General features: G+C 60.0%; 112 protein-coding genes, 4 pseudogenes and 1 riboswitch (2 of these 117 cut by a window edge). Of the genes and pseudogenes, 69 read left to right on the top strand and 47 right to left on the bottom strand.

Annotated elements, in window-relative coordinates:
• The 4 genes and pseudogenes from mutS to murJ all read left to right on the top strand — a co-directional run.
• A pseudogene (gene mutS / locus HX898_RS09590) lies at window positions 1-57 on the top strand (DNA mismatch repair protein MutS); it begins 2,675 nt to the left of the window's first position.
• A gap of 12 nt (window positions 58-69) precedes the next feature.
• On the top strand, window positions 70-345 hold the full coding sequence (locus HX898_RS09585) for a hypothetical protein (protein WP_003544896.1): 276 nt from the start codon (window positions 70-72) through the stop codon (window positions 343-345).
• A 133-nt stretch (window positions 346-478) separates the two neighbouring features.
• Window positions 479-3,385, top strand: coding sequence for a [protein-PII] uridylyltransferase (locus HX898_RS09580; RefSeq protein ID WP_180194535.1), 2,907 nt, complete (start codon window positions 479-481; stop codon window positions 3,383-3,385).
• 52 nt (window positions 3,386-3,437) lie between these two features.
• On the top strand, window positions 3,438-5,018 hold the full coding sequence (gene murJ / locus HX898_RS09575) for a murein biosynthesis integral membrane protein MurJ (protein WP_180194534.1): 1,581 nt from the start codon (window positions 3,438-3,440) through the stop codon (window positions 5,016-5,018).
• Window positions 5,019-5,045: 27 nt separating this feature from the next.
• Here the strand turns inward: murJ and HX898_RS09570 are convergent, their stop codons facing one another.
• Both HX898_RS09570 and HX898_RS09565 read right to left on the bottom strand, forming a co-directional pair.
• Window positions 5,046-5,450, bottom strand: a complete 405-nt coding sequence (locus HX898_RS09570) for a nuclear transport factor 2 family protein (RefSeq protein WP_138332300.1) — start codon at window positions 5,448-5,450, stop codon at window positions 5,046-5,048.
• 48 nt (window positions 5,451-5,498) lie between these two features.
• Window positions 5,499-6,539 carry an aldehyde reductase gene (locus HX898_RS09565; protein WP_180194533.1) on the bottom strand — a complete coding sequence of 347 codons (1,041 nt, stop codon included), beginning with the start codon at window positions 6,537-6,539 and terminating at the stop codon, window positions 5,499-5,501.
• Between the two features lie 108 nt (window positions 6,540-6,647).
• On the opposite strand from HX898_RS09565, the gene HX898_RS09560 reads away from it, so the two are divergent.
• A complete protein-coding gene (locus HX898_RS09560; RefSeq protein ID WP_246697178.1) occupies window positions 6,648-7,241 on the top strand; it encodes a TetR/AcrR family transcriptional regulator in 594 nt (197 codons plus the stop codon).
• An 82-nt stretch (window positions 7,242-7,323) separates the two neighbouring features.
• Here the strand turns inward: HX898_RS09560 and HX898_RS09555 are convergent.
• A pseudogene (locus tag HX898_RS09555) lies at window positions 7,324-7,751 on the bottom strand (D-Ala-D-Ala carboxypeptidase family metallohydrolase).
• Between the two features lie 187 nt (window positions 7,752-7,938).
• On the opposite strand from HX898_RS09555, the gene HX898_RS09550 reads away from it, so the two are divergent.
• From HX898_RS09550 to HX898_RS09475, 16 genes are all read left to right on the top strand, one after another.
• Window positions 7,939-8,337: a VOC family protein gene (locus HX898_RS09550; RefSeq protein ID WP_180194531.1), complete on the top strand. Its 399-nt coding sequence runs from the start codon at window positions 7,939-7,941 to the stop codon at window positions 8,335-8,337.
• Between the two features lie 130 nt (window positions 8,338-8,467).
• Window positions 8,468-9,532, top strand: coding sequence for a tryptophan--tRNA ligase (gene trpS, locus HX898_RS09545; protein ID WP_017995867.1), 1,065 nt, complete (start codon window positions 8,468-8,470; stop codon window positions 9,530-9,532).
• Window positions 9,533-9,660: 128 nt separating this feature from the next.
• The gene (locus HX898_RS09540; RefSeq protein ID WP_003544884.1) at window positions 9,661-10,152 is read left to right on the top strand and encodes a universal stress protein; all 492 of its coding nucleotides are present in this window, start codon (window positions 9,661-9,663) and stop codon (window positions 10,150-10,152) included.
• A gap of 162 nt (window positions 10,153-10,314) precedes the next feature.
• On the top strand, window positions 10,315-10,881 hold the full coding sequence (locus HX898_RS09535; protein WP_012755783.1) for a NifU family protein: 567 nt from the start codon (window positions 10,315-10,317) through the stop codon (window positions 10,879-10,881).
• A gap of 88 nt (window positions 10,882-10,969) precedes the next feature.
• Window positions 10,970-11,632: a tRNA (adenosine(37)-N6)-threonylcarbamoyltransferase complex dimerization subunit type 1 TsaB gene (gene tsaB, locus HX898_RS09530; protein ID WP_138332296.1), complete on the top strand. Its 663-nt coding sequence runs from the start codon at window positions 10,970-10,972 to the stop codon at window positions 11,630-11,632.
• Complete coding sequence (locus HX898_RS09525; RefSeq protein ID WP_003556053.1) at window positions 11,629-12,129, top strand: N-acetyltransferase; 501 nt, start codon at window positions 11,629-11,631, stop codon at window positions 12,127-12,129. The genes tsaB and HX898_RS09525 overlap by 4 nt, the downstream gene beginning before the upstream one ends.
• A gap of 82 nt (window positions 12,130-12,211) precedes the next feature.
• Entirely contained in the window at window positions 12,212-12,640 is a 429-nt protein-coding gene (locus HX898_RS09520; protein ID WP_003544875.1) for a Fur family transcriptional regulator, read from the top strand.
• A gap of 27 nt (window positions 12,641-12,667) precedes the next feature.
• On the top strand, window positions 12,668-13,465 hold the full coding sequence (locus tag HX898_RS09515; RefSeq protein WP_138332295.1) for a 1-acyl-sn-glycerol-3-phosphate acyltransferase: 798 nt from the start codon (window positions 12,668-12,670) through the stop codon (window positions 13,463-13,465).
• Window positions 13,466-13,514: 49 nt separating this feature from the next.
• Window positions 13,515-14,936 (top strand): tRNA (N6-isopentenyl adenosine(37)-C2)-methylthiotransferase MiaB, encoded by a 1,422-nt coding sequence (gene miaB, locus HX898_RS09510; RefSeq protein WP_138388347.1) that lies wholly within the window; start codon window positions 13,515-13,517, stop codon window positions 14,934-14,936.
• A gap of 18 nt (window positions 14,937-14,954) precedes the next feature.
• Window positions 14,955-16,004 carry a PhoH family protein gene (locus HX898_RS09505; protein ID WP_003544862.1) on the top strand — a complete coding sequence of 350 codons (1,050 nt, stop codon included), beginning with the start codon at window positions 14,955-14,957 and terminating at the stop codon, window positions 16,002-16,004.
• Window positions 16,004-16,519: an rRNA maturation RNase YbeY gene (ybeY, locus tag HX898_RS09500; protein WP_180194530.1), complete on the top strand. Its 516-nt coding sequence runs from the start codon at window positions 16,004-16,006 to the stop codon at window positions 16,517-16,519. The genes HX898_RS09505 and ybeY overlap by 1 nt, the downstream gene beginning before the upstream one ends.
• Window positions 16,516-17,649, top strand: coding sequence for a hemolysin family protein (locus HX898_RS09495; protein WP_138332292.1), 1,134 nt, complete (start codon window positions 16,516-16,518; stop codon window positions 17,647-17,649). Before ybeY ends, HX898_RS09495 begins: the two co-directional genes overlap by 4 nt.
• An 80-nt stretch (window positions 17,650-17,729) precedes the next feature.
• Window positions 17,730-19,334 carry an apolipoprotein N-acyltransferase gene (lnt, locus tag HX898_RS09490; RefSeq protein WP_138332291.1) on the top strand — a complete coding sequence of 535 codons (1,605 nt, stop codon included), beginning with the start codon at window positions 17,730-17,732 and terminating at the stop codon, window positions 19,332-19,334.
• Window positions 19,335-19,486: 152 nt separating this feature from the next.
• Complete coding sequence (locus tag HX898_RS09485) at window positions 19,487-19,903, top strand: helix-turn-helix domain-containing protein (RefSeq protein ID WP_003544853.1); 417 nt, start codon at window positions 19,487-19,489, stop codon at window positions 19,901-19,903.
• A gap of 178 nt (window positions 19,904-20,081) precedes the next feature.
• Window positions 20,082-21,320 (top strand): methionine adenosyltransferase, encoded by a 1,239-nt coding sequence (gene metK, locus HX898_RS09480; RefSeq protein WP_018485328.1) that lies wholly within the window; start codon window positions 20,082-20,084, stop codon window positions 21,318-21,320.
• Window positions 21,321-21,328: 8 nt separating this feature from the next.
• Complete coding sequence (locus HX898_RS09475) at window positions 21,329-22,030, top strand: tRNA (guanosine(46)-N(7))-methyltransferase TrmB (RefSeq protein WP_138332290.1); 702 nt, start codon at window positions 21,329-21,331, stop codon at window positions 22,028-22,030.
• A 99-nt stretch (window positions 22,031-22,129) separates the two neighbouring features.
• Here HX898_RS09475 and HX898_RS09470 read toward each other — a convergent pair whose 3' ends face one another.
• Window positions 22,130-22,525, bottom strand: coding sequence for a hypothetical protein (locus tag HX898_RS09470; RefSeq protein WP_246697901.1), 396 nt, complete (start codon window positions 22,523-22,525; stop codon window positions 22,130-22,132).
• Between the two features lie 335 nt (window positions 22,526-22,860).
• Between HX898_RS09470 and HX898_RS09465 the strand changes: the two genes are divergently transcribed.
• Entirely contained in the window at window positions 22,861-23,139 is a 279-nt protein-coding gene (locus tag HX898_RS09465) for a contact-dependent growth inhibition system immunity protein (RefSeq protein WP_171599833.1), read from the top strand.
• Between the two features lie 34 nt (window positions 23,140-23,173).
• Here HX898_RS09465 and HX898_RS09460 read toward each other — a convergent pair whose 3' ends face one another.
• From HX898_RS09460 to HX898_RS09450, 3 genes are all read right to left on the bottom strand, one after another.
• Window positions 23,174-24,721, bottom strand: coding sequence for an IS66 family transposase (locus tag HX898_RS09460; protein ID WP_138332288.1), 1,548 nt, complete (start codon window positions 24,719-24,721; stop codon window positions 23,174-23,176).
• A 69-nt stretch (window positions 24,722-24,790) separates the two neighbouring features.
• Window positions 24,791-25,150 carry an IS66 family insertion sequence element accessory protein TnpB gene (tnpB, locus tag HX898_RS09455; protein WP_138332287.1) on the bottom strand — a complete coding sequence of 120 codons (360 nt, stop codon included), beginning with the start codon at window positions 25,148-25,150 and terminating at the stop codon, window positions 24,791-24,793.
• Window positions 25,141-25,542, bottom strand: a complete 402-nt coding sequence (locus HX898_RS09450; protein WP_171599834.1) for a transposase — start codon at window positions 25,540-25,542, stop codon at window positions 25,141-25,143. Before HX898_RS09450 ends, tnpB (HX898_RS09455) begins: the two co-directional genes overlap by 10 nt.
• Window positions 25,543-25,824: 282 nt before the next feature.
• Between HX898_RS09450 and HX898_RS09445 the strand changes: the two genes are divergently transcribed.
• Together HX898_RS09445 and HX898_RS09440 are read left to right on the top strand one after the other, a co-directional pair.
• Window positions 25,825-26,091, top strand: a complete 267-nt coding sequence (locus HX898_RS09445) for a DUF2277 domain-containing protein (protein ID WP_011650185.1) — start codon at window positions 25,825-25,827, stop codon at window positions 26,089-26,091.
• 95 nt (window positions 26,092-26,186) lie between these two features.
• Window positions 26,187-26,675: a GNAT family N-acetyltransferase gene (locus HX898_RS09440; RefSeq protein ID WP_138332285.1), complete on the top strand. Its 489-nt coding sequence runs from the start codon at window positions 26,187-26,189 to the stop codon at window positions 26,673-26,675.
• Between the two features lie 214 nt (window positions 26,676-26,889).
• On the opposite strand, the gene HX898_RS09435 is transcribed toward HX898_RS09440, so the two are convergent.
• Together HX898_RS09435 and HX898_RS09430 are read right to left on the bottom strand one after the other, a co-directional pair.
• Complete coding sequence (locus tag HX898_RS09435) at window positions 26,890-27,147, bottom strand: DUF1150 family protein (protein ID WP_003544838.1); 258 nt, start codon at window positions 27,145-27,147, stop codon at window positions 26,890-26,892.
• A gap of 47 nt (window positions 27,148-27,194) precedes the next feature.
• Window positions 27,195-27,620 carry an Hsp20 family protein gene (locus HX898_RS09430; RefSeq protein WP_138332284.1) on the bottom strand — a complete coding sequence of 142 codons (426 nt, stop codon included), beginning with the start codon at window positions 27,618-27,620 and terminating at the stop codon, window positions 27,195-27,197.
• 279 nt (window positions 27,621-27,899) lie between these two features.
• Between HX898_RS09430 and HX898_RS09425 the strand changes: the two genes are divergently transcribed.
• Window positions 27,900-28,844: a nucleoside hydrolase gene (locus HX898_RS09425; RefSeq protein ID WP_138332283.1), complete on the top strand. Its 945-nt coding sequence runs from the start codon at window positions 27,900-27,902 to the stop codon at window positions 28,842-28,844.
• A 42-nt stretch (window positions 28,845-28,886) separates the two neighbouring features.
• Here the strand turns inward: HX898_RS09425 and grpE are convergent, their stop codons facing one another.
• Together grpE and hrcA are read right to left on the bottom strand one after the other, a co-directional pair.
• Complete coding sequence (grpE, locus tag HX898_RS09420; RefSeq protein ID WP_065281958.1) at window positions 28,887-29,519, bottom strand: nucleotide exchange factor GrpE; 633 nt, start codon at window positions 29,517-29,519, stop codon at window positions 28,887-28,889.
• A gap of 110 nt (window positions 29,520-29,629) precedes the next feature.
• On the bottom strand, window positions 29,630-30,718 hold the full coding sequence (gene hrcA, locus HX898_RS09415) for a heat-inducible transcriptional repressor HrcA (RefSeq protein WP_003544833.1): 1,089 nt from the start codon (window positions 30,716-30,718) through the stop codon (window positions 29,630-29,632).
• 128 nt (window positions 30,719-30,846) lie between these two features.
• Between hrcA and rph the strand changes: the two genes are divergently transcribed.
• Genes rph through hemW form a run of 4 tightly spaced genes read left to right on the top strand, consistent with a single transcriptional unit; the run spans window position 30,847 to window position 33,845 of the window.
• Window positions 30,847-31,566: a ribonuclease PH gene (gene rph / locus HX898_RS09410; RefSeq protein WP_011650181.1), complete on the top strand. Its 720-nt coding sequence runs from the start codon at window positions 30,847-30,849 to the stop codon at window positions 31,564-31,566.
• Window positions 31,563-31,988 carry a VOC family protein gene (locus tag HX898_RS09405; protein ID WP_138332282.1) on the top strand — a complete coding sequence of 142 codons (426 nt, stop codon included), beginning with the start codon at window positions 31,563-31,565 and terminating at the stop codon, window positions 31,986-31,988. The genes rph and HX898_RS09405 overlap by 4 nt, the downstream gene beginning before the upstream one ends.
• A complete protein-coding gene (gene rdgB / locus HX898_RS09400) occupies window positions 31,989-32,633 on the top strand; it encodes an RdgB/HAM1 family non-canonical purine NTP pyrophosphatase (protein ID WP_129417677.1) in 645 nt (214 codons plus the stop codon).
• 9 nt (window positions 32,634-32,642) lie between these two features.
• The gene (gene hemW / locus HX898_RS09395) at window positions 32,643-33,845 is read left to right on the top strand and encodes a radical SAM family heme chaperone HemW (RefSeq protein ID WP_138332281.1); all 1,203 of its coding nucleotides are present in this window, start codon (window positions 32,643-32,645) and stop codon (window positions 33,843-33,845) included.
• Window positions 33,846-33,907: 62 nt separating this feature from the next.
• Here the strand turns inward: hemW and HX898_RS09390 are convergent, their stop codons facing one another.
• The 5 genes from HX898_RS09390 to mutM form a co-directional block, all read right to left on the bottom strand.
• On the bottom strand, window positions 33,908-34,990 hold the full coding sequence (locus HX898_RS09390; RefSeq protein WP_138332280.1) for a saccharopine dehydrogenase C-terminal domain-containing protein: 1,083 nt from the start codon (window positions 34,988-34,990) through the stop codon (window positions 33,908-33,910).
• A 137-nt stretch (window positions 34,991-35,127) separates the two neighbouring features.
• The gene (dnaA, locus tag HX898_RS09385) at window positions 35,128-36,678 is read right to left on the bottom strand and encodes a chromosomal replication initiator protein DnaA (RefSeq protein ID WP_138332279.1); all 1,551 of its coding nucleotides are present in this window, start codon (window positions 36,676-36,678) and stop codon (window positions 35,128-35,130) included.
• Between the two features lie 858 nt (window positions 36,679-37,536).
• Window positions 37,537-37,815, bottom strand: coding sequence for a 30S ribosomal protein S20 (gene rpsT / locus HX898_RS09380; RefSeq protein WP_003544819.1), 279 nt, complete (start codon window positions 37,813-37,815; stop codon window positions 37,537-37,539).
• Window positions 37,816-38,007: 192 nt separating this feature from the next.
• Complete coding sequence (locus tag HX898_RS09375) at window positions 38,008-38,781, bottom strand: enoyl-CoA hydratase (RefSeq protein ID WP_138332278.1); 774 nt, start codon at window positions 38,779-38,781, stop codon at window positions 38,008-38,010.
• 39 nt (window positions 38,782-38,820) lie between these two features.
• On the bottom strand, window positions 38,821-39,726 hold the full coding sequence (gene mutM / locus HX898_RS09370) for a bifunctional DNA-formamidopyrimidine glycosylase/DNA-(apurinic or apyrimidinic site) lyase (protein ID WP_138332277.1): 906 nt from the start codon (window positions 39,724-39,726) through the stop codon (window positions 38,821-38,823).
• Between the two features lie 149 nt (window positions 39,727-39,875).
• Between mutM and ubiE the strand changes: the two genes are divergently transcribed.
• The 9 genes from ubiE (at window position 39,876) to vapB (ending at window position 50,159) form a co-directional block, all read left to right on the top strand.
• Entirely contained in the window at window positions 39,876-40,652 is a 777-nt protein-coding gene (ubiE, locus tag HX898_RS09365) for a bifunctional demethylmenaquinone methyltransferase/2-methoxy-6-polyprenyl-1,4-benzoquinol methylase UbiE (protein WP_138332276.1), read from the top strand.
• Window positions 40,653-40,870: 218 nt separating this feature from the next.
• Complete coding sequence (gene ubiB / locus HX898_RS09360) at window positions 40,871-42,445, top strand: 2-polyprenylphenol 6-hydroxylase (protein ID WP_138332274.1); 1,575 nt, start codon at window positions 40,871-40,873, stop codon at window positions 42,443-42,445.
• A gap of 89 nt (window positions 42,446-42,534) precedes the next feature.
• On the top strand, window positions 42,535-44,121 hold the full coding sequence (locus HX898_RS09355; RefSeq protein WP_138332273.1) for an aromatic amino acid lyase: 1,587 nt from the start codon (window positions 42,535-42,537) through the stop codon (window positions 44,119-44,121).
• Window positions 44,122-44,144: 23 nt separating this feature from the next.
• On the top strand, window positions 44,145-45,524 hold the full coding sequence (locus tag HX898_RS09350) for an amidohydrolase family protein (RefSeq protein ID WP_138332272.1): 1,380 nt from the start codon (window positions 44,145-44,147) through the stop codon (window positions 45,522-45,524).
• On the top strand, window positions 45,521-46,801 hold the full coding sequence (locus tag HX898_RS09345) for a Zn-dependent hydrolase (protein WP_180194529.1): 1,281 nt from the start codon (window positions 45,521-45,523) through the stop codon (window positions 46,799-46,801). Before HX898_RS09350 ends, HX898_RS09345 begins: the two co-directional genes overlap by 4 nt.
• Complete coding sequence (locus HX898_RS09340; protein WP_180194528.1) at window positions 46,782-47,879, top strand: DUF917 domain-containing protein; 1,098 nt, start codon at window positions 46,782-46,784, stop codon at window positions 47,877-47,879. Before HX898_RS09345 ends, HX898_RS09340 begins: the two co-directional genes overlap by 20 nt.
• A gap of 4 nt (window positions 47,880-47,883) precedes the next feature.
• A complete protein-coding gene (locus tag HX898_RS09335; RefSeq protein WP_018070036.1) occupies window positions 47,884-48,213 on the top strand; it encodes a TfoX/Sxy family protein in 330 nt (109 codons plus the stop codon).
• 18 nt (window positions 48,214-48,231) lie between these two features.
• A complete protein-coding gene (locus tag HX898_RS09330; protein ID WP_180194527.1) occupies window positions 48,232-49,893 on the top strand; it encodes a urocanate hydratase in 1,662 nt (553 codons plus the stop codon).
• A 47-nt stretch (window positions 49,894-49,940) separates the two neighbouring features.
• Window positions 49,941-50,159, top strand: coding sequence for a type II toxin-antitoxin system VapB family antitoxin (vapB, locus tag HX898_RS09325; protein ID WP_138388358.1), 219 nt, complete (start codon window positions 49,941-49,943; stop codon window positions 50,157-50,159).
• Between the two features lie 141 nt (window positions 50,160-50,300).
• Here the strand turns inward: vapB and HX898_RS09320 are convergent, their stop codons facing one another.
• On the bottom strand, window positions 50,301-50,687 hold the full coding sequence (locus tag HX898_RS09320; RefSeq protein ID WP_138332266.1) for a VOC family protein: 387 nt from the start codon (window positions 50,685-50,687) through the stop codon (window positions 50,301-50,303).
• Window positions 50,684-51,934, bottom strand: a complete 1,251-nt coding sequence (locus tag HX898_RS09315) for an MFS transporter (RefSeq protein WP_138332265.1) — start codon at window positions 51,932-51,934, stop codon at window positions 50,684-50,686. Before HX898_RS09315 ends, HX898_RS09320 begins: the two co-directional genes overlap by 4 nt.
• A 90-nt stretch (window positions 51,935-52,024) precedes the next feature.
• On the opposite strand from HX898_RS09315, the gene HX898_RS09310 reads away from it, so the two are divergent.
• Window positions 52,025-52,903, top strand: a complete 879-nt coding sequence (locus HX898_RS09310) for a LysR family transcriptional regulator (RefSeq protein ID WP_180194526.1) — start codon at window positions 52,025-52,027, stop codon at window positions 52,901-52,903.
• A gap of 1 nt (window position 52,904) precedes the next feature.
• On the opposite strand, the gene HX898_RS09305 is transcribed toward HX898_RS09310, so the two are convergent.
• Window positions 52,905-53,810: a LysR family transcriptional regulator gene (locus tag HX898_RS09305; protein ID WP_180194525.1), complete on the bottom strand. Its 906-nt coding sequence runs from the start codon at window positions 53,808-53,810 to the stop codon at window positions 52,905-52,907.
• A gap of 126 nt (window positions 53,811-53,936) precedes the next feature.
• On the opposite strand from HX898_RS09305, the gene HX898_RS09300 reads away from it, so the two are divergent.
• The 3 genes from HX898_RS09300 (at window position 53,937) to coaBC (ending at window position 56,905) form a co-directional block, all read left to right on the top strand.
• Window positions 53,937-54,701 (top strand): SDR family oxidoreductase, encoded by a 765-nt coding sequence (locus HX898_RS09300; protein WP_180194524.1) that lies wholly within the window; start codon window positions 53,937-53,939, stop codon window positions 54,699-54,701.
• Between the two features lie 135 nt (window positions 54,702-54,836).
• Window positions 54,837-55,586, top strand: coding sequence for an SDR family oxidoreductase (locus HX898_RS09295; protein ID WP_180194523.1), 750 nt, complete (start codon window positions 54,837-54,839; stop codon window positions 55,584-55,586).
• A 113-nt stretch (window positions 55,587-55,699) separates the two neighbouring features.
• Window positions 55,700-56,905, top strand: coding sequence for a bifunctional phosphopantothenoylcysteine decarboxylase/phosphopantothenate--cysteine ligase CoaBC (gene coaBC / locus HX898_RS09290; RefSeq protein ID WP_180194522.1), 1,206 nt, complete (start codon window positions 55,700-55,702; stop codon window positions 56,903-56,905).
• A gap of 29 nt (window positions 56,906-56,934) precedes the next feature.
• Here the strand turns inward: coaBC and HX898_RS09285 are convergent, their stop codons facing one another.
• Window positions 56,935-57,747: a class II glutamine amidotransferase gene (locus tag HX898_RS09285; RefSeq protein WP_138332259.1), complete on the bottom strand. Its 813-nt coding sequence runs from the start codon at window positions 57,745-57,747 to the stop codon at window positions 56,935-56,937.
• 525 nt (window positions 57,748-58,272) lie between these two features.
• Between HX898_RS09285 and HX898_RS09280 the strand changes: the two genes are divergently transcribed.
• From HX898_RS09280 to HX898_RS09265, 4 genes are all read left to right on the top strand, one after another.
• Window positions 58,273-58,950 carry a FadR/GntR family transcriptional regulator gene (locus HX898_RS09280; protein ID WP_180194521.1) on the top strand — a complete coding sequence of 226 codons (678 nt, stop codon included), beginning with the start codon at window positions 58,273-58,275 and terminating at the stop codon, window positions 58,948-58,950.
• Entirely contained in the window at window positions 58,947-60,239 is a 1,293-nt protein-coding gene (locus tag HX898_RS09275; protein ID WP_180194520.1) for an MFS transporter, read from the top strand. The genes HX898_RS09280 and HX898_RS09275 overlap by 4 nt, the downstream gene beginning before the upstream one ends.
• A 101-nt stretch (window positions 60,240-60,340) precedes the next feature.
• Window positions 60,341-61,873: a carboxypeptidase gene (locus tag HX898_RS09270; protein ID WP_180194519.1), complete on the top strand. Its 1,533-nt coding sequence runs from the start codon at window positions 60,341-60,343 to the stop codon at window positions 61,871-61,873.
• A 67-nt stretch (window positions 61,874-61,940) separates the two neighbouring features.
• Window positions 61,941-62,342: a GFA family protein gene (locus tag HX898_RS09265; RefSeq protein ID WP_138332255.1), complete on the top strand. Its 402-nt coding sequence runs from the start codon at window positions 61,941-61,943 to the stop codon at window positions 62,340-62,342.
• 26 nt (window positions 62,343-62,368) lie between these two features.
• On the opposite strand, the gene HX898_RS09260 is transcribed toward HX898_RS09265, so the two are convergent.
• On the bottom strand, window positions 62,369-62,950 hold the full coding sequence (locus tag HX898_RS09260) for an Lrp/AsnC family transcriptional regulator (protein WP_180194769.1): 582 nt from the start codon (window positions 62,948-62,950) through the stop codon (window positions 62,369-62,371).
• 28 nt (window positions 62,951-62,978) lie between these two features.
• Here HX898_RS09260 and HX898_RS09255 point away from each other — a divergent pair, with 28 nt between their 5' ends.
• A complete protein-coding gene (locus HX898_RS09255) occupies window positions 62,979-63,365 on the top strand; it encodes a RidA family protein (protein ID WP_180194518.1) in 387 nt (128 codons plus the stop codon).
• 43 nt (window positions 63,366-63,408) lie between these two features.
• Here HX898_RS09255 and HX898_RS09250 read toward each other — a convergent pair whose 3' ends face one another.
• Window positions 63,409-64,116: a glutathione S-transferase family protein gene (locus tag HX898_RS09250; protein ID WP_180194517.1), complete on the bottom strand. Its 708-nt coding sequence runs from the start codon at window positions 64,114-64,116 to the stop codon at window positions 63,409-63,411.
• A 114-nt stretch (window positions 64,117-64,230) separates the two neighbouring features.
• Here HX898_RS09250 and HX898_RS09245 point away from each other — a divergent pair, with 114 nt between their 5' ends.
• The gene (locus HX898_RS09245; protein WP_180194516.1) at window positions 64,231-65,121 is read left to right on the top strand and encodes a LysR substrate-binding domain-containing protein; all 891 of its coding nucleotides are present in this window, start codon (window positions 64,231-64,233) and stop codon (window positions 65,119-65,121) included.
• 3 nt (window positions 65,122-65,124) lie between these two features.
• Here the strand turns inward: HX898_RS09245 and HX898_RS09240 are convergent, their stop codons facing one another.
• A complete protein-coding gene (locus HX898_RS09240; RefSeq protein WP_138388373.1) occupies window positions 65,125-66,708 on the bottom strand; it encodes a peptide chain release factor 3 in 1,584 nt (527 codons plus the stop codon).
• A gap of 91 nt (window positions 66,709-66,799) precedes the next feature.
• Here HX898_RS09240 and dut point away from each other — a divergent pair, with 91 nt between their 5' ends.
• On the top strand, window positions 66,800-67,270 hold the full coding sequence (gene dut / locus HX898_RS09235) for a dUTP diphosphatase (protein ID WP_138388374.1): 471 nt from the start codon (window positions 66,800-66,802) through the stop codon (window positions 67,268-67,270).
• Window positions 67,270-68,169, top strand: a complete 900-nt coding sequence (locus tag HX898_RS09230) for a GNAT family N-acetyltransferase (RefSeq protein WP_180194515.1) — start codon at window positions 67,270-67,272, stop codon at window positions 68,167-68,169. The genes dut and HX898_RS09230 overlap by 1 nt, the downstream gene beginning before the upstream one ends.
• Before the next feature lie 6 nt (window positions 68,170-68,175).
• On the opposite strand, the gene HX898_RS09225 is transcribed toward HX898_RS09230, so the two are convergent.
• Complete coding sequence (locus HX898_RS09225; protein WP_012759850.1) at window positions 68,176-68,640, bottom strand: Lrp/AsnC family transcriptional regulator; 465 nt, start codon at window positions 68,638-68,640, stop codon at window positions 68,176-68,178.
• A 99-nt stretch (window positions 68,641-68,739) separates the two neighbouring features.
• On the opposite strand from HX898_RS09225, the gene HX898_RS09220 reads away from it, so the two are divergent.
• The gene (locus HX898_RS09220) at window positions 68,740-69,654 is read left to right on the top strand and encodes a DMT family transporter (RefSeq protein ID WP_180194514.1); all 915 of its coding nucleotides are present in this window, start codon (window positions 68,740-68,742) and stop codon (window positions 69,652-69,654) included.
• Window positions 69,655-69,715: 61 nt separating this feature from the next.
• Here HX898_RS09220 and HX898_RS09215 read toward each other — a convergent pair whose 3' ends face one another.
• Window positions 69,716-70,234, bottom strand: a complete 519-nt coding sequence (locus HX898_RS09215) for a DNA starvation/stationary phase protection protein (protein WP_180194513.1) — start codon at window positions 70,232-70,234, stop codon at window positions 69,716-69,718.
• A gap of 274 nt (window positions 70,235-70,508) precedes the next feature.
• On the opposite strand from HX898_RS09215, the gene HX898_RS09210 reads away from it, so the two are divergent.
• Complete coding sequence (locus HX898_RS09210; protein WP_180194512.1) at window positions 70,509-71,126, top strand: LysE family translocator; 618 nt, start codon at window positions 70,509-70,511, stop codon at window positions 71,124-71,126.
• A gap of 145 nt (window positions 71,127-71,271) precedes the next feature.
• The gene (gene cysK, locus HX898_RS09205) at window positions 71,272-72,234 is read left to right on the top strand and encodes a cysteine synthase A (RefSeq protein WP_003544751.1); all 963 of its coding nucleotides are present in this window, start codon (window positions 71,272-71,274) and stop codon (window positions 72,232-72,234) included.
• A gap of 230 nt (window positions 72,235-72,464) precedes the next feature.
• Here cysK and HX898_RS09200 read toward each other — a convergent pair.
• Window positions 72,465-73,766: pseudogene (locus HX898_RS09200) on the bottom strand (YifB family Mg chelatase-like AAA ATPase); the annotation flags it as partial.
• Window positions 73,767-74,051: 285 nt separating this feature from the next.
• The gene (locus HX898_RS09195; RefSeq protein ID WP_180194511.1) at window positions 74,052-74,540 is read right to left on the bottom strand and encodes a helix-turn-helix transcriptional regulator; all 489 of its coding nucleotides are present in this window, start codon (window positions 74,538-74,540) and stop codon (window positions 74,052-74,054) included.
• 140 nt (window positions 74,541-74,680) lie between these two features.
• On the opposite strand from HX898_RS09195, the gene HX898_RS09190 reads away from it, so the two are divergent.
• The 5 genes from HX898_RS09190 (at window position 74,681) to HX898_RS09170 (ending at window position 80,022) form a co-directional block, all read left to right on the top strand.
• Window positions 74,681-75,019: a hypothetical protein gene (locus tag HX898_RS09190; RefSeq protein WP_210273095.1), complete on the top strand. Its 339-nt coding sequence runs from the start codon at window positions 74,681-74,683 to the stop codon at window positions 75,017-75,019.
• Window positions 75,020-75,041: 22 nt separating this feature from the next.
• Window positions 75,042-77,024, top strand: coding sequence for an AAA family ATPase (locus tag HX898_RS09185; RefSeq protein WP_180194510.1), 1,983 nt, complete (start codon window positions 75,042-75,044; stop codon window positions 77,022-77,024).
• 109 nt (window positions 77,025-77,133) lie between these two features.
• The gene (locus HX898_RS09180; RefSeq protein ID WP_348649448.1) at window positions 77,134-77,949 is read left to right on the top strand and encodes a metallophosphoesterase family protein; all 816 of its coding nucleotides are present in this window, start codon (window positions 77,134-77,136) and stop codon (window positions 77,947-77,949) included.
• 391 nt (window positions 77,950-78,340) lie between these two features.
• Window positions 78,341-79,456 (top strand): TIR domain-containing protein, encoded by a 1,116-nt coding sequence (locus HX898_RS09175; RefSeq protein WP_180194508.1) that lies wholly within the window; start codon window positions 78,341-78,343, stop codon window positions 79,454-79,456.
• The gene (locus HX898_RS09170) at window positions 79,456-80,022 is read left to right on the top strand and encodes a hypothetical protein (RefSeq protein WP_246697900.1); all 567 of its coding nucleotides are present in this window, start codon (window positions 79,456-79,458) and stop codon (window positions 80,020-80,022) included. The genes HX898_RS09175 and HX898_RS09170 overlap by 1 nt, the downstream gene beginning before the upstream one ends.
• Before the next feature lie 49 nt (window positions 80,023-80,071).
• On the opposite strand, the gene HX898_RS09165 is transcribed toward HX898_RS09170, so the two are convergent.
• Window positions 80,072-80,452 carry a hypothetical protein gene (locus tag HX898_RS09165; protein WP_180194506.1) on the bottom strand — a complete coding sequence of 127 codons (381 nt, stop codon included), beginning with the start codon at window positions 80,450-80,452 and terminating at the stop codon, window positions 80,072-80,074.
• Window positions 80,453-80,562: 110 nt separating this feature from the next.
• On the opposite strand from HX898_RS09165, the pseudogene ligD reads away from it, so the two are divergent.
• Window positions 80,563-81,619, top strand: a pseudogene (gene ligD, locus HX898_RS09160) (non-homologous end-joining DNA ligase).
• 39 nt (window positions 81,620-81,658) lie between these two features.
• Here ligD and HX898_RS09155 read toward each other — a convergent pair.
• The 7 genes from HX898_RS09155 to HX898_RS09125 all read right to left on the bottom strand — a co-directional run bounded on the left by HX898_RS09155 (window position 81,659) and on the right by HX898_RS09125 (window position 87,863).
• Window positions 81,659-82,177, bottom strand: coding sequence for a hypothetical protein (locus HX898_RS09155; protein ID WP_180194505.1), 519 nt, complete (start codon window positions 82,175-82,177; stop codon window positions 81,659-81,661).
• Between the two features lie 77 nt (window positions 82,178-82,254).
• On the bottom strand, window positions 82,255-83,430 hold the full coding sequence (locus tag HX898_RS09150) for a Shedu immune nuclease family protein (protein WP_180194504.1): 1,176 nt from the start codon (window positions 83,428-83,430) through the stop codon (window positions 82,255-82,257).
• 169 nt (window positions 83,431-83,599) lie between these two features.
• Window positions 83,600-83,678: riboswitch (SAM riboswitch) on the bottom strand.
• Window positions 83,679-84,162: 484 nt separating this feature from the next.
• The gene (locus tag HX898_RS09145) at window positions 84,163-85,323 is read right to left on the bottom strand and encodes a hypothetical protein (protein WP_180194503.1); all 1,161 of its coding nucleotides are present in this window, start codon (window positions 85,321-85,323) and stop codon (window positions 84,163-84,165) included.
• Between the two features lie 72 nt (window positions 85,324-85,395).
• Window positions 85,396-86,169, bottom strand: a complete 774-nt coding sequence (locus HX898_RS09140) for an SOS response-associated peptidase (RefSeq protein ID WP_180194502.1) — start codon at window positions 86,167-86,169, stop codon at window positions 85,396-85,398.
• 57 nt (window positions 86,170-86,226) lie between these two features.
• Complete coding sequence (locus HX898_RS09135; protein WP_180194501.1) at window positions 86,227-86,694, bottom strand: hypothetical protein; 468 nt, start codon at window positions 86,692-86,694, stop codon at window positions 86,227-86,229.
• 78 nt (window positions 86,695-86,772) lie between these two features.
• Window positions 86,773-87,006 carry a hypothetical protein gene (locus HX898_RS09130; protein WP_180194500.1) on the bottom strand — a complete coding sequence of 78 codons (234 nt, stop codon included), beginning with the start codon at window positions 87,004-87,006 and terminating at the stop codon, window positions 86,773-86,775.
• A gap of 74 nt (window positions 87,007-87,080) precedes the next feature.
• A complete protein-coding gene (locus HX898_RS09125; protein WP_180194499.1) occupies window positions 87,081-87,863 on the bottom strand; it encodes a thermonuclease family protein in 783 nt (260 codons plus the stop codon).
• A 435-nt stretch (window positions 87,864-88,298) separates the two neighbouring features.
• Between HX898_RS09125 and HX898_RS09120 the strand changes: the two genes are divergently transcribed.
• On the top strand, window positions 88,299-89,069 hold the full coding sequence (locus HX898_RS09120) for a hypothetical protein (protein ID WP_180194498.1): 771 nt from the start codon (window positions 88,299-88,301) through the stop codon (window positions 89,067-89,069).
• A 526-nt stretch (window positions 89,070-89,595) separates the two neighbouring features.
• Here HX898_RS09120 and HX898_RS09115 read toward each other — a convergent pair.
• Genes HX898_RS09115 through HX898_RS09105 form a run of 3 tightly spaced genes read right to left on the bottom strand, consistent with a single transcriptional unit; the run spans window position 89,596 to window position 95,046 of the window.
• The gene (locus HX898_RS09115; protein ID WP_180194497.1) at window positions 89,596-92,859 is read right to left on the bottom strand and encodes an error-prone DNA polymerase; all 3,264 of its coding nucleotides are present in this window, start codon (window positions 92,857-92,859) and stop codon (window positions 89,596-89,598) included.
• Entirely contained in the window at window positions 92,856-94,370 is a 1,515-nt protein-coding gene (locus HX898_RS09110; protein WP_180194496.1) for a DNA polymerase Y family protein, read from the bottom strand. The genes HX898_RS09115 and HX898_RS09110 overlap by 4 nt, the downstream gene beginning before the upstream one ends.
• Window positions 94,291-95,046 carry an ImuA family protein gene (locus tag HX898_RS09105; protein ID WP_180194495.1) on the bottom strand — a complete coding sequence of 252 codons (756 nt, stop codon included), beginning with the start codon at window positions 95,044-95,046 and terminating at the stop codon, window positions 94,291-94,293. The genes HX898_RS09110 and HX898_RS09105 overlap by 80 nt, the downstream gene beginning before the upstream one ends.
• A 303-nt stretch (window positions 95,047-95,349) precedes the next feature.
• On the opposite strand from HX898_RS09105, the gene HX898_RS09100 reads away from it, so the two are divergent.
• The 5 genes from HX898_RS09100 to HX898_RS09080 all read left to right on the top strand — a co-directional run bounded on the left by HX898_RS09100 (window position 95,350) and on the right by HX898_RS09080 (window position 100,082).
• Window positions 95,350-95,688, top strand: a complete 339-nt coding sequence (locus HX898_RS09100; RefSeq protein ID WP_180194494.1) for a hypothetical protein — start codon at window positions 95,350-95,352, stop codon at window positions 95,686-95,688.
• A gap of 5 nt (window positions 95,689-95,693) precedes the next feature.
• Window positions 95,694-96,815 carry a DNA polymerase IV gene (gene dinB, locus HX898_RS09095; RefSeq protein ID WP_180194493.1) on the top strand — a complete coding sequence of 374 codons (1,122 nt, stop codon included), beginning with the start codon at window positions 95,694-95,696 and terminating at the stop codon, window positions 96,813-96,815.
• 153 nt (window positions 96,816-96,968) lie between these two features.
• Complete coding sequence (locus HX898_RS09090; protein ID WP_180194492.1) at window positions 96,969-98,243, top strand: PD-(D/E)XK nuclease family protein; 1,275 nt, start codon at window positions 96,969-96,971, stop codon at window positions 98,241-98,243.
• 97 nt (window positions 98,244-98,340) lie between these two features.
• Complete coding sequence (locus HX898_RS09085) at window positions 98,341-99,246, top strand: Ku protein (protein WP_180194491.1); 906 nt, start codon at window positions 98,341-98,343, stop codon at window positions 99,244-99,246.
• A gap of 11 nt (window positions 99,247-99,257) precedes the next feature.
• On the top strand, window positions 99,258-100,082 hold the full coding sequence (locus HX898_RS09080) for a Ku protein (RefSeq protein WP_180194490.1): 825 nt from the start codon (window positions 99,258-99,260) through the stop codon (window positions 100,080-100,082).
• A 31-nt stretch (window positions 100,083-100,113) separates the two neighbouring features.
• On the opposite strand, the gene HX898_RS09075 is transcribed toward HX898_RS09080, so the two are convergent.
• Window positions 100,114-100,623 carry a hypothetical protein gene (locus HX898_RS09075; protein ID WP_180194489.1) on the bottom strand — a complete coding sequence of 170 codons (510 nt, stop codon included), beginning with the start codon at window positions 100,621-100,623 and terminating at the stop codon, window positions 100,114-100,116.
• Window positions 100,624-100,976: 353 nt separating this feature from the next.
• On the opposite strand from HX898_RS09075, the gene HX898_RS09070 reads away from it, so the two are divergent.
• Window positions 100,977-101,726: a DUF5131 family protein gene (locus HX898_RS09070; protein ID WP_180194488.1), complete on the top strand. Its 750-nt coding sequence runs from the start codon at window positions 100,977-100,979 to the stop codon at window positions 101,724-101,726.
• Here HX898_RS09070 and tcmP read toward each other — a convergent pair.
• Window positions 101,723-102,871, bottom strand: coding sequence for a three-Cys-motif partner protein TcmP (gene tcmP / locus HX898_RS09065; protein WP_180194487.1), 1,149 nt, complete (start codon window positions 102,869-102,871; stop codon window positions 101,723-101,725). The two genes, HX898_RS09070 and tcmP, sit on opposite strands and share 4 nt — an antisense overlap.
• A 256-nt stretch (window positions 102,872-103,127) precedes the next feature.
• Here tcmP and HX898_RS09060 point away from each other — a divergent pair, with 256 nt between their 5' ends.
• Window positions 103,128-103,403 carry a hypothetical protein gene (locus HX898_RS09060; protein ID WP_180194486.1) on the top strand — a complete coding sequence of 92 codons (276 nt, stop codon included), beginning with the start codon at window positions 103,128-103,130 and terminating at the stop codon, window positions 103,401-103,403.
• An 857-nt stretch (window positions 103,404-104,260) separates the two neighbouring features.
• Here HX898_RS09060 and HX898_RS09055 read toward each other — a convergent pair.
• From HX898_RS09055 to HX898_RS09040, 4 genes are all read right to left on the bottom strand, one after another.
• A complete protein-coding gene (locus HX898_RS09055; protein ID WP_017961383.1) occupies window positions 104,261-104,536 on the bottom strand; it encodes a hypothetical protein in 276 nt (91 codons plus the stop codon).
• Between the two features lie 263 nt (window positions 104,537-104,799).
• A complete protein-coding gene (locus tag HX898_RS09050) occupies window positions 104,800-106,386 on the bottom strand; it encodes an IS66 family transposase (RefSeq protein WP_180194485.1) in 1,587 nt (528 codons plus the stop codon).
• 69 nt (window positions 106,387-106,455) lie between these two features.
• Window positions 106,456-106,809: an IS66 family insertion sequence element accessory protein TnpB gene (tnpB, locus tag HX898_RS09045; RefSeq protein ID WP_017961385.1), complete on the bottom strand. Its 354-nt coding sequence runs from the start codon at window positions 106,807-106,809 to the stop codon at window positions 106,456-106,458.
• Entirely contained in the window at window positions 106,806-107,192 is a 387-nt protein-coding gene (locus HX898_RS09040) for a transposase (protein WP_026158777.1), read from the bottom strand. The genes tnpB (HX898_RS09045) and HX898_RS09040 overlap by 4 nt, the downstream gene beginning before the upstream one ends.
• On the opposite strand from HX898_RS09040, the gene HX898_RS09035 reads away from it, so the two are divergent.
• Window positions 107,191-107,577 carry a hypothetical protein gene (locus tag HX898_RS09035; protein WP_180194484.1) on the top strand — a complete coding sequence of 129 codons (387 nt, stop codon included), beginning with the start codon at window positions 107,191-107,193 and terminating at the stop codon, window positions 107,575-107,577. The genes HX898_RS09040 and HX898_RS09035 overlap by 2 nt on opposite strands.
• Window positions 107,578-107,709: 132 nt before the next feature.
• On the opposite strand, the gene HX898_RS09030 is transcribed toward HX898_RS09035, so the two are convergent.
• Together HX898_RS09030 and HX898_RS09025 are read right to left on the bottom strand one after the other, a co-directional pair.
• Window positions 107,710-108,504, bottom strand: a complete 795-nt coding sequence (locus HX898_RS09030) for a hypothetical protein (protein WP_180194483.1) — start codon at window positions 108,502-108,504, stop codon at window positions 107,710-107,712.
• Window positions 108,505-109,058: 554 nt separating this feature from the next.
• Window positions 109,059-110,279, bottom strand: a complete 1,221-nt coding sequence (locus tag HX898_RS09025; protein WP_180194482.1) for a hypothetical protein — start codon at window positions 110,277-110,279, stop codon at window positions 109,059-109,061.
• Between the two features lie 162 nt (window positions 110,280-110,441).
• On the opposite strand from HX898_RS09025, the gene HX898_RS09020 reads away from it, so the two are divergent.
• Window positions 110,442-110,912, top strand: coding sequence for a hypothetical protein (locus tag HX898_RS09020; RefSeq protein ID WP_180194481.1), 471 nt, complete (start codon window positions 110,442-110,444; stop codon window positions 110,910-110,912).
• 86 nt (window positions 110,913-110,998) lie between these two features.
• Here HX898_RS09020 and HX898_RS09015 read toward each other — a convergent pair whose 3' ends face one another.
• A protein-coding gene (locus HX898_RS09015; protein ID WP_180194480.1) for a site-specific integrase crosses the window boundary here: on the bottom strand, window positions 110,999-111,507 show its end. Its footprint extends 928 nt past the window's final position; the window shows 509 of its 1,437 coding nt (coding positions 929-1,437); its start codon lies off the right edge, out of view — the gene reads right to left on this strand; its stop codon occupies window positions 110,999-111,001.

The following is a 111,507-nucleotide window of genomic DNA, read 5'->3' as shown; positions in this document are numbered from 1 at the left end:
ATGACGCCGCGCGAGGCAATGGATGCGCTTTACGACCTCAAGAAAAAGCTGAAATAGGAGCGGCGTGCCATGTTCATGGAAAAACTGGTTCGCGAAACCGAGCGCCTCTCGCTCATCTGTTCCATGCTCGACACGATGCGGCGCGCCGATAAGGACCGCAATGCCCGCGGCTGGACTTCGCCGATCGGCATGCTGAAAATCACCCGCTGCTGCGCTGTGATCTCGGAACTCGGAACCTCGATCGCCAAGGCCGGCTATCGCGAATGCGACAGGCAGGCGCTCGAGGAGATCATGCGCGAGACACGGCAGGTGCTGCATTTGCTGAATGCGCGGGCCGCCGGCTGAGGATTCCGGGAAAGCCGGCGCCTTGCGTCAAGCGCTCTCGTCTCATGCGGCGAACCAACACCATTTCGCCAAATTTAAAGGTTCTTGCAGTATGAAAGCCCGTGTCAATCGCCGGGCAAAGGGGCTATAGCGCATGCAGACGAAACAAGCGGCAGGCCGTGAACCGGCAGTCCGGCATGAACAGGAAACCGCCCCGGCGACAGCGATGCGCGACCTCGATTTCTCCAATATCCTCGACGTCGAGCTCTTGCAGAAGCAGTGTGACGCCGTTGCCGAGGCCAACCGGAACCGGCCAGACGTCCTGCGCGCCGATCTTCTGGCGGTGCTGAAGAAGGCGAGCACCGAAGGCCGGCAGAAGGCGCGCGAGGCACTGATGGCCGACGGCGGCGGGCTCAATTGCGCCTACCGGATTTCCTGGCTGCAGGACCAGATCACCACCGTCCTCTACAATTTCGCCACCGCCCATATCTTTCCGCAGCAGAAGGACAAGTTCGCGGTCACCGCCGTCGGCGGCTACGGCCGCGACACGCTGGCGCCGGGCTCGGATATCGACCTGCTGTTCCTCTTCCTGCCGAGGCCGGCGGAAGAGACGCACAAGGCGGTCGAATTCATGCTCTACGTGCTCTGGGATATGGGCTTCAAGGTCGGTCACGCCACCCGCACGGTGGAGGAATGCATTGCGCTTTCCAAGTCCGACATGACGATCCGCACCGCCATCCTGGAGATGCGCTATATCTGCGGCCTGCAGCGGCTGGAGACCGAGCTCGAGACCCGCTTCGACAAGGAGATCGTCACCGGCACCGGTCCCGAATTCATCGCCGCCAAGCTTGCCGAGCGCGACGAGCGCCACCGCAAGGCGGGCGACACGCGTTATCTCGTCGAACCGAACGTCAAGGAAGGCAAGGGCGGGCTTCGCGACCTGCATACGCTGTTCTGGATCTCGAAATATTATTATCACGTGCGCGACCAGGCGGAGCTGGTCAAGCTCGGCGTGCTCTCCAAGCACGAATACCGCCTGCTCGAGAAAGCCGACGATTTTCTCTGGGCAGTGCGCTGCCATATGCACTTCCTGACCGGCAAGGCCGAGGAGCGCCTGTCCTTCGATATCCAGCGCGAGATCGCCGAAGCCTTCGGCTATCACACCCGCCCGGGCCTTTCGGCCGTCGAGCGCTTCATGAAGCACTATTTCCTTGTCGCGAAGGATGTCGGCGATCTCACGCGCATCCTCTGTGCCGCACTTGAAGACCAGCAGGCGAAGTCGATCCCCGGCCTCACCGGCGTCATCAGCCGCTTCACCCATCGCAACCGCAAGATCGCCGGCAGCGTCGAATTCGTTGAAGACCGCGGCCGCATTGCGCTGGCCGACCCTGACGTCTTCAAGCGTGATCCGGTCAACATCATCCGGCTCTTCCACGTCGCCGACATCAACGGGCTGGAATTCCATCCGGACGCGCTGAAACGCGTTACCCGTTCCCTTGCCTTGATCGATAACAGCCTGCGGGAAAACGACGAGGCCAACCGGCTGTTCATGTCGATCCTGACGTCGAAGCGGGATCCGGCGCTCATCCTGCGCCGGATGAACGAGGCCGGCGTGCTCGGCCGCTTCATCCCCGAATTCGGCAAGATCGTCGCGATGATGCAGTTCAACATGTACCACCACTATACGGTCGACGAACATCTGATCCGCACCGTCGACATTCTCTCCGAGATCGACAAGGGCCGCGCCGAGGATCTGCATCCGCTCGCCAACAAGCTGATGCCCGGCATCGAGGACCGCGAGGCGCTTTATGTCGCCGTTCTCCTCCACGACATCGCCAAAGGCCGCCAGGAGGATCATTCGATCGCCGGCGCCCGCGTCGCCCGCAAGCTCTGCGCCCGCTTCGGCCTGTCGCAGAAGCAGACGGAAATCGTCGTCTGGCTGATCGAAGAACATCTGACCATGTCGATGGTGGCGCAGACCCGCGACCTCACCGACCGCAAGACGATCACCGATTTCGCCGACCGCGTGCAGTCGCTGGACCGGCTGAAGATGCTGTTGATCCTGACGATCTGCGATATCCGCGCCGTCGGTCCGGGTGTGTGGAACGGCTGGAAGGGCCAGCTTCTGCGCACGCTCTATTACGAAACCGAGCTGCTGCTTGCCGGCGGCTTTTCGGAGGTCTCCCGCAAGGAGCGGGCCAATGCCGCCGCCGAGGCGCTGCATTCAGCACTCGCCGACTGGAGCCAGAAGGACCGCAATACCTATACCAAGCTGCACTACCAGCCCTACCTGCTCTCCGTGCCGCTGGAAGACCAGATCCGCCACGCTGATTTCATCCGCCAGGCGGATAAGGCGGGCCAGGCGCTCGCCACCACGGTGCGCACCGACAGTTTCCACGCAATCACCGAGATCACCGTGCTGTCGCCCGACCATCCGCGGCTGCTCGCCGTCATTGCCGGTGCCTGTGCTGCGGCCGGGGCCAACATCGTCGACGCGCAGATCTTCACGACATCGGACGGGCGGGCACTCGACACCATCCATGTCAGCCGCGAATTCACCGACGATGCCGACGAACTGCGCCGGGCCGCGACGATCGGCCGGATGATCGAGGACGTGCTGTCCGGCCGCAAGCGCCTGCCCGAGGTCATCGCCACGCGCGCGCGCAACCGCAAGAAGAGCAAGGCCTTCGTCATTCCGCCGTCGGTCAACATCACCAACAGCCTGTCGAACAAGTTCACGGTTATCGAAGTCGAATGCCTCGACCGGCCGGGGCTGCTGTCGGAGATCACCGCCGTCCTTTCCGATCTGTCGCTCGACATCCAGTCGGCCCGGATCACCACTTTCGGCGAGAAGGTGATCGACACCTTCTACGTTACCGATCTGGTCGGCCAGAAAATATCAGGCGACAGCAAGCGCGCCAACATCACCGCCCGGATGAAGGCCGTCATGGCCGAGGAAGAAGACGAGCTGCGCGAGCGTATGCCCTCCGGCATCATCGCACCGGCCGCCACCGCCCGAACCCCGCCCGCCAGCGAAAAGAAGGCCGGTTCCCCCACATGAGCTTGAACGCATGAGTCCCCACGCATGAGCCCAAACGCATGAGCCCAAACGCATGAGCCTCGTCAAGAAATTCGCGACCGTCGGCGGCGCCACCCTCGGCAGCCGCATCTTCGGCTTCGCCCGCGAAACGCTGATGGCTGCGGCCCTCGGCACCGGACCGATGGCCGACGTCTTCTACGCCGCCTTCCGCTTTCCGAATCTCTTCCGCCGGCTATTCGCCGAGGGCGCCTTCAACGCCGCCTTCGTGCCGCTCTTTGCCAAGGAGATCGAGGCGAACGGTACGGACGGCGCCAAGCGCTTTTCGGAAGAAGTCTTCGGCGTGCTGTTTTCGGTGCTGCTGCTCATCACCATCGTGATGGAGCTTGCCATGCCGCTCTTGGTGCGCTTCGTCATCGCGCCGGGCTTTGCCGACGATCCCGAAAAATTCTCAATCACCATCCGCATGGCGGCCGTGATGTTTCCCTATCTGATGTGCATGTCGCTGACGGCGATGATGAGCGGCATGCTGAATTCGCTGCATCATTTCTTCGCCGCCGCCATCGCGCCCGTCTTCCTCAACGTGGTGATGATCGGGGCGCTGTTTTATGCGCTTTACACCGGCGCCGATCCCCTGGCGACCGCCTGGTATCTCTCCTGGGGCGTTCTTGCCGCCGGCGTCCTGCAACTCGCCGTCGTCTATGTCGGCGTGCTTGCGGCCGGCATGAGCATCGGCTTCCGTTTCCCGAAGATGACGCCGAATGTCAAGCGGCTGCTGATCCTGGCGGTGCCGGCTGCGGTGACCGGCGGCATCACCCAGATCAACCAGCTGATCGGCCAGGCGATTGCGTCGTCGCGCGACGGGGCGATCGCAGCACTGCAATATGCCGACCGCATCTATCAGCTGCCGCTCGGCGTCGTCGGCGTCGCCGTCGGCGTGGTGCTTCTGCCGGAACTTGCCCGGGCGCTGAAGGGCGGCAACCTGCGCGAGGCCGGAAACCTGCAGAACCGCTCGATCGAATTCGTGCTGTTCCTGACGATCCCCGCCGCCTTCGCGCTCTGGATCCTCTCTGACGAGATCATCCGCGTGCTCTACGAGCGCGGCGCCTTCCATCACGAAAACACCGCCGTCGTCGGCTCGATCCTGGCGATTTACGGCATCGGCCTGCCGGCCTTTGTGCTGATCAAGGCGCTGCAGCCCGGTTTCTATGCCCGCGAGGACACCAAGACGCCGATGCGTTTTTCGGCCATTGCGGTTGCGACCAACTGCGCCACGGCGCTGACGCTCTTCCCCTATATGGGCGCGCCCGGCATCGCGGTTGCCGAAGCCACCGCCGGCTGGATCAGCACCGTGCTGCTGTTTGCCACGCTTTTGCGCCGTGGCCACCTGACATGGGAATGGGCGCTGGCAAAGCGCACCGCCCTGCTGATCGTCGCCGCGGCCGTCATGGGTGCGGCCATCGTCTTCCTCAAGCAATATTGGGCGCCGTGGCTTGCTTCCGGCGCGCCGCTTCTCACCAAGATCGGCACCCTCGGGCTGCTGATTGCAATCGCCATGCTGATCTATTTCGCCGCCGCCTTCCTGGTCGGCGGGGCAAATCTCGGCATGATCCGACGCAATCTGAACCGCAAGCCGGCGCCGGCAAAGGACGGGTGAGGCCGGTCGTAACCACCGTGACGCTGGCTACTTTATGGCTGTGGCTTGCGACCAGACAACCATCCATCGTTCGTCATGCCGCTCATAAGTGTCAGTGTGCCAGTAATCGTTGAGAGCGACTTTGTGGCCACCGAAGACAACCTCCAGCTGAGCACGATACCGAAGAACGGCGACCCCGTCATAAAGGCGCACGGCAATGTCAGCGGGCCGCCAGATCAGGTATTTGATCTGCCCGGAGGCGATCGCACCGAGATATTCTTCCTTTGAAAGCGTAGCACCGATTGGCGTTATCAGCTGGAAGTCCGGAGCGTGAAGCTGTTGTGCCCGAACAATATCGGCGTTGACCAGGGCACGCAGCCTCGCGCGCTCCGTTTCGCGAAGAAGGTTGGCCTTACTGGCCGGCGAGGATGCGTCGACGGTCGGGATTGTCATGTCCGTTCTCCAATTGAAAGCAAAAGCTATTTGAATCTACGCATCGTGCTAGGCCGGCACCAATCCCAAGTCGATGAGGCTTTGGGCGCTGGCACGGATGCATTCCTCTTCTGGGCGTGAGCTCCACCCGAGGACGCAGTGGGCTTTTGCCGCACTGACGCTGAGATCGCGATTGAGCTCATGAACAATGGTTCGCGCATTGGGGTCGGATTGCGCCATGACCCTAACGATCTCATCAGGGACTTCCCCGGACGGCAGGCGGGAGGCATGGTCGGGAAAGGAATGGGCAAGAATGGCCACAAGGTCCTTGAGCCAGAAAAACCGTCCACCGATGATGAACCGTTGGCCGCCGGCAGCAGGATTGGTCATCGCTCGAATGTGGGCATCGGCGGTATCGCGCACATCCACGACGGAGAAGCCAAAGCGCGGGATACCGTTGAATCGTCCCGTCCTCAAATGGTGGATCAATCCAACAGACGTCCCGAAATTCGGCCCGAGCAACGGCCCGAGGATCGTGCTTGGATTGATCACGGCCAGATCGAGCCCGACTTCATGAGCAAAGGCCCAGGCGGCCTGCTCAGTCAGCGTCTTGGATTTGTAATAGGGCGTCGCCCGCGGGCTTTCCGGGTCGGTCCAATTCTCTTCGGTAAAGGGCGCCTGCCCGTCGCCATGGTTGGTGGCAGCTATAGAGGATGTCAGAACCACACGTTTGACCCGTGCCCGATGCGCCTCGCGAAGCACGCGCAACGCACCATCGCGGGCTGTCTGGATCAGTGCATTCTCATTTTCAGGATATCCCGGAGGGAAAGGCGATGCGGTGTGAATGACATAGTCGCATCCTTCGACAGCCGCAGCCCAACCGCCATCGCTATCAAGATCGGCCTGCACCAGACTGAGGTTTTGCAGTTGCCCGTCAGTGTGCGCTCCAAGCAGACCGACCGTCGCAGCGCTTGTACCGATGCTGCGCAGGCTTCCTCTGACCCGATACCCCTGCTTGAGCAACTGCAAGGCAATGTGGCCTGCGAGAAATCCGCCAATGCCGGTCACCAATACGATGGCGCCATTAGAATTATCTGACGTGATACTCATGGGTATCTCCTGACTGCGCACCGATGCGCCTTCATCGACTTAGACAACTATACATTATTTGTCTACTCGTCTTTTGACAGAATGATCACAAAATGCCAGTCTGTCCAAATGATGCAGAATGATCGGAAAATCACCCAAATCCTGGATGCTGCCCTGCCGGTGTTCGTGCGTTTCGGCTTTCGAAAAACTTCCATGGCCGACATTGCGCGCGCCGCAGGAATTTCGCGAGCATCGCTCTATCTGAGCTTCAACAGCAAGGAAGAGCTTTTCCGAGCCGGTTCCATGCGAGCGCATATTCGCGCGCTGGATGAGGTGGGAGCGGCCCTGGCAGGACAGGGGAACACCTTTGACCGCATGGAAAAGGCCATAGCGGTGTTTCAGCGGGAGTTAATCGCCCCTTTTGGCGGCAGTTCCGATGCAGAAGAACTGTTTGCCGCCAATATGGCCTTGGCTGCGGATATCACGCTCGACGCGCGGACACGGCTATCGACGATGCTGACACAGACGCTGAATGCCGCCGCGGCAACCAGGGAAATTGATCTCGAACCGCTGCAGGCCTCGCCTGTTCAACTGGCCAGTATCATGATGGCTGCAATGGATGGGATCAAACACGCGCAATGGAATGGTTCCAGCCTCGATGACGATACAAAACTATTCATGCGTCTCCTGCGGGTGGCGGTGACGCCGCGGAGCGGCCAATAGAGGTGGTCGCGGTAGGTCTTTTCGCCGCCACTGAATCGGCGATCCTTAAACCGGAATGGGAAAAGGCGGACCGGATGATTCCTCAGCAATCCACCCATCGTCGCTGCGGTCCGACGTCGACATGGATGATGCCGTTGCAATAGCTGCCGATGCCGCCGATGCCCGGCGCGCTTCTTGCGGCAGCAATGATCGTGCGCTCCGACAGGCCGGGCATCCTGATATCGGCGCCAGACATTTCCCATGCAGGGACCCATGGCGGCGGGGATGCGGCCTGTGGCCCGAGGTTATCACAGGGCGTCGGCCGGTCTTCGCAGCAATATGCGACAGGATCGCTCGCAGGCGCCCCGGAAAGCAGCTGGCACGAACGCTGACGGTCTGGACCGTGTAGGCGAGACGTGCCTGATGTTTTGCAAGATGAACGGCATGCCTTTTCATGTCTTGACCGACGGCACCCGTTGCTGATTGAAAGGCGAAAAGGCCTGCCATGGCGAGCAAAATTGCGTTCTGCATGGTCGCTCCGATCGGCTATCCCAGCGACCCCAACGGCGCCGGCACCAGGCGCAGGATTTTCGGTTCAAAAAAAGCTTTTTTGTGAAATTTTATACTCAATTATGAGTAAGGCGGTTGATCAATTCGGCTTAAAATCCGGGAATTGCCGCCCAAAACTGGAATAAACATCTCAAACGCGAGGCAACCCATGACGATCCAGTCTCTTTTCCTCGTCACCCTCGTGGTCGACGACTACGACCGCGCCAAGGCTTTTTATTGCGATGGCCTCGGTTTCGATTGCCTTCAGGACGAGTTGCAGCCGGAGGGCAAGCGCTGGGTGGTGGTGAAGCCGAGGGGTGGGGATGGAGCCGCCTTTCTGCTGGCGCAGGCGGCAGACGAGACGCAGCGCGCGGCCATCGGCAATCAGACCGGCGGGCGTGTCGGCTTCTTTCTGAAGACCGACGATTTCGCCCGCGACCATGGCGCGATGCTGGCAGCCGGCGTGCGTTTTCTGGAAGAGCCGCGTCACGAGGTTTACGGCACGGTGGCGGTGTTTGCGGATCCCTACGGCAACACTTTCGATCTGATCCAGCACACGGCCGCCTGAACCCCTTGATTGCGACCGGTTGCCCGTGCATAAGCCGCGGCGTTAACAACATGGGCGAAAAGCCCTGCTGCATTCTGCAGCAATTTAAACTGTGACAGCGTGGGCCCTCCACCAGCCTATTGAGGACGACATGAGCGAATTCAAGAAACTCGTATTCTCCGGTGTGCAGCCGACCGGCAATCTGCATCTCGGCAATTATCTCGGCGCGATCCGCCGGTTTGTGGCGCTGCAGGAAGGCAATGACTGCATCTACTGCGTCGTCGACATGCACGCGCTCACCGCCCAACTCGTGCATGAGGACATGCCGAGCCAGACGCGCTCGATCGCCGCCGCCTTCATCGCCGCCGGCATCGATCCGGAAAAGCATATCGTCTTCAATCAGTCGGCCGTGCCGCAGCATGCCGAACTCGCCTGGATCTTCAACTGCGTCGCCCGCATCGGCTGGATGAACCGGATGACCCAGTTCAAGGACAAGGCCGGCAAGGACCGCGAGCAGGCCTCGCTCGGGCTCTATGCCTATCCGAGCCTGATGGCCGCCGACATTCTCGTCTATCGCGCGACCCATGTGCCTGTTGGTGAGGACCAGAAGCAGCATCTGGAGCTTGCCCGCGACATCGCGATGAAGTTCAACCTCGACTATGCCGAGCATATCAGCAGGACCGGTTACGGCGTCGACATCACCGTCGGCAACGAGCCGGTGCATGCCTATTTCCCGATGGTCGAGCCGCTGATCGGCGGGCCGGCGCCGCGCGTCATGTCGCTGCGCGACGGCACCAAGAAAATGTCGAAGTCGGACCCCTCCGATCTCTCGCGCATCAACCTGATGGACGATGAGGACGCGATCTCGAAGAAGATCCGCAAGGCCAAGACCGATCCGGACGGCTTGCCGAGCGAGATCGACGGGTTGCAGGGCCGTCCGGAAGCCGACAATCTGGTGGCGATCTATGCCGCACTCGCCGACAAATCGAAGGCGGACGTGCTTGCCGAATTCGGCGGCCAGCAATTCTCCGTCTTCAAGCCGGCGCTGGTCGACCTGGCAATCAACGTGCTGGCGCCGATCACCGGCGAAATGCGCCGGCTGATGGACGATACCAGCCATATCGACGCTATCCTGCGCAAGGGCGGCGAACGCGCAAGGGCCCGCGCCGAGGTGACGATGCAACAAGTGCGCGACGTCATCGGCTTCCTCTATTGAGATAGATCTCCCCTTTTTCCCGCCAGGGGAGAAGGGGACTTCCCCTGGGGAGAAGGGGATTTCTTCTCGGGCATCAGGGCAAAAACTGGGCTTGCAAATTTTCCGCTTCGGGTGTCAGAGTCCGCGCCATGGTATCGAAGCGACTCTCACGGCTCGAAGGTCACCGCCGCAAATTCATGGCGGTAATCGACGGTACACCCGAATGCCAACGCGCCGTTCATTATGCCGGCCGGCGCGCGAAGAATTCCAATGGCGGGCTGGTTCTGCTCTACGTGATCCCGGATGGGGATTTCCAGCAATGGCTCGGCGTCGAAGAAATCATGCGGGCCGAAGCGCGTGAGGAGGCCGAGGCGGTGGTTGCCAAGATCGCCCAGATCGTGCGCGAGACCATCGGCATCGAGCCTGAGGTCGTCATCCGCGAGGGCGGTGCTGCCGAACAGATCAACGCCGTGATCGAGGAAGACCGCGATGTGGCGATCCTGGTTCTGGCCGCCGGTTCGGCAAAGGAAGGTCCAGGGCCGCTGGTCTCCTCGGTCGCCGGTCGCGCGGCGGCGTTTCCGATACCGGTCACCGTGCTGCCGGATACGTTGACCAACGAGGAAATCGATGCTCTCTGCTAGAGCATGATGCCGAAAACTGTGAGCGGTTTTCGGACGACATCATGCTCTAACTGTAGCATTTCTTGAGTACAAGTCTCTTGATTAGAGCCGTCAATCGGCTTATCTTCTTTTGAAGAATTCTAAAGACGGCCGAGACCATGGGCCGGCCGCATGGAGAACCAGATGTTCATTCAGACCGAAGCCACGCCGAACCCCGCCACGCAGAAGTTCCTGCCGGGCAAGGTGGTGATGGAAAACGGCACGGCCGAGTTCCGCAGCACTGAGGAGGCTCAAGCCTCGCCGCTCGCTGCCCGCCTGTTCGAAATATCAGGCGTTACCGGCGTCTATTTCGGCTATGATTTCATTTCCGTCTCCAAGGATAATGCCGACTGGCAGCATCTTAAGCCGGCTATATTAGGCTCGATCATGGAGCATTTCATGTCCGGCAAGCCGGTCATGGGCGATGCCTCCATCCTTTCCGAAGACGCCGATGCCGGCGACGAATTCTTCGACGAAGGCGATGAATCGATCGTGCTGACCATCAAGGAGCTTCTGGAGACCCGCGTGCGCCCGGCTGTTGCCCAGGACGGCGGCGACATCACCTTCCGCGGCTTCAAGGATGGCAAGGTCTATCTGAACATGAAGGGTTCCTGCGCCGGCTGCCCGTCTTCGACGGCAACGCTGAAGCACGGCGTCCAGAACCTGCTGCGCCATTTCGTTCCGGAAGTGCAGGAAGTGATTGCCGCTTAAAAATCCTGAATTCGTCCCGCCGTTCATCTCAGGTTCGGCCGAACGGATTTATCGATAGGCGACACTGGTTTATTCGGAAATTGATGGCATGATCATTCTGGCGCTCGACACGGCGGGTGTGGACTGCGCTGCCGCTGTCTATGACAGCGGCAGGGATACGGTGCTGGGGGAGGCATCGGACATGATCGGCAAGGGGCATGCTGAACATCTGATTGGTATCGTCGATCGCGCGCTCGATCAGGCGGGAGTGGCCCTTTCGGATATCGACCGCCTTGCCGTCACCATCGGTCCCGGCTCCTTTACCGGTATCCGCGTCGGCGTTGCCGCAGCCCGCGGTTTCGCGCTTTCCCTCAATGTGCCGGCCGTCGGCGTCACCACGCTCGAAGTCATGGCATCAGCCCAGCGCGACAAGACGCCTCATCGCGCCGTGCTGGCGGCGATGGATGCCAAGCGGGACGAAATCTACCTCCAATCCTTCGCGGCCGACGGTTCGCCCCTCGACGCGCCACGGGCAGTCGGCGTTGCGGAAGCGCAGGCATATGCTGCCGGCTTCGACGGCGAGATTATCGGTTCGGCGACGCCCCTCCTCAAGGCCGACGCCGGCGACGATCACACCAACAGATTCCCGATCTCCGTCGTGGCGCGCCTGGGCGCTGCCGCCTCCCCCGATGCCGGAAAGCCGAAGCCCCTTTATCTGCGCGGACCCGATGCCAAGCCGCAGGCCGGGTACGCGATTGCGCGACGAGTATGACGATGCTGGAAGCCTATCTGACGCTGAAACCGGAATTCGAGATCATCGCCATGGAGCGCGAGGATTGCCGCGATGTCGCCGTCCTGCACGGCGAGCGGTTCGCCCGGCCCTGGGGCGACGGTGAATTTCACGGCCTGCTGATGCAGGATACCGTCTTCGGCTTCGTCGCGCGCCAGACCAATGCCATCCTGAAAAAGCCGCTTCCGGGGTTCATCCTCGCCCGCCATGTCGCCGGCGAGGCGGAGATCCTGACCATTGCCGTGCAGGCGAAGGTCGCCCGTGCCGGGCTTGGCTGGCGGCTGATGCAGGCGGCGATGCGGGAAGCGCGGTCGCGCGGCGGCGAGAGCATGTTTCTCGAGGTCGACAACGGCAATACGGCAGCGCTTGGCCTCTACCGCAAGCTCGGCTTCGAAAAGGTCGGCGAACGTCAGGGTTACTACAAACAAGAAAACGGCGCCCTCTCCACGGCGCTTGTCATGAAGCGCGTTCTTCGGTAGTTCCCTGGCAGCGAGATAACATGCAGGCCGGCGCAAATGCCGTGCGGCGTTGTCGAAACACGAATATCTCTATAGGCCGGCGATGACTGATGTAGCCAAGACCCTTGAGGAGCTTTGCACCGAACGCGGCATGCGCATGACCGAGCAGCGCCGCGTGATCGCGCGCATCCTGGAAGACTCGGAAGATCATCCCGACGTCGAAGAACTCTACCGCCGCTCGGTGAAAGTCGATGCGAAGATCTCGATCTCGACCGTCTATCGCACCGTGAAACTGTTCGAGGATGCCGGCATTATCGCCCGCCACGACTTCCGCGACGGGCGCTCGCGCTACGAAACGGTGCCGGAAGAACATCACGACCATCTCATCGACCTGAAGACCGGCACGGTCATCGAATTCCGCTCGCCGGAGATCGAGGCGCTGCAGGAGCGCATCGCCCGCGAGCACGGCTTCCGACTGGTCGACCACCGGCTGGAGCTCTATGGCGTTCCGCTGAAGAAAGAAGATCTCTGACGCAATGGCAGCCCGGGAGACCAGCATTTGATCGCCTGGTTGCGCATCGCCTTCGCCGCGGTCGTCATCCTTGCCGTCAGCATCGTATTCATGCCGCTGCAGGTGCTGGCGTTGCGTTTCGACTGGCGGCTGCGGCGCCGGCTTCCGCGCGTCTGGCACCGGATCGTCTGCTATTGTCTCGGCATCCGCGTCCGCGTCATGGGCAAGCTCGAAGACCGCCGGCCGCTGATGCTCTGCTCCAACCATTCCTCCTGGCTTGACATCATGGTGCTGTCGGCCGTTGCCGACGTCGCCTTCATCGCCAAGATCGAGGTCAGCGACTGGCCGATCTTCGGCACGCTTGCCAAGCTGCAGAAGAGCGTCTTCGTCGTGCGCGAGGAGCGGCGCAAGACCGGTCACCAGGCAAACGAGATCGCCGGGCGCATGGCAGACGGCGAGATCGTCGTGCTCTTCCCGGAAGGGACGACCTCGGACGGCAACCGGTTGCTCGAGGTCAAGTCCTCGCTGTTCGGCGCCGCGGCGATGGCGGTGCCTTATTCGCCGACGGGAACCGTCGTGGTGCAGCCGGTGGCGGTTGCCTATACCAGGGTGCACGGCATCGCCATGGGGCGCTATCACCGGCCGCTCGCCGCCTGGCCGGGTGATATCGAGCTGCTGCCGCACCTCCTCGACATCGTGCGCTGCGGCGCCATCGACGCCGAGGTTTCCTTCGGCGAGGCGGTCGATTATCGCGCCAAGACCAGCCGCAAGGAGGTGAGCGCGACAATCGCCTTGCGCATCCGCAACCTCCTGAACAGCCGCTTGCGCGGGCGAGAAATCTCCTGAAACAAGATTTCGATTTTCTCCGGCGGCAAAAACCACTAAATAGCGCGCCATGACACAGGACAGCGCCCTTCTCCAGGCCCCGGCGGCAATTCCCAGCGAGAGCCTCCGCGACGGCAGCAACAGCCGCAAGGTCTTCATCAAGACCTACGGCTGTCAGATGAACGTCTACGATTCCATGCGTATGAGCGATGCGCTCGCCCGCGACGGCTATGAGCCGACGGAAGATATGGAAGAGGCGGACCTCGTTCTCCTCAACACCTGCCATATCCGCGAGAAGGCGGCCGAGAAGGTCTATTCGGCGCTCGGGCGGCTGCGCGATATGAAAAAGAAGAAGGCGGCGGACGGACGGGAGATGATGATCGGCGTTGCCGGCTGCGTCGCCCAGGCCGAAGGCGAGGAGATCCTGCGCCGCGCGCCCGCCGTCGACGTCGTCATCGGCCCGCAGACCTATCATCGCCTGCCGGAGGCGCTACGCCTGGCCAAACAAGGCCAGCGCGTCGTCGACACCGAATATGCGATCGAGGACAAGTTCGAGCATCTGCCGATCGCCGAGAGCCGGAGGATCCGCGCCCGCGGCGTCACCGCCTTCCTGACGGTGCAGGAAGGCTGCGACAAATTCTGCACCTTCTGCGTCGTGCCCTATACACGCGGCTCGGAAGTGTCGCGGCCGGTTTCCCAGATCGTCGAGGAAGCCGAAAAGCTCGCCGACAGCGGGGTGCGCGAGATCACCCTGCTCGGGCAGAACGTCAACGCCTGGCACGGCGCCGGGAGCCATGGCGAGGCATGGAGCCTCGGCGACCTGCTCTACCGGCTGGCCGAGATCCCCGGCCTTGCGCGGCTGCGCTATACCACAAGCCATCCGCGCGACATGGACGACCGGCTGATCAATGCCCATCGCGACCTCAGCGCACTGATGCCCTATCTGCACCTGCCGGTACAATCGGGCTCGGACCGCATCCTGAAAGCGATGAACCGGCGCCACACGGCGGCCGAATATCTGGCGCTGATCGAGCGCATCCGCACGGTGCGGCCCGACATTGCGCTGTCGGGCGATTTCATCACCGGCTTTCCGGGGGAGACAGATGAGGATTTTAAGGATACATTGAGACTTGTGGAGGAGGTCCGTTATGCACAGGCCTTCTCGTTCAAATACTCGACACGGCCGGGCACGCCCGGCGCGGAGCTGAAGGACCAGGTGCCGGAAGAGATCAAGGCAGAACGGCTGGAACGCCTGCAAATGCTTCTTCTGAAGCAGCAGCAGGAATTTGCCGAATCCTGCATCGGCAAAGAGATCGACCTGTTGCTCGAAAAGCCCGGTCGCATGCCGGAACAACTAATCGGACGTTCTCCCTGGCTTCAATCAGTGAATGTTGATGCAAAAGCATCGCAAATCGGTGACATTATTAAAGTGCGAATCACAGGGACCGGAACAAACAGCCTGTTTGCCGAACGCGCAGAGGCTGCGGTCTAACCCAAGGAGCCCGACCGCTTGAACGGACAAGAATTGGTTTCTTCTTCACCGCGCCACCCCCGCACGCCGAGCGATACCAATCACTTCGTCCTGACGTTCGAGAACAACCGGTTCGCCAGCGAGCTCTTTGGTCAATTCGACCAAAACCTCAAGCTGCTCGAGCAACGGCTGAATATCGATGCGCGGGCACGCGGCAATTCGGTCGTCATCACCGGCGATATCGTGACCACCAATCAGGCGCGGCGCACGCTCGACTATCTCTATGAAAAACTTCAGAAAGGCGGCAGCGTGGAACGATCCGACGTCGAGGGTGCAATCCGCATGGCGGTCGCCGCCGACGATCAGCTCAGCCTGCCGACCATGGAGCGCAAGGCCAAGCTGACGATGGCGCAGGTTTCCACCCGCAAGAAGACGATCATCGCACGCACGCCAACCCAGGACGCCTATATCAGGGCGCTGGAACGCGCCGAGCTTGTCTTCGGCGTTGGCCCGGCCGGCACCGGCAAGACCTATCTCGCCGTCGCCCATGCCGCCCAGCTGTTGGAGCGCGGCGCGGTCGAAAAGATCATCCTGTCGCGCCCGGCCGTCGAGGCCGGCGAGCGCCTCGGCTTCCTGCCCGGGGACATGAAGGAAAAGGTCGATCCCTATCTTCGCCCGCTTTATGATGCGCTCTACGACATGATCCCTGCCGACAAGGTCGACCGGGCGATCACTGCCGGCGTCATCGAAATCGCGCCGCTCGCCTTCATGCGCGGCCGCACGCTCGCCAATGCCGCCATCATCCTCGACGAAGCGCAGAACACGACGTCGATGCAGATGAAGATGTTCCTGACGCGTCTCGGCGAAAATGCGCGGATGATCGTCACCGGCGACCCGAGCCAGATCGATCTGCCGCGCGGCGTCAAATCCGGCCTCGTCGAGGCCTTGCAGCTTCTGAACGGCGTCGAAGGCATCTCGATCGTGCGCTTCACGGATACCGACGTCGTCCGCCACCCGCTGGTCGGGCGCATCGTCAGGGCCTATGATTCCACCTATGCCGTCGCCGAAGACGTCAGCCGGCAGGGCTAATGGCCGAACTCGACATCCAGATCAGCGTCGAGGACATCGGCTGGCCCGGCGAGGAGACGCTGCTGTCGTTTTGCGAACGCGTGCTCGGCGCAGCAGTGGTCTATCTCCGCGACAGCGAGAAGCAGCCCTTCCCCGCGATGCCGCCCGAGGTTTCGCTTGTTTTCACCGACGATGCCTCGATCCAGGACATCAATGCGGAATGGCGCGGCAAGGACAAGGCGACCAACGTGCTCTCCTTTCCGGCCTTTCCGGTTCAGCCCGGCAAGATGCCCGGCCCGATGCTCGGCGACATCATCATCGCCCGGGAGACGCTGGAGCGGGAAGCGGGCGAGCTCGAAAAGAGTTTCGACGACCACCTGACCCATCTTCTGGTGCACGGTTTCTTGCATCTTCTCGGCTACGACCATATGAATAGTGCCGAAGCCGAAATTATGGAGGGGCTGGAGACTCGCATTTTGGCCCAGCTCGGCCTATCTGATCCCTACGAGGGTCAAGACCTTAAAATGGAACCATGAGCGACTTTACGACGAAGCCGGCGGCAGACGCCAAGGACTCCGAGCCATCCTCCTCTTCGGACGAGGCAGGCAGTAGTAGTCGGCCATCCGGCCGATCGCAATCCTTCTGGTCGCGCGCCGCGCGCATCCTTCGCCCGCAGCAGGGCTCGCGACTGCGCGAGGATCTCGCCGACGCGCTGATGACCGATGCGGCCGGCGACGACGCCTTTTCGCCCGACGAACGGGCGATGCTCAACAACATCCTGCGCTTTCGCGAAGTCCGCGTCGCCGACGTTATGGTGCCGCGCGCCGATATCGAGGCGGTCGATCAGAACATCACCATCGGCGAACTGATGATCCTCTTCGAGGAATCCGGCCGCTCGCGCATGCCTGTCTATGCCGATACGCTCGACGATCCGCGCGGCATGGTCCATATCCGCGACCTGCTCTCCTATGTCGCCAAGCAGGCGCGCAACAAGCGCCGCGGCCCGACGAAACCGGCCGCTGTCGTGCCGGCGATCGAGGTTGCGCCCGAAAACATCCAGAAGACCACGCGTTCGGCCAAGCAGAATTTCGATCTCGCCCGCGTCGACCTGCAAAAGACGCTGGCCGAGGCCGGTATCATCCGCAAGATCCTGTTCGTGCCGCCGTCAATGCTGGCGTCCGACCTGTTGCGCCGGATGCAGGTGAACCGCACGCAGATGGCGCTCGTCATCGACGAATATGGCGGCACCGACGGGCTTGCCTCGCATGAAGACATCGTCGAAATGGTGGTCGGCGACATCGACGACGAACATGACGACGAAGAGGTGATGTTCAAGCGTGTCGCCGAGGACATGTTCATCGCCGACGCCCGCGTCGAGTTGGAAGAGATCGCCCAAGCGATCGGGCCGGATTTCGACATCAGCGAGCAGGTCGACGAGGTCGATACGCTGGGCGGCCTGATCTTCTCCGCACTCGGCCGCATTCCGGTGCGCGGCGAGGTCGTCCAGGCGTTGCCGGGCTTCGAATTCCACATCCTCGACGCCGACCCGCGCCGCATCAAGCGGCTGCGCATCACCCGCAAGCGCCACGCGATCCGCCGCCGCGCCAAGGCGGATGGCGGCTCCGAGACCGGCGACGATCGGCCGGCGAAATCGACCGCCAACTGACAGGACCCAACTGACGGGACAAAGAGCCGCTTTTTTGAAAGACTGCGGATGGGTTGATTCGCGGTTTGATGGGAGTGCGCATGGAGCGGCTTGCGGACAGGGTTATCCTCGTCTGGGGTTTCAAACGGTCGCTGCTGGCCATCGCCGCCGGGGCATTCGCGGTTCTGGCGCTGCCGCCCATCGGCTTTTTCGCGGCGATGTTCGTTTCCTTCACCCTGCTCATCTGGCTGATCGACGGGGCGGCGGCTTCGCCTGAAAGCGGCCTGATCGGCAGGCTGTGGCCGGCGTTTGCCACCGGCTGGCTGTTCGGCTTCGGCTATTTCGTCGCCGGCCTCTGGTGGCTCGGCCATGCGCTGCTGGTCGATCAGGAAGAATTTGCCTGGGCGCTGCCGCTGGCAATCCTCGGGCTGCCGGCCTGTCTTGCGATCTTCTACGGCCTGGCGGCCGCTCTTGCCCGCATCGTCTGGTCTGATGGCATGGGGCGGATCGCCGCGCTTGCGGCAGGCTTCGGGCTGATGGAATGGCTTCGAAGCGTGATCCTCACCGGCTTTCCCTGGAACGCCATCGGCTACGGCATCATGCCGGTTCCGCTGATGATGCAGTCGGCGCATGTGATCGGGGCGATGGGCGTGACGGCCCTTGCCGTCTTCGTCTTTTCTGCGCCTGCCCTTGCCGGGACGCGGCAAGGGGCACGGACGGGTATCGCGCTCGCCGTCCTGCTCTTTGCTGCCCATCTCGGTTATGGCGCTTATGCTCTCCATCTCGCGCCGCGGCCGGACGCATTGCCTGAGGACAAGCGGCAGGTGGTGCGGCTGGTGCAGCCGGCGATCGACCAGACAGAGAAAATGGATAACGACGTCGACCGCGCCGCGATCTTCGAGACGCATCTGAAGCTGTCGGCCGAAGCGCCGAAGAATGGCGGGCGCAAGCCCGATATCATCGTCTGGCCGGAAACTGCAATCCCCTTCATCCTGACCGACAATCAGGATGCGCTGACGCGGATTGCCGATACGCTCGACGACAATCAGATCCTGATCGCCGGCGCCGTTCGCGCCGAGGAGATGGGACCAGGCACGCCGCCGCGCTACTATAATTCCATCTACGTGATCGATGGCCGCGGCCAGATCATCGCCGCCTCCGACAAGGTGCATCTGGTGCCCTTCGGCGAATATCTGCCCTTCGAGGACGTGCTCACCGAATTCGGCATCCAGAACGTCGTCGAGATTCCGGGCGGCTTTTCGGCCGCGGCAAGCCGGCACTTGCTGACGCTGCCCGGCGGGCTCAATCTCTATCCGCTGATCTGCTACGAGATCATTTTTCCCGGCGAAATGACCGGTGACATAAAAGACGCCAACGCGATCCTCAATATCACCAATGATGCCTGGTTCGGCACGACGCCCGGCCCCTACCAGCATTTCCAGCAGGCGCGGGTACGGGCTGTTGAAACCGGCCTGCCGCTGATTCGCGACGCCAATAGCGGCATTTCAGCGCTGGTGAATGCGCATGGGGAAATTATTGCGGGCCTCGATCTTGGAGAAACCGGCTTCGTCGATGCAACGCTCGATAGCATCAGCGATGGAGTCGGAACGACATTTCCCCGGCAAACATACTTCTGGTTGACCGAGGCGCTGCTGATTTTGATTGCGCTAATTTCTCGCAGAGGTTTTATTTCCGGGTTGAATTGACCAAAAACCCCTAAAATTGCATAGTGATGTCAATCGGCGTTCTTAACGTATGTTTGAAGGTGGGTTCCTCACCGCTTGCAACGTGGCGTTTTGGGATGGATCAGGGGCATGCCGGTTAGAAACAGGTTGAAATTCTTAGCTAGGGCACGACCATGATTGAAAACAAGAAGAAGCCAAATCCGATCGACATCCATGTTGGCAGCCGTATTCGCCTCCGCCGTACAATGCTGGGCATGAGCCAGGAAAAGCTTGGCGAAAGCCTTGGCATCACCTTCCAGCAGATCCAGAAATACGAAAAGGGCACCAACCGCGTTGGCGCAAGCCGCCTGCAGAATATCTCGAACATCCTCAATGTTCCGGTGTCGTTTTTCTTCGAGGACGCGCCCGGCGAACATTCCAGTGCCGGCGGCGGCATGGAAGCCTCCAGCTCGAATTACGTCGTCGATTTCCTGTCGTCCTCGGAAGGACTGCAGCTCAATCGCGCCTTCGTCAAGATTTCCGATCCCAAGGTACGCCGCAAGGTCGTGGAGCTGGTGAAAGCCTTGGCCGCTGAAGCCGACGCCGACTGAACCACGACCAATGCAGAATTCGAAAGGCGGTCGAAAGGCCGCCTTTTTTGCGTTTTTGGGGCAAAATTTGTCACTTTGCCGCAGATATAAAGATATATTTATGTCCTTCTGCGCTTGTCATCGGCCCTCGAACTGAGTACCTACTAGGTGGCTTTTATTCTTTGAGGGGAATCCCGAAATGCGCGCGAATTATCTCTTTACCAGCGAGTCCGTTGCCGAAGGTCATCCGGACAAGGTCTGTGACCGCATCTCCGACGAGATCGTCGATCTGGTCTACCGCGAAGCGGCCAAGACCGGCGTCAATCCATGGGGCGTGCGCATTGCCTGCGAAACGCTGGCAACGACCAACCGCGTCGTCATCGCCGGTGAGGTCCGCCTGCCGCCGAGCCTGATGAAGAAGGACAAGGATGGCAAGGACGTCATCAATCCTTCGAAGTTCAAGGCCGCCGCCCGCCGCGCCATCAAGGATATCGGCTATGAGCAGGACGGCTTCCATTGGAAGAAGGCAAAGATCGACGTGCTCTTGCACTCGCAGTCGGCCGACATCGCGCAGGGCGTCGACAGCGCCGCCGACCAGCAGGGCGACGAGGGCGCCGGCGACCAGGGCATCATGTTCGGTTATGCCTGCCGCGAAACGCCGGACCTGATGCCGGCCCCGATCTATTATTCCCATAAGATCCTGCAACTGCTCGCAGTTGCCCGCAAGAAGGGCGACGGCGAAGTCGCCAAGCTCGGCCCCGACGCCAAGAGCCAGGTGACCGTGCGTTACGTCGACGGCAAGCCGTCGGAAGCAACCTCGATCGTGCTTTCGACCCAGCATCTCGACGAGAGCTGGGATTCGAACAAGGTCCGCGCCGTCGTCGAGCCCTATATCCGCGAAGCGCTCGGCGAGCTGAAGATCGCCGACGATTGCAAGTGGTACATCAACCCGACCGGTAAGTTCGTCATCGGCGGACCGGACGGCGATGCGGGCCTGACCGGCCGCAAGATCATCGTCGATACCTACGGCGGTGCCGCTCCGCATGGCGGCGGCGCATTCTCCGGCAAGGACACGACGAAGGTCGACCGTTCGGCCGCCTATGCCGCCCGCTATCTTGCCAAGAACGTCGTCGCCGCCGGTCTTGCCGACCGCTGCACGATCCAGATCTCCTACGCGATCGGCGTCGCCCAGCCGCTGTCGATCTATGTCGATCTGCATGGCACCGGCAAGGTTACCGAGGATCAGATCGAAGCGGCTATCCGCAAGAACATGGACCTTTCGCCGACCGGTATCCGCCGCCATCTCGACCTCAACAAGCCGATCTATGCCAAGACCTCTGCTTATGGCCATTTCGGCCGCAAGGCCGGCCGCGACGGCTCGTTCTCCTGGGAGCGTACCGACCTCGTGAAGGCGCTCAAGGAAAGCGTGAAGGCCTGAGATAAAGCATGACGGATATGGAACGCCGCGGCCGGGCGACCGAAGCCTTCTTCGGTCGCCGCAAGGGCAAGGCCCTGCGCGAACAGCAGGCCGAGACGCTGAACAGTCTGTTGCCGGCATTCCTGATCGATCTCTCGGCGGCTCCCCCGGAGCCGCTGACTTCCCTCTTCCCGGTTCCGGTCGAAAGATTGCGGCTGGAAATTGGTTTCGGCGGCGGCGAGCACCTGATCCACCGCGCGCTGGAGACGTCTTCGACCGGCTTCATCGGTGTCGAACCCTTCGTCAATTCCATGCAGAAGCTGTTGTCGCGCATCGGCGAGACGGGTGCCTCCAATATCCGCGTCTATAATGACGACGCGACGCAGCTGCTCGACTGGCTGCCGGACGGCTCACTCGATCAGATCGATCTGCTCTATCCCGATCCCTGGCCGAAGCGGAAGCACTGGAAGCGGCGTTTCGTCTCGAAAACCAATCTCGACCGCTTTCATCGCGCGCTGAAGCCCGGCGGCCTGTTCTGCTTCGCCTCCGACATCGACACCTATGTAAACTGGACGCTGATCAAATGCCGCGACCATGGCGGTTTCGACTGGATCGCCGACAATGCTGCCGATTGGCTGACGCCCTATGAGGGCTGGCCGAGCACACGTTACGAGGCCAAGGCGCGGCGCGAGGGCCGGTCTTCGGCCTATCTGACCTTCAGGAAGGTCTGAGGCTGCCGGCAAGTCGGCGAACGCGCACGTGATGTTATTCGGCGCGAACAATCGCGTGGAACGCTGGCCTGACGGATTTCCGTGCTGAAGGATCTAAGTTTAGCGGTGGTTGGGGCCGTATACAGTCAGATAGCTGGTTGGAACGCGATCGCTGGCAACCCCTGGGCCTTCCATCTCTGCTGGGTCATAAAATAGACCGTTTTCCGCGTCGTAAAGCATGAAGTGATCCCCCTGAACGTGGACGATGGCAACCCCCTGGATATCGCTCCATCGACTGGTTTTGATCGGGGCTTCGTTAGACAATCCGATCTCCGCCAACACGCCGCAAAGATCGTTCCAGGTTGTATAATGCGCCGATTTATCGCCCCAATCGATCATGGCGGCCACATCGTCGTAGCACATGCCGGTGAGCATCTGCAGAACAAAGACCCCGCATCCATCGTCTCTCGGGCATTGCGTGTGAAATGGAAATCGATTTGGCTGCGATTGGTTCAATGCAAGCTCCTTTCGTCGCCGACCAAGAACAAGCCAACGCGGAATACATGCACTCGTCGTAGCATGAAAGGCACCCGTCTCGAACAGATGGCCGCTATTGGCGGCGCAAGAAGACGTCGCCCACGGCAGCTTTCTGATGAAGAGACGAATTCAGATTTGAGGTAAGCGCTGTTAGGTTCGCACCTTGACTACGATGCTTTATGCCGTTTCGAATAGGGTCGCCTTGTCGTGAGGACACCTTCGCGTCAACGGGCTTATTACACTCATTCTGCAGGAATTTAGTCGCTTCAACAAACTGGAAGGTGGGTGTTTCAGCTATGGGATTTCGCCTCGATATGAGCAAGCAATTACTCGGATCGTATTTCCACCAAGACTTTTTGGACGAATTTGGGAGTGAGCAGGCCGCATTTTCCGCAATCCGCGACCATGAATGCGTATCGTTGCCTATCGTGACCGAAGAACTGAAGGGTCTTCTTGAGAGCCGGATTGATGAACAGCAACTTGGCGAACTTCTTTTCAGCCAGATTGGAGTATATTTCGATCCCGCGTCACGGGGCTGTACTTCTAGGGAGTGGATTGAGCATGCCATTGCGGAGCTAAATCGTTCCGAATGACCGGTTTGGGCAGACAGAAGCTTTTGGGCACATATTACCCTGCCGGGTAATTCCACGGCAGGAGACCCTCAATCTGGCTCTGCTTGTGGCCGTTAACGATGGCCGTGAGCGTGGCAGTCAGATAGGCCAGCGGATCGACGGCGTTCAGCTTGCAGGTCTCGATGAGCGAGGCGATGATCGCCCAATTCTCTGCTCCAGCGTCATGCCCCGCAAATAGAGCATTCTTCCGATTAAGCGCTATCGGCCTAATGGTTCGCTCGACGCTGTTGTTGTCGATCTCGACACGGCCGTCAGTCAGGAATATGCAAAGGCCATCCCAATATTTGGCGATATAGGCGAGAGCTTCTCCGAGCGGCGACTTGCCAGCGACGCGGGCACGATGCTGAGTGAACCAAGTTCGCATGTCGACGACCAATGGCGCTGATCGTTCCTGCCTAACAACTAGGCGAGCTTCGGAGGATAGACCGCGCAACTCGGCTTCGATGCGATATAGCTCACCGATCCGCCTCACGCCTTCCTCAGCAATCGGCGCTGAGCCGGTGCTGGTGATCTCCACCAGCTTGCGCCGGGCATGTGCCCAACAATAGGCAAGCTGGATATCTGGACCGACGCGCTGTGGTGCGATCAAGCGATTATATCCGGCATAACCGTCGACCTGCAGAACGCCGGAGAAGCCCTGCAATATCCGTTCGGCATGAAGTCCCCCGCGACCAGGCGCATAGGTGAAGGCCACGCCCGGCGGAGCACTGCCATTCCATGGCCGATCATCACGCGCCAAGGCCCAGAAGTAGCCGGTCTTGGTTTTACGGGAGCCGGGATCAAGCACCGGAGCACGGGTCTCGTCCATGAAGAGCTTGGATGAGCGCTTCAGGTCGGCAATCAGCGCATCGAAGACGGGACGCAATTCATATGCTGCCCGGCCGACCCAGTCGGCGAGCGTTGAGCGGTCGAGATCGATGCCTTGACGACTCATGATCTGGGTCTGCCGATAAAGCGGAAGGTGATCGGCATATTTGGAGACCAGCACATGGGCGACGGTCGCTTCGGTCGGTAGTCCTGCCTGGATCAGGCGTGCCGGAGCCGGGGCCTGAACGACACCGTCGGTGCAGGAACGGCACGCATACTTGGGGCGACGAGTAACGATGACGCGGAACTGCGCCGGGATCACATCGAGCCGCTCGGCCACATCCTCGCCGATGCGATGCAGGCAACCACCGCAGGCGCAGACCAGGCTTTCCGGCTCGATCACCTCCTCCACGCGGGAAAGATGTTTTGGAAGAGAGCCGCGATTGGTCGCGCGGGGCTTGCTAATCCTGTTTCCAGCAGGACCGTCAGCCTCATCCTCGGCATGGATCACAGCCATGGCCGTTTCCAGGTCTTCCTGCGCCAGATCAAAACTGGTCGGGATCGCTCTTCTCGGACTTGCGCCCGAAGGCTGCCGCTTGAAGGCCGCGACCAGCTTCTCGATCCGCTCATCCTTGCGGGCAATCTGGGCGTCTTTGCCTGCCTCGCGTGCCTGCGCCGCGATCAGCATCGCCTTCAGGGCAGCAAGATCATCGGGAAGATCGGTGGCGTCAAACATGGCCGGAATATACCAAAACCCAACCCGTTTCGCCTTCGGAATCTGTCGTGCTGAGTCATCGTGCCGCAGCTATTCGATGGCCTCCGGCGTTCTCGTCTTGACGGCATGAACCCGCCGCCAATCGAGGCCCGCAAACAGCGCTTCGAATTGGGCGTGGGGCAGCGTCATCAGTCCATCCTTGATGCTGGGCCAGGTAAAGGTGTTTTCCTCCAGCCTCTTGTAGGCCAGCACAATCCCGCTGCCATCCCAGTAGATCAGTTTCAGCCGATCTGCCTTGCGCGACCGGAACACGAAGACTGCTCCGGTGAACGGGTCCTTGTGCAGTTCGTTCTTCACCAGCGCCGCCAATCCGTCATGCCCCTTGCGGAAGTCGACTGGCTTGGTCGCCACCATGATCCGCACGCGGCTCGTTGGAAAGATCATGACGATGCCGCCAACCCACGCGCAATGGCCACGATCCGGGCTGCCGAAGCCCCTTCCTCAAGGCGGATGGTGACAGGCCCGACGACAATCTCGGCGCAGGAGGTCTGCTTGGCGGCTGGCGGTTCCAGAGTGCCAATCTGTGAGGGCGTCTCGACAACCATCGCCGCGAATTCGACCGCATCCTCCGGCTCAGGCAAAACCAGCTTGCCCTGCCGCGCAAGTGTTCGCCAGGAGGACAGGTGGTTGGCCTTCAGCCCGTGGCGTACCGCTACTTCGTTCACCGTCACGCCCGGTCGCAAGCTCTCCGAAACGATCCGTCCCTTTAACTCGTCCGGCCATTGGCGATGAGCCTCACGTCGGCTCCGCCGCGTCGTGAGAACCTCCAGCGTAGTGTCCATGGAGAAACTCCTTGTCGCTCGTCCATGGAACCTCGATCACAGATCAGGCGACAGCGGGCAATGTGGAGGCAGAACACCGGTTACGATTTGAGGTCGATTCGATCCGAAATGATCCGGCTCCAAGGTCGACAACGACAACAAACCGAACTGAAGGCGCTGCGCCCTCACTTGCGACGCGTAGAGTTCCGCCGTTGGACCGGTTGCCAATAGCGCTCACGCGACTATTTTCTGTGCTGGCCAGCCTCCTCTCAATGGAAGAGAGAAAATGACCGGGAGCAAGTCATGTGCCGAAATATAAAACCCCTGTTCAATTTCGATCCGCCAGCGACGGACGACGAGATCCACGATGCCGCGCTCCAGTTCGTCCGCAAGGTGAGCGGAACGACCAAACCATCGAAGCGCAATGAGGTCGCATTCGAGCACGCGGTCAGTTCGATCGCGGCATGCGCCCGCGAGCTGCTCGATTCGCTGGAAACGTCTCAACCTCCTCGTGATCGCGAAGAGGTAGCGGCAAAGGCGCGCGCGAGAACGGCGGTCCGGTTCGCGTAAGAGAGCCCGTCAGGAGATCTCAATCAAGCCTCGAGTGGCCTACCTGACGGCTTTCGGCCCATACTCACCGTCGCACAATCTGCTAGAGCGATCTAATGTTGGCGACCAATCCGTACGAGTTTCGCAGAGCAACCCTGGATGATCTCGCTTTAATGAAGGCGTGGCGGTCGAACCCGCATGTCCTGGAATGGTGGGGTTCTGGTGAGCCGTATGGTGAAGCAGAACTGATTGACCCTCGGGTGGCTCGCTGGATCATTTCAATTAACGAACGACCATTTGCGTTCTTGCAGGACTACACGGTCCACGGATGGGAAGATCACCATTTTGCCAGCCTTCCCAAAGGGTCGCGGGGAATTGATCAATATATCGGAGACCCCCAAATGGTCGGCGTTGGACACGGTTCAGCGTTTATCGGAATGAGGATGCAGGCTCTTTTCGATGAGGGCGCACCTGTGATCGCGACCGATCCGCATCCAGACAATGAACGGGCGATAGCCGTCTATAAGAAGTTGGGGTTCGAACCGTCTGGACCACCCCAAGAGACCGGATGGGGTTTGATCTTACCAATGCTGGCGACGCGGTAAGCAGAATGGATGCAACAGCAGCAAAGTCTGCATAGTTGCCATAGCTCTATAAGGCTGGTGCAGTTGCTACCGAATCCTGGATTTTCAAAGTCATCGCACACAAGGCGTCGAAAGAGCTACGCACATATGTCGCGACATCCGTCCCGACCGCAGCGAAATCGAATAGAGCGACCGCGCACCGCAAGCAGTGAAACGTAGCAGACGGCCTTGACGGTCAGTGCAGGCTGACCGTCTTCAATTCGTCCTCGGCAGCCTTGAAGAAGGTGCTGGAGCGGTTGTCCGTCAAAAGGATCGGCGTGCCGTCGGCGCCGAAGAGTGCCCAGAGATCGACATTCGGATCGATATCCGGCGCCTCGGGAAAGCACTTGGCGACCTCATCGGTGCGCATTTTTCTGATATAGGCGACCTCGCCGTTGCCGATGTGGGCAAGCTCGGATTTGGTCAAGTGAGACGTGGCTTCTTTCATCAACATTCCTGTTCCTCCGGGAGAAGGGACCAACGGTTCGACAAACCGTTGTGCTACTGTGAGACCGAAATGTTAATTTTCTTGACCATGCGCGCGGGTTCCGGACGAATTAGATCGACGGAGAGCAGACCGTTCTTCAGGGCCGCACCCAGCACCTGCATGCCGTCGGCAAGAACGAAGGTGCGCTGGAACTGACGGGCGGCGATGCCGCGATAAAGATAGTCCCGCTCGCCGTGTTCGACCTGGCGGCCGCGGATCACAAGCTGGTTCTCCTCAATGGAGACATCGAGTTCCTCCTCGCTGAAGCCGGCCACGGCAAGGGTAATGCGCAGACGTTCCGGCGCGCCGGTGTCGGCGGCGATGCGTTCGATATTATAGGGCGGATATCCGTCACTCGCCTTGGAAATGCGCTCCAGCGTCTTTTCCATGGCATCGAAACCCAGAAGCAGCGGGCTGGCGAAAGGGGTAATGCGGCTCATCTCTTTTCAAGTCCTTGATGCAAGCGACCATCCCGGACCTTAAGGGCAGCATCCGGATGCCGCTAATATGGGGAGAGGAGCCCGGCGCTGCAAGGCATGGGGCGCGACGTGCCGGCGTCGGCCTCTCAATTTAAGGCGGTGGCGTCAGGCTCTTTCCTTGACAAAGCGTCTGCTGCCTCGCATCAAAACATGCCCGCGCGGAATGTGCTGATTTGTGACGGGACGTGAAGAAATCGGTGCATGCCCGATAACACGCAGTGCGAGGATGGAACGATCGGAATGGCAAGCGCAAGAAAGATCATCATCGACACGGATCCCGGCCAGGACGACGCGGCCGCCATCATGCTTGCCTTCGGCAGTCCCGATGAGCTGGAGGTTCTGGGGATCACCACGGTCGCCGGCAACGTGCCGCTTTCGCTCACCAGCCGCAATGCGCGGATCGTCTGCGAGCTCTGCGGCCGGACGGAGACCAAGGTTTTCGCCGGCGCCGACGCACCGATCGCCCGCAAGCTGGTGACGGCCGAACATGTGCACGGCAAGACCGGCCTCGACGGTCCTGATCTCAGCGAACCGACGATGGCGCTGCAGCCCGGCCATGCCGTCGACTTCATTATCGAGACGCTGCGCCGCGAGCCGGAAGGCACGGTGACGCTGTGTACGCTCGGGCCGCTCACCAATATCGGCATGGCCTTCCAGAAGGCGCCCGACATCGTCCCCCGCATCCGCGAGCTGGTGATGATGGGCGGCGGCTTCTTCGAGGGCGGCAACATCACGCCGGCAGCCGAATTCAACATCTATGTCGATCCCGAGGCCGCCGATATTGTCTTCCGCTCAGGCGTTCCGATCGTGATGATGCCGCTTGACGTGACGCATCAATTGCTGACCCGCAAGGACCGGGTGAAGCGCATGGCCGAAATCGGCACGGCGCCGGCAAAGGCCATGGTCGAGATGCTGGAATTCTTCGAGCGGTTCGACATCGAGAAATACGGTTCCGACGGCGGACCGCTGCACGACCCGACCGTTGTCGCCTACCTGCTGAAGCAGGAGCTTTTCCAGGGCCGGGACTGCAATGTCGAGATCGAGGTCCAGTCCGAACTTACCGTCGGCATGACGGTCGTCGACTGGTGGCACGTGACCGAGCGCAAGCGCAATGCCAGGGTCATGCGCCATGTCGATGCGGACGGCTTCTTCGATCTGCTGATCGAACGCTTCGCCCGCATCTAAAACTTCGATTTCCCTTCCTCGCGAGGAGGAAAGGAAACGATCTCAGGCGTCTTTTTCGTCGAAGACAGAGTTGGTTTCGGCTTCGGCCGGCTTCGGACCGCCCTTGGCGACACCGACCATGGCCGGGCGCAGCACGCGCTCGCCAATGGTGAAGCCGGCCTGCACGACCTGGACGACCGTGTTATTCGGCACGTCCGGGTTCGGCACCTCGAACATCGCCTGATGGAAATTCGGATCGAACTTCTGGCCGACCGGCTCCAGCTTGCGAACGCCATGGCGCTCGAGAGCCGACAGCATGGCGCGCTCGGTCATCTCGACACCCTCGATCAGCGTGCTCAGGCCGGCATCGGCCGCAGCCCTGGTCTCCGGAGGGATGGCATCGAGCGCGCGACGCAGATTGTCGGACACGGCGAGCATGTCGCGCGCAAAGCCGGCGACGGAATAGGACTTGGCATCCTTCACTTCGCGCTCGGTGCGGCGGCGCAGATTGTCCATCTCGGCAGCAAGGCGCAGATAGCGGTCACGCAGTTCGCCGTTTTCGGCTTTCAGAAGCTCGATCGGGTCCGGCTGGGCGGGCTCTTGCTGCGCAGTTTCGTTCTCGACGTAGGCGGCAGCGTCGGCTGCGGCATCGGCCGCAGTTGCGTCAGGTCCGTTTTTCGTCGTGTCATCGGTCATGACGGTCTCCGGTTGGTGTCTTCAGATGCGCCCGATATCGAGGTTTGACCGAAAAAAATCAAGTCTGCGTGACAAAGAAGCGAAAATTCCGCGTGACTGATAGCTGCGCGTCAAAGCTGATTGCGCGAAAGGCGGGAGACGAGCTGGGCTGTGTAGTCCACCATCGGCACGATGCGCGAATAATTGAGCCGCGTCGGGCCGATGACGCCGACGGCACCGACGATGCGATCGTCGTCGTCACGATAGGGCGCGACGATGAGCGACGAGCCGGACAGCGAGAAGAGCTTGTTTTCCGAACCGATGAAGATGCGCACGCCCGAACCGCTTTCGGCGAGATTGAGGATCTCGATCAGGCTGTCCTTCTTCTCGAGATCGTCGAACAGCAGGCGCAGCCGGTCGAGATCCTCGGCGCCGGCGAGGCCTTCGAGCAGGTTGGCGCGGCCGCGGATGATCAGCTGCGTGGGCTTTCCCTCGTCCGGGCTGCCGGCCCAGACAGCAATGCCGCGCTCGACCAGATCGCGTGACAGGGCATCGAGCTCGTGACGGACGTCGTCCTTCAACCGGCTTAACTGTTTGCGAAGCTCCGGCAGGGTCTGGCCGGACATATGGGCATTGAGAAAATTCGCAGCTTCCGTCAGCTGCGAGGAGGTGACGCCCGCCGGCAGCTCGATGATGCGATTTTCCACCTGATCATGGTCGCCGACGAGCACGGCCAGCGCCTTTGTCGGTTCGAGCCGGATGAACTCGACATGTTTCAGCACCGGATCGCTTTTCGAGGTGATGACGAGGCCGGCGCCGCGCGAAATGCCGGATAACATGCGGCTTGCCTCGTTCATCATCGATTCGACGGGATTGCCGCCACTTTCGACCCGCACCTGGCGGTCGATGTTGGCGCGCTCCTCGGCCGAGAGATCGCCGACCTGCATGAAGGCGTCGACGAAGAAGCGCAGGCCGATCTGGGTCGGCAACCGGCCGGCGCTGACATGCGGCGAATAGATCAGGCCGAGCTCTTCGAGATCGCTCATGACATTGCGCACCGAGGCCGGCGACAGCGACATCGGCAGGATACGGGACAGGTTGCGTGAACCGAGCGGCTCGCCGCTTTCCAGATAACCTTCGACGATGCGACGAAAAATTTCCCTGGAGCGCTCGTCCAGCGCAGCTACGGCATCCGAAACCGACGTCGACCTGATGCCCATGAAGCTTTCGAACCCGTGCTGATGATACTTCCCGAAAAGTAAGTCAAACTCACACCCGTGGCAAAAGGGAATTTGCAAATGAGCGCCGCCAATCGTAGAAGCGGTCAAATAAACCCCAGGAGATAAGAATGCGGCCTTCAGGCAGAAAAATCGACCAGATGCGCAAGGTCTCGTTCGAGCGCAATTTTTCCAAGCATGCGGAAGGCTCCTGCCTGGTGAAGTTCGGCGACACGCATGTGCTCTGCACGGCGAGCCTCGAAGAAAAGACGCCGCCATGGCTGCGCAATACCGGCAAGGGCTGGGTCACGGCCGAATACGGCATGCTGCCGCGGGCGACCGGCGAACGCATGAAGCGCGAAGCCGCCGCCGGCAAGCAGGGCGGCCGCACCCAGGAAATCCAGCGGCTGATCGGTCGGTCGCTGCGCGCCGTCGTCGACCTGCAGGCGCTCGGCGAGCGGCAGATCACGCTCGATTGCGACGTCATCCAGGCCGATGGCGGCACGCGGACCGCCTCGATCACCGGTGGCTGGATCGCGCTTTACGACTGCCTGAAATGGATGGAAAGCCGCAACATGATCAAGGTCGACCGGGTCCTCAAGGATCACGTCGCCGCCATCTCCTGCGGTATCTTCGCCAGCCAGCCGGTGATCGATCTCGATTACCTCGAGGATTCCTCGGCCGAGACCGATGCGAATTTCGTCATGACGGGCACCGGCGGGATCGTCGAGATCCAGGGCACGGCCGAAGGCACGCCGTTCAGCGAGGGCGAATTCACCTCGCTGATGCAGCTTGCCAGGAACGGCATCGGCGAACTCGTGGCGCTGCAGAAGCAAGCCGTCGAAGGATGAACCCCATGCTGGAAGGCATGTTGGAAACAGCGCTCTATGCGCGGGATCTCGATAAGGCCGAGACGTTCTACGAAGACGTTCTCGGGCTTGAAAAGATCGCCCGCGCCGCCAACCGGCATGTCTTCTTCCGCTGCGGTCCGGGCGTTCTCCTGATCTTCAATCCCGAGGAAACGGTAAAGCCGCCAGCGTCTGAAGCACTGCAGGTGCCGCCGCACGGCACGAGCGGCCAGGGCCATGCCTGTTTCCGGGTGTCCGGCCGCAATATCGATGCCATGGCCGAGCGGCTGACCGCGGCGGGCGTTGCGATCGAATCCGAAGTGCACTGGCCGAACGGCGGCCGTTCGATCTATTTCCGCGATCCTGATGGCAACAGCCTGGAATGCGCGGAGGCTAAAATCTGGGGCATCGAACAGGATATCTGAATGCGCAAGCTTGAAACGAAGACCATCGTCGTCGCCAGCCACAATGCCGGCAAGATCCGCGAGATCCAGGAATTGATCGGGCCGCTCGGCTTCACCGCCAAATCGGCCGCCGAGCTGAATTTCGTCGAACCGGATGAGACGGGCACGAGCTTCGAGGAGAATGCGACGATCAAGGCGGTCGCCTCGGCCAATGCCGCCGGCATGCCGGCGCTGTCGGACGATTCCGGGCTGGTGGTCGATGCACTCGGCGGCGATCCCGGTGTCTACACCGCCAATTGGGCGGAGAGGGCAGACGGCACGCGCGATTTCGACATGGCGATGGCCAAGGTGGAAAAGGCGCTGCAGGACGCGGGCGCGACAAAGCCGGAACAGCGCACGGCGCGTTTCATCAGCGTGCTCTGCCTTGCCTGGCCGGATGGGCATACGGAGCTGTTTCGCGGCGAGGTGGAAGGCAGCGTCGTCTGGCCGCCGCGCGGCACGCAGGGCTTCGGCTACGATCCGGTCTTCCAGCCCGAGGGCTACGACATCACCTTCGGCGAAATGAGCGGCGAGGAAAAACACGGCTGGAACGTCGGCAAGCCGCAAGCGCTGTCGCACCGTGCCCGCGCCTTCAAACTCTTTGTCGAAACCTGCCTGGAGGCATAGAGTCGGTCCGTGGACAATTTCGACACGCCAAGCACCTCGCGCGACGCGGCTCTGCTGCCTGATACCGGCGAGCCGGGCTTCGGCGTCTATGTGCATTGGCCCTTCTGCGCGGCGAAGTGTCCCTATTGCGACTTCAACAGCCATGTGCGCCATCAGCCCGTGGATCAGGAGCGCTTTACATCAGCCTTCCTGACGGAGATGGCGGCGGTCCGGGCGATCAGCGGGCCGAAGACGGTGACGAGCGTCTTTCTCGGCGGCGGCACGCCCTCGCTGATGAAGCCGGAAACGGTCTCGGCCATTCTCGACGGCATTGCGCGGCACTGGCATGTGCCAGATGGCATCGAGATCACCATGGAGGCCAATCCTTCGAGCGTCGAGGCCGAACGGTTCCGCGGCTATCGGGCGGCCGGCGTCAATCGCGTCTCGCTCGGCGTGCAGGCGCTGAACGACCGGGATCTGAAATTCCTCGGCCGGCTGCATGATGTCGCCGACGCGCTGAAGGCGATAAGGCTGGCGCGCGACATCTTCCCGCGCATGTCCTTCGACCTGATCTATGCCCGACCCAATCAGACGGTCGAGGAATGGGAAACGGAACTGAAGGAGGCGATCTCCTACGCGGTCGATCATCTTTCGCTCTATCAGCTGACCATCGAGGAAGGCACGCCCTTCTACGGCCTGCACAAGGCCGGCAAGCTGATCGTGCCGGATGGCGAGCAATCGGCATTGCTCTACGAGGCGACGCAGGAGATCACCGCGCGTGAGGGAATGCCGGCCTATGAGGTTTCCAATCATGCCCGGCCGGGGGCCGAAAGCCGGCATAACCTGACCTACTGGCGCTATGGCGACTATGCCGGCATCGGCCCGGGCGCCCATGGCCGGCTGACGCGTGGCCCGGAGAAGCTCGCGACGGCGACCGAGCGCAAGCCGGAAACCTGGCTCGACATGGTCGAGCGTGATGGGCACGGCATTCTCGACGAGGAGCGGCTCGGCTTCGAGGAGCAGTCCGACGAGCTGCTGCTGATGGGGCTGCGGCTGAGGGAAGGCGTCGATCTTGCCCGCTGGCAGCAGCTTTCGGGCCGCGACCTCGACCCGAAACGCGAGGAATTCCTGCTCGAACACAAATTCATCGAGCGGATCGGCAATTCACGCCTGCGCTGCACGCCATCAGGCATGCTGATCCTCGATTCCGTCGTCGCCGATCTCGCCTGCTGACGCGTCGGGCTGGATTTGCGGCACGGCGGCATCGATATTGCCGCCGCACCTGAGGGCATTTCTCAGCCGTGGCTGGTGGCACCGGCCTTGAAGAGGCTGCCGGTCGGTGTCTTCAAAAACATCTCCAGCGGAATATGCTCCTGGTGCAGGAAGCCGGTCGCCGGCAGCAGACCGTCGCGGACCATCTCGATGACGGCGACGACGGAGGCTGACGTCGTCCAGGCGATCGCCGTGCGGCGCGCCCCGGCAATCTCGATCGGGTAATAGGCGCGCACGAACTCCTTGCGGCGCAGGCTGCCATTCTCGGTGCCCTCGGCGGCGACATGGACATAGACGACATCGTCTTCAACCGGCGGCTTGGCATTGGTCAGGATCTCGCCGGCGAGCTTGCGCTTGTCGCGCATCAACAGCTCGTGGAAGAAGAAGTTCATCAGCTCCATATGGCCGGGATAACGCATGGTCTTGTAGTCGAGATTGTCGATCTTGCCGAGCATCGTATCGCACATGGTGCCAAGGCCGCCCGACGTCGTGAAGGCTTCGAGCTTGACGCCGCCGACATAGACGGTCTCGTGCCATTCCATCGGCGAGACGAGCTTGCGCACACCGCCCTCGATGACCTCGCAGTCGTTCAGATATTCGTTGACGACGCCCTCGGGCGACCAGTTGAAGGCGTAGCCGAGCAGCCCGGTCGGATGCTGCGGCAGGGCGCCGACGCGCATGCGGATCGACCGGCAGCGATCGAAGCCGTCGGCCAGGCTTGCGCCGACGATGCCGACGAAACCCGGCGCCAAGCCGCATTGCGGCGCCATCAGCCCGCGGGCGGTCTTCGACAGCTCGATGATGAAATTGGTGGTCGGAACGTCTTCGGTCAGATCGAAATAATGGATACCGGCAAGATGGGCGGCACGCGCCAGCTCGATGTTCAAATGATAGGGCAGGCAGGAGAGCACCGCCTCGACATTCGCGAGCAGTTCGCCGATCACCTGGGGGTCGGAGATATCGCCGGTGCGGCACTTGAAGGGGACGTCGCTCAGCGGCAATTGCGCGTCGACGCCGATGACATCGAAGCCGCCTTCATGCAACAGCGTCGCCGCCAGCCGTCCGACCTTGCCCAGGCCGAGAACGGCGATCTTTTCGAAACTCATTCATTCCTCCCACGCGCCGTTTTGGCGCTTCAGTCTTTGACATGCACTGGATGCGCGGGAGGTATAGAATAAAAAACTTATAAAGGAAAACGGCCGGAATCGCTTCCGGCCGTCGATTTTTCGGAAAAACTAGTCGATTATTCGTTGATCAGGCGCTTCAGAAGCTCGACTTCGTGCGAAAGCTTGGTGTCTCCCGAAATCAGCTCCTCAATCTTGCGCACCGCATGCAGCACGGTCGTGTGATCGCGCCCGCCGAACCGGCGGCCGATCTCCGGGAAGGAGCGCGGCGTCAGCGTCTTCGACAGATACATGGCGATCTGGCGCGGCTTGACGATGACGCGGGTGCGGCGGTTCGACACCAGTTCCTGGCGCGAGACATTGTAGTGCCTTGCGACGATGCGCTGGATATCCTCGATGCGCACACGGCGCGGCTCGCCGGAGCCGACCAGATGGGCGAGCAGTTCGTCGACGCGTTCGATCGACAGGTTCGGCTCGAAGGAGCGGCGGAAGACCAACTGGTTGAAGGCGCCTTCGAGTTCGCGGCCGCTGGCCGTGACGTTGCGGGCGACATGCTGGAGCAGTTCGGCCGGAATTTCGAGCGACGGATCTTCGAGCCGGGCGACAGCAAGGCGACGCTTGAGGATTTCGAGACGCATCTCGTAATCCGGCGCGTCGAATTCGATCGCGACACCGCCCTGCAGGCGCGAGCGAACGCGGGGGTCGAGCGACTCCAGCTCCCAGGGCGCACGGTCGGCAGCAACGACGACCTGCTTGGCGCTGTCGAGCAGCATGTTCAGGAGATGGCAGAATTCATGCTGGATCATCTTGCCCTGCAGGAACTGCATGTCGTCGATGATCAGGAGATCGATGTTGCGCAGCGAATCCTTCAGCGTCAGCGCATCATTGTCGCGGATCGCGGTGGCAAAGCGCCACATGAAATATTCGGCCGTCAGATAGACGACACGCAGAGCCCGCGGGTTCTGCACCGCGGCATTGGCGACCGCCTGCAGCAAATGGGTCTTGCCGAGGCCGACGGTCGAATGGATGAAGAGCGGGTTGAAGCGCACGGCGCCTTGACCAGCTTCTGCGATGGTCTTTGCAGCCGCAAGTGCGACCCGGTTCGAGCTGCCTTCCACGAAGGTGTCGAAGGTGAAGCGGCTATCGAGCGGCGAACCGAAGAGCGGCGAGCCAAAGCTTGCTGGCCTTGCGGCGGCAACAGCCGAAACCGCCTGCTGGACGGCCTGACCGGCCGGCTGCGCGCTTGTCGGGCGGCGCATCTGCGTGGGGGCGGCTGGTTCCGGCGCGACCGCCTCATCGAGCGCCTTCGTGCCGTGGCGCGTTGCCGTGCGTACCAGGACTTCGATTTTCAGAATTTCCGGATCCTCGGCCTGGAACAGACCGGTGATGAGATCGAGATAACGATTGTTGATCCATGACTTCAGGAAGGTCGTGGGAACCGAAAGGCGAACCACGCTCTTCGAGACCGAATGCAGCTTCAGCCTGGCAAACCAGCTGGCATAGACGTCAGGGCCGACCTGGGCCTTCAAGCGCGCGCTGACGCGCTCAAACAATACGTTCTGCTTCATTTCCGCCTTTGCTTCGCCCACTTCGAGGCGAATGGAGCCGAACGTCTGCGGTGCCGCATCCCCATTGTCGAGCCCGCCCGTCGTCATCGTATTCATCTGCATAATGCCGCCTTTCAATTCCACCGGGCGGCATCCGCTAAAACGGCCGCCCGATCATTCCCCGCTTTGGCGGGCTGACGGATCCTCATGAGCCGCTCGCCTGCCGGTTCACTCAAAACACTGGCCCCTCAATGGGACCGACGCAGAACTCCGTTGCAGGGGCCGCATTCATGCGGCAACCTTCATCGGCTTTCCATGTCAGGCTGGCGGTCGAACCTCGTTTTCGGCCGACCAGCCCGAACGCAATATTACTTTACCTTCTCCGGCGGCCTCGCCTTAAACGTGCGGCCACTGAAGGCACAAAACATCCCCGCTCCGTAACAGCCACGTTACGGCTCAAATCCGTCGAGTGCTTGAAAAAACGGAAGCGCAGGGCTCCGTAACAAAAGGCACAAACTCATCGCCCTGCCGACGTGGCAGTCAAAACTGAGCCTCTGCAGGTGATGTCCGCGCCCTTTGTTGAAAGCCATTTAGGCAGGATCAAACGGCAATATCAACGATGAATTTTACGCAAAATTAACAAGCGGCCATTGACTCCGCCTGCCGTTTTCGGGCGTCACACCAGCGTCAAAAAAGAATCGCAGTTGAATCAAAGAGATTCCCCCGTTCGGGCTATTTTGACACGCATTGAAAGAAAAAAAATAAAATCCTCTTGACTCGCCTGTGGTCCCGGAAGCTTGGGGCAGAGTCGCGCAGTGCAAAAGCATCCTTGCGCAAGTCATTGTTTTTAAACGCCTTTTCCTGTCATGGCGCTGACACGAAACAGTCGTGAGATTAACCATGCAGGGGCTGATCGGCGGAATCGAAAAAGCCCGGTAAAATTACCGGGCTAATCATAAAGAAGAAGTCCTTAACGGAAGATTACGCGGTCGTGGTGACCGAAAGAGCCTTCACACGAGCAGCCAGACGCGAGACCTTGCGCGATGCCGTGTTGGAATGCAGCACGCCCTTGCTGGCGGCGCGGGCAAGCTCGGGCTGAGCCGCCAGGAAAGCTTCCTTCGCCTTGGCGGCGTCACCGGATGCGATGGCCTCTTCGACCTGGCGAACGAAAGTACGAACGCGCGAGCGACGAGCCTTATTGACGTCGGTACGGCGGGCGATCTTGCGGGTCGCTTTTTTCGCCGAAGTTGTATTGGCCATGGATGCCTCTCTCAAGAATTCGAACAAACTCCGCCATTACCGCGGGCCCTGCGGCCACAAAATCCAGCAATGCGGGAGCAATCGCGGAAAACCAAACCGGCTTTCCGAACCGTGGGCGGGCATATAACTCTAAAGCCGGCCCACGTCAACGCGGATTTTCAAGCTTTACCACCGGCAAGCACCGAAAAGCATTCAACGGTGCGTAAAAGCAGGTTTGCGCTTCTCGACGAAGGCGGCCATGCCTTCTTTCTGGTCGTCCGTGGCAAAGAGACTGTGAAACAGGCGGCGCTCGAAACGCAAGCCCTCCTCCAGCGTCGTCTCGAATGCACGGTTGACCGCCTCCTTGGCCATCATCACCGAGGGGCGCGACAGCGCAGCGATCTTTTCGGCTGCGGCAAAAGCCTCTTCGAGCAGGCGATCGGGCGCCACCACACGCGAAACGAGTCCCGATCGTTCAGCTTCCGCCGCATCCATCATGCGGCCGGTCAGGATGAGATCCATTGCCTTCGCCTTGCCGACGGCGCGCGTCAGCCGCTGCGAGCCGCCCATGCCGGGAATGACGCCGAGGGTGATTTCCGGCTGGCCGAACTTCGCCGTCTCCGAGGCGATGATGAAATCGCACATCATGGCGAGCTCACAGCCGCCGCCGAGCGCAAAACCGCTGACGGCAGCGATCACCGGCTTGCGCGCCTTGGCGACCTCATCCCAGCCGCTGATGAAATCACTCTTATAGATATCGGCGAACTCAAGCGGCTGCATCTCCTTGATATCGGCGCCGGCAGCAAAGGCGCGCTCGGAACCGGTCAGCACGATCGCTCCGACCGTCTCGTCGGCGTGGAAGGCGGCATAGGCCTCTTTCAGTTCCTTCAGGACAGCGGAGTTCAACGCGTTCAGTGCCTGCGGGCGGTTCAGCGTGACGAGGCCGACATTGCCTCGGGTTTCGACGATCAGGGTTTCATAGGCCATGCTGTTCTCCCGGTTTCTCACTCTTAACTTCTGGCAGGCTCATTTCTGGCAGGTGGCGCAATAGAAGGTAGAGCGACCCGCCTGGACGATGCGGGCGACCGTACCGCCGCAGCCGGGCGTGCGGCAAGCCTGACTTTCGCGATCATAGACGGAGAAGGAATGCTGGAAATAGCCGAGCGATCCGTCGGTCTGGATATGATCGCGCAGCGATGATCCGCCGGCGGCGATCGCGTCGGCGATGACGTCGCGGATCGAAGCGACGAGCAGGTCGAGCTGCGTCTTCGGCCGGCCAGTCGCCGTCACCAGCGTGCCGGCGGCGCGAATCGGCGAAAGATGCGCGCGCCACAATGCTTCGCAGACATATATATTGCCGAGACCGGCAATGTTCTTCTGGTCAAGCAGCGCGCTCTTCAGCGGCTGCGCCTTGTCCCGAAAGCGTTCGGCCAGATAGGCGGCGCTGAGCTCGTTCCCCGTCGGCTCTGGGCCGAGATCGCGGAAGAAGGGATGGGCGGCGAGATCGGCGCGTCCCACCATATCCATGAAGCCGAAACGGCGCGGATCGTTGTAGACGACGCGGCGGGGGCCGCTGGCCGCTTGCAGATGGAAGACGACGTGATCGTGCTTCTCGTCCTTCGAGCGGGCATGGTGGAATTCGCCCGGCACGCCGGAGGCAGCCCCCTCGTCGATATGGCCCTCCTCAATGCGAAAAGAACCGGACATGCCGAGATGCGAAATCAGCGTGTTGCCGTCGTCGAGATCGACCAGCAGATATTTGGCGCGGCGGCCAAGGCCGACGATGGTGCGGCCGGAAACCCTGTCCGCGAAAGCGTCGGGAAAGGGGAAGCGCAGGTCGCCGCGGCGCAGCTCCAGCCTGGTGACGCGGGTGCCCTCCATCGCCGGCGTCAGGCCGCGTTTCACCGTTTCGACTTCTGGCAATTCCGGCATCTTAACCCATCTATCTCTAACGTGTTTCAACCGGCGACGATGTGCGCTATAGCGCCATTGTGCCGCGGAGAATGCGGCCCATAGATAACGTCGCGCGCGGTCTTTCGCTATGGCCGCCGCGCCCGAATCTTCAGGAACGGAGCAGTCTGATGTCAGAAAGCCGCACTTCCGCCGACGGCGGTATGGAGACCTCCTACGGCTTCCGCGAAGTGCCTGATGGCCAGAAGCAGGGCCTGGTCAACCAGGTGTTCCATAAGGTCGCCAAGCGCTACGACATCATGAACGACGTCATGTCGATGGGCATGCACCGCGCCTGGAAGGATGCGATGATCTCGGCGCTGAACCCGCGCAAGGAGCCTGGCTACAAGATACTCGACGTTGCCGGCGGCACTGGTGATATCGCCTTCCGCATCGTCGAGGCCTCGGGCAGACAGGCGCATGCCACGGTGCTCGACATCAACGGTTCGATGCTCGGCGTCGGCGCCGAGCGGGCGGAAAAGAAGAAGCTTTCCGGCAATCTTACCTTCGTCGAGGCGAATGCCGAGGAACTGCCTTTCGAGGCAGGCAGCTTCGACGCCTATACGATCGCCTTCGGCATTCGCAACGTGCCGAGGATCGATGCGGCGCTGTCTGAGGCCTATCGCGTCCTGAAGCGCGGCGGACGGTTGCTGGTGCTGGAATTTTCCGAAGTCGATATGCCGCTTCTCGACAAGATCTACGACGCCTGGTCGTTCAACGCCATTCCGCAGTTCGGCAAGGCGATCACCGGCGATGCCGAACCCTACCAGTATCTGGTGGAATCGATCCGCAAGTTCCCGAACCAGGAGAATTTCGCGGCAATGATCCGCCAGGCCGGCTTTTCGCGCGTCACCTTCACCAATTATACCGGCGGCATCGCCGCACTCCATTCCGGCTGGAAGCTCTGACGCATGACGCAGGCCACGCGCTTTCCCTCTTTCCTGTGCTCGTCACAGGAATCCAGCGCGTCCAAGTCCTTGGGCGCGAAAGACACTTCACACCTTATTGAGTCAATCACCGCGCAGACGCGCGGTGGCTGGATTCCTGTGACATCCCTCGGGCAAAGCCCGAGGAAGGGAATGAGGGTGGAGAGATTGGCCGCGTATTTGCAAGCAGGCCAGCCTGCATGAGTACTTTCGGCGCATATTTCCGCCTTTGGCGCGTCGGCTGGGTGCTCGTGCGTGAGGGTGTCGTGTCTGCCCTTCCTTCCGAAGGGCTGCCGCCTCCGGTGGCGCTCGCCAAATCCTTCGTCACGATTTTCGAGCGAAGCAAGGCGCGGCATCAGAAGCGCAGCGACCGGTTGGCACAGGCGGTCGAGCGGCTCGGTCCCTCCTATGTGAAGATCGGGCAGTTCCTGGCGACGCGGCCGGATGTCGTCGGCGTCGAATTCGCCAACGACCTGTCGCAGCTTCAGGACCGGATGGCCTTCTTTCCCTCGGCCGCCGCCAAGGCCAATATCGAAGGCTCGCTCGGACGTCCGATCAGCGAGCTCTATGCAAGCTTCGGCGATCCGATCGCTGCCGCCTCGATCGCGCAGGTGCATCCGGCCGAGGTCGATAGTGCCGAGGGCCGGAAGAAGGTTGCCGTCAAGATCGTGCGGCCCGGCGTGCGCCAGCGCTTTGCCCATGACATCGAGGCGATGTATCTCGTTGCCCATATGCAGGAGCGTTTCCTGCCGTCCAGCCGGCGGCTGCGGCCGGTCGAGGTGACGAAGACACTGGAGCAGACGACGAAGGTGGAGATGGATCTCCGCCTGGAGGCGGCCGCTCTTTCCGAGATCGCCGAAAATACCGAAAAGGATCCCGGCTTCCGCGTGCCGAAGGTCGACTGGGAACGGACCGGGCGCGACGTCATCACCATGGAGTGGATCGACGGCACGAGGATGTCCGATGTCGAGGGCCTGCGCGCGGCGGGCCACGACCTCAACCTGCTTGCCGATACGCTGATCCAGTCGTTCCTGCGCCACACGCTGCGCGACGGCTTCTTCCATGCCGACATGCATCCGGGCAATCTCTTCGTCGATGCGGGCGGCATGATCGTCGCCGTCGACATGGGCATTGTCGGGCGGCTGGGCAAGAAGGAGCGGCGGTTCCTCGCCGAAATCCTCTATGGCTTCATCACCCGCGACTATATCCGCGTTGCAGAGGTGCATTTCGAAGCCGGCTATGTGCCCGGCCACCACAATGTCGAAAGCTTCGCCCAGGCGATCCGGGCAATCGGTGAGCCGATCCATGGCCAGCCGGCCGAGACGATCTCGATGGGCAAGCTGCTGACGCTGCTGTTCGAGGTGACCGAGCTCTTCGACATGGAGACGCGGCCGGAGCTGGTGATGCTGCAGAAGACCATGGTCGTGGTCGAAGGCGTATCGCGCATGCTCAATCCGCGCTTCAACATGTGGAAGGCCTCCGAGCCTGTCGTCGGCGACTGGATCCGCACCAATCTCGGACCGAAACGGATCGCCACCGATCTCAAGGACGGGCTGAAGGCGGCGGTCAAGCTCGCCGAAGCCGTGCCGGAAATCGCGGCAAAGACCGAAAAATTCCACCATCAGCTGCTGCATATGAGCGAGCACGGCTTACGTTTCGATGCTGAGACGGCGGAGGCGATCGGCAAGGCGGAAGCGCGGCACAACCGTTCGGCCAAGATTGCGCTGTGGGTCATCGCATTGACGCTTCTCTATATTGCCTGGATGCTGAGCTGACCGCGTGCCAAAAACATGCGGTGTTCGGCATTTGGGATATCCCATGTGACGGAGGGCTCGCTTAATCTCACTTTTAAGGAGATAGGCACATGAAGCACGAACGCCTTGGCATCGAACTTTCCGGACAACCGCTCGGCTTTGCCGAGATGGTGACGATTGGGGCGGGCAAGGCTGCGATCTCGGCTTCGGCGACAGGCATGGCCCGCATCGCGATCGCCCGCGAGGTCGTCGAGGATGCGATTGCCTCCGGCATGCCGGTCTACGGCTCGACGACAGGCGTCGGCGCCATGAAGGATGTGGAGTGGTCGGCCGACGAACTCGACACCTTCAATCTCGGCCTGGTGCGCGCCCATCATTTCGGCACCGGCACCCCCTTTTCCTGCAATATCGTCCGCAATGCCATGGCGATCCGCATCAACACGGCGCTGACCGGCCAGGTCGGTTGCACGCCGGAGCTGATCCAGGCCTATATCAGGATGCTCGAGGCCGATCTCATCCCGGTCGTGCGTCGTACCGGCTCGATCGGCTGTGCGGATATCGGCTTGATGGGACAGATCGGCGCGGTGCTGACCGGCGTCGGCGAAGCAATCTATCGCGGCAACAGGATGCAGGCGGCCGAGGCTTTCCAGGCGGCCGGGCTGGAACCGATGCGGATGGCGCCGCGCGACAGCCTCGCTTCGCTCAGCATCAATGCGGTGAGCTTTGCCTCGGCAGCGGAAACGACGCGCAACGCCGCGGCCTCGATCCGCGTCCTGCTGGCGACGGCGATGATGGCAGCCGGCGCGCTTGGCGCCTCCCGCGATCCCTGGAAAGCCGTTCGGCATGTCGGTACGGCGCGCGAAGCGCTGATCGGCGCCTGGCTCTGCAATGCCTCCGACGAATGGAACTGGCCTGTGGCAACGCATGTGCAGGACCCGCTCAGCCTGCGCATGATCGCGCAGGTGTTCGGCGCGGTGATCGAAAACCTCTTATCGACCGGCCACAAGATTCTTGCCGCCACCGGGCGCTCGGACGACAATCCTGTCGTGGTCGAAGGCCGGGTGATGACGTCGGGCGGCTCGCTGCCGCTCGATGTGACGATCCTGCTCGAATCGGCAGCACTCTGCATGGCGCATGCGGCGCGCAACGCCTTCAACCGCTGCGTCATTCTCGGCAATGGCCAGCGGCGCGACCTGCCGGTCAATCTCGTGCCGCCGGGGCGGATTGCCACCGGTTTCGGGCCGATCATCAAACTTGCCGGCGAGATCTTCTCGCGCGTGCTGTCGATGTCCAATCCTGTGTCGGCCCAGTCGCTGGTCGTCGCAGCCGGGCTGGAGGATGAGGCGGCCTTCCTGCCGCTCGTCATCGAACGCTTCGACCGGCAGATGCGGGCGCTGAAGCGCCTTGCAGCCCTCGAGGCGCTGCTGTCTGCCCAAGCGATCGACATTCTCGGCGATGAACCGAAGGGTGTCGCCGCCATGCTCTACGCGGTCGTGCGCAAACATGCGGATTTCTATACGGTCGACCGGCCGCTTTCGGCGGAAGTGGAGGCGATCGAGGAGGAACTTGGTTCGGACGAATTCGTTACGAAGCTGACCGAGCAGGTTCCGATCGCCTCCTTCGACGATTTCTTCGCCCTCGGCTCGCTGGAGCGCATCGAGGAACGGCTAACCCATCACGAGCCGGCAGCAGTCTGATTTCCAGTTACGGAGGAAGCAGCATGGACTTCGATCTCGTTCTGCAGGGCACAGTGGTGCTGCCGGACCGCATTGTCGAAGAGGGCTATGTCGCCGTGCGCGACGGCAAAATCGCCGAGGTCGGCCTCGGAGTACCGCCGGCGGGCCGCGAACGGCATCTGCTCGGAAAAGCGCTGATCCTGCCCGGTGCGATCGACGCGCAGGTGCATTCGCTTTCCCAGAAAGACCAGGAGGATTTCCTCTGGTCGACACGATCGGCAGCGGCCGGCGGGGTGACTGTCATCGTCGACATGCCCTATGACGAAGGCAATCTCGTCTGCTCGGCAGCGGCGGTGAAGCGGAAGATCGATCATGCCGGTCCGCAGGCGCGGGTCGACTTTGCGCTTTATGGCACCATCGATCCGGAAGAAGGCCCGGCGCGCATCCGTGAAATGGTGGAGGCAGGCGTCGCAGCCTTCAAGTTTTCGACCTTCGGCACCGATCCCAAGCGCTTTCCGCGCATTCCGCCGGCCCTGCTCGACGCCTGCTTTGCGGCAATCGCGCCGACGGGGCTGACGGCGGGCGTGCACAATGAAGACGATGAGGCGGTGCGCACCTATATGGAACAGGTGAAGGCGAGCGGCATCACCGATTGGCGGGCGCACGGCCTGTCGCGGCCGCCGATCACCGAGCTGCTGGCGATGCATACGATCTTCGAGACCGGCGCCAATACCGGCTGCCCGGCGCATGTGGTGCACTGCTCGCTCGGGCGCGGCTACGATATCGCCCGTTCCTATCGCCGCGATGGCTTTGCGGCGACGGTCGAATGCTGCATCCACTACCTGACGCTCGACGAGGAAAACGACGTGAAGCGCCTCGGCGGCAAGGCGAAGATCAATCCGCCGGTGCGGCCGCGCGCCGAGGTGGAGAGGCTCTGGCGGAAGGTGGCCGAGGGTGATGTCTGGCTGGTCTCGACCGATCACGTCAGCTGGTCGGAAAACCGCAAGACCAATCCCGACATGCTCGCCAATGCCTCCGGCGTTCCCGGCCTCGAAGTGATGGTGCCGCTTTTCGTCAAAGGTGCTACAGAACGCGGCATTCCTTTGACATGGGCCGCCAGGCTGATGGCGGAGAACCCGGCGAAGCATTTCCGGCTCGACCATATCAAGGGCGCGCTGACCCCGGGCAAGGATGCCGATATCGTCGTGCTGGAGCCGCGCGACAGTGTCTATGATGCCGCCGCGAGTGGCAACAACGTCGTCGGCTGGAGCCCCTATAACGGCATCCGCCTGCCCTGGACCGTTTCCGCCACCTATCTCAGGGGCGAAAAGATCGCCGAGGGCGCGAAGGTGCTGGCCAAGCCCGGCACCGGCCGCTTCGTGCGGCCGCTGCCGCGCCAGGTCATTGCGGGAGCTGAAGCATGAGTCGCAATCTACCCGTCAATGCCGGCCGGATCGCTGAAGATATCGAGGCACTGGCCGGGATCACCGAGCCGGGGCATCCCTGGACGCGGCGGGCGTTCTCGCCGCTCTTCCTCGATGGCCGGGCCTATATCGAAGCGCGGATGAAGGCGGCGGGGCTGGAAACGCGGATCGATGCCGCCGGCAATCTGATCGGCCGGCGGACAGGCCGGAAACCGTGGCTCGGCACGATCATGGTCGGCTCGCATTCCGACACGGTGCCGGACGGCGGCCGCTTCGACGGTATTGCCGGGGTAATTGCGGCACTGGAGGTGGCGCGCGCGCTTGGTGATCAGGATATCGAGCTCGATCACGATCTCGAAATCGTCGACTTCCTTGCCGAGGAGGTCAGCATCTTCGGTGTGTCCTGCATCGGCAGCCGCGGCATGACCGGCCAATTGCCGGAGGCCTGGCTTTCGCGCGTCAGCGACGGGCGCGACCTGGCCGAGGGCATCGCTCAGGTCGGTGGCAGACCTGATGTGCTGATGCAGCAGAACAGGCCCGATATAGCAGGCTTTCTCGAGCTTCATATCGAACAAGGTCCGGTGCTCGAAGCCGAAAAGCAGGATATTGGCATCGTCACCGCGATATCGGGCATCACCCGAATCGAGATCACCGTCGAAGGGCGGGCCGACCATGCCGGCACGACGCCGATGGACCGGCGGGCGGATGCGCTGGTGGCGGCGTCACAGCTGGTGCTCGACATTCGCAATGCTGCCGCCGAGCTTGCCAAAACGCCGGGGCATTTTGCGGCGACGGTCGGCGAATTCCGCATCGAGCCGAATGCCGCCAATGTCGTGCCGTCAAAGGTGGTGCTGCTGATCGATGGACGCGCGGAAATCCGCGCCGACATGGAGGCATTCTGCCGCTGGCTCGACGGCCATGTCGAAAAGCTGGCAGGCGCCTACAGCGTGACGATCAAGGCGCCGAACCGGATTTCCGACAATCTGCCGACGCCTGGCGATGCCGGGCTGCTGTCGACGTTGGAGGCTGCCTGCGAGCGGGTCGGCGCGAAGCACAGGCGCATGGCCTCCGGCGCGGGGCACGATACGGCCTGGATCGCCAAGGTGGCGCCGGCGGCGATGATCTTCGTGCCCTGCCGCGAAGGCCGCAGCCATTCGGCCGACGAATGGGCTGACAATGACGATATCGCGCTCGGCGCCGCCGTGCTTTTCGAAGCGGTGCGCGAGATGGACAAAAGCCTGAATCAGGAGAAGGCGAATGGGACGCATACTCGTTGAGAAGGACGTGGAAGCTGCCGTCAAGGGTGGTTCCGTCTATGCCGCCGGCGGCGGCGGCTGGGCCGATCACGGGCGGATGCTTGGGCTTGCCGCCGTCAATGTCGGCAAGCCGGAGCTGGTCTCGATCGACGAGTTGAAGGACGAGGAGTGGATCGCAACCGCAGCCGCGATCGGCGCACCGGCCTCCACCACCCCCTGGGAAATGCAGGGCATCGACTATGTGAAGGCCGTGCAAATGCTGCAGGAGACGCTGGGCGAAAGGCTTTCCGGGCTGATCATCGGCCAGAACGGCAAGTCCTCGACGCTGAACGGCTGGCTGCCATCGGCGATCCTCGGCACCAAGGTGGTCGACGCCGTCGGCGATATCCGCGCACATCCGACGGGCGACATGGGCTCGATCGGCATGGCCGGATCGCCCGAGCCGATGATCCAGACCGCTGTCGGCGGCAATCGGGCCGAAAACCGTTATATCGAACTGGTGGTGAAGGGTGCGACGGCGAAGATCTCGCCGGTGCTGCGGGCTGCGGCCGACCAATCCGGCGGCTTCATCGCCAGCTGCCGTAATCCGCTCCGAGCCTCCTATGTCCGCACCCATGCGGCGCTCGGCGGCATCTCGATGGCGCTTGCGCTCGGCGAAGCGATCATCGCGGCGGAGAAGCGCGGCGGATCTGCCGTCATCGACGCGATCTGCAAGACGACGGGTGGCCATATCCTTGCCGAAGGCGTCATCACCCGCAAGGACGTCGTCTACACCAAGGAAGCCTTCGACATCGGCACGATCATCGTCGGCTCGGGCGGAACATCGGTGACGCTGCATGTGATGAACGAATATATGGCGGTGGACGACGCGGGTGGCGGGCGGCTAGCGACTTTCCCCGCCGTCATCACCACGCTTTCACCGGAGGGCGAGCCGCTTAGCGTCGGCCAGCTACAGGAGGGCATGCATGTCTTCATCCTGCATGTGCCGATGGAGATCATTCCGCTGTCGGCAAGCGTGCTCGATCCGACCGTCTATCCCGTCGTCGAAAAGGCGATGGGGATCGAGATCGCACGTTATGCACTGGCGACGAAGGCCTGAGCCCGTGGCGCGCGATCCCGGCCTCGAAGAACTGATGCGTGAGGAACTCGGCGATCGGCCGGGCCTTGCCGAAAAATCCATGTTCGGCGGCTGGGCCTTCATGCTGAATGGCAATCTTCTCTGCTGCGCGCGCCATGACGGCATGCTGATCCGTCTGGGCAAGGGCAATGACGGCTGGGCGCTGGCTCTGCCAGGCGTGATCCAGATGCTGTCGGGCGAGCGGGTGATGCATGGCTGGGTGCGCGGCAATGCCGAAGTTTACGGCGACGATGCTCTGAGACGGCGTCTGCTCGATGCAGCACTTGCCTATGTGGAATCGCTGCCGAGCAAATAGAAAAACGAGGAACCCACGATGCCGAAGGCCAATCCACGTCATCCGAAATTTCCGATTCCCGGCGGGCCGGAACTGCGGGCCAAAGGCTGGCGGCAGGAGGCGCTGCTGCGGCTGCTCGAAAACGTGCTCTCCGTCGGTGAGGATCCCGACAATCTGATCGTCTATGCCGCGCTCGGCAAGGCGGCCCGCAACTGGGCGGCGCACAGAGGCATCGTCAAGGCGCTGACCGAGATGGAGGAGGACCAGACGCTGCTCATCCAGTCCGGCAAGCCGATCGGGCTCGTTCGAACGCATGCCAAGGCGCCGCTGGTCATCATGGCGAACTGCAATATTGTCGGGCAATGGGCAAAGGCCGAAGTATTCTACGAGCTGCAGCGCAAGGGGCTGATCTGCTGGGGCGGGCTGACGGCCGGCGCCTGGCAATATATCGGCAGCCAGGGCGTCATCCAGGGCACGTACGAGATCTTCATGCGCATTGCCGAGCGGCGTTTCGGCGGCGATCTCCTCGGCCGGTTCGTGCTGACGGCCGGCCTCGGCGGCATGGGCGGGGCGCAGCCGCTCGCCGGCCGCATGGCGGGGGCTGCGATCCTCTGTGTCGACATCGATCCGGAGCGTGCCCGCAAGCGCCAGCAGATCGGTTATCTCCAGGAAATCGCCCCCGATCTCGACACCGCCCTTCAGATGATCGATGCGGCGGTGAAGGACAAGCGGGCGCTATCGGTCGGCCTCGTCGGCAATGCGGCGGAGGTCTATCCTGAGATCGCCCGACGCGGCATCGTGCCCGACATCGTCACCGACCAGACATCGGCGCATGACCTCGTCTATGGCTACGTGCCGAAGGGCATGAGCCTCGACCAGGTCAAGGGCCTGCGCGACGACGGCCAGGGGCAGTTGATGGCGGCAAGCCGCGCCTCGATCGTCGAACATGTGACGGCGATGCTGGAATTCCAGAAACGTGGCTCGGAAGTCTTCGACAACGGCAACCTGATCCGCACGCAGGCCAAGGAGGGCGGCGTTGCCAATGCCTTCGACATTCCGATCTTCACCGAAGCCTATCTCAGGCCGCTGTTTGCCCGGGCGATCGGCCCATTCCGCTGGATGGCGCTATCGGGCGAGGAGAGCGATATCGCCCGGATTGACGACCTGCTGCTCGAGATGTTCCCCGACAACAAGATCATAACCAACTGGATCCGGCTGGCGCGCGAGCATGTGCCCTTCGAAGGGCTGCCGGCCCGCATCGCCTGGCTCGGCCACGGCGAACGCACGGCACTCGCAAGGCGCGTCAACGCGCTGGTTGCGAGTGGCGAACTCAAAGGCCCGGTCGCCTTCTCCCGCGACCATCTCGATGCCGGCGCCATGGCGCATCCGAATATCATGACCGAGGGGATGAAGGACGGCTCGGATGCGATCGCCGACTGGCCGCTGATTGATGCGATGATGCTCTGCTCGTCGATGGCCGATCTCGTCGTCATCCATTCCGGCGGCGGCGGTTATGCCGGCTACATGACGAGCTGCGGCGTCACCGTCATCGCCGACGGCACGGATGCCGCAGACGAACGGCTCGACCATGCACTGACCAACGATACGGCGCTTGGCGTCATGCGTTACGCCGATGCCGGTTATGAGGAGGCGCTGGACGAGGTGGCGAAGAAGGATGTGCCCTATATCCGGCTTGGTTGATCAAAAATTGCTGTATATCGTTGTCACATCTCATCGGGAGTCATGACATGGAAACAGCAAAGATCTTCTGGTCGGGGTGTTCTCAAGCCGTCCTGCTCCCCAAGGAATTCCGTTTCGACGGCGACAGCGTCGCCATTCGACGGCAGGGGCGTGCGATCATTATCGAGCCGATTTCCGATGATTGGGACTGGCTTGCCGACCTGGCCGGTCCGGTCGATGCCGATTTTGCAACAGCGGTGGAAGAACAGCCTGCTGGGCAGGAGTGATCCAAACTGGACTTCTTCAAATGAAGTAGCTGGTTGACGCGAGTGCCGTCATTCCAATGATGAAGGGCAACGATCGTCTCGTCGCAAAACTGGGCAAACACCCGCAAATCTTCGACGGATCGGCTGGAGCCGAGCAGCGCGTCAGGCGATCAGATTGGAGACTTCGATGAGGTTGCCGTCAGGATCTCTGAAATAGACCGAGCGCAGACGTCCTGTCGCACCAGTGCGTTCGACCGGACCCTCTTCGATCGCAACGTCCGCGGCCTGTAGATCAGCAATGACATCGGCAAGCGGTGTCTCGGCGATGAAGCAGAGGTCGCCGGAGCCGGGTGTGGGGTGTCTCGCCTTGGGATCGAATTCGTGGCCGGCCTGGTGCAGGTTGATCTTCTGCCTGCCGAATTTCAGCGCCTTGCGGCCTTCCGCAAAGGTTTCGACCGACATGCCGAGGATGCGGGAATAAAAATCGCAGGTGGTGGCGATATCGGCGACGGTCAGCACGAGATGGTCAAGACGGTCTATGCGAATCATGCTTTTCTCCTCGCGAGGTGCTGGGCAAGACAGGCGGAGACAAAGGCCAGCGCCAGCATGGCAAGGGTGAAGATAACCACGGCGGCCCAGCCTTCAACCGCGTAGAACCAGCCGCCCGCCGAACCCATGAGGCTGGAGCCGACATAATAGGCGAGCATATAGAGCGATGAGGCGTGCCCCTTGGTGCCATGTGCCAGCTTGCCGACAAGGCCACTGGCGATGGAATGGCTCATGAAGAAGCCGGTCGTCAGCACGACGATGCCGAGGATGATGGCCGGGAGAGAGGCTGCAAGCGTCAGCGCGCTGCCGGCTGCGGTGAGCGCCAGACCGAAGAGAAGCACGGAAAAATGCCCGATCCGGTCTCCGAGCAGACCGCCGATCGAAGAGGCGCCGATGCCGAAGAGATAGACGGTGAAGATCAGCCCGAGTTCGGTCTGGTTGAGGCCGTAGGGCGGCGCCACCAGGCGGAAACCGGCATAATTGTAGATCGTCACGAAGGAGCCCATCGCCAGGAAGGCGATGGCGAAGATGAAGGGCAACGCCGGATTGCTGAGATGGCCGAGCCAGGCTTTTGCATGAAAGCGCGGATCGAAGCCCGGCCGGCGGACGAAATTGCGTGATGGCGGCAGGAGGGTGATGAAGCCGATCGCGGCGGCAAGGCCGATGGCGCCGATGATGAAGAGCGCCGGACGCCAGGTGAGATATTCGGCGAAGATGCCGGTCAACACACGGCCGGACATGCCGCCGAAGGCCGTGCCGCCGACATAGAGGCCCATGGTGGCGCCAAGGCCGCGCGGATCGATTTCCTCGGCGAGATAGGCCATGGCGACGGCCGGCACGCCGCCGAGAACGAGGCCCTGCAGCGCGCGGATGACGAGCAGAAGGTGCCAATTCGGGGCAAAGGCCGTGGCGATGGTCAGCAATGCCGCGCCGACCAGCGATATCGACATCAGGCTGCGGCGGCCAAGGCCTTCCGAGACGGCGGCGGCGCAGACGATCGCGACCGCCAGGAAGCCGGTCGAGAGCGAGAGCGACAGCGAGCTTTCGGCCGGACTGACGGAGAATTGCTGCGAGAAGATCGGTAGCAGCGGCTGCACGCAATAGAGCAGCGAGAAGGTGGAGAAGCCGGAAAGGAAGAGCGCCAGGCTGGCGCGGCGATAGGCGCCGGTGCCACGGGTCAGGTATTGCTTCTGCCCTGGGATTGCAGCTGTCTCGGCGGTCTTCATTGCATGCGCTGACGTCGGCATATCTCATCCTTCCAGCCTCCGATCTAGTCAAAACCACTCCATTTGTCCAATATATGACACTGGCGATTTCGATAGGTTTTGGAGATGGCGATGGAGTTGCGGCACCTGAGATATTTCCTGGCAGTGGCGGAAGAAGGCAATTTCACCCGTGCCGCCGGCAAGCTCGGCATCGGGCAGCCGCCGCTCAGCCAGCAGATCCGCGATCTGGAGACGGAAGTGGGTGCGGCGCTGTTTCATCGCGTGCCGCACGGCGCCGAATTGACGGCGGCGGGCACGGCCTTCCTCGGCGAGGCAAAGGCTTCGCTGGCGGCCGCGGAAAAGGCGAAACTTGCGGCGCAAAGCGCCAATCGCGGCGAGACCGGCCGGCTGTCGCTCGGTTTCACTGCCTCCTCCGCCTTCAATCCCATCGTCAGCACGACGATCCGACGCTTTCGCGCACGCTGGCCGGAGGTGCAGCTGTCGCTGACGGAAATGAATACGCTGGCGCTGATGCAGAAGCTCGAACGCGGCGAGCTCGACGCCACCTTCATGCGCCCCAGCCTGGACGATCCCGCCGGCATCCGGCTACGGCGGTTGCCGGATGAGCCGATGGTGATTGCCCTGCCCGCCAGCCATCCCTTGGCACAGCGCAGCGAGCTACCGCTTGCGGCGCTGGCGGACGAACCCTTCATCCTCTTTCCTCGGCTCGTGGGCTTGAGCCTTTACGACGATGTCGTGCTTGCCTGCCGCAAGGCGGGATTCGAGCTGACCGTGGCGCAGGAGGCGCCGCAGATTTCCTCGGTCGTCAATCTGGTGGCGGCCGATCTCGGCGTCTCGATCGTGCCGGCCTCGATTTCGCAGATCAAGCTCGAAGGTGTGGCCTACCGGCCGATCGAGGGGCCGCCGGCCGTGGCGCGCCTGGCGCTGGCAATCCTGAAAACACATCGCTCGCCGGTCACCGAGAACCTGATCAGTCTCCTGAGTACATGAGTTAACCCGCCGGATCCCAATAGGGCGGATCGCCGAAGCTCTTCTTCAGGTGGTCGGCGATGGCGCGAAGCTTGGCGGAGGGACTTCGGCCCTCGGGATGAGCCATGTAGATGAATTCGGTCTCCGGCCTGTGGCCGACATCGATTTCGGCTAGCCGGCCCTCACGGATGGCCGGGCCGGCGATGAAGGCAGGCAGCAGCGCGATGCCGAGGCCGGCAATTGCGGCGTCGCGGAGCATGTCGCCATTGTTGATGCCGAGCGCCAGTTTCGCGCGGACGACGATCGCACCCTCTGGCGTCTGGAAGCGCCAGTCGGCAACGCCGCGATTGGTGTAGAAGATGCCGCGATGGCTGTCGAGATCAGAGAGCGACGAGGGAATTCCCTGGCGGGCGAGATAATCCGGCGAGGCGCAGAGAAGGCGGCGGCTATGCGCGAGCTTCCAGGCGACCAGCCTGTTATCGGCGATCGGACCATTGCGGATGATGGCATCATAACCGTCCGAGGCGGCATCGACGCGCCGGTCATCGATATCGAGGGTCAGTTCGATCTCGGGATGTTCGGCAAGAAAAGGATAGAGCGCCGGGCCTAGATGCATGCGGCCGAAGGTGACGGGGGCGGCGATGCGGATCGGTCCGGACAGCGTTCCGCGCCGCTCGGCCATATCGGCGGCGGCTTCCTCGATCTCGCGCACGATGCGCGCGGCACGCTCCAAGAAAACCGTGCCATCCTCCGTCAAGGTGAGCTTGCGCGTCGTTCGGTGCAGCAGCATGCCGCCGAGCGACTTTTCCAGTTCGGCCAGCCTTTCGCTGACGACCGATTTGGACAGCCGCAGGCGCCGGGCCGCCTCGCTGACCGAGCCTGCCTCGACCACGGCGACGAAAGCCGCAATACCTTCGATCCTGATCATCGTTCGGCTTTTCCGAATTCGAGTTCCCCGATCTGGAGACTAATCCGAACGAATGGAAAATGCCATCTTCCACTCATCGAAAGGGACGGCAGGGGCCGCCTCACCTTAAACGCAGGAGATGGAACCATGAACCGCTTGAACAACAGGGTCGCGATCGTCACCGGCGCAAGCTCCGGCATCGGCCGCTCCACGGCAAAGCTCTTTGCCGCCGAAGGCGCCAAGGTCGTCGTCGGCGCCCGCCGCCAGGGCGAACTCGACAGTCTCGTCGCCGAGATCAAGGCAGAGGGCGGCGACGCCATCGCCATTGCCGGCGACGTGCGCTCGGAAGACTATCACAAGGCGCTGGTCGCCGCCGCCGTGACGTATTACGGCAAGCTCGATATCGCCTTCAACAATGCCGGCACGCTCGGCGAAGCCGGTGCGAGCACCGCCGTTTCGGAAGCAGGCTTCAGCGAGGCGCTGGCGATCAATCTGACGGCCTCCTTCCTCGCCGCCAAGCACCAGATCGGGGCGATGGTGGAAAATGGTGGCGGCTCGGTGATCTTCACCTCGACCTTCGTCGGCTACAGCTTCGCTTTTCCGGGCGTTGCCGCCTATGCCGCCAGCAAATCCGGCCTGATCGGCCTGACGCAGGCGCTCGCCGCCGAATTCGGCCAGCAGGGCGTGCGCGTCAATGCCATCCTGCCGGGTGCTGTTGATACCGACATGTATCGGGACATGAACGATACGCCTGAGAAGCAGGCCTTCGTTACCAATCTGCATGCGCTGAAGCGTGTTGCGACACCCGAAGAACTCGCCCGCTCGGTTCTCTATCTCGCCTCCGACGATGCGAGCTTCGCCACCGGCACGGCCTCGCTGGTCGACGGTGGCGCTTCGATCACCCGCACCTGAGGCGGCGCGGCGCGATTATCCGCTGCGGGTTGACGATCCTTCAACACGCCGGCTTATCGCGCCGCTTTTTTCAGAGCATTCTCCCATCCAACAACAACGGGCCGCGGCCCAAAATTCGATCAAAGGAACGTCATCATGTCACGTCTGCAAAACAAGACAGCCCTCATCACCGGCGGCACCAGCGGCATCGGTCTCGAGACCGCCCGCCAGTTCATCGCTGAGGGCGCCCGCGTCGTCGTTACCGGCAGCAGCGCGGCAAGCGTCGAGGCGGCCCGCGCCGAACTTGGCGGCAAAGCCACCGTCATCCAGGCCGATGCCGGCAATGCGGCCGGCCAGAAGGCCGTCGCCGACACAGTGAAAGAGGCTTTCGGCACGCTCGACATCCTCTTCGTCAACGCCGGCGTCGCCGAATTCGGGCCGCTGGAACAGTGGAGCGAAGCCGCCTTCGACAAGTCAGTTGATATCAACGTCAAGGGCCCGTTCTTCCTGATTCAGGCGCTGCTGCCGATTTTTTCCAAGCAGGCTGCGATCGTGCTCAACACCTCGATCAACGCCCATATCGGCATGCCGAACTCCAGCGTCTATTCGCTGACGAAGGGCGCGCTGCTGACGCTTGCCAAGACATTGTCGGGCGAACTCATCGGCCGCGGCATCCGCGTCAACGCCGTCAGCCCGGGTCCGATCGCCACGCCGCTCTACAGCAAGCTCGGCGCTTCGCAAGCCCAATCCGAGGCGATGACTGCGCAGATTCAGGCCCAGATTCCCGTCGGTCGTTTCGGAACCCCCGGCGAAGTCGCCAAGACGATCGTTTTCCTCGCCTCCGATGAGGCGGCCTATATCGTCGGCAGCGAACTCATCATCGACGGCGGGATGAGCAACCTCTGACCCACTGCGGCGGAGACTAGAGCAGCTCCGATGCCTGTCGCCCTCGCGATTGCATGTTCTCCGCCAAAGGCTTAGGGTCGAGAGCGGTCAGAAAAGGCAACGGGAAGAAGGCCATGGCTCTCAGCGGCAAACGCATCCTCCTCATCATCTCGGGCGGCATCGCAGCCTATAAGAGCCTGGATCTGATCCGCCGGCTGCGCGAACGCGGCGCGAGCGTGCGCCCTGTGATGACCAAGGGCGCGCAGGAATTCGTCAAGCCGCTTGCCGTCGGTGCGCTGGCGGCGGACCATGTGTTCCTCGATCTGTTTTCTCGGCAGGACGAACAGGATGTCGGTCATATCCGGCTGGCGCGTGACTGCGACCTTGTGCTGATCGCCCCCGCCACCGCCGATCTGATGGCGAAGATGGCGAACGGGCTTGCCGACGATCTCGCCTCGACGGTACTTCTGGCGACCAACAGGCCGGTGCTTGCGGCACCGGCGATGAACCCCGCCATGTGGGCACATCCGGCGACGCGGCGGAATGCCGCGATGCTCAGAGCCGACGGCATCCGCTTCGTCGGGCCGATGGCCGGCGAGATGGCGGAAAGCCGGGAGGCCGGGCTTGGCCGGATGGCGGAACCGCTGGAGATCGTCGCTGCCGCCGAAACCATGCTCGACGACGGAGAAAAGCCGCTCAAGGGACGCAAGGCAATCGTCACGTCAGGACCGACGCACGAGCCGATCGATCCGGTGCGCTATATCGCCAACCGCTCCTCCGGCCGGCAAGGGCATGCGATCGCCGCAGCCCTGGCAAAGCTCGGGGCGGAGGTGACGCTGGTATCCGGGCCGGTGACGATCGCCGATCCCGTTGGCGTCAGCGTCGTGCATGTCGAGCGGGCCGAAGAAATGCGTGATGCTGTGCTTGCGGCGCTGCCGGCCGACATCGCGGTGATGGTCGCAGCGGTGGCGGACTGGCGCGTCGCCTCGGCGGCCGACCAGAAGCTGAAGAAACATCCCGGCGAATCCATTCCGACGCTGGCGCTGACCGAGAACCCGGACATCCTGAAAACCGTCGGCCATCATACGATGCGGCCGAAGCTGGTGATCGGCTTTGCCGCCGAGACGCAGGACGTCGAAAGCAATGCAAAGGCAAAACTCGAAAGGAAAGGCGCCGACCTGATCGTCGCCAATGACGTTTCCCCTGCGACCGGGATCATGGGCGGCAGCCGCAACAGGGTTAAACTCATTCGCCGCGACGGCGTCGAGCAATGGCCTGACCTGACGAAGGAAGAGGTCGCCGAAAGGCTGGCGGCGCTGATCGCCAAGCAGCTCCGCTGATCGCCAGCGGCTCAGCTGACGCCAAGCGTTCAGGCAGGAATGGCCACGCGCTGCGGCTTGGAGGCACTGCGCTTCTCCGGCCGGAAGTCGGCGACGTCAATGCCATCTTTGCCGATAGTGACCGCGCTGCCATCCGGAATTTCGGCCCAGGCATCGACATCATCGTTCAACGGCTCGGAGACGAGGCAATAACCGGCGTTGACGGGTGAGGCATAAAGCGTCGGCGCCTTGCGATCTGTGGCATAACGGATCGCATAGAGCGTGTTGCCGTCAGAGAAGGCGGCGGTAAAGCGCAGCAGGATCGAGCCGATGACGCTGTCGGCCAGATCCTCGACGACACCGATCATATCAGCCATCGCGGCGACCGGCGCCTCGCGCAGGCCGAACTGCAGCGCCAGCAGGAACATCAGCTCGGAATCGGTCGTGCCGCCGCGGGCATTGAACAGCTCGTCGTCGAGCATCGCCTCCATCGGCCGGCGCAGGCGCTCGAAGCCGGCGATCTGGCCGTTGTGCATGAAGGACCAGGTGTCATGGGTGAAGGGGTGGCAGTTGTCGCGGCGCGTGCCGCCGCCTGTGGCAGCGCGGACATGGGCGAGGAAGAGCGGCGAACGGATCTGCCGCGCCAGGCTCTTCAGATTGCAATCTGACCATGCGGGCAGGATATCGCGGTAGCGGCCGGGCTCGGGCCTGTCGCCATACCAGGCGATGCCGAAGCCATCGCCATTCGTCGCCGTCTTGGCGCGGGTGGCGCAATGCGACTGCTCGATCAGGGAGTGGGCGGGCGAGGATACCAGTTCCTCGAGATAGAGAGGGTCTCCACGATAGGCTGCCCAGCGACACATGGCTCTTTGCTCCGGAACCCCGCCGCCGCATCGGCGGGAATGCTCTAAATTGTCTGATGTCGCGGCTAATAACAGCTTAACGCGCGGCCGGTTTGCAAGGGCAACATGACGGTTTCGTGGCGCAAAACATCTTCAAATTCGGCGAACAGCTGTGTTCTCTCGTGAACACCCAATTTTCCCAAGACAGCGCATACGTGCATTTCTGCTTGCATCTCAGAAGAATCAGCCTAACTTTAAGTCATCAGCAACAGAACGAAAGGAAGGTGATCCAATGTCTAATGAGATTTCGGACCTCGTAACGGGCATGGAAGAGGTGACGAAGGCGAGGCAGCCCTCGCTCTAATCCCCGCCTTCCTAGGGCTGCATAGACAGTCCAGGCCAGTTTGAGGCCAAACTCATGGAAAGGGTCGCTGAGGCGGCCCTTTTTTATTGTCTTGATGTCTTTATTGTCTTGATGTCAGGCGTTGACGAAAGATCGAAATCCCACTACTCATAAAGTCATCAGATGACTTTATGAGTAGTGGGATGCGAGCACTCATCAAGACCAATCTCGCCGATGAGGCGATCGAGGCGATCCGCGGCGATATTCTCGGCAAACGCTGGGTGGTCGGCGAAAAATTGCCGAATGAAGCCTCGCTCTCGGCCATGCTTTCCGTCAGCCGCGGCACGGTGCGCGAGGCGGTGCGGGTTCTTGTCTCCCAGGGTTATCTCGAAACAAGGCAGGGTTCGGGAACCTATGTCCGCTCGACGACCGATGCCGGCCGGCCGCTGACGATGGCGCGGCGCGCCAGCCTGCGTGATCAGTTCGAGGCGCGCCTGGCGCTCGACGTCGAGGCAGCCCGGCTGACGGCGATTCGTAAGACACCGGAAACGGTTGCCGGGCTTCGCCGGCTGCTTGCCGAACGCGGCAATTACGACGGCGGCAACCAGGCCGCCTTTATCGAACGCGACCTCGCCTTTCACAAGGCCATCATCGCCGCTTCGGGCAACCGGGCGATGATCGAGATCTACGATTTCTTCTCGGCCTCGATCGCCGACACCATCGCGGCGACGCTCGGCAAGGACATTCCCGAGCCGGATATGCAGGCGCATGCCGATATCATCGACGCCATCGAAACCGGCGATCCCGACAAGGCGGATGCGGCGGTGCGGCGCTTCATGGCACCGGTTCTTGCCGCACTCGAGCGGATGATCCTGTCATGAACACGCCTGCCAACCATGCCATAAGCACACTTGAGGCGGCCGACGAATTGCTTGTAGACGCCGAGGCCGGCAACCTTCCGCCGTCGCAGGCAACGCCGGTGCGGGGAGTTGCGGGTCGTTTCCTGCTGGGCGCGAGCCTGGTGCTGATCGCCTTCAACCTGCGCCCGGTCTTCTCCAGCGCCTCGGCGCTACTGCCGGAAATCCGCTCGGAGCTCGGCCTGAGCGCGCTCGGCGCCAGCCTGCTGACGACGCTTCCGGTCGTCTGCCTCGGCGCCTTCTCGCCGCTTGCGCCTCGTCTTGCCCAACGCCTCGGTACCGAACGCACGCTACTTGGCGTTCTCCTGCTTCTGGCGCTCGGCACCGCACTGCGCGGGCTTTCCTCCGTGCCGCTGCTCTTCATCGGCACGGCCCTTGCCGGCGCCTGCATCGCCGTCGGCAACGTGCTGCTGCCGGGGCTGGTGAAGCGCGATTTTGCCGGGCGCGCCGCGCTGATGACCGGCTTCTATACGATGGCGCTCTGCGCCGGGGCGGCAAGTGCCGCCGGGCTGACGCTGCCGATCGAGCACGCACTCGGCGGCTCTCTCGAGGGCGCCCTCGCCGTCTGGGCGCTGCCGGCGCTCGCCGTCAGCCTGCTCTGGCTGCCTGAGGTTCTGCGCAGCGGCAGACAGGCAAGGCGAAACGGCTTTCGCGTCGAAGGCCTCTGGCGCGACCGGCTCGCCTGGCAGGTGACGCTGTTCATGGGACTGCAATCGGCACTTGCCTATTGCGTCTTCGGCTGGCTAGTTCCGATCTTGCGCGAACGCGGGCTCGACGGCGTTACATCAGGGGCGATCGTTTCCCTGTCGGTGATGGTGCAAGCGGCATCCTGCCTGATCGTGCCGCACATCGCCGTGCGTGGCCGCGACCAGCGGCTGATCAATGCGAGCCTCTGCGGCGTCGCCGTCACCGCCCTGCTCGGCCTGCTCTTCGCGCCGCTCTCGACGGTCTGGCTGTGGGCGGTGCTGCAAGGCATCGGCCAGGGTGGACTGATCGCGGCGGCCATGACGACGATCGTGCTGCGCTCGCGCGATCCCGATGTCGCCGCCCATCTTTCCGGCATGGCGCAATGCGTCGGTTACCTGCTCGCCGCCATCGGCCCGCTCATCGTCGGCCTCATCCGAGGTTGGACCGGCAGTTTTTCCTGGTGCGCAGCCCTGTTCGTCGCACTCGGACTGGGCGCGGCGATCAATGGCTGGAAGGCCGGCCGGGCGGTGGAGATCAATGTCCATGTGGTCGAAAAAGACGGCTGAGCCCTTCGCTCACCTATCCATCACCATCTCTTGATGCCGGTCGTCGGCAGCGGATGTTACGCTATCTCAGCCTCTCATTCCCGATCGCCGGAGGAGACATCTTGCGCATACGAACCCTGTTTCTGCTCGCCGCGCTTGTAGCATCGCTGGCCCCTGCCCTTTCCGATGCGCAGGAAGGCGATCCACCGAGGGCGAATGTCCAAAGCGGCGCGCGCGGCGGTTTATTGAAGCTGCTGCCGGCCGATTCCGTCACAGAGCACGCGCTGACGATCGGCGACCGGAAGCTCGCCTATACTGCAACCGCCGGCACGCTGGATCTCTTCGGCCCGGACGGCGCGCAGACCGGCGCGATCTTCTACACCGCCTATGTCGCAAAGGATGGCGGGCCGAACCGGCCTCTGACCTTTGCCTTCAACGGCGGGCCGGGTGCTGCTTCCGCCTTCCTGCATCTCGGGCTGGTCGGGCCGAAGGTGCTCGATTTCGGGCCGGACGGACGCGACGGCGCCAATGCGAAACTCGTCGACAACCCGCAAAGCTGGCTCGATTTCACCGATCTCGTGCTGATCGATCCGATCGGCACCGGCTGGAGCCGAACGGCAAAGGCAGACGACGCCTCCAATTATTACAACGTCAGTGCCGACGCTGAAAGCATCGCCAAGGCGATCGCGCTCTATATCGCGCACAACAATCGTTCCAACTCGCCGAAATATCTTCTCGGCGAAAGTTATGGCGGCTTTCGCGCCGCCAAGGTCGCCTCGGCGCTGCAGGAAAGCCAGGGCATTATCGTCGCCGGTGCGGTGATGCTTTCCCCCTTGCTCGAGGGCCAGCTGATGTTCAATGCCGATCAGTTCCCGCTCGGCGCCGCTCTGGAGCTGCCGTCGCTCGCCGCCGCCGAACTCGACCGGCACAAGGCCTTTGACGAAGAGAAGCAGAAGGCAGCCGAGACCTTCGCGCTCGGGGACTATCTGACGACGCTCGCCGGACCGCCGCCGACGGGTGCCGACGCCGCCGCCTTCTATGGCAGGATCGCTCGCCTGACGGGCATTCCCGAGGATATCGTCACCCGCAACCGCGGCTTCCTCGGCAGTTCCTTCGTCAAACATTCAGATGAGGGCAGCGGCGAGGTAATGAGCTCTTACGACGCCTCCTTTGCAGCACCCGATCCCTATCCGGAATCGGATTACGATCGCGGCGACGACGCCATCCTCGACGGGTTCACCCGCGCTTATGGCGGGGCTTTCGCCGACTATGCCCGCAACGAACTCGGTTTCAGGACCGAGATGACCTATTCGCTGCTCGACCGCGATATCAGCCGGCGCTGGGAATGGGGTGGTGGGCGCGGCGGCGGATCGCGCTTCCAGGCAAGCGCCACCGACGACATAAGGCAGCTGCTCGCCGCGAACCCGGCCTTCCATCTGCTGATCGCACATGGCTACAGCGATGTGGTGACGCCTTATGGCGTCAGCCGCTACGTGGTCGACCATCTGCCGCCCTCGCTCGCCGGCGGCCGCGTCGGGCTGAAGCTTTATCGCGGCGGCCATATGTTCTATACAAGAGCTGATCAGCGGGCCGCCTTCACGGCGGATGCAAAGGCCTTCTACGCCACACATTTGGCCGCTCAGCCGGCCGACTAAAGCGTGGCGATGTCTTTGTCGTTTAACCGCTCTGCAGTTTTGCGCGACTTGCTTTGGGGACTTGCCGATGCATATTACCGGAGGATGCCACTGCGGCGCGATCCGCTATCAGGCGGAGATCGACCCGGAGCGGGTCTCGATCTGCCATTGCACCGATTGCCAGCGGTTGACGGGCTCGGCCTATCGCATCACGGCGCCCGCGCGGCCGGGAAGTTTCACGCTTACTTCAGGCGAGCCAAGAGGCTACGCGAAATATGGCGACAGCGGTGGTCTCAGCCGGCAATTCTTCTGCCCGAATTGCGGATCGCCCCTCTACCGCACGGACGGCGACGGCGGCGCGTTCGGCATCCGCGTCGGCAGCATCGACCAGCGGCAGGAACTGGTGCCGAAGAAACAGATATGGTGCCGCTCAGCCCTCTCAGGGGTGGAGAACATCGAAACGCTTCCGCGCTTCGAGGGCGAGGATTAGGCTGGCCTCGGCTTAACATCCTGCCTTTATTCCGGCAGAGGCATGTCCGGCCAGCTATCGGTGACGCCGGCCTGTACCGGACGCTCCAGATAGGTGGAAAGCGCGATATAGCTGCGGGTGCCGGTGACACCGGGAACGGCGTGAATCTGGGCGAGAAAAGCTTCCAAGGCCTGCGGGCTGGCGGTGCGGACCTTGAAGAGAACGCTGGCGTCGCCCGCAACCGAATGCATCTCCTCGACCTCGGGAAACTGCAGGACCTGCATCAGTCGCTCGCTCTTGCCCCAGCCCGCAGCCTCCACATGCACGAAGGCAAGCAACGGTTTGCCGAGGGCTGCGCCATCCAGCGCGGCATGCACGCCCTTGATGGCGCCGGATTGTCTCAGACGGCGCACACGCTCATGCACGGCCGGCGCCGAGAGGCCGACCGCTTCGCCAAGCCTGGCATAGCTCTGGCTGCTGTCGGCGGCGAGCGCGGCTAATATTCTTCGGTCGAATGCATCGATGACAGCCTGCTGCCTGCGTCCCTGCCGAAGATCCTCTGTATTTTTCGCCATTCCGCAAACTCCCATTTCTGCCGAAGAATAATCGCCGATACTGGCGTTCTTCAACAGGATATTCGGAAGAGGAGGAAAACTCATGGAGATGATCGCGCACAATCCGGCAAACGGGATCTATCCGGCCAGCCCTGATTACATCCATGCGCTGGAGGTCAGGCATCCATCCCGGCTGCTGTTCGTCAGCGGCACCATGGGTCTCGATCAACAGGGAATGGCGGCGGCCGATCTGGAAGAGCAATTGGAACTCATCTGGTCCAATCTGCGCGCCATCCTCACGTCCGCTGATATGACGGTGGACAATATCGTGCGGCTGACAAGCTATCTCAGCGACGGCGCCTTTATGGAGGCGAACCAGAATGCCCGTCTTCGGGCGCTTGGCGGCCGCGCCGTGCCGACCACAGCGATCATCGTCGAAACGCTGCGCGACGACTGGCTTGTCGAGATCGAGATCATCGCTGCCGGCTGACGGCAATTGGCCATCGCACCCAAAGATGCGATGGCCATGGTTTTCAGGCCGCCTGCTTCAACAGGCCGAGCGCCTCGGCCAGATCGACTTCGCCGCGGAAACCGCCGCTGCTCTTCGCTTCCTGCCGATGCTCGATCGCATGGGCGAACCGCACGGCGGGCTCCTGCTGCATGCGCTCATAGAGGCGATGCAGGCCGGGAAACTGCCGGCGGTCGACGACCTTGTGAAAATCGTTCCAGCGCGCGATACCGACGAAATAGCCGTCCGCCAGGCTCGGCCCGCTGCCGAGAAGCCATTCGCGGCCGTCGAGCAGACGCTCCAGCGTATGATGCGCCTTTTCGACTGCGGCGACGCCATAGGCCGTGAGGGCCTGCTTCTGCTGCGGCTCCAGCGGATGCTCGATCGCATACCAGAGTGGGCCGAAGGCCTGGAAGAAGCTGGTGTTGAGAAAGGCCAGCATCTGGTTCAGGCGATCGAAATCCGCCGAGCCCTGCGCAAAGCCCAGACCGCTGCCGATCGCCCTGGCGCCGATATGGTGCAAGATCGCCATGCTTTCGCTGATCGTCCTGCCATCTTCGAGCAGCAGCGACGGCGTTTCGCCGACCATGTTGATCCGCTTGTATTCTTCGCTGGAGACTATTTCCGGCATCTCGACGCGGCAGAGCCGATAAGGAAGGCCGGACCATTCCAGCGCGACGATCGAGCCGAAAGAGCAGCCCTCCGGAACGCCGTAAAACAATATGGGTGACATCAATCGTTCCTTTCAGAATTGAACCCGTTTGGACGCGATCAATGTGAAGGCATGGACGATCCCGCGGTAGAGGCTATAAATGCATCGCAATGTCCACATATCTGGAAGCTGACGATGGCGCTTTTCAACCTCAACGATCTCCATCTTTTCGTGCAGGCCGTCGACAGCGGCAGCTTTACCGCCGCCGCCAGGCATCTCGGCATTCCGAAATCGACGGTGAGCAAGCGGGTTGCGGAGCTGGAGGCACGGCTTGGCGTGCGGCTGATCCAGCGCACGTCGCGAAGCTTCGCGCTGACCGAACTCGGCCGGGAATTCTTTCAGCATGCCCAAGCCTCGATCATCGAGGCGGAGATGGCCGAGGGCATCGTGCGGCGGCATCTGGCCGAACCTGCCGGCAGCGTTCGCCTGACCGCCTCGGTGCCGACGGCGCAGTTTACCTTGACGGAGCATCTGCCGGCGCTGGCGGCGCGCTATCCGAAACTCCGGCTCTCCGTGCACGTGACGGACCGTTTCGTCGATATCGTCCAGGAAGGGTTCGATATCGCGCTGCGCAGCCACCGGACGCCGCTGCCGGATTCGGCGCTGGTCCAGCGGAAGCTCGCCAGCCATCCTTTCTTCATCCTCGCCTCGCCGGATTATGTGAATGCCCATGGGCAACCGCGTCGGCCGGAGGAGCTGGCACAGCATGCGACGATTATGACCAGCCTGACGGAGGACCAGTGGCGGCTTTACTCGGGCGGCGACGAGATTCTCGTCACGCTGCATTCCGTCATGGCGGCGGATGAGCCTTATGTCTTGATGGAAATGGCCATGTCGGGCCTCGGCATTACCTGTCTGCCGACATCCGTCTGCCGCAAGGCGCTGGCGGACGGGCGGCTGGTGCGGGTGCTGCCGGAATGGACGGCGGGCAGCATCGAGACGACGATCCTGATGCCGCACCGGCGCGGCCAGCTGCCGGCGGTGCGCGCCGTCGTCGATTTCCTGGCGGAACGGCTGGTGGGGTGATGTTCACGCCGCCTTGGCGGCGTGATATTCCTTGATCGCGACCATCTTGATCGCCGGATGTCGCTCGGATTCGTAGCGCAGCGAAAAACCATCCTGGGCGAGGAAGACCGGATCGCCGTCGAGATCGCGGGCGATATCGCCGCGCTTGACGGTGAGGAATTTTTCCAGATCGGCCGGCTGATCGGCCGAGATCCAGCGGCAGACCGAGAAACGCGACATTTCGAAGGAGACCGGCAGGCCGTATTCGGCCATCAGCCGCTCCTTCAAGACGTCGAGCTGCAGGGCGCCGACGACGCCGACGATCGCCGGCGAACCGTCTTCCGGCGAGAACAGCTGGACGACGCCTTCTTCAGCCATCTGCTGCAGGGCTTCCTTGAGCTTCTTCGCCTTCATCGCGTCTTCCAGGCGCACGCGGCGCAGGATCTCCGGCGAGAAGTTCGGCACGCCTTGGAAGACCAGCGATTCACCTTCGGTCAACGTATCGCCGATCCGGAGCGTGCCGTGGTTGGGAATGCCGACGACGTCGCCGGCATAGGCGGTGTCGGCGAGCTGGCGCTGCGAGGCGAAGAAGAATTGCGGCGCCGTCAGGCCGAGCTGTTTGCCGGTGCGGGCAAGCCGTGCCTTCATGCCGCGCTCGAGCTTGCCGGAGCAGATGCGGGCAAAGGCGATGCGGTCGCGGTGGTTGGGATCCATGTTGGCCTGGATCTTGAAGACGAAGGCCGTCATCTTGTCGTCGGTCGCATGCACGGTCCTGGTGTCGGCGACCTGGTCACGCGGCGGCGGCGCAAAATCGCCGAGCGCGTTGATGAGATCGCGAACGCCGTAATTGCGCAGCGCCGAGCCGAAAAAGACCGGCGTCATATGGCCTTCCAGGAAGGCCTGGCGGTCGAACGGACGGCAGGCCTCGATCGCCAACTCGGTCTCCTCGACGAAGACCTGGCGCTCGTTTTCCGGCAGCCTGCCGGCCACGCTTTGTGGACCGTTGACCGGCGTTCCCTCGATTTCGGTATCCGAACCGCGCACCGTGTTGGCGGCGATATTGTAGGTGCCGCAAAAGGTCTTCGAGCGGCCGATCGGCCAGGTGATCGGCGCCGTATCCAACGCCAGCTTTTCTTCCACCTCGTCGAGGATCTCGAAGGGATCGCGGCTTTCGCGGTCCATCTTGTTGATGAAGGTAATGATCGGGATATCGCGCATGCGGCAGACTTCGAAGAGCTTCAGCGTCCGCGGCTCGATGCCCTTGGCGGCATCGATGACCATGACGGCGGCATCGACAGCCGTCAGCGTGCGATAGGTATCGTCGGCGAAATCCTCGTGACCCGGCGTGTCGAGGATGTTGAAGACATTGTCGTTATATTCGAAGGTCATCACCGAGGTGACGACGGAGATGCCGCGTTCGCGCTCGATCTTCATCCAGTCGGAGCGCGTCTGCATGCGATCCTTCTTGGCCTTGACTTCGCCGGCAAGCTGAATGGCGCCGCCGAACAGCAGCAGCTTTTCGGTGAGCGTCGTCTTACCCGCGTCCGGGTGGGCGATAATAGCGAATGTGCGGCGGCGGGAGACCGCCTCGGCGAGACTTTCGGCCATACTTGTGAATCCTGTGGAATTGCCGCTTAACTAGCGACTAAAGGCCGGCTTTGCAATTGACCTTGCCCTTCCACGCGCAAAGTAATGGGCCATGAACATTCATCACGACACGCGCCCGACGCTGAACCTGATCCGCTTAGCCAATGGCGAAGGCCTCGACCTGCCCACCTATGAAAGCAAGGGAGCGGCCGGCATCGACCTGCGCGCCGCCGTTGAAGAGGCAGCACCGCTGACGCTTCTGCCCGGCAAGCGGGCGCTGGTGCCGACCGGCTTCATCTTCGAGATCCCCGAAGGTTTCGAGGGACAGGTGCGGCCACGCTCCGGCCTGGCGTTCAAAAACGGCATCACCTGCCTGAATTCGCCGGGCACCGTCGACAGCGACTATCGCGGCGAGGTGAAGGTGCTGCTGATCAATCTAGGCGAGGAGCCCTTCGTCATCTCGCGCGGCATGCGCATCGCCCAGATGGTGATCGCGCCGGTGACCCAGGCACGGGTGGCCGAGATCACCGCGGCCAGCGAAACGGTGCGTGGCGCAGGCGGCTTCGGCTCCACCGGCGTCTGATGGCCAAGCGCCTCGACAGCGCTGGCCTGACCTTCCGGCAGGACTATTTCGGCGATCCCGCCGGCTGGGCGGCGCTGGTCTGCCTGCTCAAGGATATTTTCGGCATCGATATCGGGCCGCTGCAACAGCTTGGCGGACCCGATCCTACGAGCATGCCCTTCGGCTGGTTTGATGCCGAAGGTGAGCTTGCGGCCAATATCTCAGCCTTTGCGCTGCCCTTCGTCCTCAACGGCAGGATCGTCCATGCCGCCGGGCTGCAATCCGGCGCCGTGCGGCCGCCATGGCGCGGCCGCGGGCTCTATCGCGACGTGACGGTGAAGGCGCTCGACTGGTGCGATCAGCAGGGTTTTGAAGCCGTCATCCTCTATACCGACAAGCCATCGCTCTACGAGCCCTACGGTTTCCACGCGATACCGCTGCACCGATACGATGGAGCGGCACCCGACCCTTCGACACCAGCCGCACCTGCCCGGCCGCTTTTACCGACGAATGCGGACGATCTTGCGCTGCTGCAATCGTTGCTGAAAGGACGCAGCCCAGTTTCAGCCTCGCTGGCGGTCACAGTCAATGCGGCGATGTTTCTCATCAACACCCAGCTCGATCCCGATATCCGTGTCAGCTTCCTCGAAGACAAACAGGCGGTGATCGCCTGGAAGGTCGATGAGGCAGGCCGCTTCAGCCTTCTCGACGTCGTGGCGGCTGATACGCCGCCGCTTGCAGCGATCCTTAGCGGGCTTAAGATCGCACCCGTCTCCGTCGAAGTGCTCTTCCGTCCCGACAAGCTCGGCTGGGAGGGTGTTCCACTATCGTTGGAAAGCGGCACGAGGCTGATGCTGCGCGGGCTCGGCGATGCCACCCCGGATTTTCCGGCGATGCTGTCGCCGATGGCGGAATTCTAGATCTTCCTATTTCCGGCGTGACAGCGGTGGCAGGCGGCGCTTGACGGGCGAGGCTTTGATCATCGCCGTGTTGGTCTCCGCTCTTTCGGCGACCCGGTCGAGGATGCCGTCGAGGTCGGCCATCGAGCGAATAACCAGGCGGGCGATAAAGCAATCATCACCCGTCACCTTGTCGCATTCGATGATTTCGGGAATTTCCTGGATGATCCGCTCGACGATGTGCAGCTGTCCCGGCAGCGGACGCACGCGCACGATCGCCTGCAGGGGATAACCGACCGCGGCGGGATCGAGGTCGATGGTGAAGGCCTTAATGACGCCGCGCTCCTCCAGCCGGCGCAGGCGCTCGGCTGCACTCGGCGAAGAGAGGCCGACCTGCTGGGCCAGCTCTTTCAGCGAGATCCGCGCATTGCCGGCCAGCGCCTCCAGAATGGCCTGATCGATTTCGTCGAGCGATTGCACATCATTAGCCACGGCGATCAATTTTCTTCTTATGATTAGGCAGTTTCGATCACTTGCCTTTTTATTAATATATAAAATCGTCCCTCGCCGCAATATTCTTATGCCATCGAAATGGAGGCAATCATGGGCAGCGACATCAAAAGAGGCACCGCGGAAATGACGGCGGCGATGCTGATCTCGGGGACGATCGGCTGGTTCGTCGTCATGTCGGGCCAGCCGGTCAGCGGCGTGGTCTTCTGGCGCTGCCTGTTCGGCGCGCTGACTTTGCTTGTCATCTGCGGCGCTCTCGGGCTGCTACGGCCCGGCATCATCACGCTACGCGCCTTCGGCATCGCGATTTTCGGCGGCATCGCCATCGTCTTGAACTGGCTGCTGCTCTTTGCCTCCTATTCGCATGCGACGATCTCGATCGCGACGACGGTTTACAACACCCAGCCCTTCATGCTGCTGGTGCTCGGCACGCTCTTTCTCGGCGAGAAAATCACCGCGACCAAGCTGTTCTGGCTGGCGCTCGCCTTCGCCGGCATGGTGGCAATCGTCCAGGCGAAACCCGGTGCGGGCGGTGCGGCGTTCGACGGCTACGGCCTCGGCATCCTGATGGCGCTCGGTGCGGCCTTCTTCTACGCGCTCGCCGCCCTTGCCGCGAAATGGCTGAAAGGCACGCCGCCGCATCTGATCGCGCTCATCCAGGTCGCAACCGGCATGCTGATGCTGGCGCCGATGACTGACTTTTCTCATCCGCCGGGCGATGCTGGGTCCTGGGCGATCCTGGTTACCGTTGGCGTCGTCCACACCGGGCTGATGTATGTGCTGCTCTACGGGGCGATCCAGAGGCTGCCGACGCATCTCACAGGCGCCCTGTCCTTCATCTATCCGATCGCCGCGATCCTCGTCGATCGGCTGGCCTTCGGCCACGCGCTGCAGCCGATGCAGATATTAGGTGCGGCGATCATTCTCTTTGCCGCCGCCGGCATGAATCTCGGCTGGACGCCGCGGTGGCTGCGGTCGCGGGCGCTGGAGAGCTGAGAACCGGGCGGGCATGGCAAGCACGCCTGGGCATGGCAAGCACGCCCGGGAGATGCCGATGTTATTTCTGCCCGCGCGTCGTTTCGAACAGGAACCAGGTGCGGCGCTCGGCCTCGTCGATCCAGTTCTCGATCAGGCTGGCGCTCGCAACATCATTATGCTCGTCGCAGAGGTCATGCACCTCGCGCAGCAGCGAAACGAGCTGAGCGTTGTCCTGGCGCAGTTCCGACAACATGTCCTCGGGCGTGACGAAATCCGCGTCATTGTCCGAAATGCGCTGCTGGCGAGCGATCTGGCCAACGGAGCGCAGTGTCGTGCCGCCGATCTTGCGGGCACGCTCGGCAATGTCGTCGGTCATGTTGAAGATCTGCTCTGCCTGTTCGTCGAGCAGCAGATGATAATCGCGAAAATGCGGACCGGACATGTGCCAGTGGAAATTCTTGGTCTTGAGATAGAGCGCGAAGACATCGGCGAGCAGCGCGGTGAGTGCTGCCGAAATATCGGTGATGGCATTGGTCGGCAGATCCGAAGGCGTCTTCAGGGGCGCAAGTCTGGTCTTCTCGGCCTGTGTGCGGGACATCCGTTTTCTCCTTGGGTGACGAAGCGATATTGGGGACCTGATAGGGCGGCGATGACATTCTGATGAAGACGAGGTGACGATGGGTGCCCGTCTGAGATCTTCCCCGCAAGAGATACGGGAGGCTCGCGGTTCTTCAAGGTCATGGGCAGCCGGCGGCCGGGCATTCTTTCCGGTACGGCCACGCATTCCTGTCGGTGATGCATCCATCAATGCCGGCGGATTGATGGTTGCAGGCACCGGATATAAAACAGCGGGGAAAAGAAGGAAGCGCATCATGAGCCTTGCCGCCTTGCTGACCTATGCCGGAGCGCTGTTCATCGCCGCGGCCATTCCAGGACCCGGGATTACCGCAATCGTCGCGCGTGCGCTCGGCTCGAATTTCCGCGAGACCTTCTTCATGGGCCTCGGCCTGGTGCTCGGCGACATGACCTATCTCACAGCGGTCATTCTCGGCCTTGCCTTCGTGGCGCAAACCTTCACCGAGGTGTTCATCGCCATCAAGATCGCCGGCGTCCTCTATCTCGGCTACATCGCCTGGAAACTCTGGACGGCGGGGCTGTTGCCGCAGGAGATCGCGGCGCGGAAATCCGCCAATATCGGCCTATCCTTCCTCTCCGGCCTGCTGGTGACGCTCGGCAATCCGAAGACGATGCTCTTCTATGTCGCCCTGGTGCCGACGCTGATCGATATCGGCAATATCGGCCTGCCAGACTATGCAATGCTGCTTGCCGTGACCTTCGTCGTGCTGATCGTCGTGCTCGTGCCCTATATGCTGCTTGCCACGCGAGCCCGCACGATGCTGAGAGAGCCGCGGGCCTTGCAGGCGCTGAACCGGGTTGCGGCCGGCATCCTCGCCGGCACGGCCGCCTTCATCGCCACGCGGGCGGCCTGAAATAAACATTCGGCAAGAAACGGTTTTCAAAGGTTTTTTTCTCTCCTGATCGCTCCTCCAGGTCGAACGCGGTCTGGTCTAGACGGGCCTTTGACCCTATTCTCCCCCTCGATTTCAGGAGCAGGATTTCAAAGGGAGAGCATCCATGTCGCACAAGCCCGGCCGCGGCCGCATCTATTCCTCGATCACCGAGACCATCGGCGACACGCCGCTCGTGCGCTTCGACAAGCTGGCGCGGGAAAAAGGCGTCGTGGCGAACCTGATCGGCAAGCTCGAATTCTTCAACCCGATCGCCTCCGTCAAGGACCGCATCGGCGTCGCGATGATCGAAGGCCTCGAAGCGCAAGGCAAGATCACCCCCGGCAAGACGGTGCTGATCGAGCCGACCTCCGGCAACACAGGCATCGCGCTCGCCTTTGCCGCCGCCGCCAAGGGTTATCGGTTGATCCTCACCATGCCGGAGACGATGTCGGTCGAGCGCCGCAAAATGCTGGCGCTGCTCGGCGCCGAGCTGGTGCTGACCGAGGGACCAAAGGGCATGAAGGGCGCCATCGCCAAGGCGGAGGAACTGGCGTCCTCGCTTCCCGACGCCGTCATTCCGCAGCAGTTTGAAAACCCTGATAATCCCGAGATCCACCGTAAGACGACGGCCGAGGAAATCTGGAACGATACCGACGGCACGGTCGATATCGTCGTCTCCGGCATCGGCACCGGCGGCACGATCACCGGCGTCGGCCAGGTGCTGAAGAGCCGCAAACCCGAGATCAAGATCATCGCCGTCGAGCCCGCAGATTCGCCGATCCTCTCCGGCGGCAATCCCGGCCCGCACAAAATCCAGGGCATCGGCGCCGGTTTCGCCCCGAAGATCCTCGATACCGGCATCTATGACGAGGTCGTCACCGTGACCAATGACGAAGCCTTCGAACAGGCGCGCCTGGTTGCCCGGCTCGAAGGCGTGCCGGTCGGCATCTCCTCGGGTGCGGCACTGACCGCCGCAATCAAGGTCGGCATCCGTCCCGAGAACGCCGGCAAGAACATCGTCATCATCATCCCCTCCTTCGCCGAGCGTTATCTCTCGACGGCGCTGTTCGAGGGGCTGGGGAGCTGAGGCAGAGCTTTGGCCGGGCTTTTCCGGTCACTCGTCTTCGCAGGATATCGGGCCTGCTTCGGCGCTCTGTGAGCTGCTGATAAAGCCGACCCACTCCTCTTTCGTCATGCTCGGGCTTGTCCCGAGCATCTGCAGCCAGTTGATATGCAGCAGATCCTCGGCACAAGGCCGAGGATGACGCCGAGTAAAGGATGAGCTGCCAACAAACTGTCGGGCGCGCTTCGCGCCTCTCACGCAGCCGCCGTCAGCCTTTCGCCGGCGATGCGGTAGGAGATGGCTTCGGCGAGATGGATGCGGCCGACGGTCGGCTTGCCGTCGAGATCGGCCAGCGTGCGGGCGACCTTGAGCACGCGGTGGTAACCGCGGGCGGAGAATTTCATCTTCTCGGCGGCGTCGCGGAGCAGCTGCAGGCCGCTAGCGTCGGGCTCGGCCAGTTTCTCGATCATCGAGGTGGAGCAGCGGGCATTGGTGCCGATGCCTTTTGCGCCTGTGCTTTCGAAGCGCTCCTGCTGGATTTCGCGGGCGCGAGCGACACGACGGGCGACGTCGGCGCTGGTTTCGGCGGCCATCGGCCGGATGAGGTCGGCGGCGGAGACGGCCGGCACATCGATGCGGATATCGATGCGATCCATCAGCGGGCCGGAGATGCGGGCCTGATAATCGCTCATGCAGCGCGGGCCGCGGGCGCAGGTATGGCCCGGTTCGCCGGCCATGCCGCAGCGGCAGGGGTTCATTGCCGCGATCAGCTGGAATTTCGCCGGATAGGAGACGCGGTGATTGGCACGCGCAATGACGCATTCGCCGCCTTCGAGCGGCTGGCGCAGCGCATCGAGCGCCTGCGGCGTGAACTCGGGAAACTCGTCAAGAAAGAGCACGCCGTGATGGGCAAGGGAGGCTTCGCCCGGACGGGCGCGCAGGCCGCCGCCGACAAGGGCCGCCATGGTGGCGGAATGATGCGGGGTGCGGAAGGGCCGGCGATCGGAAAGCTTGCCGCCGGAGAGCTGGCCGGCGATCGAATGCACCATCGACACCTCCAGCAGCTCGGCGGCCGAAAGCGGCGGCAGGATCGACGGCAGTCTTGCCGCCAGCATCGACTTGCCGGAGCCCGGAGGACCGACCATCAGCAGATTATGGCCACCGGCGGCCGCCACCTCGAGCGCCCGCTTGGCGCTTTCCTGGCCCTTGATTTCGGCAAGGTCCGGCAGGTTTGCGGCATTGGCGCGGATCGACGCTTCCGGCCTGGATAGGACCTGCGTGCCGCGGAAATGATTGGCAAGGGCGATCAAGCTGCGCGGTGCGAGGATATCGACGTCCGAGCCCGCCCAGGCGGCTTCGGCGCCGCTTTCGGCCGGGCAGATCAGCCCCTTGCCGAGCGCATTGGCACCGATCGCAGCCGGCAGCGCGCCTGATATGGCGGCGATCGTCCCATCGAGGTTGAGTTCGCCGACGACGACAAAATCCGACAAGGCATCGGCAGGAATGGCGCCGAGCGCGGCCATCAGGGCAAGGGCGATCGGCAGGTCGAAATGCGAGCTTAACCGGTATTGAAAAAACGTACTCACTGGGCTCCAACTGGTGTCAGCTTTCGAATGCACCCGGCACGCGTCTAAAAGTGTCGTCCAAAGGACGCCCGCTTTCGGCGGCTAGCCGACGGTTTAGAAAGACTGAACTGGCGTTGCCTCATCACTAAAGCCAAAGTTCAGTCTTTCTAAATTAGCAAATAAGTCGTCCAACGGACGACCGCTCCGGCAAAGCCGGATAAAGCTCCCGGCAGGGCTTGGTCAGTGGCACGGTTGAAAGGAAGCTTCGGCTGGTCACTAGACAGGCTGCTTAATCCAACGAACACCTGCGCCGAAAGACGGAGTTTCCGACGTGAATTGGACGTTCTTACTCCCGAGCGCTTCCTCCAATCGCATCAATTTCACTGGGCTCACGGCGTCAAAATCATCGCGTTCAAACCGAGCGATGAAGCTTTTATCTAAGCCAGAAATTTCAGCTAACTGCGCTTGTGATAGGTTGGCCAAACCTCTTGCCGCACGAAGCATGACGCGCTTGTAAGGGTCCTTTCGGCCGGGCGCTCGCCATCTTATCCCGCGACCGAAGTCGCTGCCCCCGTCCGTAAATTCTACGCCCTCCGCCTCATATTTCTCTTTGAGCAGCTGGGCGAAGCGCGGCGTGAGCTTATAGCGCCCTGCTTCCAACGTGTAGACAGACCGAAACTTCAATTTGAGTAGGTCTTCGATCCCGGTCTGGGTGTAACCCAACAGGCAACGAGCAGCTCTGAGAAGGTCCGGAAGACTGTCCATTCATCTGGTTGAGCAATCCTGCCAAGGAAATGTCAATTAAATACGCGCCCAGAGAAAACGTTGACAAAAACGAGTTATAATATTTGCAATTGCGCTATTTTCTTTGCAAATGAGTCACGAATCATGTTTGGTTCTTGTCATTGAGCGGCTTCGCCGCCGAATCAGAGGGCATCTACGTGATTGACAAATGGCTTGGCACACCACCGGATTTGATAATCCCAAGACTAAGATCGCTGGTCGAAGATTTGGAACGAGTTGCCGCTCCCGGCGGCGTTGCCGGTGTCAATGACGCGGTCATCATCAAGAACTGCATCCTCACGAGTCGATCTGTCCCCTGCTTGATCGGCCAAATGCATGGCCACCCGACAATCAAAGACGGGGCGGGTATCACCAGCGAACTTTTCTATCTGGACCGAAAGCGGCGCGTCGCTCGCACGCTGAGCCGATGGTATCGGTTCGACGATGGCCTTTTGATCTGATCTCACGTTACGGAGACCACCAATGGAAAAGGCTCTCGCCGACCAGCTTGACCGGTACATTTACAAACTTCAGGAAGCGTCGCGAAATTTGAAATGTTCGCGGTCTGTTGGTGAGATCAGAACGAACCACGACAACTCAGCAATCGCGACGAAGTCTGCAGTGGATTTCTTAGCCTACTGCGCTCTTATTCAGTTCGTTCGACGGAATATCGGCAGCTTGTCACAACCGTCGTGCGTCGCCTTGGTGAGTGTTCCAAGTCAGTGGCTGCTTTCAGACATTGAAGATGCCGCAAAGATAATCTTCAACAACGCGAAGCAATTTAAAATCTGCCTCCACCCTACGTCGAAGCACAAGCGGGGTTGGGAGATCGACGCAGATGAACTCCTTGCTTCAGATAAACTGATCATTTTCGCGCGGGCTGGCTCAGTGGTGCACGAGGATTTCGAATTGGCAGCGACAGTTCGTGACCGGCTTACGTTGTGCGACGCCAGGCATATCCGCGCACTCAGCGAGCTGCGAAGATGTGGCGCACTTACCGACGAGCAGGTGGAAGTGATCGCACGGCAGCCTTCGGAACGAATGGAAGCGATTTTCCGACGCGGGCAACCCGCACAGCGTGCAGCCGAAAGGCTCATGGATGCTCATAGGAAATCAATTGACCGGCCCGCACAGCACCTCGACTTGTCGAAAGGCTTCGGTGAAGCAGGCGTGTGGGCCAAGGAGTTGAAAAGAGATATCCAGGAATGGCGTGAAGGAAAGTTGCCTTGGCCTGAGGTAGATAAGGGGTGTTTGCTCTATGGCCCCCCCGGCACTGGAAAGACACGATTTGCCTCCGCACTCGCTGCAGAATGCGATCTGCATTTGGAGGCGGCTTCGATCTCTAAATGGCAGAGCTTTAAGGATGGCGACCTGGGAGATATGCTGAAGGCAATGTACCAAGCCTTCGGGGCTGCCAGGGAAAATGCCCCTGCGCTGTTGTTCATCGACGAGTTCGACTCCATCGGTGATCGCTCAAAGTTTCCGTCGCAGCACGAGACTTACTCGACAACGGTTGTCAACGCCCTTCTTGAATGTCTAGACGGCATCGGAGACCGAGAAGGTGTCGTCGTGCTTGGAGCATGCAACCATCCACAAAAAATCGACCCCGCACTGTTGCGAAGTGGTCGGCTGGAAAAACATGTTTCATTTCCTTTACCAGACGCCGCAGCTCGTTCAGAAATCCTTGCGTTTCATCTTCCCAGCCTATCTGAAGAGGCCGCCCTCAAGGAAATTGGAGCCCGATTGCCAGGCAAAAGCGGGGCTGATCTCGAACGCTTGGCAAGGGAGGCTCGGCGCATTGCGCGTCGCGAAAATCGATCAGTTACCATCGACGATGTCAGGGCAAGGATAAAGGTATCTGCGCCGCTCGACGCAGCCACTTTGCACCGAGTGGCGATTCATGAGGCCGGTCATGCCATCGTGGCACACGCTCTTTTTATCGGAAAAATCGAACGTGTGGAAATCTATGACAACGTGCATCGGTTCGCGACCGTCATGGACGCCAACGGGCTGACTACAGTGGAGATATCCGCCAGAGAGTTCACGACACGGTGGGACATCATCAAAATGATCACGATGCATCTCGCTGGAGCGGCGGCAGAAGACTTAGTCTTGGGCCACCGGTCAAATTGGGCGTCGGGCACTCGGGACAGCGATCTCTCGCAAGCGACAACCTTGGCAATCAAGATGGTTACGGAATATGGCTTCGGTAGTTCACTTTATTTCCTTCCTGGTTCCGTCGACATTGAGGCAGTCGTCACACTTTGGGAAGATCAGCCGCTCCGGGATGAAGTTACCGAGATTCTGCAAGAACAGTATCAACGAGCGAGAGACATGCTTGATGGTTTGCGCCCCACCCTACTCAAGCTCGCGGATGCACTTGTAAAAGAAAAGTCCTTGGACGCGGCTCAATTAGAACCGTATTGGCCAGGTGCCCCCAAACGCACGAACGTTTTGCGCCAATAGTGCGGCGCGACGACATTCGGCGGCTATCAAGGAAATCGAAATCAACGAGGCAAGGAAACGTCGCGGAAATTGCGGCGCGGTCCCGGACTTTTTTGCCTATACGGAAGATATGATGCGAGCTTGGATCATCAGTGACCTTCACTATTCTCCGATGGACGCTCTCGGGGGCGCTCCCTTTCGCATTCAGGATGCAGACGTCTGCATCTGCGCAGGCGATATTTCAGAGAATATTTCGATGAGCATCGCCTATCTGCGGCGCGATATCGAGCGGCATATGCCCGTCATCTTGGTCTTGGGAAATCACGATTATTATAACGGCAGCATCGATCTTGCGCTGGATCGAGCACGCCGCGAGATTGAGGGCACCAATATCCATCTCCTCGAAAATCAAAGCATCGAAATGGCCGATTGTCGCTTCATCGGCGCGACGTTGTGGACGGACTTTGCGGTTTCTGTCGGAGACGATGAGCATGTTCCGCCGGAGGAACGGAGGACGAAAGCCTTCGGCCTGGTGCCGCACCTCATGGCAGACTTCGAATATATTTTCCGATCCGACGCGCGACACCCAGGCGAAAACGGGCTGATCACGGTTCGCGAAATCCTTAAGCGCCACATCGCGAGCCGATCATTTATTGACCGCGAACTGGAAAAGCCATTCGACGGGCGCACGTTCGTCGTGACGCATCACGCACCGCTCATCCAGAGTTTTGACGCCCGATTCTTTGGCCATGTAACCAATGCGGCATTCGGAAGTGATCTGTCCGACTTGATCGCTCGGCGACGCCCCTCAGTTTGGATACACGGCCACATCCATAAATTCCGCGACTATATGGCTGACAAGACCAGAATAATTTGCAATCCAAGGGGTTACAGCGGCGAACGCGACCTATCAGGATTTCGGCCGGATTTCGTCATCGATCTATGAGAAATCCTGACGAGGCAGTCGATCTTGAGGACATGGCGAGTTATTGCGCTAAAGCATCGACATGGGCGCTGTCCATGGTTGGGTAAGGTTAGAAGGCCTCCCGCTCTTCACCCGTTTGGCGATTCCAGCGCAATTGGCCGCGTCGGCGCAATTCCAAGCAAAGTGCCAACGACGGGTCGCCGCCTTCCGGTTAGGACTGTCGGTGTCCATGGTGCCGTTCGGGCAGTCAACGGTAAACGTCCAGCCTGCATTGTGGGCATCGCCTAGAGTCTCGATTGGCTCATGTCGTTAGCGTAGCGCTAGCCGCGAGAGAGAACAAGACAAGAACAAAGTTCCTTGTGGATGCGAGCGCCGATTTTGGCATTAAGGTATATATGTCCGAGTCAGAGGCATGATAGCCATCGAAGGACGAACAGTGAGCACAATAGGCAAAGTCTTCATCAGCCATGCTACCGCAGACGTGGCGCTGGCAAAACTCGTGGTGAACTTCCTCAAGGAAGCGATAGGCGTTCCGGACGCTGATATTTTCTGCACCAGTCTGCCAGGGCACAGCATTCCCTTGATGCAGGACTTCAACGAATACATGCGGAAGCAGATGGAGCAACCGGCTATCGTTCTCGCGCTCCTAACGCCGTCCTATCTCGAAAGTCATTTTTGCCTCATGGAATTGGGCGCGGCCTGGTCGAGAGCGTTGAAGACACTTCCCGTCGTCACTCCGGAAGTCCCGTTCGATGTCGTGACAAAAACCTTGGGCCTGAAGCAAGCTTGGAGGATCGACGATCACACCAAGCTCTCTGAGTTTAGAGACGCTTTCGAAGGAATGGCTTTAGAAGCCCGCAGCTCCGCGACCTGGGAAGGAAAGGCGGACGAGTGGAAGAAGCGATTGCGTATTGTCCTTCGCGGGCTGCCGTCGCCCAAGCTCGTTTCAAAAAAAGACCTCGATGCTGCGCTTTTCGAGATCGAGACGACCAAACGGGCCTCGGCCGCAGAAGCCGAACGGCTATCCGATCTACATCGGGAACTCGCCAGACGGTCTGCACGGAAACGCGAGGAGCTTGAGGAGGAGAACGCTGCGCTTCGAAAGCGGCTGGCCGACAAAGACGCAGGACTGCCCCGGGCTCTGATTGTCGAGCCGGAACGTCTTATTGCTCTTGATCTGCAGGAGGTCCTGACGCGGGCTCGATACGATGTTGTTGGCGTCGCAACGTCAAAGCAGGAAGCGATCATCATGGCCCTTGCTGAAAAGCCAGAACTCATTCTCACGGAAATAGACCTTGCTGACGGCTCATCAGGCATTGATCTCGTGAATGCGCTCTACGGACATTTGGACTGCTTCGCGATATTCGTCACCAATCATCCGGAGAAGCTGTTGACAGGCAATCGACCGGAGCCAATCGACCTTGTAACGAAGCCGTTCTCTCCCGATCATCTGCTAGAAAAGGTCGCGGGCGCGAGGAAGCACCTTCTTGAAAGGCGGGCGCTGGCTGAACGCCAAGAGGCTCATTGATGGAAAAGCCCACCAAAACGTTTGGCCTGGATGAGCCCATCGACCTTTATCGAAAGCTGTTGTTCGATATCGAGCGCCTCCGGGTCGGCGGGTCCAGCCGAGCCGTACAGTTCGCTGCATTCGACTGCGCCGTCGATGCGTTCCACTTGATCGACTGGGTGTTGCATGCCATCGATGATGAGTCTCATCTTCGCCTGACGGGCAAGGGGCGCGGCAAGCATGGCGTAATCCCAGGCTTCATTACGACGAATGCGATCCGACTGCCTGACCTAGAGCTATGCCGCCAGATAGCCAACTCGGTAAAACATGTCGTCATGACATTTGGTCCGAAGATGGAGCACATGTCGACAGGCTCCACGGTGAAGTTCGAACCTGGATTTATACCCGATCAGCCGCCTCCACCCGGTTTCCGGATGTTTGCGTGGGCCTACATTGAGCTTCACGGCACCAAATATGCTGTCATCGAGCTTTTCGAGCACATGGCGCGACAGTGGGAACAATTCCTAAGACAGGAAGGCCTGTTTGTGGAAGAGCCGCCGGACTGGAAGCCATCTGACGAAGCGTAGAGCGCACATGTCTAACGGGGAACTGCAAACCGGGCAGCTCGCGCCTTTGTTACCAAAACCCCTTCCGTGGTAGCTCCGCTTCGGGAAATGGAATGTACTTAAAATATTCTTTTTCACATCCAGAGCTAACGGTCATTTCCATGTTGCTGCCGCCATCGATCACTTCGAACATTACAGCCCTTTGAGGCACCCGCACCCTTTCGGTCTTGCCAATCACAACAGAGTATTTAGCGCAGACGACCGAAACCCCGTTGTCGTATGTGTGCATCCCCGAGATTTCGGCCTGCTTTATCGTCTCGGGATAGGCGAAATGTTTGTGCATGTAGTCAGCAAGCAATTGTCTTTGCTCTGGCGTCGAGGGGGAATCCTGTTCAGCGAATGCGGGTGAATAAAACGCCAGAGCTAGTGCTAGGTGGAGAAACATTCTCACGATAAATCCCTCTACTTTTCCGAGGTGTCTTTTAACTGCGCAGCGAGGATTGTCGATATCCGAAGCGGTTCATACGAGACTCTAAAAAGAATTGATGCTGGAATGGCAGCATGACAAAGCCGCCTCGCCACCCTCGATCCAAGCCGTTGCTGCGGGCCGACGGCGAGCCTCTGCAATCGCGCCCGATCAAGAAGCGGAATCCAGCTCAACCGGCGCTGCCTTTCGATCCCATGCCGCTAAGGGTCGAACCGGCGCTGGCGTTGCTGAAGCAAAAGCCTCCTTCAGGAGAGCAATGGTTCTGGGAAATCAAATGGGACGGATACCGGCTCGCGATCCAAGCAGAACCGGCCGGAATCCGGGTGATCACGAGAGGCGGCTACGATTGGGCGAACCGATTTCCCTCAATTGTGGACGCGGCGCGAGAATTGGGACCGGCGTCAATGATTTTGGATGGCGAGGGCGTCGTCCTCGATGCGGAAGGGCGCTCGGACTTCAACGCGTTGCAAAACAGCCTGGGCGCGGACGGCCGACGCTCTGGGAACAGCCGGAAACGCGATCTTCATGGCCTTCGATTTGCTCTATCTCGACGGTCATGATCTCCAGAATGAGCCATATCGAACGCGGCGGCATTTGCTTGAAGAAACTCTACGAGGATTCGAGGGCGCAATCCGACTATCGGAAGAGATTGAGGCTGATCCGGCCGTCCTGCTCGATCACGCCTGCCAGCTTGGGCTTGAGGGCATTGTCGGCAAGGATCGAAACAGCAAATACCGGCCCGGACGAACCGGCGATTGGATCAAGCTCAAGTGCGTCCAGTCGGAAGCGTTCCTGATCGTCGGCTATGAGCCGTCAATGTCAGCTCGCGGCGGCTTCGCGTCTCTTCTCCTTGCGGCCTACCATGGCGACGAGCTGCGCTACGTGGGTAGCGTTGGAACCGGATTCAAAGAGCGGGCTTCGCTCGATCTGCGGGCCATGATGGACAAGCTATCGTGGCGACGGAAAGCGCCGCCAGTTACATATCTAGGGAAGCGGCGGGTCGTATGGGTCCAGCCGACGTTGATTGCAGAAATCAAATTTCGCCAATGGACGCCTGACATGAAGCTGCGGCACGCCGCTTATAAAGGGCTGCGTGAGGTTCAGGACAATGCGGAAGTTTACCGCCTTTAATCCGGATAGCGCTTGAGATTGCTAAAGCCAGAATAAAATTCAGGCCGCTCGTCGACGAACGCGAGTGAATACGGAGTGAATGAGCAAACTAGCTCCAAAAAGCAGTCCGGACAGGGCAAGAGTTATCATCGTGCCGACCATTGCCACACCAGAGGCAAGCGAAATATCGCCATCCGTCATATAGCGTGCTCCGCCCATTCCAAGCCCGGTGAAAATGCAGGCCGCAAACACGAGGACAAGAACTAGCAACAAACTCATCCTCAGGAGCCCGAAGCCCTTAGCGCCGCTGATTGCGACCGCCAGCAGAGAAGCTGTTATGCTGAAAACGGTAAAAGCAGAATAGGCAATAGCGCGTGGCCTCAGTTCATTTGCAAAGACCATTCGGTCAGGGATCGAAAGAGCCATGAACTGGTCCCACGTCATTCCTCTGCGAGGTAGTTCCTGTAGCAATAGCAGGCCGGTGCCAGTTTGATACGCGGTAACCGACATTCCGTAGACAAGGTAGACGGCGATCACGACGACAGCCACTCCAATGGCGATGCGGATAGCTCGCTTCAAAATTTTTCCCCCTGTAAAATGACCTGCTGGCGCTCGAATGCGAAACTACTGAGCGGTGAGATGGGTCTAAATCGAAATCAACTCGCGTCTCTTTGTGACGATTGATCGCCAGCATCGACAATCAAACGAGCGCGTTCATAGAGTTCGTCGAAAGTAACGACTTCTGGCCGCAGCAGGTTTCTTCGGAAGCGCTCGAAACACCCGAATTTTCGTTCGTTGATGCCGTGTTCAGTTTCGAACTCATTGAGGCGGCCGCAGATGACAAAAGATCGAGGTTCAGTCGTATAGATGGTCTCGCCGGTCGGATCGCCGTCCCTGTCCGTTATCTGCACGGAGGAGCCCCACTGTGCTAGGGCTGCGGCAACAGTTCCTTGGACTTGTGCGACCGCTCCGGAAAGCTCCTTGGAAGGCGTCCAAATGCCCGAGCGATACTGGTCTGGCGATACCAGCTCCGTCCTATGATGCTTCAATTCCACGAAAGCGGCCGTATTCAGGATGGCCCGGGATCGAAGCAAAGCGTCAACCCGCTTTCCGGGTCCCCCAAGGTCGTGTCCCCTAACCGTCTGCTCTAACTTGCGGTCGTCCAGTGGACCGAAATTGATCAAGCTGAGCGAATATCCCAGAATCCACGGGTTCTTCTCTAAAAACTGTTGCCAGAGCGCTTCAGGTCCCTTGCCGCGCTGCGCTGCGCAGTTGTCGAAGAAGTCGTCATCGGATAGCAACCGTTCGAAAAGAGCGAGCTGCTTCTTTCGATACGATAAGGCGACGACGTCTTCGGTCGTGATCTCATTGCGAGCAATGGCGGCTAAGAGCTTCTGGTTGTCGGCTGCGATCCGCCGCATCTGGTCGGGTTTGAGAAGCAAGTCCTCAAGGTCGCGGTCTGAAATGTTTAAGCGGCCATCATTCGGAAAGTGGAGGCGCTTAATGTTAGCCATGAACTTCAAAAGGGCAGTCATCTCGTGCGGGCCAAGCGCGAAGTATTCCTTCGCGTTGCCCTTCGAGGTGAATTTCTGGATGGTCACCGATCTGAACGACCTGTCGTCTTCCAGAAAGCTGGCTTTGATCTGGAAGCGACCTCCATCAGTTTGCCGCAAAACCAGCTCGTCTTTTACTTTGACGAATTCGTATCCAGGTTCTCCGTCGATGACCTTATTCGCAACGCGCAGCTTTCGGCCCGCGTAATCTGTAAACGCGGGGCTGGCATACGTTTTGTCTGGGCGGGAGTTGCGGAATATTTCCTCTTCGCTGCTCATTATCTCGACCCATTGAAAGCCATTTTGGGTTGTAGCAGATAACCAGCCCCGATACTTCACCATACCAGATGGCGGATTAGTCTTACCCCACGAAATCCCCTGAATTTTAGGCCGATTGTCGGGGACCGACCCACTTCAAAAACGGGAAAAAACGCGGCCGCGAAAGCGGACGGGATTAAACGCGGCCTTTTTAGCCAGCAATTTAACGTGGCTGCAAGCCAACCGGCCAAATCACCACGGGATAATTCTGCAATACCGCCGTTAGCTGCTTGCGTCGATCTGCACAATTTGGGCAATGTGGAATCACGCGATTTGCAGATACGGCGGCTTCCACCCCCGTCGCTTGGATAGGTCCAAACTATCCGTGAAAGAACCGCAACTGGCGAAGCGGAGAGAGAAGGAAACGGCATCCAAAGCCCTTCCTTCCCCTCTGCGGTCCTTATCCCCTTGTGAGAGGATGGGGTTATCTGTGCCGCTGTTCGCCCTTCGTGGCAATAGTTGACGGTCTAAAAGGTTGTGCAAATAGTCTAAAGTTTATACGCCAGCACATACTTTCGACCTTCCCTTGCGCATTGATCCATCAATCCGAAATCGATGGGATAGCGGAACGATAACCGACGAAGAACTTTAAAACTTCCGGTTAGGGGCCACAGGTCGCTCACTTCTGAAGACGGATCGTGTGGGTTGTGTAGCAACCGCCCCATTGATCGGGGAGCCAAAAAATCATGAGCGTCAACTGTCAGTGTTGGAGAAATGACGGTCTTGCATTCTCTTCAGATTGGAGCTGAATTTCTCTTTTGATTCCGGAGATAAGAAGCCGGGTTCTCGTGAGTTCCGGAGCAGCGCCGCATGTTGAAACCTGATGGTAGCTGCAAGGGCAATCCACATGGCGAGTGCTTCGAAGGTTTTTGATCCCAACTTTTTCGCCTTCGCCATCAACCGCTCGTGGTCGTTTAGCCAGCGGTTTGCCTCCCAGTTCCGGGCCGTAAAAAGGTTCGCTATAAACTGTTCGTAATAAACTTTGCCGGACCGGTCCTCCATCAGGATGTTCCACTCGGGTGAAAATACTGGCACGAGCCAGCTGTCGGCATCGGCTAAAGATGTGGTAACACCAATTCCTGGGCACGGCGCTAATGGGTGATCGGTCACCACCTTTGTTATGAGTCCCGCGATAGCGATGTCCCAGCTCTCGCTTGTCTCTTTGTCCACCGTCCCGTCGAATAACTGGCGGGAGAGGTCGTACAAATTGAAGGGCTTAGCAAACTGCGACGGCAATCGCTGGACACATGTCCCGAGGATGATTCTCTCGTAGTAGTTCCCCTTCTGGAGGTATTCTTCATAGGATGTCCCCATCAGGGTTGCCACCGCTGAATGAGTTGCTCTCTCTACCGTCTGAACTGCCTCACCAATATCTACCAAAACAGAGGAGTTCGCGAGATCACTCGGCTTGCATTCCCATGGGGGAAGCTCTGAGACTCGTGATCCTATGGACTCGTACGCGGCGGCGGCAAGTTGTGAGCAGAAGTAGCCCGCATCCGTCTGGTCGCGCAGGAAGGGCAATATTGTTCCCACTGCGCCTTTCGTGGAATATGGACGGAATAACAGCGACCAAACAAAATCTGCGAGTTCGTCCCGCTGCTTCTGTGATAGGCCCGTCGCGCGAAGAACGCGAAGCTTCACATTCGTCTCATAGCTGACCGCCGGAAGAAAGACCGGTATCACACCAGGATCATTTGCTTCGACTGCGATGCCATTGCCAACGTGCAGGGCAGCATGACTAAACGAGCCAAGAGTGGCTGCCCGGATCAGCCAACTTGTCTTGTTCTCTCCCGTCGAGAGGATGATGTCTCCGGGCAACAGCGCAGCAGTATTGATGACTGTAATGCTGGTCATTCATACGGTCCTTTGCCTCAGGCGAGAACCCATAGTGCCCGGAACAAACGGCGCGATTGTGATGCCCATTGCCTAGAGAAGAATCGGCTGCGACACCGGCTCCCCGGACGTGGTCACGATGGTCGAACCATAGGGCTCCCGTGACGTCACAACGATCTGGGCGTTCGGAAGCGGCCGGGCGAGCGCCTTAGCCTCCTCCCACCGTGCACGCATCCATACATCCACCTCTTCCTGCGTCAGCAAGAGGACCGGCATTGCCCTCGGGTGAATCGGTTTGACGACGTCGTTGGGATCGGTCGTCAGGAATGCATAGAGGTCGTCTGTGGTCAGGCCGTCTTTGACTTTGCGAACGCTTTGCCACTGGGGAACGTGCACACCCGCAAAAAACATCAGGGGCTTGCTTTCATCACGCGCGAACCAGGCGTTCGGCGTGTTGCCGCCCTCTTCCTTGCTGGCAGGGTCCGGTTCGGCAAAGCTTGTCACCGGCACGATGCAACGGTTCTCGACCCCAAACCAGCGCTGCCAATGCGCCAGATCAAGATTGCGGATATTGGTCGTACCCTTATTTGGCTCCATACGGATGAGCACTTCCATATCAACCAACTTACCCTTCTGCCGCAATTTCTCGGCCCGCGCTTCAGCCGCCTGCTTGATCGCAAAAAACGGCGACGGCATTCCCCACCGCGCATGCACAAGCTGCTTCCGGCCGTCCGCCGTATTGCGAACGATTGGTCCAGCTTGGTCCGGGTTCATCTGGTAGGCGGGCATCAAGTTGATCAGGCTCTCGGCGTCCAAGGCCCACTTGCTAACCCAGTCTTTGTCCTCCATGCGGTAGAGATTGCACATTAATCGCAACGACCTCCCTTTCGCGTTGCGGACAGCCTATGCATTTCGGACAGAACGTCAAACTCCCCGCCGAGAGTCCGTGTCGTCACCGCTGATATCGTCCTTCGGAAAGAATTGACCTTCGTGCGCCCATTCAGCCTCAGCCTCCTCCAATTCCTCCGAGGAAAAGTGGTAGATTACGAGCTTGTCCAGCACATGGTCCACGTCGCGAGCCATTCCGAGCAGGTCCATCGTCTTGCCCATATGGCCGCGCTCGCCGAACCTATCGAAGCACATACCAGAGACCATAGCATGAAGGTCGATAACCTTCTTCGTCGCCTCCGGCGAGAGATATGGTTCGTCTCCAAAATCGAGTGAATCGGACACCACCTGCGCTCGACGGGACAGCGTTTCCGACCGAGACCTCGAACCGTCTTCCGCGAAAACGTCATAGCACTGTCTGCCGACATGCTCCGCGTAGACCGCGATCTTCATGACATCACCGGGTGAGATATTCTGATCGTTTCTGTACAAAATGGTGGGCATGCCAAATCCTCCACGCCGGGATGGGAATATTAGGTTGCCGCATGATTGTTCATATTTCGTTCTTTTTTGACGGAGGAGTCAAGGGCGCTTTTTCAGGATGGATAGCGCAACTTCGAGATCGGCATTGGCTGCAAGCATGAGCGCGTGATTATCGGCCAGCTCGACAATCGTTGTGAGCACTTCATCCGCTCGCCACCCCGCAGCAACGGAACGGTCGACGAGAGCGGCGAATTCCAAATGGAGCGCGTCCTGGCATCGGATGAAGCGATCAGGATCGTTGCTTGGCACATCCGGCGGGTATATTTCGTCCATCTGATGAACTTGAGCCGGTCGACGATGCGCGTCAAGAGTCCTATCCTCCCTGGCGATTTTACCAAGGTTATCCCTTATCCCTTACACCACGGTCGCGGCGTCGGCGGACAGCTAGTTCTGCCGCAGGCAAATGGCACGGCAAGGCCCTCGCTGATCAGGATGCTTCCGACGTCCTTCCCGTCCACGCGAAGGACCCCGCAGTATCTGCCATAATTGCACTTGTCGGTACCCTCGGTGCCTTGCGCACATGCACACGCGACTTTTGTTAGTCGGGCACTGCCTTGGGCAACCAGTTGACGAAGCCGCGACGATGCTCGCTCTCCCAGTTGCCGTTCATTCTCGCATTGCGGCGAAAACTTCTCCGGCGTGTTGAAGCCGACCAGCCGCGTACCGGCGGCCTCGCCAATTACGTGGACGGTATCTCCGTCGGTTACCGCAAATTCCTGCGTCTGCGATGCCCTCAATGCCACCGGGGTTGACTGAAATTGCGCTCGCCCGAAGTCGAACGCCTGCAGACCAATTGCCACGGTCGCCGCGACCAGAAATCCAATGGCCAAATTTCGAAGACGCCATCTCAACCGTCTGCCTGCCCGGCCGAAACGAGGTCTGAACAATCTCTTGGTCTGGTGGTGAGATGGACGGCTGGTGGCAATTGGTAGGGGCAACGCGGTCACATTGTTCGGCCGCCCGAGAATCTCGAAAATCTTGCGCCATTGTTTATCGGAAAGGCGAGCTTGCCCGCCGGATCGTTCGAGACGAGCGTGGATGTCGGACAGGAACGTTCGCTGCCAAGCCGTCAAGTTCTGGCGAAGCAGCGCTGCCTCGATGTCGTTTCGGAGGTTCCCAGCCGGGTCCATTATTGCCGCCTCTTATCAGTGAAGGCAGCGTAACCGAGTAGGTTGGAAGATTGGTAAATAGCGGGTCATCTAGAACCCGACCAATATTAGCCTCAACCAGCACAAATCAAAAACTGCGGCCCGGCGAAAACAAAATCATCACGTTACTATATCGTGTATAGCTTAAGTTGAATATTCATTCGTTTTCGCTTATACACCTTACGGGATGTTTACCCTTAGGGGACGCGGGCAATGCGAGGAGCGTCATTTATAACTTCGCTAGCTTTTGTGTTTTTAGCTTACGGAGCGCTGGGCTGCTTTCTCGCTAGTGCGAGCGAGATTGAGACATTAATTAGCGGGGACCAGGTCGTTCTCTCGCCAGCTGGACAGAGCGCTTTACGTCAATGGGTGGAAGTGCCTGATGGCGCTCCACCACTTATTAAGCAACCAACACAAGTGACCGACGTCATTACGACTATAAATGCCTGCAATGTCACGCTCAACGGCTGGAACAAGAAATCGTTCTTTGAGGAATGGTCCAAAGCTGAGGCTGAGCTTACCCAACGTCTTGAAAAGCTTGTACGTGACGGCAAGGGTTTAAAGATTGGCCCCCCAATTACGTCCGCGCTCGCAGGTAAGTTGGCTCAGACTGGACCGAAGACCCTCCCCCCTAAAACAATGGCACTACTTAAAGAATTGCGCGATCACGGGGCAGAGGTGACTGTCGGTTGGGTCGAGGGAATACCTGGCCCTTGGGTAACCGACAAGTCGGTCGATCCGTTCAAATCTCTACCATCGGCAGAGCAGATAGCTGCCGCTGCTGAGCATTTCCTACAGCTTTCCTTAGCAGACTTCTACGGTCGGTTCACACAGACACCGTCGGGCTGCTACTCGACAAAAATGTCTAAGGAGGTTCAATCGCTTGCCAACCTCGCGTATCCGCAAGAAAAGCTGATCGCCAAAATGTTCGGTGACGACAATCTTGTGCAAATTGAATGCGGCAAAGTTGGAACGTATTCCCGCTTTCGGATACCTACAAAATATCTCAGTGAGCCAGTTCAAAATGCGCTGGCAAACGGTCCTTGGCCGTTTGGCCCTGCGGGCAATTACTTCGGAAGGGACTGGTTTTACGTGCATGCGGCCTGGCAAATGTATCAACGGGAGCGCAAGGAATATTTCGACAACTTATCTGCTGATGTTGCAGACTACACCTGTGGCCCTCCCTGAGGTTGTAGATCGCTGCACCTCCATAGGCACCGCGCTGGGGGATTCGACATGAGCTTTTGGCAATTTTACATTCAGCGCTGATCGCGGTGAAGAGGCAATTGCCTCAATTATGAATCGCCGTGGTTGCGACCGCACAGAAGCAATGCGGATAGCCATTGCAGAGCGACGAGAAGACGAAACGCGATGGGACTGACCGCTGATGTTGATATTAAGGTCATCACAGAAGAGGGAGTTCAGAAATGGATGAGATTGCCTGGTACGTTATAGCGGGTGGGTTGGTCATCCTCCTCGCAATTCTCTTGTATGTTTTCGTCAATCCACCAAAATCGGCAGAACCATCCTCGGACGCGTTGCCGATGCCTACCCCACCTCCAGATGCCCCACCTCAGCCTGTGTATCCTACAGGGCCGTTACCTATGCCGCCCTTGGACAGCAGGGAAAAAGCTTTGCCGGGAGGCGGTGCGGAGAACCGACAGGCTGGGAAGTCGAACAGCCGTTCATAGCGGCGGTCATCAAGCCTTTGCAGCTAGTGAAAATTCCGGCTCTTCAGCTTGAGCTGATCGATATGTAGATCGGGGATAAATATATCCCGCGATTTCAGGCCCGAGGGTGACGGCTCGCGCGAGTCCGGCCTACCGGGCGTGCCGTGCCCGAATTCGTCGCCCCGCCCCGTCGGCAGCCGGAATGCCAGATCGCGATCCGCCAAGCCTGTTAGACTGCTCGACAGATCGAACAGCTGCTGAGCGACCAGATGAACGACGTCGCCCTCCCGCTGAATGCGCCCATTGATCGCCAACATTGAGGCTCCCAGCGCAACTCGTCTCGACCGCTCGAACAGCTTGGGCCAGATGACGACGTTGGCAACGCCTGTCTCATCTTCAATGGTCATGAAGATTACGCCCTTTGCGGAGCCGGGCCGCTGGCGTACGAGAACCAGCCCTGCCGCCATCAGCCAGCGGCCGTCACGGGCCGACATCGCCTCCGTGCAGGTGACGATCCGGCGTTCCGCGAGTTCTCGACGCAGAAAGCTGACAGGGTGTTCGCGCAATGTCAGACCGGTATGCCCATAATCGAGGACGACGTTGTGCCCCTGCGTCATTTGTTGCAGTTCGACCGCTGGTTCCTGCTGCTCAGCAATCGTTCTTGCCTCCCGTTCCGCAGCCGCCGCGAAGAGCGGCAAAGGCTCGTCTCGCAATGCCTTGATCGCCCAAAGCGCATCGCGACGCTCCAGCCCGAGTGACGGCAGAAAGGCGTCCGCATCCGCAAGCTCCACCAAGGATGCGGCCGGAACACCCGAGCGCCGCCACATGTCGTCGACGCTTTCAAATGGCTGATCGGCGCGGGCGGCAATGATCCGGGCGACATCCGCAGTGGCGAGACCTCGCACCATCCGCATCCCAAGCCGAACGGCATGTCGGTCGGTGTCCTCGACTGGTTCCAGCGTGCAATCCCAACGTGACTGGTTGATGCAAACCGGCCGAACCTCGACACCATGTTCGCGGGCGTCACGCACGATTTGCGCGGGAGCGTAAAATCCCATTGGCTGGCTATTGAGAAGTGCCGCGCAGAAGACATCAGGAAAATGGCATTTGATATAGCTCGACGCATAGGCGATCAGGGCGAACGATGCTGCGTGGCTCTCCGGAAAGCCATAGCTGCCGAAGCCTTCGAGCTGGCTGAAGGTCTTCTCCGCGAACTCCGGCGTATAGCCATTGCGGACCATCCCGTTCACGAGCTTGTCCTTGAAGCGGCTCACGCCTCCGGTGAACTTGAAAGTCGCCATGCTCTTTCTGAGCTGATCCGCCTCACCGCCAGTGAAACCGGCACAAACCATGGCCACCTTCATGGCCGATTCCTGAAACAGCGGCACCCCTAGCGTCTTACTGAGAACCGCCTCCAGTTCGGGCGTTGGGTATTCGACCTTCTCCTTACCTTCACGGCGACGGAGATAGGGATGCACCATGTCGCCCTGGATCGGACCGGGACGAACAATGGCGACCTGGATCACCAAATCATAGAAGGTTCGAGGCTTTAGACGCGGCAGCATCGACATCTGCGCCCGGCTCTCGATCTGGAAGGTGCCGAGCGTGTCGGCCTTGCGGATCATCGTATAGGTCTTGGGCTCCTCTTGCGGGATCGTCGCAAGATCGAGATCGATGTCCTTCTCCTGGGCGAGGAACGCAAAGCTCTTGGCCATGCAGGTCAGCATCCCGAGCGCCAACACGTCCACCTTCATGAACTTCAGGGCTTCGACGTCGTCTTTGTCCCACTCGATGACCTGGCGATCCACCATGGACGCCGGTTCGATTGGCACCAGGTCGTCGAGCCGGTCATGGGTGAGCACGAAGCCGCCCGGGTGCTGGCCGAGATGGCGGGGTGCACCCATCAGCTGTTGGGCAAGCTTAAGCGTTAGAGCGAGCCGCCGGTCGTCCGGATTTAGATTGAGGTCCCTGACCTGCTGTTCTCCGACCGCTTCGCTCCAAGCCCAGACACCTGATGACAGCGCCTTGATCAGGTCCTCGGGTAGGCCCAATGCCTTGCCGACATCGCGTATCGCGCCCTTGGTCCTATACCGTGTGACCGTAGCGCAAAGTGCCGCCTTATGGTGTCCGTAGGTTCGGTAAATCCATTGGATGACCTCCTCCCGGCGCTCATGTTCGAAGTCGACGTCGATGTCCGGCGGTTCGTCACGCTCTACGGACACGAAGCGTTCGAAGAGAAGATCGTTGGTTTCAGGATCGATGGAGGTGATGCCGAGCACGAAGCAGACGGCCGAATTCGCGGCTGAGCCACGGCCCTGGCAAAGGATACCTTGAGATCGGGCGAACCGGACGATGGAAAAAACCGTTAAAAAATAGGGTGCGTAGCGCATCGTCTCTATCAGAGCCAGTTCATGCCGAATGGTCGTTTCGACGTGCTCGGGCAGCCCGTCCGGATAGCGATTGGGGATACATTCGCGGACATAGTGCTCCAGCGATTGCTGGGCATCCATTCCCGGTACGATGACCTCTTCAGGATATTGGTAGGTCAGCTCCTCCAAGCTGAAGCGGCAGCGATTGACGATCTCCATCGTCCTGGCAAGCGCTTCCGGATAACGCTGGAAGAGACGCTCCATTTCTTCCGGCGGCTTCAGAAACCGATCCGCGTGCCGTTCGCGCTCGAAGCCGACATCATCGATGGTGGTTTTCGTCCTGATGCAGGTAACGACATCCTGGAGCTGGCGGCGCGAAGGATCGTGGAAGAGCACGTCATTGGCGACGACCGTGCGGACCCTGTACCTTGCCGCAAGATTGGAAACCTCGTGCAGCCGCATCTGGTCGTTCGGTCGGCGGCGCAGGCATAGTGAAGCATAGGCCCGGTCTCCGAAAACCTCGGCCATTTTCCGAAGCTGGATCGCGCAGGTCTCGTCGGCAAGGTCCGGCACCAGAATGCCAAGCAGACCTTCGGCGTAAAGCGCTACGTCTTCGAGGTTCAGAATGCACTTCGCCTTGCCACCCCGCGACTTGCCAAGGGTCAGCAATCGGGTCAGGCGCGAATAGGCAGCGCGGTCTGTCGGGTAAACGAGGATCGACATGCCATCCTGCAGATCAAGGCGGCAGCCGACGACGAGGCGGACGCCGGTCGCTCGCGACGCTTCCAGTGCTCGAACGATACCGGCCAAGGAGTTCCGGTCGACAATGCCGAGAGCTTCGATGCTGAGTTCCTTGGCGGTGGCAAACAGCTCGTCGGACGAGGATGCGCCACGAAGAAAACTGAAGTGGGTCGTCACCTGGAGTTCCGCGTATCTCATGCGAACGTCCCGTGGATAAACCACCGATGGGAACCGGTCTCCGGATCGACACCGTCACCGGAACGGTAAATCCAGTAGCGCTCGCCAGCGTCGTCCTCGACTACGAAATAATCGCGCACGGCCACCCATTCTGATGTCCGCCGCCACCACTCGCCGAATATGCGCTCAGGACCGTCGGCACATTTGACCCGCCGACGCTTGCCGCACCAGGTAAAGGAAACCGGAGGATGGTCGGGGAGCAGCGCGATCACTTCGATCAGTTCCGGATGATTCATCAGGCGCACCGGGCGCGGCCAGACCATCGGCCATGTGTGACCGTCCTCGTCGGCGACGGGCGACACTCGCTGCACCGAACGCTCGGGCACGTCGCTCGCCACCGGTGCCAGGCGATAAATGCGTTGCGTCCCACGGTTTCCCAAGATGTCGATCAATGACGTAACATCGATGTCCGCAGCTTCGATAAGGCTGGAAACGATATGTTTGTCATCCAGCGGCTCGACCATGGTGGCCGCCAAGCTCAGCTTCTCGATACCGAACCCTGGGTCGATCTTTTCGATACGATCATGAAGGAGCTTGGTCAGCCAGGCGACATCTCGCACGGGCTTTGCTGTCCCCGCCCGAAGCGCCTGGATCGTGTTGTCGACACGGTGGATGATCAGGTCCGTACGGCGGACGCCCAGGCCTTTTGCCTGAAGTTCAAAACAGAGCTTCGCGACTAGCTGCGAGATGTATTTGCCGATGGTCTCCGCAGCGCCAATCGGCTCCGCAAATGCCCGATGGACTTCGATGATTTCGGGGCATCGGATAAGGTCGATGGGCTCGGCGACCCGTCCGAACATCTGATCGAGACGGCGACCGATCTCCGGGCCAAAACGAAGCGTCAGGGGCGCACGAGGCGTCGCAGCCAATTCGCCCACCATCCGGAAGCCCAGTGTCCGCAATTCCGTGACGATCTCTGCGTCGAGGCGGAGCGACGCGATAGGGAGCCTCGCGACGTTTTCGCCGGTCTGTCCTTTCGAGATGACGAGCGTCTCCCCGGAAATAGAACGCGCCAGCGCATGGGCTGCCCCCCAAGTGTCTGCGACGACGGCACGCGCGGGTAACCCCTTGGCGCGAAAACTGTTGACCAGACGCGACAACATTGGTCCCTCGCCGCCCTGCAGGTGGTCGGCCCCCTCGGTGTCCATGACGATCCCGTCAGGTGGGTCCATCGCCACGACAGGCGAATATTGAGACAGCGCCCATAGGGTGATGCGCTCCAGCGCGGCCAGGTCAGCGGCTAGATCGACATCAACCATATGCAGGCCCTGAACAAGCGCCTGAGCTTTGGCCGCAGGCATTCCAACAGGCAGGCCGAGTTTCGCTGCATTAGCATCGACGGCGGACAGCCACCGCTTCGAGCCACTTCGAGCGACCACGACAAGCGGCGCTTCAGCCGGAATGGACGGATCGGATCGTCTTATCCGGTCTGTCGGCAGCGTCGGAAGAAATACTGAGACGACCCTGACCATCACATGCCTCTAGGATGAAATCTGCACTTTCTCCGGCCTTGATCCGGATCAGTTCTGCCAACCATCGCGCCCGACCGATGCCGGGAACCGGCAATGGTTCCGAAGGCAGGACGGATATGCGCCAGCGTGAGGTCGCAGCCGTCGGATGCCCGAAATCCCCGGCCTCGGTCGGCCGCCGCCATCGTCGGATCACCAGACCGATGGTCCCGGACCCTTCTGCGGCAAGTTGAAGGCGGCGCGAAGCTACCATCGGCAACCGGACCATTTCGGCGACGACGGCCCCAAGGCCTCCGAACCGCAACGCCTCTTCGCAGGCTTCGAGCACATATTCCTCGCGGATCGCCTCGACATAAATCACACGATCAGGATGGAGGCCGACCTGAGCAAGCGCCGGGGCGAATAGGTCGGGACGAGCTAGGCACCAGACCACCTTGCCCTTCGTCCGGGCAGCGATCCCTGCCACGAACAGGGCAGCCGCAGCCCCGTCGACTGCTCCTGCTCCGCCTCCGGCAAACTCATGGATGGCACCATAGGCCAACCCACCCCCCGGAAGCCGCTCGTCGATTTCGCGAACACCGAACGGCAAGACCGATTTAGGACGCGCAATCGCCCCTTCGAGATGTTGTATGCGATCTCGTAGATTGGAAATGATGGGGTTCGCGCCGTTCTGCGCCATTAGGAGCCTTCGTCAAAATCAGGTTTTCATCTCACCCGAAAGCGAGTATGTTCCCTATTTGTTCCTTATCGGCATATGAGTCAATGCGCATGAATGGGCGAGTGTTCCACGAACTGCAACCTGTCGACAGGCGGCTGAAGCCGAAGGACGAATGGATTCAATCGCGTAACGAGGAAGCTCCACAGGCTCGAAAATGTCATCAATAAGAAAATATACCTACGATGAACCTGTCGCATTCCGTGATCATGGAGTGCCGTCGTTGCTATCGAAAACAAGGCAGCTGAAATTCAAGGAGGATATCGCATGACAGAGAATGTGGTCTCATTCGAGGAAAAACGCCTGGAACGTTTAGACGGCACAGTGTTTGGATCGACAGCAGAAGAATGCAAGATTGCTGCTATCGGCTCGCAGATCGAGTTTGCCAAACGCGAGCTTGAGACCGTGCAAGCCTATATCGACCTCGCTTACACGGGAACAATCACAGTCACGATGAATGATTGTGGTGAACCGCCTCCACAGCAGCCGTTCGCACACCTCGGCAGCATCTTGTCAAACTACGAACAGGTCCTGTTCGACCGGATTGCCGAGCTTGAATATGAGCAGGAAATGCTCAGCTCACCGGCCGATGACCAAGGATATTGAGTGCGATGTCGCAACCTGATGCGGTGATATGCGACCCAAACCCCAACCCTGCGCAAAAGCAGCGCAAAGTCATCCATATCGACATGGATGCCTACTACGCCTCCGTCGAACAACGCGATAACCCCGATCTTCGCGGCAAGCCCGTCGCCGTCGGCGGGTCGGAGGCCCGTGGCGTCGTTGCTGCGGCAAGCTACGAGGCTCGCCAATTTGGCATCCATTCCGCAATGCCGTCGGTTACTGCCAAGCGCAAATGTCCGGACCTGATCTTCGTCAAGCCGCGTTTCGATGTCTACAAGGCCGTCTCGCTGCAAATCCGGGAGATATTTGCTGAGTACACGCCGATGGTCGAACCGCTTTCCCTCGACGAAGCCTATCTCGACGTCACTGAAAATCTCAAGGGAATGGACATCGCAACGGAAATTGCTGCGGAAATACGCGCCAAGATCAAGGCAGCCACCGGGCTGAACGCATCTGCCGGAATTTCCTATAACAAGTTCCTGGCGAAGATGGCGAGCGATCTCAACAAGCCGAATGGACAGGCGGTGATCACTCCGAAGAACGGCCCGGCGTTTGTGGAGGCCCTGCCGGTCAAGAAATTCCATGGTGTCGGTCCGGCTACTGCGGAAAAGATGCAACGGCTTGGCATCGAGACCGGAGCTGACCTCAAAGCCTGCAACCTCGACTTCATGATCGAACACTTCGGGAAGTCCGGACCCTATTTCTACGGCATTGCACGCGGTATTGATGACCGGCAGGTCAAACCCAATCGCGTGAGAAAATCCGTCGGCGCGGAAGATACATTCATGGTCGACATCCATTCGTTCGATCCGGCCCGGGAAAGTATCCAACCGTTGATCCGCAAGGTCTGGGCCTATTGCGATGCCAACGAAATCAGTGCCAAAACGGTCACGCTGAAAGTGAAGTACGCCAACTTCACCCAGATCACCCGCAGCAAGACGACAGCGATGCCATTCGGATCACTCGTGGACTTGGAAGAGGCAGCGACCCTGCTTCTGCAGACGGTTTTCCCGGTCAGCCGGGGCATCAGGCTGCTCGGCGTGACGTTGTCATCTCTGGAACTCAAGGTGGCCGAGAGTGAGCCGCCACAGCTTCAGCTGTTCGCGTAGCCGCCATCCATTCGGCCTTTCACTCGCCGAAGCGATTTGCAGTCCTCTTGACGCGGCCTCCATGCACAACGCCGTTTCTGGGGATTTACCGCTATGCGACTTGTGGAGGCACATGTCGTTGCTAAATACTGTTGCTTTCGTACGGGGATGGATATGGACGATTGGCAAGTCAAAAATTTTCAGTCCCTGGCAAATTATGTGGACCATTTCACTAAAATGCTACCGCGTCTCGCGGCGATGCGCGAAGGCATTGACCTCTACGGTGCAACGGCATTTTCCCCGTTTTCAATCTTCAATCCGGACGAGAATACGCTGAGCCGCGTTATCGCGGAACTGTTTGACCCAGCCGGTTCACACGGGCAGGGATTGTTGTTCCTTAACGGATTGCTCGCAGCGATAGGAATTCCACGTCTCAATCGACTGGACGCGGTCAAGGTGCGGCGAGAAGCCTTGACCCGAGCCAAACGCCGTATCGACATCGTGATTGAGACTTCGCGGTACGTCATCGGGATTGAGAACAAGCCGTGGGCAGCACAGCAAAAAAACCAGCTCCGCGACTACCTGTCGGAGCTGAAGGCCGATCTGCGCGGCCGCCAGGCCGTTCTAATCTTCCTTTCCGATCAGGAAGCGCAAACGGCCGGAGAGGAAACTATCCGCGTTCCCTATTACCAGGGTCTGGACGAAGAGACGACGCTGTACCGCGTTTTGAGCAACCTAGTAAGTGAGATCAAGGCCAATGCTCCCAAGGCCTTCGTCGAGGACTTCCTGCGACACATTAAACTGACATTTGGAGGCTCATACGTGAATAATGCTGCAGACAAGGCTTACATCGATGCGGTGAGCGCTGAGTTCGACGACCTGCAAAGACGCAAAGCGATTGCTTCTATTCTTCTCTCTCAGGAGAAACTGCACGTCCGAATACTCGACGAGATCGGCGAATATCTGCTCGACGAAGTGCGCGAAAAGGTAAATGCCGATTTCGAAGCGGCCTGTGATCGGAGGGAGGTCGAACCGAGAATTTCGGAGTGCCTATGGGCACGCTGGACACCATACGGTCTAAGGAGACCGACTTGGCCTTCGAATTGTCTCGTCGCTATCGAAGCGGATGGGTCGGACTGGCTGACTGATATCGTGTTCGGAGTGAAGGCTCCGGATGGCTCCAGGATCGCACCCAAGGAAAAGCATTACACATGCCCCGACCGGAAAAGATTAGAGAACATGGCAAATGCGATCCCGGGCGGCAAGAAGACCGCCTATTGGCCATGGATCAAACATCTGACGGAAACATATTGGGGGCAGGAATTCTGCGCACGGTTGATCATAGAGTCTCCGACCGGAGCGGTGAAAGATCACCCGGAAATCCAGGACCTTGCCCGCCAGTTCGTCGAAATGACGAGGGAGGTAGATCGCATACTGAAGGAAGCGTGACGCAGATAAGGGTTTTGGCAAACTGACCGCGTCGATTCGGAACGAATCGGCTTCGAAACAATTGAGTCGCGACTCGTTGATTCGGGAGTAAAGCGTCATGCCAGGCGGTGGTCACCGCGCCCAGTGGAAGGGCTTCATCAAGTTCGGCGAAGTGAGTTGCGGAGTCGGCCTTTATACGGCTGCAAGCACCTCAGAGCGCATTGCCTTCAATACGATCAACAAAGCCACCGGCAATCGGGTGAACCGCGTGTTCGTCGACAGCGAAACCGGCGATTCTGTACCGCGCGAGTCCCAGGTCAAAGGCTTTGAGATCGAGAACGGCCAATACGTCATGATTGATCCCGAAGAGGTGGCAGCCGTCATCCCGGAGAGCAACAAGACGCTGGAGATCGAGGCTTTCATTCCCTGCTCCGACGTCGACGACGTCTATTTCGACAAGCCCTATTATCTCGCCCCTACCGACAAGGTTTCGGAGGACGCATTCGCAGCCCTGCGTGACGGCATGCGTAAATCGAAGGTCGCCGCCATCGCAAGGACGGTGCTTTTCCGACGCATGCGGACCGTCCTTATCCGCGCCCACGGGAAAGGACTGATCGTGACCACCCTCAATTACGATTATGAAGTCCGGTCCAGTGCCAAGGCATTCGAGGAAATGCCGGAAATGAAAATCGAGGGCGAGATGCTCGATCTCGCCAAGCACATCATTTCCACGAAAAAGGGCCGCTTCAATCCGGCCGAATTCGACGACCGCTACGAGAGCGCTCTCGCAGAATTGGTCAAAGCGAAGATCGAGGGTCGCGCCCTTCCGCAGAAGAAGCCAGTCAAGGTATCGCAGCCTAACGAACTGCTGGCGGCACTGCGCGAAAGCGCCGGTATGATGAAAGCAGCCGAGAAGTCCAAGCGCACGGCCGCCAACGCCAATGCAGGCACGGGCCGTGACAAGGGCCGCCGGGCATCACCGAAATCGCAGTCCACACCAGTTGCTCACCGCAAGGCGAGCTGAGGAGAACGGCTATGGCCCCGCGTCCCTACTGGAAGGGCTACCTCAAACTTTCGCTTGTCACCTGCCCTGTGGCGATGTCTCCCGCGACAAGCGAGAGCGAAAAGGTTCGGTTCCACACGCTGAACAGGGAGACGGGCAACCGTGTCGTCTCCCAGTACATTGACTCCGTGACTGGCAAGCCGGTGAAAAACCAGAACGAGGCCAAAGGCTACGCTCGCGCCGAGAACGATTACGTCATTCTGACCGATGACGATCTCGATGCCGTGGCGCTGGAAACAGTTCGGACCATTGATATCGAGAAGTTCGTCCCAAGAGACAGCATCGAATGGGTCTACTTTGAAAAGCCCCATTATCTGATGCCTGACGATCCGGTCGGGCAGGAAGCCTTCGCGGTCATCCGCGACGCCATGGCAGCGGACAAGATGCTCGGAGTTTCCCGTTTGGTCATTGGTCGCCGCGAACGGGCCGTGGTTCTTGAACCGCGTGGGGAAGGCATCGTTCTTTGGACGTTGCGGTTCGGCGACGAGGTTCGGCCGGAGGAAAGCTATTTCGAAGACATCGATGAGGAAGCGGACCCGGAGCTAGTTCCGCTCGTTCAGCAGCTCATCAAGCAGAGGACGAAGAAGTGGTCGCCGAGCATGGTGACCGATCCGATCCAGGAAAGCCTGCTGACGATCATCGCCGAAAAGAAAAAGGCGCTGACGCCCAGGAGGAAATCAAAAGGCGCGAACAAGGGGACCAGGGATGAGCCCTCGTCCAACGTCATCAACATCATGGACGCGCTCCGTAAAAGTATGCAGGCCGAACTCAGAGGGCAAAAACAAACCAAGCGCTGAGTTGCGAGCACCGGGTTTGAGAATTCGAACATCAATCCTTGACGATCTGTTCGTTCGGTGCCGGAATACCGAGAAACCGAGCCCGCGCGGGCATGTCCTCCGGCCGGATATAGAGGAACCTTGATGCCTGATCCGTCGATAGCGTGCCCATGCCCCAGAGCCGAAGGATTTCCCGTTCCTTCTGGGCGTATTTGTCCGGGAAATTGAATGGTGCCATTTCGGCTGCCAGTGCCCGCCCGTAAGCTTCGCTGGCCTTCGCAAGTTCATGGTAGCTGTTAAGTGGCAAATCCCGTTCGATGGCTCGTTTTTCCAACTCGCCACCGTCAATTCCAAGCAAGAACGCAGCCGGTTGAGTTCCTAGCCGGTCGTCGCTCCACGCACGCAACACATGATCCGTCCATTCAGGGTTATCAGGACCGATATCCTGCGGCTGCTGTTCCCGATAAAGAACAACGGCCTTGTCGATCATCTCTAGGGCAACGTCTTCTGGCATGTAGCCAGCGTCGGGCCACTCACCCCAATCCTCGACATACCACCACATCGGCGGGCGGTCACCTCGTTCGTCATAGCCAATTTCAAGGCTCCATTGTGCGCCTCTAGCCCGAAAATACAGCGGGGGCGGCCGTCAATGATCCCTTCGGCCTGGACTGGAACGTTCCCGCCAAGCCAATGCAAAGCGTATCCGTTGCGCTCGGTCCCTTTCATCCTGCCACCAACCTATTCCAAGCAGCTGTCGAAGCTTTGATCACTGCGAACAATCCTCTTGTAGGACTCCTTTCGGATCGAAGCTGGGGCCGCCACAATCTTCCTGAAACCGACGTTCCAGCCTGAGTTGAGCGTTTTAGCAGATTGTTTACCCAACATGGTACAATGCAAGCTACTTTGGAGCTGGCGATGGCTGAAACCTCAATCGAATGGACTGATGCAACGTGGAACCCAGTAGCGGGCTGCTCGATTATGAGCGCTGGCTGCACCAACTGTTATGCTATGCGGATGGCAGCACGCCTAGAAGCAATGGGAGTTGAGAAGTATCGAGGTCTGACGCGAAAAACAGGCGGACGCGCGAAATGGACCGGAGCACTTTCTCTCGACGAGACCGCTCTCCAGGTTCCGCTAAGATGGTCACGGCCCAGAAATGTCTTCGTCAATTCGATGTCCGACCTTTTCCATCCAGATGTTCCGGCTGACTTCGTCCGTAGGGTCTGGTCGGTGATGGCGCAGACCCGACGTCATACATATCAGATACTCACAAAGCGACCTGACCGGATGGCCGCTGTTCTACAGGATGGCTTCGAAGTGCTGCCCAATGTCTGGCTCGGTGCAAGCGTAGAGGATGGAAAGGTAATCCATCGGCTCGATGAACTGCGCGAAGTTCCAGCAGCCATCCGGTTCGTGTCGTTCGAGCCGCTTATAGGTTCAGTTGCCGCAGGAAGGCTCCAAGGAATTAGCTGGGCAATTGTCGGAGGTGAATCAGGCCCGCAGGCTCGGCCAATGGACCCCGCGTGGATCGACGAAATCTTCGACATGTGCATCGATGCTGACACCGCCTTCTTCTTTAAGCAGTGGGGCGGCTACAACAAGAAGAAAACCGGCAGATCGTATCGAGGCCGTACCTGGGACAACATGCCCGCCGCTGCAGCCTAAGGCCGCTCAATCTGATCGTTGTCGTCAGGCTTCTGTCGTCTCGAACCGTTCATGCGCCAGGTTTCCTTGATTTCACGAGATTTCCCTAGCTCGGCACAGATGTCTCTGGCGTCGGTCTTCCTGAGCATGAACTTATCAAGCATCATTGGCCAAATATCAGAAAATGGCTGAGGACAGGTCGGCAATTGCTGGCGAAGCCAATCCTTTGCCTGGTGCTTGATGCTTGCGATCTGCGCCTCCATCGACCCTTCCGCCACGGATGCCGCTCCCTCCGCACCGAATAGATCAGTTTGCCCGGTTTTCTTCTCTCTGATCATTTCACGAGCTGCTGCGCGGCGCATGCCGTGATCTTTCAGCGCGTCATATTCGACTTGGCGGTAAGCCTCCAGTCCCTTTGGGCTACGCGTCCCGTACACAATGTGAAAATGCGTCCGATCCGATATCTTCTCAATCGGGGTGCTCAGAACGTACGAAAACTTGCCAGCCTTCCAAAATTGTTCGGTGAAGAGCGCCATCAAAGCTTCTTCACGCGGCAACAACGGGTCAAGCCGCTGTTGCCAATCTGGACCAAGAATTCCAGCAAATGATGCAAGCGTTTTTGGATCAGACGAGGCCGTGAACCGATTGACGAAGTCAAACATGAAGTTGAGCAGCACTTCGCCTCGCGCATGCTCGAAAACCGGCCTTACCTTATCGAACTCGTACCCGGTCCAACCGGTCGGATCGATGAACGTTAAAGCGAATGCGTTAGACATCGTTCGTTGAATCTGAGGGAGCGCGTTCTCAAACTTGCCGTGAAAGGTCTCGACGAAAAAGTCGTTTGCAGGGTCGTGATGGGCAGACACTGCCGGATGAAGCTGGGCAAACGACCCAGCGTTCTCCTCAACGAAAAGGCATTTGACCCGAGGTTTCTTTCCCGCCGCCCGCACTTTGCTTTGGGCGTCCTTCAGCACTTCGATTGCGATCATAAATGAAGAGTCAGAATGGTCTGGGGTCTTCGATTGCCATGGCCCGGAAAAGCCGTCGATGTACGCGAGGGTGCTCCAACCGCCATGTAGCGTTTTGAATGCTAGAGTCTGCAGATATTTGCGAAGGATGAAATGTTTAGCTTCTGTCTGTTCACGGTCCTGATAGACATTCGTCATCGAAGGATTTCCTACCAGCGAAGAGCCTCAACCTAAACCTGATAGGCGATTCCGCCAATACACTCTCAGATTAGGAGGCCGCTTTTGCCACAAAAATACGTGCGAAGCCTTCTTGTCCAAAGGCGAACGGGTTCTGCTCTCGTACCGTTGCGGTATGACGTGGACAACCGACGGCAAGCTCCGACACCTCGCGTACAATGATTTGCGCGAAGTGCAATAATGCCGATGGTTACCGGATCGAGGATGGACTGGGGCCATGAAACCGTCGTTTTGGGGAAATCTCTACCGCATTTTCGGGCTGCACATTCGCGCCAATCAAGCTGACGCGGACTGTGAGGAAAGCCGTCTTCTCATAGCCGAACACCGCAAGCCGGAAAATCTGCGTCCGCGCAAAGTGAGCTATGAAGAGGTCATGTCGGGCCTGGCGACCGGGACACCTGGGCGGTTCCTGGATCGCAAAGTGCAAGCGCTAATGTCGCTTGGTCTGTGGCCACCAGTGGGCGGTCGATATACCAACTTAGGTATCGCCTAAACCACCCTTGTCAGCGAATACCGTTTCCTGCAAGGTTGCGACATCAAGCTAAGACAATCGAAATACATTTTCGCAACATTGCGCCCTTCCAAAGACGGTTTCCTTGGGGGAGCGAGAATTGCCAGCCTATCACATTGACAGCAGTTTGACCGAGAAGCAGATAGAGGCGGACGTTGCTAGCTACTTGGGATGGTGCTCAAAAGACCTACCATTTCGATTATTGGACGTTAATGAACAGGAGACGGGTGCAGACAAGCTTTCTGACATCACCGTTCCAATCTACATTCAGTTTAAGAAGTCCCACGGTCTAAAACCGCTGCACCTCGTTGGGATAAAGTCCCGCAAAAACGAGAGTCCCCTTCAGAGCATCAGGCGATTTCGGTCTCGGCATGGACTTGCCGACAATCCTTCGCTGTACTTCCAGCTACGAGCGAAAGCCGACGGGGCAACAGATTTCCAGCATAACATCCTCTATGCTCACCATCGACCTCAGAAAAGCTACGCGGTGTACGTCGCCCCTTTGATCCTCGATCTCAAAAAGTATTACAATGAGCTTTGCGAAGGTCCGAGATACCTAGACGACCCGTGGGCGTGGCGAGAGGGAAGACTGCTGACTAGTTGGGGCCCTGGCGTCTGGCTCAGCCGCTACGGTTTGCAGCCCTTCTTGCGTAGGCATATTTCCATTGCACCTCATCAAAAGGTGACCACTCACAATCATTATTATGCGTTCTCGGAAAGCGGAGACGAGGTTAGCTGGCACTCGCCAGAGCGTAAGCGGTGTTTTCCTCGCACATTGACCAAGCTCGATTGGGCTTTCCGAAAAATGCCGCTACGACATTGATGGCAAGAATGCGCCATTAGCGGTCATTGAAACTGATGCTAGTGAAGTCATCGGTTTTGCCGTTCCAAGTGCCGGATGCAAAGGCGGTTACCGAATGCCCTGTGGGCGGACCTTCATCCAGACGGCCCACCGTTAAGCCGAGCTTGTCGAACAGTATGATCCCAACAGAAATCGCGGCTCCCCCGTTTAGCTCTTCCAATGCGCGGAGTACCTTTAATCCGTTCGTTCCGAAAACAGATATCCCTCGAAACATAACTACCCCAATATCGTAGAAGGCTTCGATCTCGCTCACGCGATTTTCTCGATAGCGTACGACTGGCGCTTTGGTACCGCGATGCTCACTGAACGTATCAGGCCGAAGGCCGCGTCTCGACCGGTCTGGTGCTCCAATGTGTGTGGCGACATCCTCTGGAGTCATGTCAAATCTTATAGGCCCAATTCCTGAGAAAGAGTCGATGAGCCATGTCATGTCAGTCTTCTCCAAACTCTATGGAGAGATTAAGGGATGCGTAAATTTGAGCAACCCCAGTGACCGCTTCGGGCCGACAGCAGACTTCAGCCGTTTGTTCGTCCCGAATAATTCCACGGCAAAAGCTCATCGATGCAACTCTGCCTGTGACCGTTGACGATGGCGGTGAGCGTCGCAGTCAAATAGGTCAGCGGATCGACGGCATTGAATTTGCAGGTTTCGATCAGCGAGGCGATTGTCGCCCAATTCTCTGCTCCCGCGTCATGGCCTGCAAAGAGCGCGTTCTTGCGATTGAGAGCTATCGGTCGGATGGTCCGCTCGACGGTGTTGTTGTCGATCTCTATGCGTCCGTCGGTCAGGAAGAGCTTCAGGCCGTCCCAGTATTTGGCGATGTAGGCCAAAGCCTCGCCGAGCGGCGACTTCGTTGCGACACGGGCACGGTGATGGACAAGCCAGGCCTGCATGTCGGCGACCAGTGGCGCTGACCGCTCCTGTCGCCCAGCCAAGCGAGCCTTCGGATTAAGGCCCCGAAGTTCGGCTTCGATGCGGTACAGTTCGCCGATGCGCTTGACGCCGTCCTCGGCAATCGGTGCTGAGCCGTTGCGGGTGATCTCCACCAGCTTGCGCCGGGCATGCGCCCAGCAATAGGCAAGCTGGATGTCAGGACCGACACGCTCCGGTGCGATCAGCCTGTTGTATCCGGCATATCCATCGACCTGCAGAATGCCCGAGAAGCCCTGCAATATCCGTTCGGCATGAATGCCTCCGCGACCGGGCGCATAGGTAAAGGCAACACCTGGCGGAGCACCGCCATTCCAAGGACGATCATCCCGCGCCAGCGCCCAGAAGTATCCGGTCTTGGTTTTGTGCGAGCCGGGATCGAGAACCGGGGCACGGGTCTCGTCCATGAACAGCTTGGATGAGCGCTTCAGGTCGGCGATCAGCGCATCAAAGACGGGACGCAATTCGAATGCTGCCCGACCGACCCAGTCAGCCAGCGTGGATCGGTCGAGGTCAATACCCTGGCGGCTCATGATCTGGGCCTGACGGTAAAGCGGTAGATGATCGGCATATTTGGAGACCAGCACATGGGCGACGGTCGCTTCTGTCGGCAGTCCTGCCTGGATCAGCCGTGCTGGAGCTGGGGCTTGGACGACACCGTCCGTGCAGGCACGGCACGCATATTTGGGGCGACGGGTGACGATGACGCGGAACTGTGCCGGGATCACGTCCAGCCGCTCGGAGATATCCTCGCCAATGCAATGCAGGCAACCGCCGCAGGCGCAGATCAGGCTTTCCGGCTCGATCACCTCTTCGACACGCGGAAGATGCTTTGGAAGCGAACCGCGATTGATCGCGCGTGGTTTGGCAATCCCGTTTCCAGCAGGAACGTCCGCGTCATCCTCGGCATGGATCGCGGCCATGGCCGTTTCCAGGTCCTCCAGTGCCAGATCGAACTGGTCGGGATCGGTCCTCTCGGATTTGCGCCCGAAGGCTGCTTGTTTGAAGGCGGCTACCAGCTTCTCAAGCCGCTCGATCCGCTCATCCTTGCGGGCGATGTGCTCGTCTTTGCTGGCTATCACGGAGTCTTTGGCCGCCTCGCTTAGCCGCGCCGCAATCAGCATCGCCTTCAGGGCGGCAACATCATCGGGAAGGTCGGCGGCATCCAGCATGGGCGAAAACTATCAAATCCGTAGCCGACTTGCCTGTGGAATTTGCCGTGCTGAGTCATCGTGCCGCAGCTACTCGATGGCCTCCGGTGTTCTCGTCTGGACGGCATGAACCCGCCGCCAATCAAGGCCCGCAAACAGGGCCTCGAACTGGGCATGTGTCAGCGTCATCAGGCCATCCTTGATGGCCGGCCAGGTGAACGTGTGCTCTTCCAGCCTCTTGTAGGCCATGACGATGCCGGAGCCATCCCAGTAGATCAGCTTCAGCCGATCCGCCTTGCGGGACCGGAAGACGAAGACAGTTCCGGTAAACGGGTCCTTGTGCAGCTCTTGCCTCACAAGCGCTGCCAAGCCGTCATGACCCTTGCGGAAGTCTACGGGTTTGGTGGCCACCATGATCCTGACGCGGTTTGACGGAAAGATCATGTCGCCGCCGTCAGGGCGCGAGCGATTGCAGCGATCCGGGCAGCAGACGCACCTTCCTCAAGACGGATGGTGACGGGCCCGAGGACGATCTCGGGGCGACTGAGCATTTTAGGCGGCAGTTCCGAAACAGGCGGATCGACGATCACCGCCGCGAACTCTACCGCATCCTCCGGTGCTGGCAGGATCAGCTTGCCCTGCCGTGCCATCGTCCGCCAGGTGGAGAGGCTGTTCGCTCGCAATCCATAGCGCTGCGCAACTTCATTGACCGTCGTGCCAGGCCTCAAGCTTTCCGAAACAATCTTCGCCTTGACCTCATCAGGCCAATGTCGGTGGACCTCACGTTCAGGCTTCCTGGTTGTGAGAAACTCCAATGTAGTCTCCATGGAGAAACTCCCGTTCTTCATCCATGGAAACCTCGATCACAGATCAGGCGGCAGAGGGCAATGTGGGGACGGAACACCCGTTACGCCAGAGCCTGTTGAAGGCGGACCCTTCCGCCTGTCTGATTTCATGGCGGAACGGGCTAGAGAAATTCTCAGCGGAGATTCCGAGCTACCTACACCTGAAGAGGCACTTTCTCTGGCTTTTGAAGCCCTCTCTTCTGTTGAGATCGCGACAGACACCATATTTCAGGGCGAGAGCCCATTTGATCAACTGCGGAGCTACGGGCGTTGGCTGCACCAAACTCATGGTGTTCGCCAGTTTCTCTTGTGCGCCTCCATGAAACGCATCAAAATGGTTCGCAAAACCATGGGGAAGATTTACTGAGTGAGCCCATCGCTTTGTTGCGGGATAGCTAGCCCGCCGCTAGAGCACGTTTCTCCATACGTTGCCCACAGAGTGAACCGATTTGAGATAAGTACCGACGAAAAGGTGAGCCTCGGCTTGACCCGGGTGAAATCAAGCACGTCGTTTGACGGGAACGTTCTGCGTCTCGCTCGCGATCAGATCGCCAAATGCGTCCTGAGGAACGCCAGGTTCTGTCTGGGTAAACCCTGCATCCATGTCGTAGTTGGCGCGTGTCGTCCCATTGTTGACGTGCGGATCGACGTGTACAATTCGGTAGACGCTTGGCTGGCTGTATCTGTCGGCTGCCCTCGATTCCCGCCCACTATCAACTGTGATAACGCGGTTTTCGATCAGCAGGCTTGTTGCTGCTTTAATCTGATCGGCGGGGACGCCGCTGTACTCTGAAATCTTCGGCCAGCTCAACACAACGTGGTTGTACGCCGAATTTCGTCGGGCGACGAATAGCAGATAGATTTTCACCGCGTGAAGTTCGACCGCTTTTCTGAGTCGGAAGTCCTTAAATCCCTTCAGGACGCCATCATGGTACATCGCTCTGGCAGGGAGCTTCCCCCACCCTTGCCCGAAGCCCGTTCCTTGTTCACCGTAGCGAGGCAGCCTGTAAGTGCTCTGGCCTTCTGGTTCGTGCTCCAACAATCCCTTCTCGAAAAGAATCTTGAGGCCAGCCGCCAGCTTCGCGCGACTTATGTCCAGCGCCGCTTCCAGCTGATCGTAGGTCGCGCGTGCGACCCCCTCTTCATCGACCCGGTGCGCAATAGCCAGCAAAGCCAAAAGTGCCGCTGTATTATCTGAACCGCCACTTGCCCAGGTAAACTGCCTGAGGCCGTTTTCTTTCTCAATCCAGTAGCTCGGAAGTTTGACGAACTTCTGAAGGCGCGGGTTCTTCATCCCTTAGTTCCCTTAATGACGATCAAAGCTACGTAGAGACCCAGGGCCGCGACGGAAAGGCCGCCAAGAGCAACCACGGCCATAAGCTGCGCCGATGATGCGCCAGTCGCGAAGGCTGTGAATGATGAAAGGTAGTCAAGCATTGTGATTCAAGCTCCAGAAATTGATCATGGAGCAAAATTTAGTTTGGTAAGATTGTCTCTTCTAGAACCACTACGGATGTGATTTGACCTAAAGCCCTGAAACACACTATACAATTCAATTACATATATTGAAATATGGCAGTTCAGGAAAGAACCTAATTTAGTTCATAAACCGGCAGACGACGATCATATTATCACGCCTCGTGAACTATCAGATTCTAGCACAGAGTTTCCCAAATGGCCGAGCATAGTGCGCGGCGACGCCGTGTAGGTTACTCCGTTTCAACCGTTGCACCTTATCTGAGAAGTAGCAGAGAGAACGTTAGCACGGGGAACCGTTATGGTTCTGTTCTCAAAGAGATTGGCACGGCGTCTGGAACAAACAGGCAGCAAGTTATTGGGTTATCGCGGCTAGCCGAAAGCGCGAAAGATTACGTGCAGAAGACCGTCCATCTCTGGGAACTTGGCGCGTAATGAAGGGGCGTCGCCACCTGCTTTCATGGCGTCAAGAAAATGGAGCGTCGCGGCGTTCTTGTTTTCCAGTTCGCCTTGGTAGCGTGAGGACGCCTTATTCCAACTGGACCACCGGATCGGTCGCAGGTTTCCATGTTCATCTGCCAACGCTTCCTTGCCAAGGAACAGCTCAATCGAACATGCGGCCCCGTTAACGTTGACAGACCTCAAGCCTTCCGGCCCCAGTGTCGGATAGGCCTGCCCAATAGCCACGTCGGGCAATACCATCGTGCGGATCGACGGGGGAAGCTTGATGGTGCGGTCCAATATGGCTTTCTGCTCCAAACCCGCGACATCGTTATCGAACAGAGCAATTATGCGCTGTGACATCCTAACGCCTGCAAAGGCCTTCACCATTTTGGTCACCAAGGATGCGCCACCTTCGATTTTGAACTCTTCGAAGTCGACAAACTCAAACATGTCTGCGAACTCCGGATACATCGCTCGGATTGCGCTGGACAAAACTTTGGTATCTGAAGTTCCCTCTGTAAGTATAAGCACGTTCCCTGTCGTCTCGATAAAATCGACTTCAGTTTCCCGAGGTTGACCGAGAAGATTGGCCCGAAGAGAGAGGGTAGAGTCAAATTCTCCGAAACTCGAAGTAAGGTCGGTCCAAACCGCAGCGGGCTTATAAACGTCAATGGACAATGCCAAAGAAGCGAACATATCGGCGAAATTGAAGAGGTGAATACCTCCCCAGCGCATCATATGTTCGAGCCCCAGTTGATTTTCGCGAGCTTCCCATTGCTCGAAACTCAGACCTTTCTGCGCTTCGATCTCCTTATTGAAATCGGAATAGCCCGCATCCCGAATTTCTTCTCCACGGGCAATATGTCGGCCGAATTCTCGTTCCCAGAGGGCTCTGCACTTTTCTGTAGTGTAGCCCTGTATTTCCATACGGCGGCGGACTTTGGTGGCAGGAGAATAAAGATAGCGCACTATCGTAGTTTCATCTTCGTACCATTCGAGCGCATTTTGTCGCACTATTGGGTGAGCTTCAGATATCGGGCGCTCGTAAAAATCGTCATCCGCAAAACAGAGCAAACATGAACTTTCCCAATTCATCGCCAGGTCATGGAAAGGTTTGTTGTCGACGAAAATGTCGCGCTCATCGCTCATGGGCATACCCTCGTTTCTCCAGCAATGGCGGAGAAGAATTTGAACTCGCCTTACGTTTCAGGCCCAGGTTCGTTTTTCAAGTAGATGTTGGCATGTGCTTGCCACCATCTGTACAAACAGCCGTTGATCGGAGGGCTTAGTCCGAGGAAGTGAGGGTGCGAAATGGGCGACGAATTCGAACATAGGTCGACCGCCGAGTTGCTCACAATGCATGCCGCGATCATGGAAGAACTGCGGAGCCGCAGGGTTCTTCGCAGCGCGAACAACCCCACAGGCGACTTGGCTGAACACCTGTTCTGTGCCGCGTTCGGCTGGCACCAAGTTGCAAATTCGGTAAAAGGCTACGACGCGACTGGCGATAACGGGCTGCGATATCAGATTAAAGGTCGCCGAAACCATCGGCGGAACAAATCCCGCCAGCTCTCCGCCATCCGCGACCTCGATGGGTTTGATGTGCTGGCGGTGGTTCTTTTCGACCGGGTCACGAGGGCGGCCCTCGTCCCTACGGCAACGGTAAGAAGAGAGACCACATACGTTGAGCATACCAATAGCCACAAGTTCATGGCCCGCAAGCGTATCTGGAACATCGAAGGCGTGCTTGACGTAACGGACAAGCTCCAGGGCGTGGTATAAAGGCCGCCTTGCTTTAAACAGACCTCAAACTTAAATCTTTGCTCGCCGCATCAGCTCATCGAACGCTCCACCATGGCACCCGCGATTTAAACGGTCTCCTCTATCCGCTTCGCAATTCTGTTCAAAAGGGCTCGCAGCTCTTCCGCTCCGTCCTCATGCAATGCCTGAGCGATAATTCTTATTGTCGGCGCGTCTTTCTCAGGAAACATCACCGGCTCTCCCTCAAAAGCCCGTTCCTGCTTGAGAATATTATTGATGTAAGGCCGCAAACTCTGGGGGTCTTTGTGACCCATGTACTCCGCTGCAAGCATCAAGATCGCATCGACGTTGTAGTTTTGGCCGTGACGTGCCCGATCTCTCAGGTATAGGTCTCTGACAATATCCTCGGCGAACGTGGCTCGAAGCCGGTGCCCACTTCCCGGCACCCCGGCTCGCCGAAATAGCTCCTTCATTATTTTGCCGACGGAGCCGGGCTGTAAAGCGTTGGCTGTTTCCTGCGAGAGGAAAACGAAATCCGAACTGGTCACCTTGCCTGTCTCGACCCTGCGAGCAATGAAATTGGCGCGTTCGCTCCATATATAATCAAGTATTTCTA

The sequence above is a fragment of the Rhizobium sp. WYCCWR 11128 genome, assembly GCF_013416305.1.
GTDB lineage: Bacteria > Pseudomonadota > Alphaproteobacteria > Rhizobiales > Rhizobiaceae > Rhizobium > Rhizobium indicum.
The sequence above is the reverse complement of the archived record's forward strand: the minus strand, read 5'-3'. Positions and strand labels throughout refer to the sequence as shown.

What these genes read in the sequence shown, in the direction of transcription:
- HX898_RS09585 (WP_003544896.1), top strand. Translation starts at nt 70, where the DNA reads ATGTTCATGGAAAAACTGGTTCGCGAAACCGAGCGCCTCTCGCTCATC.
- HX898_RS09580 (WP_180194535.1), top strand. Translation starts at nt 479, where the DNA reads ATGCAGACGAAACAAGCGGCAGGCCGTGAACCGGCAGTCCGGCATGAA.
- murJ (WP_180194534.1), top strand. Translation starts at nt 3,438, where the DNA reads ATGAGCCTCGTCAAGAAATTCGCGACCGTCGGCGGCGCCACCCTCGGC.
- HX898_RS09570 (WP_138332300.1), bottom strand. Translation starts at nt 5,450, where the DNA reads ATGACAATCCCGACCGTCGACGCATCCTCGCCGGCCAGTAAGGCCAAC.
- HX898_RS09565 (WP_180194533.1), bottom strand. Translation starts at nt 6,539, where the DNA reads ATGAGTATCACGTCAGATAATTCTAATGGCGCCATCGTATTGGTGACC.
- HX898_RS09560 (WP_246697178.1), top strand. Translation starts at nt 6,648, where the DNA reads ATGATGCAGAATGATCGGAAAATCACCCAAATCCTGGATGCTGCCCTG.
- HX898_RS09550 (WP_180194531.1), top strand. Translation starts at nt 7,939, where the DNA reads ATGACGATCCAGTCTCTTTTCCTCGTCACCCTCGTGGTCGACGACTAC.
- trpS (WP_017995867.1), top strand. Translation starts at nt 8,468, where the DNA reads ATGAGCGAATTCAAGAAACTCGTATTCTCCGGTGTGCAGCCGACCGGC.
- HX898_RS09540 (WP_003544884.1), top strand. Translation starts at nt 9,661, where the DNA reads ATGGTATCGAAGCGACTCTCACGGCTCGAAGGTCACCGCCGCAAATTC.
- HX898_RS09535 (WP_012755783.1), top strand. Translation starts at nt 10,315, where the DNA reads ATGTTCATTCAGACCGAAGCCACGCCGAACCCCGCCACGCAGAAGTTC.
- tsaB (WP_138332296.1), top strand. Translation starts at nt 10,970, where the DNA reads ATGATCATTCTGGCGCTCGACACGGCGGGTGTGGACTGCGCTGCCGCT.
- HX898_RS09525 (WP_003556053.1), top strand. Translation starts at nt 11,629, where the DNA reads ATGACGATGCTGGAAGCCTATCTGACGCTGAAACCGGAATTCGAGATC.
- HX898_RS09520 (WP_003544875.1), top strand. Translation starts at nt 12,212, where the DNA reads ATGACTGATGTAGCCAAGACCCTTGAGGAGCTTTGCACCGAACGCGGC.
- miaB (WP_138388347.1), top strand. Translation starts at nt 13,515, where the DNA reads ATGACACAGGACAGCGCCCTTCTCCAGGCCCCGGCGGCAATTCCCAGC.
- ybeY (WP_180194530.1), top strand. Translation starts at nt 16,004, where the DNA reads ATGGCCGAACTCGACATCCAGATCAGCGTCGAGGACATCGGCTGGCCC.
- HX898_RS09495 (WP_138332292.1), top strand. Translation starts at nt 16,516, where the DNA reads ATGAGCGACTTTACGACGAAGCCGGCGGCAGACGCCAAGGACTCCGAG.
- lnt (WP_138332291.1), top strand. Translation starts at nt 17,730, where the DNA reads ATGGAGCGGCTTGCGGACAGGGTTATCCTCGTCTGGGGTTTCAAACGG.
- HX898_RS09485 (WP_003544853.1), top strand. Translation starts at nt 19,487, where the DNA reads ATGATTGAAAACAAGAAGAAGCCAAATCCGATCGACATCCATGTTGGC.
- metK (WP_018485328.1), top strand. Translation starts at nt 20,082, where the DNA reads ATGCGCGCGAATTATCTCTTTACCAGCGAGTCCGTTGCCGAAGGTCAT.
- HX898_RS09475 (WP_138332290.1), top strand. Translation starts at nt 21,329, where the DNA reads ATGACGGATATGGAACGCCGCGGCCGGGCGACCGAAGCCTTCTTCGGT.
- HX898_RS09465 (WP_171599833.1), top strand. Translation starts at nt 22,861, where the DNA reads ATGAGCAAGCAATTACTCGGATCGTATTTCCACCAAGACTTTTTGGAC.
- HX898_RS09460 (WP_138332288.1), bottom strand. Translation starts at nt 24,721, where the DNA reads ATGTTTGACGCCACCGATCTTCCCGATGATCTTGCTGCCCTGAAGGCG.
- HX898_RS09450 (WP_171599834.1), bottom strand. Translation starts at nt 25,542, where the DNA reads ATGGACACTACGCTGGAGGTTCTCACGACGCGGCGGAGCCGACGTGAG.
- HX898_RS09445 (WP_011650185.1), top strand. Translation starts at nt 25,825, where the DNA reads ATGTGCCGAAATATAAAACCCCTGTTCAATTTCGATCCGCCAGCGACG.
- HX898_RS09440 (WP_138332285.1), top strand. Translation starts at nt 26,187, where the DNA reads ATGTTGGCGACCAATCCGTACGAGTTTCGCAGAGCAACCCTGGATGAT.
- HX898_RS09435 (WP_003544838.1), bottom strand. Translation starts at nt 27,147, where the DNA reads ATGTTGATGAAAGAAGCCACGTCTCACTTGACCAAATCCGAGCTTGCC.
- HX898_RS09430 (WP_138332284.1), bottom strand. Translation starts at nt 27,620, where the DNA reads ATGAGCCGCATTACCCCTTTCGCCAGCCCGCTGCTTCTGGGTTTCGAT.
- HX898_RS09425 (WP_138332283.1), top strand. Translation starts at nt 27,900, where the DNA reads ATGGCAAGCGCAAGAAAGATCATCATCGACACGGATCCCGGCCAGGAC.
- grpE (WP_065281958.1), bottom strand. Translation starts at nt 29,519, where the DNA reads ATGACCGATGACACGACGAAAAACGGACCTGACGCAACTGCGGCCGAT.
- hrcA (WP_003544833.1), bottom strand. Translation starts at nt 30,718, where the DNA reads ATGGGCATCAGGTCGACGTCGGTTTCGGATGCCGTAGCTGCGCTGGAC.
- rph (WP_011650181.1), top strand. Translation starts at nt 30,847, where the DNA reads ATGCGGCCTTCAGGCAGAAAAATCGACCAGATGCGCAAGGTCTCGTTC.
- HX898_RS09405 (WP_138332282.1), top strand. Translation starts at nt 31,563, where the DNA reads ATGAACCCCATGCTGGAAGGCATGTTGGAAACAGCGCTCTATGCGCGG.
- rdgB (WP_129417677.1), top strand. Translation starts at nt 31,989, where the DNA reads ATGCGCAAGCTTGAAACGAAGACCATCGTCGTCGCCAGCCACAATGCC.
- HX898_RS09390 (WP_138332280.1), bottom strand. Translation starts at nt 34,990, where the DNA reads ATGAGTTTCGAAAAGATCGCCGTTCTCGGCCTGGGCAAGGTCGGACGG.
- dnaA (WP_138332279.1), bottom strand. Translation starts at nt 36,678, where the DNA reads ATGCAGATGAATACGATGACGACGGGCGGGCTCGACAATGGGGATGCG.
- rpsT (WP_003544819.1), bottom strand. Translation starts at nt 37,815, where the DNA reads ATGGCCAATACAACTTCGGCGAAAAAAGCGACCCGCAAGATCGCCCGC.
- HX898_RS09375 (WP_138332278.1), bottom strand. Translation starts at nt 38,781, where the DNA reads ATGGCCTATGAAACCCTGATCGTCGAAACCCGAGGCAATGTCGGCCTC.
- mutM (WP_138332277.1), bottom strand. Translation starts at nt 39,726, where the DNA reads ATGCCGGAATTGCCAGAAGTCGAAACGGTGAAACGCGGCCTGACGCCG.
- ubiE (WP_138332276.1), top strand. Translation starts at nt 39,876, where the DNA reads ATGTCAGAAAGCCGCACTTCCGCCGACGGCGGTATGGAGACCTCCTAC.
- ubiB (WP_138332274.1), top strand. Translation starts at nt 40,871, where the DNA reads ATGAGTACTTTCGGCGCATATTTCCGCCTTTGGCGCGTCGGCTGGGTG.
- HX898_RS09355 (WP_138332273.1), top strand. Translation starts at nt 42,535, where the DNA reads ATGAAGCACGAACGCCTTGGCATCGAACTTTCCGGACAACCGCTCGGC.
- HX898_RS09350 (WP_138332272.1), top strand. Translation starts at nt 44,145, where the DNA reads ATGGACTTCGATCTCGTTCTGCAGGGCACAGTGGTGCTGCCGGACCGC.
- HX898_RS09345 (WP_180194529.1), top strand. Translation starts at nt 45,521, where the DNA reads ATGAGTCGCAATCTACCCGTCAATGCCGGCCGGATCGCTGAAGATATC.
- HX898_RS09340 (WP_180194528.1), top strand. Translation starts at nt 46,782, where the DNA reads ATGGGACGCATACTCGTTGAGAAGGACGTGGAAGCTGCCGTCAAGGGT.
- HX898_RS09330 (WP_180194527.1), top strand. Translation starts at nt 48,232, where the DNA reads ATGCCGAAGGCCAATCCACGTCATCCGAAATTTCCGATTCCCGGCGGG.
- vapB (WP_138388358.1), top strand. Translation starts at nt 49,941, where the DNA reads ATGGAAACAGCAAAGATCTTCTGGTCGGGGTGTTCTCAAGCCGTCCTG.
- HX898_RS09320 (WP_138332266.1), bottom strand. Translation starts at nt 50,687, where the DNA reads ATGATTCGCATAGACCGTCTTGACCATCTCGTGCTGACCGTCGCCGAT.
- HX898_RS09315 (WP_138332265.1), bottom strand. Translation starts at nt 51,934, where the DNA reads ATGCCGACGTCAGCGCATGCAATGAAGACCGCCGAGACAGCTGCAATC.
- HX898_RS09310 (WP_180194526.1), top strand. Translation starts at nt 52,025, where the DNA reads ATGGAGTTGCGGCACCTGAGATATTTCCTGGCAGTGGCGGAAGAAGGC.
- HX898_RS09305 (WP_180194525.1), bottom strand. Translation starts at nt 53,810, where the DNA reads ATGATCAGGATCGAAGGTATTGCGGCTTTCGTCGCCGTGGTCGAGGCA.
- HX898_RS09300 (WP_180194524.1), top strand. Translation starts at nt 53,937, where the DNA reads ATGAACCGCTTGAACAACAGGGTCGCGATCGTCACCGGCGCAAGCTCC.
- HX898_RS09295 (WP_180194523.1), top strand. Translation starts at nt 54,837, where the DNA reads ATGTCACGTCTGCAAAACAAGACAGCCCTCATCACCGGCGGCACCAGC.
- coaBC (WP_180194522.1), top strand. Translation starts at nt 55,700, where the DNA reads ATGGCTCTCAGCGGCAAACGCATCCTCCTCATCATCTCGGGCGGCATC.
- HX898_RS09285 (WP_138332259.1), bottom strand. Translation starts at nt 57,747, where the DNA reads ATGTGTCGCTGGGCAGCCTATCGTGGAGACCCTCTCTATCTCGAGGAA.
- HX898_RS09280 (WP_180194521.1), top strand. Translation starts at nt 58,273, where the DNA reads ATGCGAGCACTCATCAAGACCAATCTCGCCGATGAGGCGATCGAGGCG.
- HX898_RS09275 (WP_180194520.1), top strand. Translation starts at nt 58,947, where the DNA reads ATGAACACGCCTGCCAACCATGCCATAAGCACACTTGAGGCGGCCGAC.
- HX898_RS09265 (WP_138332255.1), top strand. Translation starts at nt 61,941, where the DNA reads ATGCATATTACCGGAGGATGCCACTGCGGCGCGATCCGCTATCAGGCG.
- HX898_RS09255 (WP_180194518.1), top strand. Translation starts at nt 62,979, where the DNA reads ATGGAGATGATCGCGCACAATCCGGCAAACGGGATCTATCCGGCCAGC.
- HX898_RS09250 (WP_180194517.1), bottom strand. Translation starts at nt 64,116, where the DNA reads ATGTCACCCATATTGTTTTACGGCGTTCCGGAGGGCTGCTCTTTCGGC.
- HX898_RS09245 (WP_180194516.1), top strand. Translation starts at nt 64,231, where the DNA reads ATGGCGCTTTTCAACCTCAACGATCTCCATCTTTTCGTGCAGGCCGTC.
- HX898_RS09240 (WP_138388373.1), bottom strand. Translation starts at nt 66,708, where the DNA reads ATGGCCGAAAGTCTCGCCGAGGCGGTCTCCCGCCGCCGCACATTCGCT.
- dut (WP_138388374.1), top strand. Translation starts at nt 66,800, where the DNA reads ATGAACATTCATCACGACACGCGCCCGACGCTGAACCTGATCCGCTTA.
- HX898_RS09230 (WP_180194515.1), top strand. Translation starts at nt 67,270, where the DNA reads ATGGCCAAGCGCCTCGACAGCGCTGGCCTGACCTTCCGGCAGGACTAT.
- HX898_RS09220 (WP_180194514.1), top strand. Translation starts at nt 68,740, where the DNA reads ATGGAGGCAATCATGGGCAGCGACATCAAAAGAGGCACCGCGGAAATG.
- HX898_RS09215 (WP_180194513.1), bottom strand. Translation starts at nt 70,234, where the DNA reads ATGTCCCGCACACAGGCCGAGAAGACCAGACTTGCGCCCCTGAAGACG.
- HX898_RS09210 (WP_180194512.1), top strand. Translation starts at nt 70,509, where the DNA reads ATGAGCCTTGCCGCCTTGCTGACCTATGCCGGAGCGCTGTTCATCGCC.
- cysK (WP_003544751.1), top strand. Translation starts at nt 71,272, where the DNA reads ATGTCGCACAAGCCCGGCCGCGGCCGCATCTATTCCTCGATCACCGAG.
- HX898_RS09195 (WP_180194511.1), bottom strand. Translation starts at nt 74,540, where the DNA reads ATGGACAGTCTTCCGGACCTTCTCAGAGCTGCTCGTTGCCTGTTGGGT.
- HX898_RS09185 (WP_180194510.1), top strand. Translation starts at nt 75,042, where the DNA reads ATGGAAAAGGCTCTCGCCGACCAGCTTGACCGGTACATTTACAAACTT.
- HX898_RS09180 (WP_348649448.1), top strand. Translation starts at nt 77,134, where the DNA reads ATGATGCGAGCTTGGATCATCAGTGACCTTCACTATTCTCCGATGGAC.
- HX898_RS09175 (WP_180194508.1), top strand. Translation starts at nt 78,341, where the DNA reads ATGATAGCCATCGAAGGACGAACAGTGAGCACAATAGGCAAAGTCTTC.
- HX898_RS09170 (WP_246697900.1), top strand. Translation starts at nt 79,456, where the DNA reads ATGGAAAAGCCCACCAAAACGTTTGGCCTGGATGAGCCCATCGACCTT.
- HX898_RS09150 (WP_180194504.1), bottom strand. Translation starts at nt 83,430, where the DNA reads ATGAGCAGCGAAGAGGAAATATTCCGCAACTCCCGCCCAGACAAAACG.
- HX898_RS09145 (WP_180194503.1), bottom strand. Translation starts at nt 85,323, where the DNA reads ATGACCAGCATTACAGTCATCAATACTGCTGCGCTGTTGCCCGGAGAC.
- HX898_RS09140 (WP_180194502.1), bottom strand. Translation starts at nt 86,169, where the DNA reads ATGTGCAATCTCTACCGCATGGAGGACAAAGACTGGGTTAGCAAGTGG.
- HX898_RS09135 (WP_180194501.1), bottom strand. Translation starts at nt 86,694, where the DNA reads ATGCCCACCATTTTGTACAGAAACGATCAGAATATCTCACCCGGTGAT.
- HX898_RS09130 (WP_180194500.1), bottom strand. Translation starts at nt 87,006, where the DNA reads ATGGACGAAATATACCCGCCGGATGTGCCAAGCAACGATCCTGATCGC.
- HX898_RS09125 (WP_180194499.1), bottom strand. Translation starts at nt 87,863, where the DNA reads ATGGACCCGGCTGGGAACCTCCGAAACGACATCGAGGCAGCGCTGCTT.
- HX898_RS09115 (WP_180194497.1), bottom strand. Translation starts at nt 92,859, where the DNA reads ATGAGATACGCGGAACTCCAGGTGACGACCCACTTCAGTTTTCTTCGT.
- HX898_RS09110 (WP_180194496.1), bottom strand. Translation starts at nt 94,370, where the DNA reads ATGGTCAGGGTCGTCTCAGTATTTCTTCCGACGCTGCCGACAGACCGG.
- HX898_RS09105 (WP_180194495.1), bottom strand. Translation starts at nt 95,046, where the DNA reads ATGGCGCAGAACGGCGCGAACCCCATCATTTCCAATCTACGAGATCGC.
- HX898_RS09100 (WP_180194494.1), top strand. Translation starts at nt 95,350, where the DNA reads ATGACAGAGAATGTGGTCTCATTCGAGGAAAAACGCCTGGAACGTTTA.
- dinB (WP_180194493.1), top strand. Translation starts at nt 95,694, where the DNA reads ATGTCGCAACCTGATGCGGTGATATGCGACCCAAACCCCAACCCTGCG.
- HX898_RS09090 (WP_180194492.1), top strand. Translation starts at nt 96,969, where the DNA reads ATGGACGATTGGCAAGTCAAAAATTTTCAGTCCCTGGCAAATTATGTG.
- HX898_RS09085 (WP_180194491.1), top strand. Translation starts at nt 98,341, where the DNA reads ATGCCAGGCGGTGGTCACCGCGCCCAGTGGAAGGGCTTCATCAAGTTC.
- HX898_RS09080 (WP_180194490.1), top strand. Translation starts at nt 99,258, where the DNA reads ATGGCCCCGCGTCCCTACTGGAAGGGCTACCTCAAACTTTCGCTTGTC.
- HX898_RS09075 (WP_180194489.1), bottom strand. Translation starts at nt 100,623, where the DNA reads ATGTGGTGGTATGTCGAGGATTGGGGTGAGTGGCCCGACGCTGGCTAC.
- HX898_RS09070 (WP_180194488.1), top strand. Translation starts at nt 100,977, where the DNA reads ATGGCTGAAACCTCAATCGAATGGACTGATGCAACGTGGAACCCAGTA.
- tcmP (WP_180194487.1), bottom strand. Translation starts at nt 102,871, where the DNA reads ATGACGAATGTCTATCAGGACCGTGAACAGACAGAAGCTAAACATTTC.
- HX898_RS09060 (WP_180194486.1), top strand. Translation starts at nt 103,128, where the DNA reads ATGAAACCGTCGTTTTGGGGAAATCTCTACCGCATTTTCGGGCTGCAC.
- HX898_RS09050 (WP_180194485.1), bottom strand. Translation starts at nt 106,386, where the DNA reads ATGCTGGATGCCGCCGACCTTCCCGATGATGTTGCCGCCCTGAAGGCG.
- tnpB (WP_017961385.1), bottom strand. Translation starts at nt 106,809, where the DNA reads ATGATCTTTCCGTCAAACCGCGTCAGGATCATGGTGGCCACCAAACCC.
- HX898_RS09035 (WP_180194484.1), top strand. Translation starts at nt 107,191, where the DNA reads ATGGAGAAACTCCCGTTCTTCATCCATGGAAACCTCGATCACAGATCA.
- HX898_RS09040 (WP_026158777.1), bottom strand. Translation starts at nt 107,192, where the DNA reads ATGGAGACTACATTGGAGTTTCTCACAACCAGGAAGCCTGAACGTGAG.
- HX898_RS09030 (WP_180194483.1), bottom strand. Translation starts at nt 108,504, where the DNA reads ATGAAGAACCCGCGCCTTCAGAAGTTCGTCAAACTTCCGAGCTACTGG.
- HX898_RS09025 (WP_180194482.1), bottom strand. Translation starts at nt 110,279, where the DNA reads ATGAGCGATGAGCGCGACATTTTCGTCGACAACAAACCTTTCCATGAC.
- HX898_RS09020 (WP_180194481.1), top strand. Translation starts at nt 110,442, where the DNA reads ATGGGCGACGAATTCGAACATAGGTCGACCGCCGAGTTGCTCACAATG.